The 112,716-nt window shown below is 60.3% G+C and carries 113 protein-coding genes (1 of these 113 only partly in view); 47 read left to right on the top strand and 66 right to left on the bottom strand.

Features of this window, described 5'->3' with window-relative positions; translation table 11 throughout:
• The 3 genes from kynU to ACG74X_RS14665 all read right to left on the bottom strand — a co-directional run.
• On the bottom strand, positions 1 to 328 hold the start of the coding sequence (gene kynU, locus ACG74X_RS14675; protein WP_411235801.1) for a kynureninase. The gene continues 869 nt to the left of window position 1, outside the view; 328 of the gene's 1,197 nt are visible here — the first part of the coding sequence; it begins with the start codon at positions 326 to 328; its stop codon lies beyond the left edge, outside the window.
• A gap of 272 nt (positions 329 to 600) precedes the next feature.
• Positions 601 to 900, bottom strand: a complete 300-nt coding sequence (locus ACG74X_RS14670; RefSeq protein WP_411235800.1) for a CcdB family protein — start codon at positions 898 to 900, stop codon at positions 601 to 603.
• Positions 900 to 1,130, bottom strand: a complete 231-nt coding sequence (locus ACG74X_RS14665) for a type II toxin-antitoxin system CcdA family antitoxin (RefSeq protein WP_411235798.1) — start codon at positions 1,128 to 1,130, stop codon at positions 900 to 902. The genes ACG74X_RS14670 and ACG74X_RS14665 overlap by 1 nt, the downstream gene beginning before the upstream one ends.
• A gap of 187 nt (positions 1,131 to 1,317) precedes the next feature.
• On the opposite strand from ACG74X_RS14665, the gene ACG74X_RS14660 reads away from it, so the two are divergent.
• Entirely contained in the window at positions 1,318 to 1,632 is a 315-nt protein-coding gene (locus ACG74X_RS14660; RefSeq protein WP_411235797.1) for a hypothetical protein, read from the top strand.
• Between the two features lie 93 nt (positions 1,633 to 1,725).
• Positions 1,726 to 3,390, top strand: a complete 1,665-nt coding sequence (locus ACG74X_RS14655) for an alpha/beta hydrolase (protein WP_411235796.1) — start codon at positions 1,726 to 1,728, stop codon at positions 3,388 to 3,390.
• An 18-nt stretch (positions 3,391 to 3,408) separates the two neighbouring features.
• Here the strand turns inward: ACG74X_RS14655 and ACG74X_RS14650 are convergent, their stop codons facing one another.
• On the bottom strand, positions 3,409 to 5,121 hold the full coding sequence (locus ACG74X_RS14650; RefSeq protein ID WP_411235795.1) for an amidohydrolase: 1,713 nt from the start codon (positions 5,119 to 5,121) through the stop codon (positions 3,409 to 3,411).
• Positions 5,122 to 5,225: 104 nt separating this feature from the next.
• A complete protein-coding gene (locus ACG74X_RS14645) occupies positions 5,226 to 5,606 on the bottom strand; it encodes a hypothetical protein (RefSeq protein WP_411235793.1) in 381 nt (126 codons plus the stop codon).
• A gap of 300 nt (positions 5,607 to 5,906) precedes the next feature.
• On the opposite strand from ACG74X_RS14645, the gene ACG74X_RS14640 reads away from it, so the two are divergent.
• The 3 genes from ACG74X_RS14640 (at position 5,907) to ACG74X_RS14630 (ending at position 8,507) form a co-directional block, all read left to right on the top strand.
• A complete protein-coding gene (locus ACG74X_RS14640; protein ID WP_411235791.1) occupies positions 5,907 to 6,233 on the top strand; it encodes a potassium channel family protein in 327 nt (108 codons plus the stop codon).
• 138 nt (positions 6,234 to 6,371) lie between these two features.
• Entirely contained in the window at positions 6,372 to 7,466 is a 1,095-nt protein-coding gene (locus tag ACG74X_RS14635; RefSeq protein ID WP_411235790.1) for an HlyD family secretion protein, read from the top strand.
• A gap of 3 nt (positions 7,467 to 7,469) precedes the next feature.
• Positions 7,470 to 8,507, top strand: coding sequence for an FUSC family protein (locus tag ACG74X_RS14630; protein WP_411235788.1), 1,038 nt, complete (start codon positions 7,470 to 7,472; stop codon positions 8,505 to 8,507).
• A 23-nt stretch (positions 8,508 to 8,530) separates the two neighbouring features.
• Here ACG74X_RS14630 and ACG74X_RS14625 read toward each other — a convergent pair whose 3' ends face one another.
• The 7 genes from ACG74X_RS14625 to ACG74X_RS14595 are packed head-to-tail and all read right to left on the bottom strand — an operon-like array spanning position 8,531 to position 14,375.
• Positions 8,531 to 9,265, bottom strand: coding sequence for a GNAT family N-acetyltransferase (locus ACG74X_RS14625; protein ID WP_411235787.1), 735 nt, complete (start codon positions 9,263 to 9,265; stop codon positions 8,531 to 8,533).
• On the bottom strand, positions 9,262 to 10,416 hold the full coding sequence (menC, locus tag ACG74X_RS14620) for an o-succinylbenzoate synthase (RefSeq protein WP_411235785.1): 1,155 nt from the start codon (positions 10,414 to 10,416) through the stop codon (positions 9,262 to 9,264). Before menC ends, ACG74X_RS14625 begins: the two co-directional genes overlap by 4 nt.
• Positions 10,417 to 10,463: 47 nt before the next feature.
• Complete coding sequence (locus tag ACG74X_RS14615) at positions 10,464 to 11,222, bottom strand: ABC transporter ATP-binding protein (protein ID WP_411235783.1); 759 nt, start codon at positions 11,220 to 11,222, stop codon at positions 10,464 to 10,466.
• On the bottom strand, positions 11,219 to 11,953 hold the full coding sequence (locus ACG74X_RS14610) for an ABC transporter permease (protein WP_411235782.1): 735 nt from the start codon (positions 11,951 to 11,953) through the stop codon (positions 11,219 to 11,221). The genes ACG74X_RS14615 and ACG74X_RS14610 overlap by 4 nt, the downstream gene beginning before the upstream one ends.
• Before the next feature lies 1 nt (position 11,954).
• Positions 11,955 to 12,662 (bottom strand): ABC transporter permease, encoded by a 708-nt coding sequence (locus ACG74X_RS14605; RefSeq protein WP_411235781.1) that lies wholly within the window; start codon positions 12,660 to 12,662, stop codon positions 11,955 to 11,957.
• Between the two features lie 32 nt (positions 12,663 to 12,694).
• Positions 12,695 to 13,468, bottom strand: coding sequence for an ABC transporter substrate-binding protein (locus ACG74X_RS14600; protein ID WP_411235779.1), 774 nt, complete (start codon positions 13,466 to 13,468; stop codon positions 12,695 to 12,697).
• A gap of 28 nt (positions 13,469 to 13,496) precedes the next feature.
• On the bottom strand, positions 13,497 to 14,375 hold the full coding sequence (locus ACG74X_RS14595; protein WP_411235778.1) for a MurR/RpiR family transcriptional regulator: 879 nt from the start codon (positions 14,373 to 14,375) through the stop codon (positions 13,497 to 13,499).
• Positions 14,376 to 14,552: 177 nt separating this feature from the next.
• Here ACG74X_RS14595 and ACG74X_RS14590 point away from each other — a divergent pair, with 177 nt between their 5' ends.
• Both ACG74X_RS14590 and ACG74X_RS14585 read left to right on the top strand, forming a co-directional pair.
• Entirely contained in the window at positions 14,553 to 15,353 is an 801-nt protein-coding gene (locus ACG74X_RS14590) for a carbon-nitrogen hydrolase family protein (RefSeq protein ID WP_411235777.1), read from the top strand.
• 24 nt (positions 15,354 to 15,377) lie between these two features.
• On the top strand, positions 15,378 to 17,024 hold the full coding sequence (locus tag ACG74X_RS14585; RefSeq protein ID WP_411235776.1) for a flavin monoamine oxidase family protein: 1,647 nt from the start codon (positions 15,378 to 15,380) through the stop codon (positions 17,022 to 17,024).
• A gap of 7 nt (positions 17,025 to 17,031) precedes the next feature.
• Here the strand turns inward: ACG74X_RS14585 and ACG74X_RS14580 are convergent, their stop codons facing one another.
• The 4 genes from ACG74X_RS14580 to ACG74X_RS14565 all read right to left on the bottom strand — a co-directional run bounded on the left by ACG74X_RS14580 (position 17,032) and on the right by ACG74X_RS14565 (position 20,777).
• A complete protein-coding gene (locus ACG74X_RS14580; protein ID WP_411235774.1) occupies positions 17,032 to 18,426 on the bottom strand; it encodes an FAD-dependent oxidoreductase in 1,395 nt (464 codons plus the stop codon).
• Positions 18,413 to 18,736, bottom strand: a complete 324-nt coding sequence (locus ACG74X_RS14575; RefSeq protein ID WP_411235773.1) for a (2Fe-2S)-binding protein — start codon at positions 18,734 to 18,736, stop codon at positions 18,413 to 18,415. The genes ACG74X_RS14580 and ACG74X_RS14575 overlap by 14 nt, the downstream gene beginning before the upstream one ends.
• Entirely contained in the window at positions 18,714 to 19,835 is a 1,122-nt protein-coding gene (locus ACG74X_RS14570; RefSeq protein WP_411235772.1) for an NAD(P)/FAD-dependent oxidoreductase, read from the bottom strand. Before ACG74X_RS14570 ends, ACG74X_RS14575 begins: the two co-directional genes overlap by 23 nt.
• Before the next feature lie 72 nt (positions 19,836 to 19,907).
• Positions 19,908 to 20,777, bottom strand: coding sequence for a LysR family transcriptional regulator (locus ACG74X_RS14565; RefSeq protein ID WP_411235771.1), 870 nt, complete (start codon positions 20,775 to 20,777; stop codon positions 19,908 to 19,910).
• Positions 20,778 to 20,867: 90 nt separating this feature from the next.
• Between ACG74X_RS14565 and ACG74X_RS14560 the strand changes: the two genes are divergently transcribed.
• The 8 genes from ACG74X_RS14560 to ACG74X_RS14525 all read left to right on the top strand — a co-directional run bounded on the left by ACG74X_RS14560 (position 20,868) and on the right by ACG74X_RS14525 (position 30,440).
• Complete coding sequence (locus tag ACG74X_RS14560; protein ID WP_411235770.1) at positions 20,868 to 22,319, top strand: aldehyde dehydrogenase family protein; 1,452 nt, start codon at positions 20,868 to 20,870, stop codon at positions 22,317 to 22,319.
• Positions 22,316 to 23,326 carry a membrane dipeptidase gene (locus tag ACG74X_RS14555; RefSeq protein ID WP_411235768.1) on the top strand — a complete coding sequence of 337 codons (1,011 nt, stop codon included), beginning with the start codon at positions 22,316 to 22,318 and terminating at the stop codon, positions 23,324 to 23,326. The genes ACG74X_RS14560 and ACG74X_RS14555 overlap by 4 nt, the downstream gene beginning before the upstream one ends.
• A 32-nt stretch (positions 23,327 to 23,358) precedes the next feature.
• Positions 23,359 to 24,918 (top strand): BCCT family transporter, encoded by a 1,560-nt coding sequence (locus tag ACG74X_RS14550; protein ID WP_411235767.1) that lies wholly within the window; start codon positions 23,359 to 23,361, stop codon positions 24,916 to 24,918.
• A gap of 68 nt (positions 24,919 to 24,986) precedes the next feature.
• A complete protein-coding gene (locus ACG74X_RS14545) occupies positions 24,987 to 26,663 on the top strand; it encodes a hypothetical protein (RefSeq protein ID WP_411235766.1) in 1,677 nt (558 codons plus the stop codon).
• On the top strand, positions 26,660 to 27,385 hold the full coding sequence (locus ACG74X_RS14540) for a DUF3726 domain-containing protein (RefSeq protein ID WP_411235765.1): 726 nt from the start codon (positions 26,660 to 26,662) through the stop codon (positions 27,383 to 27,385). Before ACG74X_RS14545 ends, ACG74X_RS14540 begins: the two co-directional genes overlap by 4 nt.
• Before the next feature lie 77 nt (positions 27,386 to 27,462).
• Positions 27,463 to 28,368, top strand: coding sequence for a bestrophin family protein (locus ACG74X_RS14535; protein WP_411235764.1), 906 nt, complete (start codon positions 27,463 to 27,465; stop codon positions 28,366 to 28,368).
• Positions 28,369 to 28,540: 172 nt separating this feature from the next.
• Positions 28,541 to 29,581 (top strand): Rieske 2Fe-2S domain-containing protein, encoded by a 1,041-nt coding sequence (locus ACG74X_RS14530; RefSeq protein ID WP_411235762.1) that lies wholly within the window; start codon positions 28,541 to 28,543, stop codon positions 29,579 to 29,581.
• Positions 29,582 to 29,744: 163 nt separating this feature from the next.
• On the top strand, positions 29,745 to 30,440 hold the full coding sequence (locus ACG74X_RS14525; RefSeq protein ID WP_411235761.1) for a 5-formyltetrahydrofolate cyclo-ligase: 696 nt from the start codon (positions 29,745 to 29,747) through the stop codon (positions 30,438 to 30,440).
• On the opposite strand, the gene ACG74X_RS14520 is transcribed toward ACG74X_RS14525, so the two are convergent.
• Positions 30,437 to 30,592 (bottom strand): hypothetical protein, encoded by a 156-nt coding sequence (locus ACG74X_RS14520; protein ID WP_411235759.1) that lies wholly within the window; start codon positions 30,590 to 30,592, stop codon positions 30,437 to 30,439. The two genes, ACG74X_RS14525 and ACG74X_RS14520, sit on opposite strands and share 4 nt — an antisense overlap.
• 103 nt (positions 30,593 to 30,695) lie before the next feature.
• On the bottom strand, positions 30,696 to 31,841 hold the full coding sequence (locus ACG74X_RS14515; protein ID WP_411235758.1) for a putative sulfate/molybdate transporter: 1,146 nt from the start codon (positions 31,839 to 31,841) through the stop codon (positions 30,696 to 30,698).
• Positions 31,842 to 31,952: 111 nt separating this feature from the next.
• Between ACG74X_RS14515 and ACG74X_RS14510 the strand changes: the two genes are divergently transcribed.
• Positions 31,953 to 32,162 (top strand): TOBE domain-containing protein, encoded by a 210-nt coding sequence (locus ACG74X_RS14510; RefSeq protein WP_411235757.1) that lies wholly within the window; start codon positions 31,953 to 31,955, stop codon positions 32,160 to 32,162.
• On the opposite strand, the gene ACG74X_RS14505 is transcribed toward ACG74X_RS14510, so the two are convergent.
• Genes ACG74X_RS14505 through tsaA form a run of 5 tightly spaced genes read right to left on the bottom strand, consistent with a single transcriptional unit; the run spans position 32,117 to position 36,274 of the window.
• Positions 32,117 to 32,941, bottom strand: coding sequence for an ABC transporter ATP-binding protein (locus tag ACG74X_RS14505; RefSeq protein ID WP_411235932.1), 825 nt, complete (start codon positions 32,939 to 32,941; stop codon positions 32,117 to 32,119). The genes ACG74X_RS14510 and ACG74X_RS14505 overlap by 46 nt on opposite strands.
• Positions 32,941 to 33,966: a FecCD family ABC transporter permease gene (locus tag ACG74X_RS14500; protein WP_411235755.1), complete on the bottom strand. Its 1,026-nt coding sequence runs from the start codon at positions 33,964 to 33,966 to the stop codon at positions 32,941 to 32,943. Before ACG74X_RS14500 ends, ACG74X_RS14505 begins: the two co-directional genes overlap by 1 nt.
• Positions 33,939 to 34,967, bottom strand: coding sequence for an iron ABC transporter substrate-binding protein (locus tag ACG74X_RS14495; protein ID WP_411235754.1), 1,029 nt, complete (start codon positions 34,965 to 34,967; stop codon positions 33,939 to 33,941). The genes ACG74X_RS14500 and ACG74X_RS14495 overlap by 28 nt, the downstream gene beginning before the upstream one ends.
• A 1-nt stretch (position 34,968) precedes the next feature.
• Entirely contained in the window at positions 34,969 to 35,760 is a 792-nt protein-coding gene (locus ACG74X_RS14490) for a molybdate ABC transporter substrate-binding protein (RefSeq protein ID WP_411235753.1), read from the bottom strand.
• A gap of 22 nt (positions 35,761 to 35,782) precedes the next feature.
• The gene (gene tsaA, locus ACG74X_RS14485; protein ID WP_411235751.1) at positions 35,783 to 36,274 is read right to left on the bottom strand and encodes a tRNA (N6-threonylcarbamoyladenosine(37)-N6)-methyltransferase TrmO; all 492 of its coding nucleotides are present in this window, start codon (positions 36,272 to 36,274) and stop codon (positions 35,783 to 35,785) included.
• Positions 36,275 to 36,439: 165 nt separating this feature from the next.
• On the opposite strand from tsaA, the gene ACG74X_RS14480 reads away from it, so the two are divergent.
• The 4 genes from ACG74X_RS14480 to ACG74X_RS14465 are packed head-to-tail and all read left to right on the top strand — an operon-like array spanning position 36,440 to position 39,700.
• On the top strand, positions 36,440 to 37,147 hold the full coding sequence (locus ACG74X_RS14480; protein ID WP_411235750.1) for an ABC transporter permease: 708 nt from the start codon (positions 36,440 to 36,442) through the stop codon (positions 37,145 to 37,147).
• Positions 37,140 to 37,895: an ATP-binding cassette domain-containing protein gene (locus ACG74X_RS14475; protein ID WP_411235748.1), complete on the top strand. Its 756-nt coding sequence runs from the start codon at positions 37,140 to 37,142 to the stop codon at positions 37,893 to 37,895. The genes ACG74X_RS14480 and ACG74X_RS14475 overlap by 8 nt, the downstream gene beginning before the upstream one ends.
• Positions 37,896 to 37,925: 30 nt before the next feature.
• Complete coding sequence (locus ACG74X_RS14470; protein ID WP_411235746.1) at positions 37,926 to 38,744, top strand: substrate-binding domain-containing protein; 819 nt, start codon at positions 37,926 to 37,928, stop codon at positions 38,742 to 38,744.
• A gap of 56 nt (positions 38,745 to 38,800) precedes the next feature.
• A complete protein-coding gene (locus ACG74X_RS14465) occupies positions 38,801 to 39,700 on the top strand; it encodes a substrate-binding domain-containing protein (RefSeq protein WP_411235745.1) in 900 nt (299 codons plus the stop codon).
• 42 nt (positions 39,701 to 39,742) lie between these two features.
• Here ACG74X_RS14465 and ACG74X_RS14460 read toward each other — a convergent pair whose 3' ends face one another.
• From ACG74X_RS14460 to ACG74X_RS14410, 11 genes are all read right to left on the bottom strand, one after another.
• Positions 39,743 to 41,191 (bottom strand): TRAP transporter large permease, encoded by a 1,449-nt coding sequence (locus ACG74X_RS14460; protein WP_411235931.1) that lies wholly within the window; start codon positions 41,189 to 41,191, stop codon positions 39,743 to 39,745.
• A gap of 44 nt (positions 41,192 to 41,235) precedes the next feature.
• Complete coding sequence (locus ACG74X_RS14455) at positions 41,236 to 41,820, bottom strand: TRAP transporter small permease (protein WP_411235743.1); 585 nt, start codon at positions 41,818 to 41,820, stop codon at positions 41,236 to 41,238.
• A 62-nt stretch (positions 41,821 to 41,882) separates the two neighbouring features.
• The gene (locus tag ACG74X_RS14450; protein ID WP_411235742.1) at positions 41,883 to 42,929 is read right to left on the bottom strand and encodes a TRAP transporter substrate-binding protein; all 1,047 of its coding nucleotides are present in this window, start codon (positions 42,927 to 42,929) and stop codon (positions 41,883 to 41,885) included.
• A 250-nt stretch (positions 42,930 to 43,179) separates the two neighbouring features.
• Positions 43,180 to 43,407 carry a DUF6455 family protein gene (locus ACG74X_RS14445; protein WP_411235740.1) on the bottom strand — a complete coding sequence of 76 codons (228 nt, stop codon included), beginning with the start codon at positions 43,405 to 43,407 and terminating at the stop codon, positions 43,180 to 43,182.
• A 128-nt stretch (positions 43,408 to 43,535) separates the two neighbouring features.
• Positions 43,536 to 44,396 (bottom strand): 3-keto-5-aminohexanoate cleavage protein, encoded by an 861-nt coding sequence (locus tag ACG74X_RS14440; RefSeq protein WP_411235738.1) that lies wholly within the window; start codon positions 44,394 to 44,396, stop codon positions 43,536 to 43,538.
• 99 nt (positions 44,397 to 44,495) lie between these two features.
• Complete coding sequence (locus tag ACG74X_RS14435; RefSeq protein ID WP_411235737.1) at positions 44,496 to 45,956, bottom strand: UdgX family uracil-DNA binding protein; 1,461 nt, start codon at positions 45,954 to 45,956, stop codon at positions 44,496 to 44,498.
• Entirely contained in the window at positions 45,956 to 47,191 is a 1,236-nt protein-coding gene (locus tag ACG74X_RS14430; protein WP_411235735.1) for a putative DNA modification/repair radical SAM protein, read from the bottom strand. The genes ACG74X_RS14435 and ACG74X_RS14430 overlap by 1 nt, the downstream gene beginning before the upstream one ends.
• A 132-nt stretch (positions 47,192 to 47,323) precedes the next feature.
• A complete protein-coding gene (gene repC / locus ACG74X_RS14425; protein ID WP_411235734.1) occupies positions 47,324 to 48,457 on the bottom strand; it encodes a plasmid replication protein RepC in 1,134 nt (377 codons plus the stop codon).
• A 177-nt stretch (positions 48,458 to 48,634) separates the two neighbouring features.
• Positions 48,635 to 49,588, bottom strand: a complete 954-nt coding sequence (repB, locus tag ACG74X_RS14420) for a plasmid partitioning protein RepB (protein WP_411235733.1) — start codon at positions 49,586 to 49,588, stop codon at positions 48,635 to 48,637.
• On the bottom strand, positions 49,588 to 50,760 hold the full coding sequence (gene repA / locus ACG74X_RS14415) for a plasmid partitioning protein RepA (RefSeq protein ID WP_411235731.1): 1,173 nt from the start codon (positions 50,758 to 50,760) through the stop codon (positions 49,588 to 49,590). Before repA ends, repB begins: the two co-directional genes overlap by 1 nt.
• Positions 50,761 to 51,136: 376 nt before the next feature.
• Positions 51,137 to 53,059 carry an acyl CoA:acetate/3-ketoacid CoA transferase gene (locus ACG74X_RS14410; protein WP_411235729.1) on the bottom strand — a complete coding sequence of 641 codons (1,923 nt, stop codon included), beginning with the start codon at positions 53,057 to 53,059 and terminating at the stop codon, positions 51,137 to 51,139.
• Between the two features lie 182 nt (positions 53,060 to 53,241).
• Here ACG74X_RS14410 and ACG74X_RS14405 point away from each other — a divergent pair, with 182 nt between their 5' ends.
• Both ACG74X_RS14405 and scpB read left to right on the top strand, forming a co-directional pair.
• Complete coding sequence (locus ACG74X_RS14405; protein WP_411235728.1) at positions 53,242 to 54,129, top strand: DUF1403 family protein; 888 nt, start codon at positions 53,242 to 53,244, stop codon at positions 54,127 to 54,129.
• 2 nt (positions 54,130 to 54,131) lie between these two features.
• Positions 54,132 to 54,770: an SMC-Scp complex subunit ScpB gene (gene scpB / locus ACG74X_RS14400; protein WP_411235727.1), complete on the top strand. Its 639-nt coding sequence runs from the start codon at positions 54,132 to 54,134 to the stop codon at positions 54,768 to 54,770.
• A 35-nt stretch (positions 54,771 to 54,805) separates the two neighbouring features.
• Here the strand turns inward: scpB and ACG74X_RS14395 are convergent, their stop codons facing one another.
• The 14 genes from ACG74X_RS14395 to ACG74X_RS14330 form a co-directional block, all read right to left on the bottom strand.
• On the bottom strand, positions 54,806 to 55,906 hold the full coding sequence (locus tag ACG74X_RS14395) for a polysaccharide biosynthesis/export family protein (RefSeq protein WP_411235726.1): 1,101 nt from the start codon (positions 55,904 to 55,906) through the stop codon (positions 54,806 to 54,808).
• The gene (gene tagF / locus ACG74X_RS14390) at positions 55,896 to 57,371 is read right to left on the bottom strand and encodes a type VI secretion system-associated protein TagF (protein ID WP_411235725.1); all 1,476 of its coding nucleotides are present in this window, start codon (positions 57,369 to 57,371) and stop codon (positions 55,896 to 55,898) included. The genes ACG74X_RS14395 and tagF overlap by 11 nt, the downstream gene beginning before the upstream one ends.
• A 15-nt stretch (positions 57,372 to 57,386) precedes the next feature.
• On the bottom strand, positions 57,387 to 60,872 hold the full coding sequence (tssM, locus tag ACG74X_RS14385) for a type VI secretion system membrane subunit TssM (RefSeq protein ID WP_411235724.1): 3,486 nt from the start codon (positions 60,870 to 60,872) through the stop codon (positions 57,387 to 57,389).
• Entirely contained in the window at positions 60,869 to 62,341 is a 1,473-nt protein-coding gene (gene tssL, locus ACG74X_RS14380; protein WP_411235723.1) for a type VI secretion system protein TssL, long form, read from the bottom strand. The genes tssM and tssL overlap by 4 nt, the downstream gene beginning before the upstream one ends.
• Entirely contained in the window at positions 62,338 to 63,672 is a 1,335-nt protein-coding gene (tssK, locus tag ACG74X_RS14375) for a type VI secretion system baseplate subunit TssK (protein ID WP_411235722.1), read from the bottom strand. The genes tssL and tssK overlap by 4 nt, the downstream gene beginning before the upstream one ends.
• A 3-nt stretch (positions 63,673 to 63,675) precedes the next feature.
• Complete coding sequence (locus tag ACG74X_RS14370; protein ID WP_411235721.1) at positions 63,676 to 64,926, bottom strand: hypothetical protein; 1,251 nt, start codon at positions 64,924 to 64,926, stop codon at positions 63,676 to 63,678.
• A complete protein-coding gene (gene tssG / locus ACG74X_RS14365) occupies positions 64,923 to 65,933 on the bottom strand; it encodes a type VI secretion system baseplate subunit TssG (RefSeq protein WP_411235720.1) in 1,011 nt (336 codons plus the stop codon). The genes ACG74X_RS14370 and tssG overlap by 4 nt, the downstream gene beginning before the upstream one ends.
• On the bottom strand, positions 65,930 to 67,708 hold the full coding sequence (gene tssF / locus ACG74X_RS14360; RefSeq protein WP_411235718.1) for a type VI secretion system baseplate subunit TssF: 1,779 nt from the start codon (positions 67,706 to 67,708) through the stop codon (positions 65,930 to 65,932). The genes tssG and tssF overlap by 4 nt, the downstream gene beginning before the upstream one ends.
• On the bottom strand, positions 67,701 to 68,204 hold the full coding sequence (tssE, locus tag ACG74X_RS14355; protein ID WP_411235717.1) for a type VI secretion system baseplate subunit TssE: 504 nt from the start codon (positions 68,202 to 68,204) through the stop codon (positions 67,701 to 67,703). The genes tssF and tssE overlap by 8 nt, the downstream gene beginning before the upstream one ends.
• Positions 68,204 to 69,016, bottom strand: a complete 813-nt coding sequence (locus tag ACG74X_RS14350) for a type VI secretion system accessory protein TagJ (protein WP_411235715.1) — start codon at positions 69,014 to 69,016, stop codon at positions 68,204 to 68,206. Before ACG74X_RS14350 ends, tssE begins: the two co-directional genes overlap by 1 nt.
• On the bottom strand, positions 69,013 to 70,395 hold the full coding sequence (gene tssC / locus ACG74X_RS14345) for a type VI secretion system contractile sheath large subunit (RefSeq protein WP_411235713.1): 1,383 nt from the start codon (positions 70,393 to 70,395) through the stop codon (positions 69,013 to 69,015). The genes ACG74X_RS14350 and tssC (ACG74X_RS14345) overlap by 4 nt, the downstream gene beginning before the upstream one ends.
• Before the next feature lie 37 nt (positions 70,396 to 70,432).
• The gene (gene tssC, locus ACG74X_RS14340) at positions 70,433 to 71,917 is read right to left on the bottom strand and encodes a type VI secretion system contractile sheath large subunit (protein ID WP_411235712.1); all 1,485 of its coding nucleotides are present in this window, start codon (positions 71,915 to 71,917) and stop codon (positions 70,433 to 70,435) included.
• Positions 71,917 to 72,426, bottom strand: a complete 510-nt coding sequence (gene tssB, locus ACG74X_RS14335) for a type VI secretion system contractile sheath small subunit (protein WP_411235711.1) — start codon at positions 72,424 to 72,426, stop codon at positions 71,917 to 71,919. The genes tssC (ACG74X_RS14340) and tssB overlap by 1 nt, the downstream gene beginning before the upstream one ends.
• 164 nt (positions 72,427 to 72,590) lie before the next feature.
• Complete coding sequence (locus tag ACG74X_RS14330; RefSeq protein ID WP_411235710.1) at positions 72,591 to 73,622, bottom strand: ImpA family type VI secretion system protein; 1,032 nt, start codon at positions 73,620 to 73,622, stop codon at positions 72,591 to 72,593.
• A 178-nt stretch (positions 73,623 to 73,800) separates the two neighbouring features.
• Between ACG74X_RS14330 and tssH the strand changes: the two genes are divergently transcribed.
• From tssH to ACG74X_RS14310, 4 genes are all read left to right on the top strand, one after another.
• Positions 73,801 to 76,434: a type VI secretion system ATPase TssH gene (gene tssH, locus ACG74X_RS14325; protein WP_411235708.1), complete on the top strand. Its 2,634-nt coding sequence runs from the start codon at positions 73,801 to 73,803 to the stop codon at positions 76,432 to 76,434.
• Positions 76,435 to 76,655: 221 nt separating this feature from the next.
• On the top strand, positions 76,656 to 77,054 hold the full coding sequence (locus ACG74X_RS14320) for a hypothetical protein (RefSeq protein WP_411235706.1): 399 nt from the start codon (positions 76,656 to 76,658) through the stop codon (positions 77,052 to 77,054).
• 3 nt (positions 77,055 to 77,057) lie between these two features.
• On the top strand, positions 77,058 to 77,564 hold the full coding sequence (locus ACG74X_RS14315) for a T6SS effector amidase Tae4 family protein (protein ID WP_411235704.1): 507 nt from the start codon (positions 77,058 to 77,060) through the stop codon (positions 77,562 to 77,564).
• Positions 77,565 to 77,612: 48 nt separating this feature from the next.
• On the top strand, positions 77,613 to 78,089 hold the full coding sequence (locus ACG74X_RS14310) for an Hcp family type VI secretion system effector (protein WP_411235702.1): 477 nt from the start codon (positions 77,613 to 77,615) through the stop codon (positions 78,087 to 78,089).
• A gap of 91 nt (positions 78,090 to 78,180) precedes the next feature.
• Here the strand turns inward: ACG74X_RS14310 and ACG74X_RS14305 are convergent, their stop codons facing one another.
• Positions 78,181 to 79,086 carry a LysR substrate-binding domain-containing protein gene (locus tag ACG74X_RS14305; protein WP_411235700.1) on the bottom strand — a complete coding sequence of 302 codons (906 nt, stop codon included), beginning with the start codon at positions 79,084 to 79,086 and terminating at the stop codon, positions 78,181 to 78,183.
• 112 nt (positions 79,087 to 79,198) lie between these two features.
• Here ACG74X_RS14305 and ACG74X_RS14300 point away from each other — a divergent pair, with 112 nt between their 5' ends.
• Complete coding sequence (locus tag ACG74X_RS14300; protein WP_411235698.1) at positions 79,199 to 79,630, top strand: DoxX family protein; 432 nt, start codon at positions 79,199 to 79,201, stop codon at positions 79,628 to 79,630.
• 103 nt (positions 79,631 to 79,733) lie between these two features.
• Here the strand turns inward: ACG74X_RS14300 and ACG74X_RS14295 are convergent, their stop codons facing one another.
• The 7 genes from ACG74X_RS14295 to ACG74X_RS14265 form a co-directional block, all read right to left on the bottom strand.
• Positions 79,734 to 80,099, bottom strand: a complete 366-nt coding sequence (locus ACG74X_RS14295; RefSeq protein WP_411235696.1) for an MliC family protein — start codon at positions 80,097 to 80,099, stop codon at positions 79,734 to 79,736.
• 11 nt (positions 80,100 to 80,110) lie between these two features.
• Positions 80,111 to 81,070, bottom strand: a complete 960-nt coding sequence (locus ACG74X_RS14290; protein WP_411235694.1) for a pirin family protein — start codon at positions 81,068 to 81,070, stop codon at positions 80,111 to 80,113.
• On the bottom strand, positions 81,067 to 82,269 hold the full coding sequence (gene nagA / locus ACG74X_RS14285; RefSeq protein WP_411235692.1) for an N-acetylglucosamine-6-phosphate deacetylase: 1,203 nt from the start codon (positions 82,267 to 82,269) through the stop codon (positions 81,067 to 81,069). The genes ACG74X_RS14290 and nagA overlap by 4 nt, the downstream gene beginning before the upstream one ends.
• Positions 82,269 to 83,519 (bottom strand): MFS transporter, encoded by a 1,251-nt coding sequence (locus ACG74X_RS14280; RefSeq protein ID WP_411235690.1) that lies wholly within the window; start codon positions 83,517 to 83,519, stop codon positions 82,269 to 82,271. Before ACG74X_RS14280 ends, nagA begins: the two co-directional genes overlap by 1 nt.
• A gap of 331 nt (positions 83,520 to 83,850) precedes the next feature.
• A complete protein-coding gene (locus tag ACG74X_RS14275) occupies positions 83,851 to 84,732 on the bottom strand; it encodes a universal stress protein (protein ID WP_411235688.1) in 882 nt (293 codons plus the stop codon).
• 91 nt (positions 84,733 to 84,823) lie between these two features.
• Entirely contained in the window at positions 84,824 to 85,078 is a 255-nt protein-coding gene (locus tag ACG74X_RS14270; protein ID WP_411235686.1) for a hypothetical protein, read from the bottom strand.
• A gap of 54 nt (positions 85,079 to 85,132) precedes the next feature.
• Positions 85,133 to 85,450, bottom strand: coding sequence for a DUF1127 domain-containing protein (locus ACG74X_RS14265; protein WP_411235684.1), 318 nt, complete (start codon positions 85,448 to 85,450; stop codon positions 85,133 to 85,135).
• Positions 85,451 to 86,202: 752 nt separating this feature from the next.
• On the opposite strand from ACG74X_RS14265, the gene rnk reads away from it, so the two are divergent.
• The 7 genes from rnk to ACG74X_RS14230 all read left to right on the top strand — a co-directional run bounded on the left by rnk (position 86,203) and on the right by ACG74X_RS14230 (position 94,033).
• Positions 86,203 to 86,643: a nucleoside diphosphate kinase regulator gene (gene rnk, locus ACG74X_RS14260; protein WP_411235682.1), complete on the top strand. Its 441-nt coding sequence runs from the start codon at positions 86,203 to 86,205 to the stop codon at positions 86,641 to 86,643.
• A 130-nt stretch (positions 86,644 to 86,773) separates the two neighbouring features.
• Entirely contained in the window at positions 86,774 to 87,667 is an 894-nt protein-coding gene (locus ACG74X_RS14255) for a mechanosensitive ion channel family protein (RefSeq protein WP_411235681.1), read from the top strand.
• A gap of 134 nt (positions 87,668 to 87,801) precedes the next feature.
• Positions 87,802 to 88,965: an efflux RND transporter periplasmic adaptor subunit gene (locus ACG74X_RS14250; protein WP_411235680.1), complete on the top strand. Its 1,164-nt coding sequence runs from the start codon at positions 87,802 to 87,804 to the stop codon at positions 88,963 to 88,965.
• The gene (locus ACG74X_RS14245; protein WP_411235678.1) at positions 88,962 to 92,093 is read left to right on the top strand and encodes an efflux RND transporter permease subunit; all 3,132 of its coding nucleotides are present in this window, start codon (positions 88,962 to 88,964) and stop codon (positions 92,091 to 92,093) included. Before ACG74X_RS14250 ends, ACG74X_RS14245 begins: the two co-directional genes overlap by 4 nt.
• A gap of 139 nt (positions 92,094 to 92,232) precedes the next feature.
• Positions 92,233 to 93,186: a hypothetical protein gene (locus ACG74X_RS14240; protein WP_411235677.1), complete on the top strand. Its 954-nt coding sequence runs from the start codon at positions 92,233 to 92,235 to the stop codon at positions 93,184 to 93,186.
• Positions 93,131 to 93,382, top strand: a complete 252-nt coding sequence (locus ACG74X_RS14235) for a hypothetical protein (protein WP_411235676.1) — start codon at positions 93,131 to 93,133, stop codon at positions 93,380 to 93,382. The genes ACG74X_RS14240 and ACG74X_RS14235 overlap by 56 nt, the downstream gene beginning before the upstream one ends.
• 258 nt (positions 93,383 to 93,640) lie before the next feature.
• On the top strand, positions 93,641 to 94,033 hold the full coding sequence (locus ACG74X_RS14230) for a CBS domain-containing protein (protein WP_411235674.1): 393 nt from the start codon (positions 93,641 to 93,643) through the stop codon (positions 94,031 to 94,033).
• On the opposite strand, the gene ACG74X_RS14225 is transcribed toward ACG74X_RS14230, so the two are convergent.
• From ACG74X_RS14225 to nirK, 4 genes are all read right to left on the bottom strand, one after another.
• Complete coding sequence (locus ACG74X_RS14225; protein WP_411235673.1) at positions 94,034 to 94,762, bottom strand: Crp/Fnr family transcriptional regulator; 729 nt, start codon at positions 94,760 to 94,762, stop codon at positions 94,034 to 94,036. It abuts the gene before it with no gap.
• 150 nt (positions 94,763 to 94,912) lie between these two features.
• A complete protein-coding gene (locus tag ACG74X_RS14220) occupies positions 94,913 to 96,457 on the bottom strand; it encodes a phospholipase D family protein (RefSeq protein WP_411235672.1) in 1,545 nt (514 codons plus the stop codon).
• A gap of 121 nt (positions 96,458 to 96,578) precedes the next feature.
• Complete coding sequence (locus tag ACG74X_RS14215) at positions 96,579 to 97,304, bottom strand: formylglycine-generating enzyme family protein (protein WP_411235671.1); 726 nt, start codon at positions 97,302 to 97,304, stop codon at positions 96,579 to 96,581.
• A 31-nt stretch (positions 97,305 to 97,335) separates the two neighbouring features.
• Entirely contained in the window at positions 97,336 to 98,559 is a 1,224-nt protein-coding gene (nirK, locus tag ACG74X_RS14210; RefSeq protein WP_411235930.1) for a copper-containing nitrite reductase, read from the bottom strand.
• 350 nt (positions 98,560 to 98,909) lie between these two features.
• Between nirK and ACG74X_RS14205 the strand changes: the two genes are divergently transcribed.
• Positions 98,910 to 99,623 carry a Crp/Fnr family transcriptional regulator gene (locus tag ACG74X_RS14205; RefSeq protein ID WP_411235929.1) on the top strand — a complete coding sequence of 238 codons (714 nt, stop codon included), beginning with the start codon at positions 98,910 to 98,912 and terminating at the stop codon, positions 99,621 to 99,623.
• On the opposite strand, the gene ACG74X_RS14200 is transcribed toward ACG74X_RS14205, so the two are convergent.
• Positions 99,610 to 99,822, bottom strand: coding sequence for a DUF1858 domain-containing protein (locus tag ACG74X_RS14200; RefSeq protein WP_411235669.1), 213 nt, complete (start codon positions 99,820 to 99,822; stop codon positions 99,610 to 99,612). The two genes, ACG74X_RS14205 and ACG74X_RS14200, sit on opposite strands and share 14 nt — an antisense overlap.
• Positions 99,823 to 99,943: 121 nt before the next feature.
• Here ACG74X_RS14200 and ACG74X_RS14195 point away from each other — a divergent pair, with 121 nt between their 5' ends.
• The 9 genes from ACG74X_RS14195 (at position 99,944) to ACG74X_RS14155 (ending at position 107,048) form a co-directional block, all read left to right on the top strand.
• The gene (locus tag ACG74X_RS14195; RefSeq protein WP_411235668.1) at positions 99,944 to 100,396 is read left to right on the top strand and encodes a c-type cytochrome; all 453 of its coding nucleotides are present in this window, start codon (positions 99,944 to 99,946) and stop codon (positions 100,394 to 100,396) included.
• 71 nt (positions 100,397 to 100,467) lie between these two features.
• Positions 100,468 to 101,817: a cbb3-type cytochrome c oxidase subunit I gene (locus ACG74X_RS14190; RefSeq protein WP_411235667.1), complete on the top strand. Its 1,350-nt coding sequence runs from the start codon at positions 100,468 to 100,470 to the stop codon at positions 101,815 to 101,817.
• A 3-nt stretch (positions 101,818 to 101,820) separates the two neighbouring features.
• Positions 101,821 to 102,615, top strand: a complete 795-nt coding sequence (locus tag ACG74X_RS14185) for a CbbQ/NirQ/NorQ/GpvN family protein (RefSeq protein ID WP_411235666.1) — start codon at positions 101,821 to 101,823, stop codon at positions 102,613 to 102,615.
• A 5-nt stretch (positions 102,616 to 102,620) separates the two neighbouring features.
• The gene (locus ACG74X_RS14180) at positions 102,621 to 104,504 is read left to right on the top strand and encodes a nitric oxide reductase activation protein NorD (RefSeq protein ID WP_411235664.1); all 1,884 of its coding nucleotides are present in this window, start codon (positions 102,621 to 102,623) and stop codon (positions 104,502 to 104,504) included.
• A gap of 1 nt (position 104,505) precedes the next feature.
• Positions 104,506 to 104,688, top strand: coding sequence for a protein NnrT (locus tag ACG74X_RS14175; protein WP_411235662.1), 183 nt, complete (start codon positions 104,506 to 104,508; stop codon positions 104,686 to 104,688).
• Entirely contained in the window at positions 104,667 to 104,924 is a 258-nt protein-coding gene (locus tag ACG74X_RS14170; protein WP_411235660.1) for an NnrT protein, read from the top strand. Before ACG74X_RS14175 ends, ACG74X_RS14170 begins: the two co-directional genes overlap by 22 nt.
• Entirely contained in the window at positions 104,921 to 105,190 is a 270-nt protein-coding gene (locus ACG74X_RS14165; protein WP_411235658.1) for a DUF6522 family protein, read from the top strand. The genes ACG74X_RS14170 and ACG74X_RS14165 overlap by 4 nt, the downstream gene beginning before the upstream one ends.
• Positions 105,190 to 106,383, top strand: coding sequence for an NnrS family protein (locus tag ACG74X_RS14160; RefSeq protein ID WP_411235656.1), 1,194 nt, complete (start codon positions 105,190 to 105,192; stop codon positions 106,381 to 106,383). The genes ACG74X_RS14165 and ACG74X_RS14160 overlap by 1 nt, the downstream gene beginning before the upstream one ends.
• Complete coding sequence (locus tag ACG74X_RS14155; protein WP_411235654.1) at positions 106,380 to 107,048, top strand: NnrU family protein; 669 nt, start codon at positions 106,380 to 106,382, stop codon at positions 107,046 to 107,048. Before ACG74X_RS14160 ends, ACG74X_RS14155 begins: the two co-directional genes overlap by 4 nt.
• Positions 107,049 to 107,105: 57 nt before the next feature.
• On the opposite strand, the gene hemN is transcribed toward ACG74X_RS14155, so the two are convergent.
• The gene (gene hemN, locus ACG74X_RS14150; protein ID WP_411235652.1) at positions 107,106 to 108,461 is read right to left on the bottom strand and encodes an oxygen-independent coproporphyrinogen III oxidase; all 1,356 of its coding nucleotides are present in this window, start codon (positions 108,459 to 108,461) and stop codon (positions 107,106 to 107,108) included.
• A 79-nt stretch (positions 108,462 to 108,540) separates the two neighbouring features.
• Positions 108,541 to 108,954 carry a YbaN family protein gene (locus ACG74X_RS14145; protein WP_411235650.1) on the bottom strand — a complete coding sequence of 138 codons (414 nt, stop codon included), beginning with the start codon at positions 108,952 to 108,954 and terminating at the stop codon, positions 108,541 to 108,543.
• Between the two features lie 222 nt (positions 108,955 to 109,176).
• Here ACG74X_RS14145 and ACG74X_RS14140 point away from each other — a divergent pair, with 222 nt between their 5' ends.
• Both ACG74X_RS14140 and ACG74X_RS14135 read left to right on the top strand, forming a co-directional pair.
• The gene (locus tag ACG74X_RS14140) at positions 109,177 to 109,725 is read left to right on the top strand and encodes a cytochrome c oxidase subunit 3 (protein ID WP_411235648.1); all 549 of its coding nucleotides are present in this window, start codon (positions 109,177 to 109,179) and stop codon (positions 109,723 to 109,725) included.
• Positions 109,722 to 109,991, top strand: coding sequence for a nitric oxide reductase F protein (locus ACG74X_RS14135; protein ID WP_411235646.1), 270 nt, complete (start codon positions 109,722 to 109,724; stop codon positions 109,989 to 109,991). Before ACG74X_RS14140 ends, ACG74X_RS14135 begins: the two co-directional genes overlap by 4 nt.
• 75 nt (positions 109,992 to 110,066) lie before the next feature.
• Here the strand turns inward: ACG74X_RS14135 and gdhA are convergent, their stop codons facing one another.
• The 3 genes from gdhA to ACG74X_RS14120 all read right to left on the bottom strand — a co-directional run bounded on the left by gdhA (position 110,067) and on the right by ACG74X_RS14120 (position 112,316).
• Entirely contained in the window at positions 110,067 to 111,410 is a 1,344-nt protein-coding gene (gene gdhA / locus ACG74X_RS14130; RefSeq protein WP_411235928.1) for an NADP-specific glutamate dehydrogenase, read from the bottom strand.
• A gap of 223 nt (positions 111,411 to 111,633) precedes the next feature.
• Entirely contained in the window at positions 111,634 to 111,867 is a 234-nt protein-coding gene (locus ACG74X_RS14125; RefSeq protein WP_411235644.1) for a hexameric tyrosine-coordinated heme protein, read from the bottom strand.
• 14 nt (positions 111,868 to 111,881) lie between these two features.
• A complete protein-coding gene (locus ACG74X_RS14120; protein ID WP_411235642.1) occupies positions 111,882 to 112,316 on the bottom strand; it encodes an Rrf2 family transcriptional regulator in 435 nt (144 codons plus the stop codon).
• Positions 112,317 to 112,397: 81 nt separating this feature from the next.
• Between ACG74X_RS14120 and ACG74X_RS14115 the strand changes: the two genes are divergently transcribed.
• Positions 112,398 to 112,716 (top strand): group III truncated hemoglobin (locus ACG74X_RS14115; protein WP_411235641.1); only part of this gene is annotated, 319 nt, incomplete at its 3' end.

Below are 112,716 nucleotides of genomic sequence, written 5' to 3'. Positions count from 1 at the left end.
TGTCCGACAGGATCACGCGGCGATCGGGCACCATCGCCATGCCTGCCGCGACCGCCTGGAACACCTTGATCGACAGGGTATCGCCCACGACGGTCGTGCCCTCGGGCGCGCCGATCAGGCGGCCGACACGGTCGCCCAGCGTGTTGGTCTGCATGAACCAGTTTTTCGTATTCCAACCCTTGATCAACTCGGTGCGCCATTCGTCGTTGAGAAAGCTGGTCATCGCAGGCACGGACGCTTTCGGCATCGGACCCAGGGAATTGCCGTTCAGATAGATCATGCCCTCGGGCAGATCGAATTGCTGGCGGGTTGTCTCAAAATTTGTCAAGATTAGTCCTCACTGTGCAGTCTTGTTCCGAACATTGGTTTACGCAAAACCACGCTCGATTAAATGATTGGCCAAAATTTCGCAGCGCGTCAGAGGGCAATGGTTCAGCGGTCGGAACCACCCTCGATTTCGACCGGGTCGCGCACGTGTCGCTGCCACCAATTCCGCTCAAGTCGCCTTTTGAATACAGGCACCGGTGACGTTGCGCGCGACCTTTAGCACGAACTGGGTATTCGAAATGCTGATAGCGGACTTCGCTGCGACGGCCCTTATCAAAATCCCTGCATCAGCATATCGACGGCTGCCGTAATCTTGTCGAACTCTGCATTGAGGTTCCCGATAGAGGACACAAGCATCCCCATCGGAACAGCGGCCATGAATTGCGTGACCATCACCACGCGTTCGCCGTTGATATCAAAAACCGGATTCAGCCGTGTCGCGGGTTTTGGCGCGTGTGCGATGGGCAGCAAAGGCACCACGACGCGCGTGTTCAGATCGCTGAGCAAGTCGCTTTGCACGTCCAGCAGGAACCCATCGCCTGACGGGTTGGGAAAGACGTCGTATTTCGGCATCAGAACTGGCGATACGCCTCAAGCGGCAGACCGTGGTCGTCTACATACGCATTAGAGCTTTGCAGCGCTGCGGCGTTCTCTGCGGTCCATTGGGCGGCCTTGGCGGCGGCAACGGCATGGCGTACCCCGTCTTCAGCGGCGCGCGACAGGTTTACGTTCAGCGCCTTGGCTTCGCTCAATAAACTGGCGTCCAGGGACAGGTTTGTGGGCTTTCGCGGCTGGCTGTTCATGGGCGACCTCCTGCCGAAATGGTATCACGCCACGACATGCGCGTCAATTATGCGCATATCCTATGCGTATTTGCCTCATCCCTCCCAGAACTGGACTTTGATCTGCTTTACACCACCGTTCGGCACTGGACAGTGCGGCCGCGTTATGTTGACTTTGGCAAGGCTTTTTCAATGACAAGGAACTGTGATGCGGAGTTTGATTGTTGTGTGTCTTCTTTTGCCGCATCTTGCGATGGCGCAAACCCTGTCGCTGGACAGCGTGCGCGATGCGCGGAATTACGTTTTGGACACTGCGACCTGTACGGATATCGGAGCTTTGTTCACGGTCCCGGCAGAGGACGCGGCCGACATGTCGGATGAATTTTCCGTCGGGTTGCTGTTTGCGGCAACCTATATTCAAGGTCTGGCCAAGGGTGGGCCAGACAATTACAGCGCGCTTTTGATCCGTTTGTCGGAATTCTGTAGCGAAAACCCCGACGCTCACTGGCTGGGGTTTCGGTAACACAATCTGATTTCGTTCGGCCACGGTCTCGGCTGCACGGACAAGAAACCTATGCCCTGCGAGCCGCTCCGAGGCTCTGTTAACGAGGTCAGCATGCGATTGGTGAAATCTGTATTTCAAAGTTTTTCCTGGCCCAGTTTTCTGTTGGGTGCCTTGTTTTTTGCAGCTGCGCTGACGCCGTCCTTGATCCCGCGTGGACCAGAGGTGCAAGGCGTTCTTGGCGGGCTGGTTCTGGCCATCGGGTATCTGACCGGGCGGATCATTGCCCTGATCTGGCGCGCCGCCGACATGCCCGTGTTGCAGGGCAGATTGGCGCAGACCCTGACCATCGGCGCGGGAGTGCTGGTGGCGGCACTGTTTGTCTGGACAATCACATCCAGCCTGACCTGGCAGAATGATCTGCGCGGCAAAATGGGCATGGAGCCTGCCGATGGGCTGCATATTGCCACCATTCTGGCGGTTGCGTTGGTGACATTTGCGCTGGCCTTTACGCTGGGGGCGCTGGTGGCGGTGTTGTTTCGTTGGGTGCGCAAACGATTGTTGCGCGTCATGCCAGAGCGGCGCGCCAATGTGCTGGGAGTTTTGCTGGTGGCGGTTTTGCTGCTTATCGTCACCCGCGACGGCATTCTGGACCGTGTGGTCGCCGGGCTGGATGCCAGCTATGAGGCGGCGCAAAACCTGTTCGACAACGCACCGCCCCCACCCACCGATCCGGCCAAGACCGGAAGTGCGGCATCGCTTGTGGATTGGGCGGCCATGGGAAAACCGGGCCGCGATTTCATCACCACCGGTCCCGATGCTGCGGCGATTGCGGCGTTCACCGGGCAACCTGCGCTGGAGCCGATCCGCGTCTATGTCGGCCGCGCCAATGGCGACACCCCAGAAGAACGCGCCGAACTGGCTTTGGCCGAATTGCAACGACAGGGTGCGTTTGACCGCAAGGTGCTGATTGTCACCAGCCCGACAGGCACCGGCTGGATGGACCCGGGATCGCATGATCCGGTGGAATATATGCATGGCGGCGATATCGCTACTGTCGGCTCGCAATACTCGTTCCTGCAATCGCCGCTGGCGCTGATCTTTGAGACGGAAACCGGATTGGAGCAGGCCACCGCCACATTGGAGGTGGTGCATGAGTACTGGAAAACCCTGCCACCCGATAACAGGCCCCGGCTTTATGCGCATGGGCTGAGCCTTGGGGCGTGGTCGTCGATGTATGCGACCAACCTGTTTCGGCTTGTCGGCGATCCGATTGATGGCGCGTTCTGGGTCGGCCCGCCCTTTCCGTCGGGGTTCTGGAACTATGTCCAGACCACCCGGGCCGAGGGCAGCCCCTGGGTTTTGCCGACAATCGGGGATGGGTCGCTGGTGCGCTATGCGTCAAAAGTGGCGGACGCGTCGCAGGCAGAGGCCGATTGGGGCGGGATGCGGATCGTGTTTTTGCAATATTCAAGCGACCCCATCGTGTTCTACGATCCCGCGTCGCTGTGGCGGGCACCGCCATGGATGAACGACCCACCCGCCGCCGACGCGTCAGAGCATCTGCGCTTTGTGCCGATTGTGACACAGTTCCAGCTTGCACTGGACATGGCGCTGGCTTTTGGCGCGCCGCCCGGACACGGGCACGCCTATCATGCGCAGGATTATATCGCGCCTTGGGTACAAGTGACCGCGCCGGAGGGTTGGACCGAGGCCGACACCGCCCGGCTCAAGGCGCATTGTGACAACGGTGTTCAGGTTGGGTGCAGCAACCGCTAGGCGCGGCGGGTCAAAACCTCAATCGCGGCGAAAGATCGTGTCGCCTTCCTTGATGGTTTCCATCACCTGAATCGTATCCAACGTTTCGGGATCAACCGCGGTCGGGTCCGCAGACAGGATCGCGAAATCGGCCAGTTTGCCAACCTCAAGAGAGCCTTTGATATCCTCTTCAAAATGCTGATAGGCGGGCCAGATCGTCATCGCCTTGAGCCCCGTTATCACATCGACGCGGTGCTGCGGTCCAAGAATGTCGCCAGAGCGCGACCGCCGCGTGACTGTGGCATCCAGAATGCGCATGGAATCAGGAAACGCCACCGGCGCGTCGTGATGGGACGAAAACATCATATCCCGCTCGACCAGCCATCCGGTGGGCGAGATATTATCGGCAATCACCGGCCCCACCGTGCGGTCGCGATGCCAGTCGCCCCAGTAGAACGTGTGCATCGGAAACAGCGACGGGAACACACCCAGCGCCTTATAGGCGTCGATCTGATCTTCGCGCACGAATTGACCGTGAATCAGAACCGGCCTGCGATCGGCCGACCCATGTGCGTCAGTTGCTGCACGAAGTGCCGCGATATGCAGGTCCATCGCGCCTTCGCCATTGGCGTGAACCATGATCTGGATGTCATTCTCAAAGGCGAAATCCATCTGATCAAAGATGTCATCCGTGGGCACCGCGGCATAGCCTGCATAATCTTCGCGAAAACCCTCTGGCGGGTTGTAATAGGGCCGGTCGCGCAATGCGGTAAACCCCTGCGGAGAGCCATCAATCGTCAGCTTTGCGCCTCCGATACGGAACCTGTTGGTGTAGTCTTGCGATTTGTTTTCAACGATATAATCGCGCCCCAAAAGGATGTCAGAATACATGACAACGTCGATATCCAACGCCCCCGCATCGGCAATTGACCGGATCAAACCGCCGATCTGCGGATTGCCCCGCCCTTCCTGCGCGGTTGTGTAGCCATAGCTTGCAATAAGCGCGGCCCCCTTGGTCACCAGTTGCGGCACCGCGTTTACATCAAGTTCGGTCAGCAAAGGCGGAAATGCCGCCGCAACCGCTGTTTCCTCAAGCACGCCATTGGGCATATCTGTCCCGTCCTCGCGGCGGATCACACCGCCCTCGGGATCGGGTGTGTCCGGTCCGATACCGGCCACGTCCAGAGCCTTGGAATTGAACACCGCAAGATGCCCGGACTGATGGACAACAACTATGGGGATGTCGGTCGACACCGCATCCAGATCCTGCCGGGTCGGATGGCGTTGTTCGGCCAATTGCGCGTCGTCATAACCAAAGCCCAGCAGAAACCCCGCCGCCTCGATCACCTCTGGGTTGGCGTCGAACCAGCTGCGCAACTCCTCTTGCATCGCCGCGATATCGTTCACGGTGCCATCCGGCGCAGGCAGCATATTGGCAGAACTGGCCTGCACCCCGATCATGAACACATGCCCATGCGCGTCAACAAATCCCGGCAACAGCGTTTCGCCCGCCAGATCAACCATATCCGTGGCGTCGCCCTGGTGCGCCATCATCTCTTCCAACGTTCCAACGGCAAGAATTTTGCCATCCTTGGCGGCAATCGCCTCGGCTGTCGGGGTGTCATCGGTCATCGTCAGGATCGGTCCACCCGACCAGATGCGATCAGCCTTGTCCTGTGCGAACCCGGAACTGGCAGAGATCAGCCCGACAGCCAGAACAGACCCGAGGATGGGCAACATTGATTTATTCATCTTAAAGACCCTTTACGGCGAACCAATTGCAAATTCATAGTTTGGCACAAAATTAGCCGTGCCCCAAAGTCATTCAAAACCGCGCATAGGATAACGACCGAACGTTATTCGGGCGCTGGCTCCGATGGCGGACCATAGCGTCGCAGAACGACAGCCGCGATCAGGCTGCCCAGCCAGACCAAAAGCGTGGCCGCCAGCCAATTCGAAATGCCCCCGATCTGCATCGACGGCAGGAAAGACGCGGTGACGAACAATCCGACAAAGATCGTGACCAATGATATTCCGCCCAGCAATTCGGGCATGTTGCGCTTGGCCAGGGATGTCACGGCAGGACCGGCAACCGCCTGAACGACGGTGAACACAAGCACTGCAACAAGAAACCCAAGCGGCGCAATCAGGAACCCGGGCAGCAACAGAATGGCCAGCAACAGCCCCGCCGCATTTGCCACCAGATAGCCCAGAACGGACAAGAAAAAACGTTTCAAAGGCGCACTCCGTGACCTTGCCTTGCGGCCATGATACCAGCACCTAGCAACATTCACCGGTGCTGTCATGGCGTATGTTTGCATACATCTGTACCGCAATCTGTCGTTAAGGGAAGCAACGAAAGCGCCATTCGGCCAGAACACAGCCTGACCCGCAAGACGAACCTCCGGCATAGGCATCGTGCCCCCAATGAACGGTTTTGTGCCGTTTTGCTTTCTTCCAGCCCAACGACGCGGTACACCACCGAATTGTGGGATCAGACACTTTGCAAAGTGCATTTTTCGAAAACAGGGCGCGGGATGTTCAGAAAGGTTCTTATACGGCTGCTGGGCGGCATTTTCACCGCGTTCTCAGAAGAGCGCGTGCAGGGTCTTATGGCCCTGACCTTTGTTCTGATCCTGATCGCGACCACGTTTTACTGGTATGTCGAAGGCTGGAGTTTTCTGGATTCGATTTATTTCTCTGTCATCACCATCGCGACTGTCGGCTATGGTGACTTTTCCCCGCAAACCGTGCCGGGCAAGGTGTTTACCATGGTCTATGTGATCTGCGGATTGGGCATCTTTGTGGCCGCCGCCACGGCCATTGCCGAAAGCATCACACGGGACCGGCGCGATGAACGCTGACCCCGGCAAAGCGTGTCGTCCGGCATATGGTCGTCGAAAACGAAACATTGCAGATCGAAATGCAAACCGGCACGGTTTATCAATTCCGCGCTGCACCACCATGACATCGGTGCCCAATCACATAAGAAAGGACTGCTGGTGAGCGATACCGCACCCCCCGCCTCGTCTGACACCACGCCCAAGATCATTGCGGGCAGTGTTGTTGTGCTTCTTGTGGTGATCGCCGCAATCTACGCCATCATGGACCGCACCGTTCCCGGCAGCGCGCGCGCCAGTGTCTCGGCCTATGTGGTGCAGGTTGCGCCGCGGGTGTCGGGAACCGTCACCCAAGTGCACGTCACCGACGACGCCGTGGTGCAGGCCGGTGATCCGCTGTTCTCGATTGACGCGCGCCCGTTTGAACTGGCGGTGCGTCAGGCCGAGGCCAATCTTGCCGGGGCGCTACAATCGGTCGATGCCTCGGGCGCGTCCATCGTTGCCGCCCAAGCCGCTGTCACACAGGCGCGCACCGCGCTGGACAACACCCGCGCGGATGCCGAACGCACGTTCAAGCTCGAAGAGCGCGGGATCGTTGCCGCCGCCCGTGGGGATCAGGCCCGTGCGGCTGTCACATCGGCCGAAGCCGGGCTGGAACAGGCGCAGGCGGCACTGGACAGCGCCCGCGCACAGCTGGGTCCGCAGGATGATGAAAACCCCGCCCTGCGCGCGGCCTCGGCCCAGCTTGAGCAGGCCCAATACGATCTTGCCTCCACAACCGTCCGCGCACAGCACCTGGGTGCGGTGACCAATGTGACGCTGTCGGAAGGTCAGTTCATCGGCGCAGGCAATCCCGCGATGACCTTCATCGACGCCGAAGCGGCCTGGGTCACGGTGGATCTGCGCGAAAACCAGCTTCAGAATGTAGAGGCAGGTGACACCGCGCATGTCTTGTTCGACGCGCTGCCCGGTCAGATCTTTGACGCCCGCGTGCAAAGCGTGGCCTGGGGGATCGCGCCGGGGCGTTCTGTGCAGAACGGGCTTGTGGCCAGCCAGACCACCAACCAATGGTTCGAACCCGCGCGCCGCATTCCCGTGCGGATCGAACTGGAGGGCGGCATGGAGAATTGGCCCTACTCTGTCCGCGTCGGAGGCAAGGCGCACGTCCTGATTTTCGCAAATGGCGACAGCGGGCTGTTCGCCCTGGCCGCGCGCACCACACAGCGTGTGCGGGCCTGGCTCAGCTATCTGCACTAGACGATGTATGTCATCCCCCGCCCCCGGCTTGCCGATGATCCGCTGTTCGGCGTCCGCCTTGGCCTGACCGGGGCGCTGTCCTATGCGGCGGTGCCGATCATGGACCCGCTGATGCCGACGATCATGGCCGCCTTGCCCGTTGGCATGGCCGCCGTACAGCGCAAGGCCTTTGCCCCCGTTAAGGTTATCGCGGGGCCGATTGCGGTTTGTGTGCTTGCCACGCTCATGGCGTGGTTCGTGGCCTGGATGCACCCGCTTGCCGTGGTCTATGCAGGGTCCATGTGGCTGGTCTATTTTATCGGCTTTCGTATGATCCTCAGCACCGGGGCCGCGCCGGGGATGCTGATCATCATTCTGGCCGTGCTGTTTTCGGTCATCGGAATGAACGGCGATGCTGCGGTCGCGGTGGTGCGCGATGAGTTCTACAAAGCCGCGCTGGTGGCGCTGGTTGTGATCCCGCTGGCCTATGTTCTGGTTCCGCCGCGCACCCGCGATCAGCATGTCGACGAGCCCGTGCCGCAACAGGGCAACACAAGCATTGGGGCCGCGATCCGCGCGACCGTGCTGCTGGGGCTGAGCTTTTGGTTATACGCCGTGATGCCGCCCTCGGATATCATGCTGGCCATCATGGCCGCGCTTGTTTTGGTCTTTCCAACCCGCGAAGCGGTGTTTTTCGAAGCCCGCCAACGGATGCGCGCCACGCTCTATGGCAGCGTGCTTGCCGTTGCGGTTCTGGCGGTTTACGTGATGTCGCCCCGTTTGCCGATCCTTCTGGGCCTGATCTTTCTGGCCGGGTTCTGGGTTGGTCAAAAAATGCTGCACGACCCGCGTCCGCATATGGCGTTCCAGAATGCGTTTCCGGCCGCACTCGCTTTGATTGCGGGCGCGCTCAGCACCCAAGATCTTGGCACGGCTGTTGCCTCGCGCGTGGTGCTGACGTTGATTGGCGCGTTTACCGCCGCCTTTGCCGTGGCCCTGCTGGATCAACTGACAAACTGGCGCGCGCCCACCCGCGATGCAGCGCCCGACATCGCTCCCTAGCCACAAGGGTCTGAAAGCGGCGCTTATGGTCTGGTCAACAGATAGGCACAGCCGTCGGGATCAAATCCGGAAATACGCAAGCCTTTTGCAAAGGCATCGGTCAGAATGGTGCGCACCCGCAGGCGTTCGGCAATCGCTTCTTTCAGGTCGACCGACAGAAGCGTTGCAAAATCCGCCGGGATAGATACCCGCAGATCGGCGGCGTCCCGCGCTTTGGGGTCCGGTGAATAAGACCCCTGCGCACGGCGCACGACATCGGGGGCCGTCAGATCCCATTCGGCCAGCAACCGGTCAGAGGCAACCCCGGCATTGATGCCTTCCATCTTGCCGTAGTAATCGGTGTAATAGGTGGCTGCAGTGGCCCCAAGTCTGTCGATATTCAAGCTGGCATTGATGCGGCGCAGCGGATCATAGGTCCACCGCACGCGGGTTATCCCCCGCTCCAGACACCAATCGCGTTGATACCATTTCAGTTTCCGCCCCAGCCCCAGTCCCTGACTGTCGGGATGCACGGCAAGCCGATGCGAATGCTGCACCTCCGGGCGGCTGGTGGGAAAGCCGAACAAAAAGCCCAGCATCCGGTCCCCGGCAAAGGCACCCGCCACCAATCCGCCTTCATGCTGCAACGCCAGCATGATGTCGGAATTGTCGGCAGGGTCATCCTTGCCCCAGACCTCGCGCTGGAACGCCTCGGAGCGTTTGAGTTCGTCAACCGACTGCAATTCCCGGATGATCAGGCCAGACGCGTCATGGCTCATGGTCTGACCTCCTCGATATGATCGGTGACTGTGTCCAGATAGGCCCGATCCAACGTCACACCAATCCCGGCACCGCTGCCGGGCACCGGCATTTCGCCATTCTCTGCCTCAAGCGGTTCGTTGATGATATCCCGCTGGAAATAGCGACTGGCGCTTGACGTATCGCCGGGTTTGGAGAAATTCGGCAGCGTCGACAGATGAATGTTATGCGCGCGCCCAATACCCGCCTCAAGCATGCCCCCGCACCAGACCGGGGCACCGAACGACGCGCTGACATCATGGATCGCCCGGGCCGCGCCAAAGCCGCCCACCCGACCGACCTTGATGTTGATCACACGGGCCGCGCGCGCCTCCAGCGCCTTGCGGGCATCACTGGGACTGCGGATGCTTTCATCAAGGCAAATGGCGGTTTTCACCGCCGCCTGCACCTGAGCGTGGTCGTGGATGTCGTCAAAGGCCAGCGGCTGTTCAATATAGTCCAGATCAAACGCATCCATCGCCTGCAGGACCGGCAGATCGGCCAGACCGTAATCGGTATTGGCATCCACCGTCAGCTTGATGTCGGGATAGCGCGCCCGCACCGCCTCAAGAAGAGCGATATCATGGCCCTGCGCGATTTTCAGCTTGATGCGTTTGTAGCCATCGGCCAAGGCCGCCTCGATGCGCTCTCGCGTGGTGTCGATGGGCGCGATGCCAAGGCTGACTCCCACATCCACACGGTCCCGGACACCGCCAAGCGCCGCTTTGAGAGGCAGCTCAAGCCGCTTGCACCACAGATCCCAGAACGCCATTTCCACAACCGCCTTGGCCATCCGGTTGCCGCGCCACGGTGCAAGATACCGGTCAAGCTCGGCAGGGGAGCCAAAGCGTTTGCCAAGGATCGACGGCAGCAGCCCATCGCGCAGAAAGGCCATCGCACCGGGGATGGTTTCCTCCAGGTAGTCCGGGGTCGGGTCCATCACCGCTTCGGCCACGCCCTCAAGCCCTTCGCCTTTGAGCACCAAAAGCGGAAAGGTCTTGCAGGTCATCGTGCCGGTCGAGATGACAAAGGGGGTCAGCAAAGGCAGACTGACGATGCGCAGCTCGGCGGCTTCGATCACGATGCTGCCCGCATGGGGCGGGCCAAAGGACATATCGGGGTGGTCTGACATGGGGGGTCACCTGACTTGAGAAAACCGCGCAGGCGCGGTGTGGGGCGTTATTTGACCTTGGCGATAAAGCGCTGGAATTCGGACGTGTTGGGGGTGTTGAACATAACATCCGGCGGGCCGCGTTCCGCGATACGGCCTTCATGCAGGAACACAACTTCGGACGACACATCGCGGGCAAAAGCCATTTCATGGGTCACCACAATCATTGTGCGGCCTTCGGCGGCAAGCGATTGCATCACCTTAAGAACCTCGCCCACCAATTCCGGATCAAGCGCGGATGTCGGCTCGTCAAACAGGATCGCGTCCGGGTCCATCGCCAAAGCCCGTGCAATGGCCACGCGTTGTTGCTGTCCGCCCGAAAGATGCGCGGGATACATCTGCATCCGGTCTTGCAAGCCGACGCGCGTCAGCAACGCTTCGGCCCTGTCACGCGCCTCTGCGCGGGCGATGCGTTTGACCTGAATCGGCCCTTCCATCACGTTTTCCAGAACGGTGCGATGCGTCCACAGGTTGAACTGTTGAAATACCATTCCCAACCGGCTGCGTATGCGTTCGATATGGCGCAGGTTTTGCGGCTTGCCGTTCTTGACCAGCACATCTTCGCCATGCACCGTCACTTTGCCAGAGCTTGGCGTTTCCAGAAAATTCAGGCAGCGCAGAAAGGTCGATTTGCCGGACCCCGATGCGCCAAGGATCGAAATCACATCATGTTGGCGCGCCTCAAGGGAAATCCCCTTGAGCATCTCGACCTCGCCAAAGGATTTGCGAATGTCCTCGGCTTTCAAAACACTGTCCGGTTGGGTCATCCTTGGCCTTCTTTCAGGGGAACCGCCCCCACGCGATTGGCGTGAGGCGCGTCGATATGGCGGCTTAGGCGGTGTTCGATCTGTCGCCAGATCAGAACAAATACCGCCGTGATACACAGGTAAATGACCGCCGCCCAAAGATAGATCGAAAAATCGAACGTTCTTGAAAAGATCTGCCGCGTGCGGCCCATGATATCGAAAACCGTAACCACACTGGCCAACGCGCTGGCCTTCATCAACAAAATCACCTCGTTGCCCAAAGCGGGCCACGCGATCCGGTAGGCATGCGGAAACACCACGCGGCGCAATGTGGTCAGGCGGGTCATGCCAATGGCACGGGCGGCCTCGATCTCGCCCCTGTTCACGCCCATGATCCCGCCGCGCAGGATCTCGGTCTGATAGGCTGTCGAATTCAGCGCAAAGGCCAACAGCGCGCAATTGAACGGATCACGAAAAAAGGTCCACAGCCCCCATTCGGTCAGGATTGGCCGGAACTGGCCAGAGCCGTAATAGATCAGAAACAGCTGTGCGAGGATCGGCGTGCCGCGCATGAACGAGATATAGACCCGCACCGGGACTTGCAGCATCACCGGGGCCTGCACCCGTATCAACGCCAGACCGGGCGACACCAATGCAGCGATCAGCGCCCCCAGAAAGGTCAGCTTGATCGTCATCACCGTGCCATCCAGAAGCCGGGGCCAGTATTCGATCAGAATTTCGATCGGGGTCATCTCAGGCCCTCCGGATGCCGCGATTTGCGCGACGTTCCATGCGGTCAAGCACAAGCTCGGACAGCAGGCACAGCACCCAGTAAATCAGGCAGGCCACAAGGTAAAAGGTGAACGGCTGTTTGGTCACGCCCACCGCAACTTTGGTCATGCGCATAAGATCATCCAGCGCGATAACGGACACCAGCGCGGTATCTTTGAGCATGTTGATCCATAGATTGCCCAGCCCCGGTAAGGCAAAGCGCCACAGCTGCGGCAACTGGATGCGCAAGAAGATCTGCCGCTGGGTCATGCCGATGGCGCGACCCGCCTCGGCCTGACCGGCATCCAGCGAATTGAACGCGCCGCGGATCACCTCTCCGGCAAAGGCCCCAAACACCATGCCAAGCGCAATGACACCGGCTGCAAACGGGCTGAAATTGACCGCGTCGCTGTCGGGGTTCCACCAGCGGATCGCGGAATTGAGCAATAGCCCAACCCCGTTATACACCACAAACAGGGTCAGGATCTCGGGCAGGCCGCGCATGATGGTCGTATAGCCAAAGCCCAGAAACCGCAGCACACCCAGCCGCGACAAGGACAGAAACGCCGCAACGAACCCAAGCGCCAGACCAACCGGCAGCGTGGTGAGGGCAAGCTGCACCGTCATCGCCAGCCCGCGCAGAATCTCGTCCCCCCAACCGGCATCGCCATATGCAAAGAGCTCAAACATCGCTTAGCCTTGTGAATGGAGGGACGGGTGCTTTACTTCATCGTGTAGACGTCGATGTCGAAATATTTGTTGTTGATCTCAAGATAGGTGCCATCCGCGCGCATATCGGCCAGAGCCTGGTTCAGCTTTTCGCGCAGGTCGTCATCCTCCTGCCGCACCGCCATGCCGACGCCCTCGCCTACAAAGGCCGGATCGGTTATCGGCTCACCGGCCAATTCACAGCACGCCCCGTCCTCGGATTTGGTGGTCCACTCCAGCATCGGCAGCATATCCCCCACCTGCAGATCGATACGACCGCTTGCCATGTCCAGATTGACCTCGTCCTGCGTTGGATACAGACGAATGTCCGCATCGGGATAGGTCGCCTCGGCGTAATCCGCCTGTGTGGTGCCCGATTGCGCGCCGATGATCATGCCTGACAGCGCGTCATTGGTGAATTCGGTGATGCCGCTGTCTTTGGGTGTGACATGGGTCATTGCCGCCAGATAATAGGGATCGGTGAAATCGACCTGTTTCTTGCGCTCTTCGGTGATGAACATCGACGCCACGATCACATCGTATTTGTTGGCCAGCAATCCGGGAATGATCCCGTCCCAGTCTTGTGCGACGATGTCACATTCAACCTCAAGGCGCGCGCACAGCTCCATGGCGATATCAACATCGAACCCCGCGATGGTGCCGTCGGATTCGATATAGTTGAACGGAGGGTACGCCCCTTCGGTTCCGATTGTCAGAGTGTCTGCCGCCGACTGCGCGGCCAGCCCCGACGCCAACAGTGTCGCGGCCAGAATGGATGTTGGATTCACGTTTGATCTCCCGTTGAAAATAAATCTGTCATTTCATCACTTGCGCGACCGGATCACCCACATGCCCGGTAAAGCGCCCGAACAGCTGCGAAATCCGCTCAAGGCGGTGGGCGGTCTCTGGACCCAGCTCCATGAAAACGCCGTTGATCAGCAGGTTGCCCAAACTTGCCATCAGCGCGGTGGAATCCCAGAATTGGTTGACCTGCGTGGGCACGGCCAGCATTTCGTCTGTCACCTCGCTGCCCCAGTCACAGAACACATCCGTGATCAAGGTCACCGGCAGACCCGCGGCCTGCGCCTGTTGGGCAAGAACCTTGGCCTGGCGCGAATAGCGACGCGCCTCGAAGATCACCAGACAGCTTGCGGTATCGCTGGCCAGCACTTCGGAAAAATTGCCAGACGCCAGATCCACCAGCGTCACCCGGTCCCGCACATAATGCAGCTGGTTTGCAAAATACTGCGCCAGACCGCGTTCGGTCTGAAACCCGGCAACAAACACCCGGTCGGTCGTGGCCAGCCGTTTGACCACATTCTGCCAGGTCTGCGTTGTCGCCAGTTCATAGACCGACACCAGACCGGCGATTTCCATCTCCATCCCCCGTGCGAGATGGGTTGTGTTGTTCGACGATGTTTTGCGCAGTTCGTTCAGGCGCTCGCTGACCAGCCAAGGGTGATCCCCGACCTGTCCCTTGAGATGCTCTTTCAGATCTCTGAAATTCTCGTACCCGATAGAACGGCAAAAGCGGCCGACCGTGGCTTCGCTGACCTTTACTTTCGACGCGATGCTTGCGGCCGTTTCAAACGGCAGCTCGGTCAGGCTGCTGCTCATATAGCTGGCAATCGCCTTGTCGGCCTTGCTGCCATCGCGCATAGAGTTCGCAAGAAGTGTCTCGATCGGAAGAGGCAAGGCATGGTCCTGACGTCAGATCGCGCCAGCATGTTAGTTTTGTGTCAAATATTCAAGCATTAAATATTTCTTTCATATTGTGCCCAAATAAATCCTTCCTTCAGACCGCAGTCTGCGGCACCAAAATGGCATGTCCCGACGCGGCACAAAGATTGCAAATCTGCGCGAAACCGGCGCATGGTTGGGGAAAAGGACGGTCTTTTGAAACTCGCGCTTTGGCAAACCGCACCGATACACGATCCCGACGCGGCGCTGACGGCTTTGGGTCAAACCGCTCAACGGGCTCGTGCTTTGGGGGCGGACCTGCTGCTTGCGCCGGAAATGACACTGGGCGGTTATAATATTGGCGCGGATCGCTGTCACACTCTGGCCGCGTCCGACGACGCGCTGATCACCGCCGCCGCACGTCTTGCGCAAAAGCACCAGATCGCATTGGCCGTGGGTCTGGCGATCAGAGGACCAGAAGCACCGTTTAACGCGGGTGTTCTGCTGGATGCCACGGGCAAGGAACGGTGCAGATACCACAAAACCCATCTTTACGGCGATGTGGACCGCACACAATTCACCGCAGGCGCGGCCCTGTCGGGTGTGGTTACCCTGAATGGCTGGTCCATCGGACTTGCGATTTGCTATGACATCGAATTTCCCGAACTGGCTCGCGCGCTGGCACTGCAAGGGGCGGATCTGATCCTTGTGCCCACCGCCAACATGATCCCGTTCGACAGCGTCGCCACCCGGCTGGTTCCGGCCCGCGCCGAAGAAAACGCGATCTATGTGGCTTATGCCAATTACATCGGCCGCGAAGGCGCGTTCCATTATGGTGGCCTGTCCTGCATCTGCGGCCCCGACGGTGCCGATCTGGCGCGCGCCCCTGCGGACCAGCCCGATCTGCTGATTGCCGAATTGCGCCATGACGCGCTTGACCGATGCCGCAAACAACAACATCACCTCGCGGATCGCCGCACCGATCTATACTGACGCGCTGATACAAAGGGTGCCTTGATGACCAAAGTTTCTGTGTTCGGGCCGGATTTTCCGTTTGCCTACGATGATTGGATCACCCATCCCAAGGGGCTGGGCCATCTGCCCGACACCGCCCACGGGGCCAGGGTGGCCATTATCGGATCGGGGGCCGCCGGGGTGATTGCGGCTTATGAATTGATGAAACTGGGGGCCAGACCGGTTGTGTTCGAGGCGGGCCAGTTTGGCGGCCGCCTGCGGTCGCAGGCGTTTCAAGGCGCAGAAGGCGTCATTGCCGAACTTGGCGGCATGCGGTTTCCGGTCTCGTCCACCGGGTTTTACAGATATGTCGATATGCTGGGCATCCAAAGCAAACCCTTTCCAAACCCACTGACCAAAGCCGCCGGATCAACCGTCATAGACCTGCTGGGCAAAACCCATTACGCCGAAACGCTGGCAGACCTGCCTGTGCTGTTTCACGAGGTCGCCAGGGCCTATGACCGCGCGCTGGAAGACGGGGCAAATTTCGCTGCCTTGAAAGAGGCGATCCGCCTGCGCGACAAGGCCCGGATCAAGGACATCTGGAACCCGATCGTAGCCCAGTGGGATGAACGCACCTTCTATGATTTCGTCGCTTCCTCCGCCGCGTTTCAGGCGCTGTCCTTTCACCACCGCGAGGTGTTCGGGCAGGTCGGGTTCGGCACAGGCGGGTGGGATTCCGATTTTCCCAATTCCATGCTGGAAATCCTGCGGGTGAACGTCACCGAATGTGACGACCATCAACGCTATATGGTCGGCGGTGTCGGTCAGGTGCCCCACAAACTCTGGACCCACGCGCCCGAGGCTCTTGTGCATTGGCCTGTTGGCACAACCCTATCCAAACTCCATCACGGCGCAACCCGCGCCGGGGTCACGCGGATCAGGCGGCAAAACGGCAGACTGGAAGTCACCGATCAATGGCACCGGGCCGAAACATTCGATGCCGTTCTGGTCACCTGTCAAAGCCACTTGCTGTCCACGGTGATCGAAACTCAGGAATCCCTGTTCTCGCATGATCTGTGGATGGCGCTGGACCGGACCCGCTATATGCAATCGGCCAAGACCTTTGTGATGGTGGATCGGCCGTTCTGGAAAGACAAAGACCCCGAAACCGGACGCGATGTGATGTCGATGACCCTGACCGACCGCATGACGCGCGGCACCTACCTGTTTGACAACGGGCCGGACAAACCGTCTGTCATCTGTTTAAGTTATTCGTGGATGACCGACGCTCTCAAGGTGTTGCCGCTGCCGGTGGAAAAACGCGTGAACCTGGCGCTGTCGTCGCTGGCGCAAATCTATCCCAAGGTTGACATCCGGTCACATATTCTGGGCGATCCTATCACCATCAGCTGGGAAGACGACCCCAACTTCCTGGGGGCCTTCAAAGGCGCGCTGCCGGGGCATTACCGCTACAATCACCGGATGTTCGGCCATTTCATGCAAGACACCCTGCCGCCCCATGAACGCGGGATATTCATGGCCGGTGACGGTGTCAGCTGGACACCGGCATGGGTCGAAGGGGCGGTCCAGACCTCTTTGAATGCCGTGGCCGGGATCATCCGGCATCTGGGCGGTGGCTTTCATGCGGAAAACCCGTCGCCCTGCGACGCCTATCCCGAATGGGGACCGGTCGCATTGCCAGAGTGATCCTGGCTCAGCCAGGCGGCGCCTGATCCGGGGCCAGCGCCGCCAATTCGCCAAGCGTCACCGGCTTGATCGGCGTGCGCGCCCGCGGCGCGGCGATGGGCTGCGCCTCTCCTGCCCCGCTGGCGCTCAGGATACCGCGCACGGTGGCATCGCACATCCGGCCCTGACACGGGCCCATGCCAATCCGCAGCGATGTCTTGACCTGCCGGTAACCGGTCGCCCCCTCTTGCAGGCTCTGTCGCAAATCCCCGGCGGTTTTGCTTTCGCATCGGCAAATGATGGTGTCATCGGCGGGCGACAGGATCTCGGTGGGGGGCGCATAGGCCGCATCCAGAAAGGGGCGGATGGCACGAAACCGCGCCAACCTGCCCCGCGCGTCAGAGGCCCGCTGCAGGCGCGCATCCGCAGTGATCCGCCCCAGGTGATATAGGATGTTCAACGCAGCCAGCTCACCGGATGCCGCAGCCGCCTCGGCCCCGCCGATCCCCGCGCCATCCCCGGCCACATGCAGACCGGCCACCGCCGTGCCGCCCCACGCATCGGTGACCGGCTGATACGCCCTCTGCGCCGGGTTCCAGACATGCGGTATTCCCACGGACCGGCTCATATGGGTTGACGGGATGACACCCTGATGCACCAGCAAAAGCGCCGCCGTCAGGGTCGCGTCGCGGCCCTTATGACGATAGGCGATCGCAAGCAGGCCCGCCGCGTCCGCCTCCGCCCTGATCTGTTTGACCCCGGTCAATCGCGGCACTCTGGCCGCGCGGATCTTTCGCAAGAGGCCAAGCCCTTTCAACAGGGTCGGAAGGCCAAGCAACGCCTTTGGCAGATACGGCACCGCCCGCAACATGCTGCCCGGCGTCTGCGTTTCAAGCACGGCCTTGGGCGGCGATCCTGCGTCGATCATCTGGGCTGCAACCAGATACAACAATGGACCAGACCCCGCCAATACCGCGTCTTTGGGCATCATACCGGCCGATTTCATCAAAATCTGCGCCGCGCCAACCGACATCACACCCGGCACTGTCCAGCCCGGAAACGGCACCGGGCGCTCTTGGGCACCGCTGGCCAAAAGCACATGCGGTGCGGTGGCAACATGGCTGACACCGGCCTGCGACCAGATCACGCGCGGCCCTGCCTGCTCCACGCGCCAGACCGTCGCGCCGAACTGCGCGGTGATGCCGGGATGATCCAGCGCTGCCACAAAGCGATGACCGGCCCCGTACTCTGCGCCCAGCCAGTCGGTCGCGCCCCGCTGTTGGCCAACATCACGGTAAATCTGCCCCCCGGCGCGCGGCTGTTCATCCAGCAACAGCACCCGAAGGCCGCCCTCTGCCGCGATGGCCGCCGCAGACATGCCAGCCGGGCCCGCGCCGATCACAATCAGATCAAACCGTGTCATCGCCCCCCCCGGAAATGCCCCGCAGGCCACTTTGGCGGGTCACGACCATCCCCTCGCGCACAGGCGTCATGCAGGCCTGCGTGTTGGGCAGGCCGTCCACCTCGACCAGACAGTCAAAGCACACGCCCATCATGCAATAGGGTGCCCGCCCCTGCCCCTCGCGGGTGTGCCGGGTCGCGGCCCCCGACTGCGCCAGCAACGCCGCCGCAACAGAAATTCCGGGCGAAGTGGTCACGCTCTCACCATCAATGGTGATCTCCACCCCGCTGTCCTCTGGGGAGGGGGTGCTAAACCGCGAAGCGATGGTCATCAAAGGCCTCCAGATCCGGTGCGTTTGAGGTTTCGTCGATCCAATCCGTCAACAGCGAGCCATGCAAAGAGGCCAGCGTCACACCGCTGTGACAGGTCACAAGATAGGCACCCGCATGGTCCCGCGACCGGGCATATACCGGGTATCCGTCCGGCGACATCACTCGCAGCGCGCCCCAGGCCCGCACCACCCGCACATCGGCAAGCGCGGGAAACACCTGCACAGCATGGCGCGCCAGCCCGGCCATGACGTCCAGTGTTTCGCTGTCATCCAGTCCCACATCTGCCTTGGTGCCGCCGATCTGCACGCCGCCTTCATCCACCTGCCGGATCGTGCTGGACAGGAACGGGAGCCGGTCCCTGATCTTTTCGGTGATCAACAATTCTCCGCGTTGCGGGCGGATTTCGGTTCGAAACCCAAGATCCGCCGCCAGTGTCATCGCGCCCAACCCGGCGCAAAGCACAACCCGCTCCGTGCCTAGGCTGTCCCCGTTTGCCAGCCTCAGATCAAACCCGCCCCCGGACACTGCGGTGATCCCGGTGACATGCGCCTCCGACACCACCTGCGCGCCCAATGCGGTCACCGCGATGCGCAGCGCGCGCAGCAGACGCAGCGGGTTCACATGCCCGTCAAGCTGCGAAAACGTGGCCCCCACAACATCCGGCCCGATGCCGGGGATCTCTCGGCGCAGTTCGTCGCCGCTCAGGATGTCGTGGCTGAAACGGTTGCCCACAATGTCCTGCTGGCGCGCCAGCATGCCGGCAAATTCGTCCATCTCGGCCTTGTCGGTGAAAAACTCATACCCGCCCGATTGATCAAGCGACACGTCAATGCCCGACACCCGCTGCAGCCTATCGGCAAAATCCGGCCAGGCGGTCAGGGCGTCGCTTGTCCATTTGGCATAGGGCGGGAAATCCCATCCTTTGCCCTGCCCCCAGACCAATCCGAAATTGCCCTGAGACGCCCGCGCATCGCCATCGGCACCGTCCAGAATCCGCACGTTGTGCCCGGCCTGCAACAGCCCCATTGCGACAGACAGGCCCACAACGCCGCCCCCGATAATGGTGATGTCCGGTTGAGTGTCTGACAGATGATTCATGTCCGCTATGTAGCGCAAAGCCCGCAGCCGGTACATCGTCGTGACAATCCGTCGGATGCCCGGCCGGACCGGCTAGCGCGCCAAAAGCGACCAGAATGCCAGAACCGGACCGCGCATCGGCGTTTGTCCGGACCTGACCTTGCGCAATTGCCGCTGGCTGACCGATTGGGCCGGGACAAAGAACTCCACCCCATCGGGTTGGTTGCGGACCGCGTCAAAGGGCAGAATGCTGGCACCGAACCCGCGCCGCACAAAAGACAGTATGGCCGTTGTGTTGCGTGCCTCCAGCGTGCTGGCCGGACGCATGGCCGTGACAACCGGATCATCGACAAGGTCACACAGCGGATTGGCGATCAACGGCTCAAGACGCAGCAGCCCCCAATCGGACGCGCCCTGTGCAGTAAGATGCGCCCGGTGAATCGGTCCACCTTCGGCACAGACAATCCCAAGATCATCAGACAGGATAGACTCGCCTTCCATTGGCGCGTCGGGTTGGGCCGAAACAATACCGATATCGGCCTCGTCACGCTGCACACGCCGTCGCACGGCTGCGGTGTCGACATCACTGATTTCGATGCGCACCTCCGGGTGGCTGATCCGGAAGGCCTCGATCACATCCGGCAAAAGGGCGACCGTGGCCGAGGGCACAGCAGCGATGCGCACAATGCCCGCGGTTGACATCGCGTGACGGCGGATCGCGTCGACGCTTTTGTCAAACACCTCCGTTGCGCGTTGGCTGTCCTCCAGAACAAGCTGGCCCAACGGGGTCAGCCGGTTTTTCCGATCCGTCTCGAACAGGGGCGCGCCAATGGTCTCTTCCAGCTGCGCGAGCATCATCGACACCGCCGAGGGCGTCCGCCCCAGAACCGCCGCCGCACCGGACAGGGTGCCTTGCCCGGCGACCACCACAAACGTCCGGAGCATTTCAAGTTTGATCGACATTCAGAAAACCTGAAGAAACTTTCAGCTGATTCAGAATGACTGAATTTACGCCCTTCGTCTAGACTGGAGGCGTAAAAACAGGAGACATCCATGACGGATCGCACGCAACTTTATATTGACGGCGCGTGGACAGACGGTGCCACACAGGTTGAAAACCGCAACCCGTCGGACACCTCGGATCTGATCGGGATGTATGCCCAGGCCGACGCGGGCCAGCTTGACATGGCCCTGGCCGCCGCGCGCCGCGCGCAACCTGCCTGGTGGGCGGCTGGCATCCAGAAACGCCACGATGTTCTGATGGCGATTGGCACCGAATTGATGCAGCGCGCCGAAGAGATTGGCCGCCTGCTGTCGCGTGAAGAGGGCAAGCCGCTGGCCGAAGGCAAGGGCGAGGTGTATCGCGCCGGGCAGTTCTTTACCTACTTTGCCGGAGAGGTTCTGCGCCAGCACGGCGATCTGGCAGAAAGCGTCCGCCCCGGTATCGAGATTGACGTGCGCCGCGAACCGGTGGGCGTGGTGGCGATCATCAGCCCCTGGAACTTCCCTGTCGCAACGCCCGCCTGGAAAATTGCGCCTGCGTTGGCCTTTGGCAACGCGGTTGTGTGGAAACCCGCCAATGTCACGCCGGCCAGCGCGATTGCCCTGACCGATATCATCACGCGTCAGGACATCCCCAAAGGTCTGTTCAATCTGGTCGCAGGCCCCGGTCGTGACGTGGGTCAGCGCCTTGTGGAAAGCGCACAGGTGGACGCGATCAGCTTCACTGGCTCGGTTCCGGTCGGGCGCGGCATTGCGGCCGCAGCGGTGCAGAACATGACCAAGGTGCAGATGGAGATGGGGTCCAAGAACCCGCTGATCGTGATGGACGATTGCGATCTGGATCTGGCTGTGGCCCATGCGGCCGGATCGGCCTTTGGCGGCACGGGCCAGAAATGCACCGCTGCCAGCCGCCTCATTGTGCATTCCGCCGTGCATGACGCCTTTGTCGAAAAGCTGGTCGCGGCGGCCAAAACAATGAAGGTGGGCCACGCGCTTGCGGACGGCACACAGCTTGGCCCGGTGGTCAGCGAAACCCAGTTGAAACAAAACCTCGACTATATCGACATCGGCAAAGCAGAAGGCGCAGAGTTGCTGTGCGGTGGCGACCGTTTGGAGATGCCGACCGAGGGCTATTACATGGCCCCCGCCGTCTTTGCCGACACCCGCAACGACATGCAGATCAACCGCGAAGAAATGTTCGCCCCCATCACCGCCGTGCAACGCGTCGGCAGCTACGACGAGGCGCTTTCGGTCGCCAATGACACGCAGTTCGGCCTGACCGCTGGCATCATGACCACCTCACTGGCCCGCGCCAGCCACTTCCGCGCCAATATGCGCGCAGGCACCGTCATGGTGAACCTGCCCACCGCAGGCACCGATTATCACGTCCCCTTCGGCGGGCGCGGCGCATCCAGCTTTGGTCCCCGCGAACAGGGCAGCTATGCGGCGGAATTCTATACCACGGTCAAAACCGCCTATGTATCCGCAGGTGAACCCAAATGACCTATCTGATCGACGGTCTGCAATACGCCAACTGGTCGGAAAAGATCTTTCGCCAGATGCGCGAGGGCGGCGTGGATGCGGTGCATGTGACCATCACCTATCACGAGACGTTCCGCGAAACCGTGCTGGTCATGGAGCAGTGGAACCGCTGGTTTGAAAAACACCCCGATCTGATCTTTCAGGGCCGCACCGCCAACGATGTGCGCATTGCCCGCGAAACCGGGCGCACCGCGATCTTTTTCGGCTCGCAAAACCCGTCCTGCATCGAGGATGACATCGGGCTTGTCGAAATCCTGCACACGCTCGGCCTGCGCTTTATGCAGCTGACCTATAACAACCAATCCTTGCTGGCGTCAGGCTGTTACGAAAAGGACGACACCGGCCTGACCCGCATGGGCAAACAGGTTGTGACCGAAATGAACCGCGTGGGGCTTGTGGTCGACATGAGCCATTCCGGTGAACGCTCTACTTTTGAAGCGATCGAACACTCCACCCGCCCCATCACCATCAGCCACGCCAATCCCGCCAGCTGGCACGCGGCGCTGCGCAACAAATCCGACGATCTGCTGCGCGCGCTTGGGGCGTCGGGCGGGTTTCTGGGCCTGTCTGCCTATCCGCACCACCTCAGGGACGGCGGAAATTGCACGTTGCAATCGTGGTGCGATATGGCCGCGCTGGCTGTTGATCTGGTCGGGCCAACCAACGTCGGCATCGGCACCGATCTGTGCCAGGACCAGCCCGACAGCATCGTGGAATGGATGCGCGTGGGCCGCTGGAGCAAGACCATCGACTATGGCGAAGGCTCGGCGGACAACGCGGGCTTCCCGCCGATGCCGACATGGTTCAACGACAACCGCGATCTGGCGGGCATCCGCGCGGGCCTGCGGGCGGCAGGTCTGGACGCGGCCACGACAGATGGCGTGATGGGCGACAACTGGTTTGCCTTTTTCGACAAGAGCTTTGGCGCGCAGACAGCGCCCAAAAACATTCAAAGTGCCGCCGAATAGGCCGTGCTTCATCGCTTATGGGAGGATTTGAAATGAGCGACACGACCAAGACACCCGGTCTGTTCTCTGGCGGCACCGACAAGGCGCTTTTTGCCATCACGGGCGGCTTTATTGCGCTGTTCTGTGCCTATGCATTTTTCGACATCGACGGGCTGTCCACGCTTGTCGACAACAGTTTTGCGGTCTCGGCCAAGTATTTCGGGCTGTATTGGCAAATCCTTTTGCTGGCCACCTTTCTGATCGGTCTGGTGCTGTGCGTTCTGCCCGGATCGAAAACCCGGATGGGCGGATTGAGCCTGCCCGAATTCAGCACCTTCAGCTGGGCGTCGATGATCATGTGCACCCTGCTGGCAGGTGGCGGCGTGTTCTGGGCCGCCGGAGAGCCGATTGCCCATTTCCTGTCACCCCCGCCGGTGTTCGGCGATCTGGGCGATGACGTGCAGGCACAGGCCCATGCCGCCCTGGCCCAAAGCTATCTGCATTGGGGCTTTCTGGCCTGGGCGATCCTTGGGTCGCTGACCACGGTCATGCTGATGCATTACCACTATGACAAGGGCTTGCCACTCGCACCGCGCACATTGCTTTACCCGCTGTTCGGGGATCGCGCGCTGACCGGGCCGATTGGCGTGATTGCTGACGCGTCGTGCATCATTGCCGTGGTTGCGGGCACGGTCGGACCGATTGGTTTTCTTGGCTTGCAGATGTCTTACGGCCTCAATGAACTGACCGGCATTCCCGATACGTTCACCACACAGGCCATCGCCATTCTAGCACTTGTCTGCGTCTATGTCATCTCGGCCATCACCGGTCTGTCCAAAGGCATCAAGATCCTGTCGCAGATCAATGTGATCCTGGCCGTTGTGCTGTTGGCGTTCATGCTGATCGCAGGCCCCACAACCGACATCTTCGCGGGCTTTTTCGGCGGCATGCAGGTTTATGCCACGCATTTCTTTGACATGGCGATGTATCGCGGCGATGCGGGGCTGTTTGGCGATGCCGGCTGGCTGGGCTGGTGGACGGTGTTTTTCTGGGGTTGGTTCATGGGCTATGGCCCGTTGATGGCGGTGTTCATTGCCCGCATCAGCCGCGGCCGGTCGATCCGTCAGATCATTCTGACATTGTCGATCATGGCCCCGCTGATCACCAACTTCTGGTTCACCATCATCGGCGGATCGGGAATTTTCTTTGAAATCGCGCAGCCGGGTGTCATTTCCGGCCCGTTCGAGGGCTTTAACCTGCCTGCGGGCCTTTTGGCGATCACCCAGGCGATGCCCATGGGTCTGATCCTGTCGGGTCTGTTTCTGGTGCTGACCATGTGTTTCGTGGCCACCACCAGCGATTCCATGAGCTATGTGATCTCGACCACCATGACTTCGGGGGAACCCTCAACCGCGATCCGCGCGTTCTGGGGGCTGGCCATGGGTGTGATGGCGTTGATCCTGATCTCGACCGGGGCGGGCGGTATCGGCAAACTGCAAAGCTTTATCGTGGTGACAGCCGTGCCGGTGTCCCTGATCCTGCTGCCGTCGGTGTGGGACGCGTTGCGCATCACACTGATGCTGGGACGCGCGCCCAAGACGGCGTCGGCCTGAACCGGCATATGTGGCGCGCCTGTGCCGCGCCGCATGAACCACAGCCTGCATTTTTGGGAGGACTTGCGATGTCTGTCACCACACAAAGCCCAGACCGGGACACCGCCCGCTACAGACGTCCCGCATCAGAGGTGATGCGCCTTGCCCGCATGGGCAGCGGCCACCCCACGCGCCTGTCCTTTCTGCGGGTGCTGTTGCGCAGGCTTCGGCAATCCGACTGGCAGATCGACCGCCCGGTATGGGAGGTTGACGCCAACGGCGTGGGCCACGGCGTTTACCGCGTCAAAGGCGCAGAGCGCACCTACAGCCTTGTCGCCTTTGCCCATGATCTGCCCCCGCAGATGCGGTCGGATCGGGTGATCGCAACCGCCTGGGACGCAACATTTACCCTGTTCGACGGAGATCCGACACCCGACGACATCGCCCGCCTGGCACAAAACGTCCCCTATCAGGAAGCGGGCCGCATCAGCACCAATGAACTGACACTGGCGCGCGCGAACCGGTCTGTGCGGCTGTTTGAGCATGTCGTCACCGCCCTGTCCCAGGGCCGCCAGCCCGACCCGGACGAAATCGCGGCGGTGGGCTATCTCATGCGCACAACCGCCGTTTACGGATCGGGAAAATTCGGGGCCTCTGACCGCACCGACATCGCCGAACGCCCCGAGCTTGCCGCGCCGTTTCAGGTCGAAATGCTCACCGTTTGGCTGATCCGGGCGTTCACCGTGGATATCGTCGAACATATGGCCGCCGTCAAAGGCGGCGACCGCGCGGTCAAGCTTGACCGCGACACGCGGCGCAATCTGGGGGTCGGCAATTCAACCGGCCTTGGCATGGCCCCGTTTCTGGTGCGCCATCCGGTCTTGCTCAACAATTGGATGATGGCGCGCGAAGAGGCTCTGGCGCGTGTGCGGGCGCAGCCAAAGGCCAGCGCAGATGCCGTGGCCGACCTGCATCGGACAGTGCACGCCTTCGTGCAAAACGCAGATGTCTGGCACTCGGATCATCCCGTACAGCTGCGCAAACTGCACGATCTGCACCGGGATCTCGCCTTGATCGGCACCCACCTCAAGACATGGGACAATACGGGCGACCACCCATGGGATGCGCTTTGGAGATGGGGCAGCGACACGCTGACCTATGAAGGCCAGGAGGCGCTTTTGACGCTGATGCTGGAACCTCATGGCGCGTTGATTGACGATCTGGCCGATCACATGGGGGCCGATGAAGCGGCCAGTTTCCGGCTCAACGGTGCAATGAAAATCCGGGACCTGCGCCATATCCTGGAAACCGACTACGCCTGGGCGCTGTCGATTGATTTCAGCACACCAGAGAATGTCGCGCGGTTTTGGTACGTGTCGGAGGAAAAGCTTGAACCGCGTCTGGGCGAACGCGCCACAGAAGAGGGTGCGACGCTGGAACAACCCTTGTGCATCGCGCGGCTGATCAGTGAACTGTATGAGGTGATCAAGGGGTATGACGCCACCACACCGGTCGCGGCGCTGCTTTTGGCGCATCCAGAGCACCGCTACGCCGTGCGCCGCGCCCAGATCGCACAGCATCATCCCTATGCCGAAGTGCGCGACAATCTGATTGCCGCCGATATGCTGCCGATTGATCTGCTGCGCTGCAAGCTGGCGTTCTTTGGGGCCAGCCAATTTGACCCGCGCTCTGACCGCTGGGTGCGGATCAACCTGTTTGCCGGTGCCCCTTTTCCGGATGAAATCCAGCAGGAGCGCGGACAATGACGCGCGCGCCTCTTGACCAGACACGCGGCGAAACCATGCCGTTTTTTCAGGACGGCCAGACCGCCCAATTGTCGTGCAACGAGGTGGCATCGCTCTGCATGAAAGCCGCGCGCGGCGCGGGCATGAGCTGGGGCATGGCCGAAGAGGCTGGCTTTGCCGCGTCTTGGTTGGTGTCGCACGGCATCGACGGCCCGACCCATCTATGTGCCCATCTCAAGCGCGCCGATGGCCGCGACTGGGCCGATCTGTGCCCCACAATCACGCCCGGAACATGGCAAAACAGCAAGGGCAACCCCCTGTGCCCCATCATTCTGGGTGCAACGCTGTGCGATTACGCAGCCCTTCCCGAAGGACCGGTCGCGGGGTGTAGGATTGCGCTTGGCCCTGTTGCCGCGCCGATCCTGCTTGTGCCGTTCCTGACCCATATCGCCGAAACCCGGGATCTGGTGCTGGACCTCACCTGGCCGGGCGGCACTCTGGTGATCGACCCTGACAAAGACTGCCTTGCCACGGCCGAACCCAGCCTGTCTGACGCGGCCGAACCGCTGACGCTGGCTGTCAGAACCGCCGCGCCGCATCGCTCTGGCACGGTCACGCGGCCCAATGCGCACACAACCGCGCAGACCATCGCAGCGCTCAACACATTTGCCATGCGCACCACCGTGCCCGCCACCGAAGCGTCGCGCGCAGGGGCCGGGTCCGCGCTCAGCGACAATGATTGACACCGCCCATCCCGGCGACCGTTCTTGCACTCCGGAGCAGAGCCGCTACTGATTGGCTGCGGCACAGGAGACAGGCAATGATTGTCAAAGAACAGCCCTCGGGATGGACCCTGTTTTTCGAAATGCAGGGGTCAGTGGTGCCTCAGATCATTGGCAAGATTGTGGGCTTTACCGCCTTTTCCGTCGCGGTCATGTTTTTGGACGATGTGGTGGCGTTTGTCCCAAGCGTTTCGCTCACCGCGATGAGCGTGTTCGGGATAGCGCTTTCGCTGTTTTTGGGGTTCCGCAACAACGCCGCCTATGAACGCTGGTGGGAAGGCCGCAAGCTTTGGGGCGGCATCATTTCCGAAATCCGGAATCTCGCCAAAATCTGTGACATGTTCGTGCCCGACATGGCACCACGCAAAACCATTCTGGATGCCGCCGTGGCCTTTGCCCATTTTCACCGCGGCACGCTGCGCCGCGTTGATGTCACCAAAGATGCCGCGCCTTGGATCGGTGCCGAATCCGCCGCGCAACTGGCTGGCAAAACAAACAGCGCAGACGCCGCGCTGCGCACGATCTCTGAAACCGTAAGACAGCTGCAGGCCAAGGACCAGATCACCGGGTTCGCCCAGCTCGCGTTTGCGAAAATCATCCTGTCGCTGGGGCGGCATCAGGCCGGGTGCGAACGCATCGCCTCAACGCCGCTGCCCTTTGTCTATTCCCTGCTGATCCGGCGCACGACCTATCTGTATTGTCTGTTGCTGCCCTTTGCCCTTCTCGAAGCAGCAGGTCCGTTTGTGCCGTTCTTCGTGGCGGTGGTGGCCTATGTGTTCTTTGGCCTGCAAGCTGTGACAAATGAATTGGAACACCCCTTCCGCGCCATCAAGAACGGCCTTCCGCTCGACGCCATGTGCCGGCTGATCGAGGTGTCGGCCGCCGAAGCAACAGACCGCACCCCGCCCCCGGCCTTGTCCGCGACAGACCATGTCCTGACCTGATGGCGCGGTACGGGTTGCCGGTCCATGTTGCGTGACGGGAAGTGACCGAAATTGTGTGGTGGCATGATCGGGCAAGGAATGGCATTTACGCCCCCGACACATGTTTCGCCACCCGCACAGGTCGCCAGCGTCCAGCACTGGCCCCTGACCCGCACCACAAGGAGAGTACCCTATGTTTCTGAAAAACGCCTGGTATGTCGCTGCATGGGATCACGAGATCACCCGCGATCTGCAACAGATTACGGTGCTGGGGGAAAACATCTGTGTGTTCAGAACCGAAGCGGGCACGCTTGTCGGGCTGGAGGATGCCTGCCCGCATCGCAAGCTTCCGCTGTCAAAGGGACGGATCAAGGGCGATACCGTGGAATGTGGCTATCACGGCCTGACCTTCAATTGTGTGGGCCAATGCGTCTGGGCCCCCGGCGCCGGTGCGATCCCGTCAAACGCCAAGGTTCACGCCTATCCCCTGCACGAAAAATACGGGCTGGTCTGGATCTGGATGGGCAATCCGGCGCTGGCCGATCCCAACGACATTTTCGAGATCGAAAATTACGACAACCCCGACTGGGGCATCAACCGCGGTGCGGCGATGGAGTTGGACTGCAACTACCTGTTGATGTGCGACAACCTTCTGGACCCGACCCATGTGGCCTGGGTGCATCAAAGCAGCTTTGCCGCCGATGCCACCAAGGACACGCCGCTGCGGATCACCAAAACCGACGATGGCGTTATCGTGCATCGCTGGATGATGGATCACGAACCCGCTCCGTTTTATAAAAAGGTGGTGGAATTCGAGGGCAATTGCGACCGTTTGCAACATTACGAAGTCCGCTATCCCAGCCACGCGCTGATCAAGGCGGTCTTTACCCCGGCAGGCACCGGCGGCCCGGATGGCCCCTTGCATGAACAGACGTTCATTATGGACAGCTACAATTTCATGACGCCCACCAACGATCATCAGACCCGCTATTACTGGTTTCAACTGCGCAACATCCGCCCCGATGATGAGGATTTGTCCAGAATGATGACAGAAGACGTGCAACACGCCTTCGAAGAGGACCGCGCGGTGCTCAATGAAGTCCAGAAAGGCATGACCAGCAAAACATCACCCCATATCGACCTGCCGATAGATGGTGGCCAATTGCGGTTCCGGCGGCAGTTGCAGGCCATGATCAACGAGGAACAGCAGGTTGACCGGCAAATGGCCGAATAACCCGCCCTTGCGGAGCTGTCGGTTGGCCGGGCCTGCGCACATGCGGCCTCGAAATTCGGGAATCAACATTGCACGCGCGGCGCGACCGTCCTAGCCTTCCGGCATACAGGAGACCGGTTTTGCCCCATGTTTCGCAAAAACCATTTCGTTGGGATCGTGCGCGATGACGCAGGATCGCGATAACGCCGGTGGCCGGTCCTATGCCGCGCCGCCCTGTCTGGCGCACGAGATCGACCCGACCTATGGCAACCCGCTGGCGGTTGATCCCGCACAGGCGCAGGACGTGGCACGCTGGCGCAAGGCACAGCGGCAGCATCTGCTGGCCACCCGCAAGACCCTGAGCGTGGCCGACCATAAATCGGTTTCTGCACGGATCGCCCGCAATCTGGACACGGCCCTCAAAGACCGGTGCGATGGCGCAAGGGGCAAGGTTCTGTCGATGTACTGGCCCATCAAGGGAGAGCCGGATTTACGGGGTTTGATGACAAACCTGCACGCGGCGGGCGTGACCATCGCGTTGCCGCTGGTCGAAACCAAGGCCGCGCCGCTGGTGTTCCGCTTGTGGACACCCGACACACAGATGATCCGGGGCGACTGGAACATCCCTGTCCCGCCAGCGGACGCCCAAAGGCTGACACCGGACATTGCGTTGGCACCGCTGGTGGGCTGGGATTCAAACGGCTTCAGGCTTGGCTATGGCGGCGGTTATTTTGACCGCACACTAGAGGTGCTTGACCCCTCCCCGATCAAAATCGGCATCGGGTTCGCCTCGGCCAAACTGACAACGATCTATCCCCAACCGCATGACATCGCGATGGACGTGATCGTGACAGAGGCGCAATCTTTTTGCTGCGCTTAGACCACAAACACAAAGACAAGAATCAGGCTTAGCACCAGATAGACCAACGTGTTGATCATCCAGCGGATCAGCCCCGCTTCTCCTTCCGGGTCTACACCCAGTTTTTCGCACACTTTGGTTCCCGGCCACAGAAAGGCTTCGGATAGCGTCATGGTGTCAACCCTTAATAGGTATTTGCAATACGCATTACCTACCGCCTTTGAATGCGTATTGCAAATACCAAATTGAAATGCTCATCTCCGCTAAACAACCCAGCTAACTGCGCCGCTGCGGGTGCCACCGCGCAAGCACGGCTTTGCGCAGAATTTCCGCCAATGTCCCGGCCACAAGTCCCAGCATCGGGTTGAAAAACACCGTCGCCACAGCAGCGGCGGCAATCACCGGGCGGCAGGACGGTCGTGCATCGAACAACCGGCGATTGGCGGCAAGTTCAAACGCGGCGATCAGCAACAACGCCCCCAGCGTGGCCGCCGGAACCGAGGCCAGCGCCATCTGCCGGACCTGCTCTGGCACCAGCGCAAGCACCACCAACGCGCCGCCCAACATCACCGGCGCGCCCCCCGTTCTGGCCCCGAAGCGATGATGCGCGGCCACACCCCCGGCCCCGTGACACATCGGCACCGCACCCAGCGGGGCCAGAACCAGATTGGCCGCCCCCGATGTCAGGCAAAGCTTGCGCGGCGTGACATGCCGCGCCCGAGAGCCGAAACTGTCCTGCGCGACAAGCGCGGTCAGAAACACCGCATTGGTCAGCGTCATGGCAAGCTGCGGCAGCGCAAGCTCTGTCATGGCGGGGATAACATCCGCAACACCCACACCCGGCAGCGTCCAGCCCATGCTTTGACCGTCCAGCGCCAGCGGCATGTCCGACGGACCCATCAGCAGACCCAGACCAACACCGGTCGCGACAGTCGCCAGCGCCGCATGTGTGCCAAACCGAAGCGCCACGATGGCAACCAACAGCGATATCGCCCCGATGAGCATCTGACCCTGCATCAGCCCCAACGCAATCCACGCCAGCGCCAGCCCAAGCCCAAGCTGCAGACCGGACAGCACCGATTGTGGTACCAGACGCGCGATCCGGTCAATCGCGCCGCTGCCCCCCAGCAGCAAAAGCGCAACACCAATCAGAACCCCGCTCAGCATCAGCGACCCCGGTGTCACTTCGGCCACCAGCGCAACAGCGGCAATCGCCTTCATCGGTTGCACCGGGATCGGCAGCCGGTAAACCAGACCCGACACAATGTAGAACACGCCAAAGCCAAGCAGCACCTGATGCGCTGAAAGTCCGACCAACGCGATCATCCCAATGGTCAGCGGCAGCAGTGTCCCGATATCTCCGAGCGCGCCATTGGCTTCCCGAAGATCGAAGCGGAACGATTTTTCAACCTGATCATTCATGATGCTGCAACTGAATCTGTGGGTGTCGCCCCATTTCGCGGGCAACACTGTTGAACTTGTTCACTTTGGTTGTACCTACACAAGGATACATAACAGAAAGAGCGATACCACATGAAACTCAGCGCACGAAACAAGCTGGCAGGCACCGTCACGGCCATCGACACAGGTGCCGTCAATTCGACCATCCAGATCGACCTTGGCGGCGGCGCAACCGTGACCGCGATGATCACCAATGCCTCGGTCGACGATCTGGGGCTTGAGGTTGGCAAAACGGCCTACGCCATCGTCAAGGCGTCTGACGTTATCGTCGGCGCGGACTGACCCGCCAGCGTCGGCAAACACACCTTGCGTCCCGATCGGGTCGTCTCGACCACAACCGGGATGCCGTAGACCTGGCTAAGCGCGCTGTCCGTCAGCACCTCGTCCGCCGGACCGATGGCACGGCATCCCCCCTGTTTCAGTAGCAGCACCCGCGCATCCAGCGCAAAGGCCTGATCGGGGTCATGTGTGGACAACACCACGCCGCACCCCTCTGCCGCCGCAGCGCGCGCAAGCCGCGAAATCTGCGCCAGGACCAGCGCCTGATTGCCGAAATCAAGACTTGCGGTCGGTTCATCCATAACAATCAGCGCCGCCTCTTGCGCCAGGGCGCGCGCGATCAGCACCAGCTGGCGCTGCCCTCCGGACAATCGGGAATAATCGCGATGCGCCAGATGGCCGATGCCAAGCCGCTCCATTGCCTTTTGCGCAATGTCGCGATCCCGCTGCCCCGGTTGCCCGAACCGGCCAAGTCGCGCGGTGCGGCCCATCAACACCACCTCCAAAGCCTCGAACGGAAACGGCGGCGCATGGGCCTGTGGAACATAGGCAATGCGGCGCGCGATCTCGGCCCGGCTTTGCGCGGCAATGGGCACCCCGTCCAGCCTGACCTGACCCGACACCGCAGGCAACAGCCCCAGAAGCGTGCGAAACAACGTGGTCTTGCCACAGCCGTTCGGCCCCAGCAGGCACAGGATGTCACCCCGCGCCACCTCTAGCGTCAGCCCCGATCCAATCGGACGCGCGCCATAACCGATGGCCAGATCCCGCGCTTGCAGCATCACGACCACCCCCGCTGGCCGCGCGCCAAAAGCCAGACGAAAAACGGCGCGCCGATGACAGCGGTCAGAATGCCCAACGGCACTTCGACCTGCGCCATGCTGCGCGCCAGCGTGTCGACGATCAAAAGATACCCCGCCCCGATCAGCACCGAGGTGGGCAACACGCGGCCAAAGCCGGGGCCAACCAGCATCCGCGCGATATGCGGAATCACCAGCCCGACCCAGCCGACAACACCGGCCAGCGCGGTGACACTTGCCGTGATCAGCGTGGCCGCCGCTATCACCAGAAACCGCGTGCGCGTGACATCCACACCCAGGGCGCGCGCCTCTTCATCGCCCAGCGACAACACATTGATCCGCCAGCGCAGCAGCACCAGCGGCACCAACCCGATCACGACCATCGGCAAGGCGGGCTGGATATCCTCGGCTGTGATCGCGGCAAGCGAGCCCAACAACCAGAACGTGATCGCCGGAAGCTGATCATACGGATCGGCCATAACCTTGAGCAACGAGGTCGCCGCCCCCGCCAGCGCACCGATCACTACGCCGATCAGAACAAGCGTCAGCGTGCGATCCGTATTGCGCACCAGCGACGCCACCAGAGTGACAAAGCCAACAGCACACATCCCACCGACAAAAGCCGACGCCTGAATGGCCGCGACCGGCAAGGACAGGAAAATCCCCGCCACCGCACCCAGACCCGCCCCCGCCGACACGCCCAGAATGTCCGGCGATACCAGCGGGTTGCGAAACAGCGCCTGATAGGTCGCCCCGGCCGCCGCAAGCGCCGCGCCAACCACAAGCGCCGCGCCGACACGGGGCAGGCGGATGCTCCAGATCACGATGTCGGCCTGCGCGTCGCCCCGGCCCATCAGCGCCATCAGCGTCTGGGTCGGCGTCAGGCCATATGGCCCGACCATCACCGCGCCAAAGGCCAGCGCCATCAGGCCCAGCGACAACACCGCCGTCAGCGTCAGCGCAGGCTTGCGCAGCGGTGTTACAGAGGCGGTCGTCCCTCGGCCCATTCAAGCAGCCTTTCCAATGCGTCGTCGCTCAGATCGACATGATAATACAGCTTGTAAAACGCCCGCGTCTCGTCGCGCAGGTCGCCGGGCCAGTGATCGGGGTATAGCAGCCCCGCCATCCATTTCAGCCCCATCATCCGATTGAGCGAGGGCGGCCTGTCCACCCACCCGAACGGTGCCGTCGGCGACAGATACACGCGCCCTGCCCGCACCGCATCAATCCCCTGCCACAGCGGGTCGTCATAGACCTTGGCGTGGAAATTCCGGTCCCATGTGACGATGGTATCGGGGTTTGCCACGATCACCTGCTCCATCGACGCCTGCACCAGACCACGCGTCGCACCACCGTCATCGGCCACGTTCCGCCCGCCGGCGCGTTCAATGATTTCGGTGTTGATCGACCCTTTCATGCCGGTCTCCAACCCGTCCGGACCGCGGCCCAGATACACCCGTGGTCGCGTGTCCTCTGGGACGCTGTCCAGCATCGCGTCGATCCGCGCAAAGGTCGCTTCGACATCGCGGGCAAGCGCTTCGCCCCGGTCCGGCACGCCAAGCGCGGCACCCAAAAGGCGCAGCGCCTCGGCTGTGTTGTCGAACCGTCCGTCGATCAACAGATAGGGGATATCCGTCTGCTCCTGCGTCCTGTTGGCCAGATCGACATAGGTGTCGCGGATTGAACCAAAGTCGATGATCAGATCCGGCTCAATCTGCAGCACCCGTTCCAGATTGGCCTCGCCACCGCGCCCGGTGATGCGGCCTGTCTCAGGCAAGTCCCGATAGGGTTCGGCGATATAGGCCCGCTCTTCGGGGCGCAGGGCACGCGGCCACCCGGTCAGCGCGTCAGGCTTGAGGATATACACCAGAATCGCGGCCGGAGGCCCGGCGGCGAACACAGTTGTCACCTGATCGGGTATCTCGACCACACGCCCGGCGCTGTCGGTGATGGTGCGCGCCTGCGCAGGCAGCGCCAACAGCGACAGGATCAACACAAGGTATCGCATCTCAGTCGCCTTTCATGACCGCCGCCGCATCAAAACCGTAATCGGCCAGAACCGATTGACCGGCAGGTGACAGAATATACATCGCCAGCGTCCACGCGGCCTCAGGCGCATCGTCCAGCACGATCAGCCCATAATCGGCCCCAACCGAAAGCGCCTCGGGCACAGTGACGATCTGCAGCTCGGGCACCTCTTTGCGGGCCAGAACCGCGTTGGTGCAATAGGTCAGGAACACATCTGCCTGATCGCTGTCCAGCACCCAGGCATAGCTGTTGCGCCCCTCCGGGGCCTTGGCGCTGTCCGGCCCACCGGTCAGCTGCAACGCCTTGGCCTTCAGCACATCGGCATGGTCCGTCTTGTCGAAAAGTTCGAACGCATAATCGCCCGAGGGATCGGCCTTGGGTGTCGATGTGCCAAGCCGCGTGTCATCGTCCAGCATCACCTCCAGCAACGTGTCTGTCGTGATGCTCACCTCGGGACGGGCCAGGGCACACAGCTGATTGCGGGCAAATAACACAACCGGACCACCCCGCCCGGCCGCTTCAAGCGTGCGCGGATGGCGCATGTTGGCCGACGCAAAGACATGCACCGCATCCCCCGCTTCGATCCGTTCGCGCATCAACCCGGATGGTCCAAAGCGGGTTGCAACCGGGGTTCCGTAAACCTCGCTATAGGTCTCAACCACATCCGACAGCGCGGCTTTGAGGCTGCCCGCCCCATAGAGCGAGATATCTTCGGCAAAGACCGGCGGTGTAATCAGGCCAAGGGTCACGGCAAGGGTAAGGTATCGAAACATTGAGGGCATCCCATTCTTCACGTCAGTCAGTCTGGCCATCACCCGGCTTGGGTGGCGCTTTCGGGGTGAAATCACAGCGGTTCGGCTTGATATCGACAAGCGGCGTGCCATCCAGACAATCAAGCCCGCGCACAAAAAGCGTGCCGTTTTCGATACGCTCCAGTTTGACAATCGACGTGCCAATCGGATTGGGCCGCACCGGAGAGCGCAACGCAAAGGTGCCGACAATCCGGCCATCGCTTTTCGGGCTTTGCAGCACCAGATCCCGGCGGCTTTGATCCAGCCAATACAGCACCTCCACGGTCTCGTAATTGTCCAGCCCCGTCAGCGCCTCGTGCCATTCCGGGTTCAGTACGATCCGGCATTCAGGCCCATCCAAGCGCCCCTGGCGCGGACAGTCGTCGCGGTCGGTCCAGGGCGTTCGGATCGTTCCGATAAACCGCAGCACCGCGTCAGAGGCAGGCTCAAGCGCGGTGGCTTTCTCGTTTTGCCGCAAATCTGTATCACTTGCCATCGAAGTCTCCGGAAATTTTGCAAGGTTTGGCACGGTCAATATCGCGAATTCAGGCCAGATAACACCTATTTGCCAAAGATGATCAACCGGATTGGCCTTGAATCTTTGATTTTAACCTGCATACCTGTCAACGCTCTGGTATATTTTGCAGCTTAGGGGAAGATTTTGCAAAGCATTGGTGAGGCACTTGGACTTGCTGTCGCGCTGGTGTTTTCCGGCGACCCCGATCTTTTGGAAATTGTCGTGCTGTCCCTGCGCGTCAGCCTGACGGCGACCGCGATTGCCTGCCTGATCGGGTTGCCAATCGGGGCGCTGGTTGCGATTGGCAAATTTCGCGGCCGCGGCGCGGTGCTCATTGTGATGAATGCCCTGATGGGTCTGCCGCCTGTGGTGGTGGGGCTTTTGGTCTATCTGCATCTGTCGCGCTCGGGGCCTTTGGGATTTTTGGGGCTGCTCTACACGCCCACCGCGATGATCATCGCACAGACCATTCTGATTGCGCCCATTGTCGCCGCCCTGTCGCGGCAGGTTCTCGAAGATTTGCATGCCGAATATTCCGAACAGTTCCGGTCGCTTTGCCTGACCCGGCTGCAAACCATACAGGCCCTTTTGTGGGACGCGCGGTATTCGCTGCTGACCGTTGGTCTGGCCGGATTTGGCCGCGCCGTCGCCGAGGTGGGCGCGGTGATCATTGTCGGCGGCAATATCGACCATTTGACCCGCGTCATGACAACCGCCATCGCGCTTGAAACCTCAAAAGGCGATCTGGCACTGGCGCTGGCGCTTGGCATTGTGCTTTTGGTCATTGCGTTGGGCGTGAACGCAGCGGTGCAATCAGTTCGCATGACGGCCGCACGGCAAGCCTATGTCTGACATCACAGCCATTGCCCCCCGCGCCCGTGCCGCACAGATCGACCGCGCCGATATCCTGCCGCTTGCGGTGCGCGATCTTGTGCTGCGCTTTGACACCGCCACCGTACTTGACGGCGTTGCGTTCGATCTCGGGACGTCTGGATGCACCATGGTGATGGGCCAGAACGGGTCCGGCAAAAGCCTGTTGCTCAAGCTGTTGCATGGCTTGATCCAGCCAAGCTCGGGCCGCATAGACTGGGCCGGCCATGCCCCCGCCGACGTGACATCGCGGCAGGCACTGGTGTTTCAGAAACCGGTTCTGCTGCGCCGGTCGGTCGGGGCGAATATCGACTTTGTGCTGAAATCACGCCGCAAGGACATGAAACGCCGCACAGCACTTCTGGATCACGTCGGTCTGGCCCACAAGGCAGATCAGCCCGCGCGGCTTTTGTCGGGGGGTGAAGCCCAGCGTCTGGCATTGGCCCGTGCCCTGGCGACCGATCCCGAGGTTCTGTTTCTCGACGAGCCGACCGCGAGCCTTGACCCGGCTTCGGTGCTGGCCATCGAAGACATCGTAAACGACGCCCGCACCCGTGGCGTGCGCATCATCTTTGTCACCCATGATGTCGGTCAGGCCCGGCGCATGGCCGACGATGTCGTGTTTCTGCACGAGGGCCGCGTGGCCGAACATAGCCGCGCGTCCGACTTTTTCCCCGATCCGCAAAGCGACGCGGCGCGGAATTATCTGACTGGCAAAATTGTCGTCTGACCCTCCAACCCAAAACAGGAAGAGATCAAAATGCTTGGAAAAACACTTGGCGCGACAACATTGGCTGTGCTGCTGACCGGCGCGGCCTGGGCGCAGGATCAGTCCATCATCGTTCAGTCCACCACATCAACGGCAAATTCCGGGCTGTATGATTATCTTTTGCCGCTGTTCCAGGACGAGACCGGAATTCAGGTAAACGTGGTCGCAGTTGGCACCGGGCAGGCGATCAAGAACGCCGAAAACTGTGACGGCGACGTGCTTTTGGTGCATGCCAAACCCTCTGAACAGAAATTTGTCGCAGCGGGCTTTGGCACCGAACGCACCGATCTGATGTATAATGACTTTGTCATTGTCGGCCCGTCGTCGGACCCGGCCGGCGTTGGCGGCATGGAGGATGTGCAGACCGCGCTGGCAAAGATTGCCGAGGAAAACGCGCTGTTTGCCTCGCGCGGCGATGACAGCGGCACCCATAAAAAAGAGATCGCGCTTTGGGCCGATAGCGGGGTCGACCCGACCGCCGCCTCTGGTGACTGGTATCGCGAAACCGGATCGGGCATGGGCGCCACGCTGAATGCCGGGATCGGCATGGGGGCCTATGTCATGACCGACCGCGCCACCTGGATCAGCTTTGGCAACAAGCAGGATTACGACATCCAGGTTCAGGGCGATGCCGACATGTTCAACCAATACGGCGTGATCCCGGTCAGCCCCGAAAAATGCCCCAGCGTGAATGTCGAGGCAGCACAGACCTTTGCCGATTGGCTGATCTCGGACGAAGGTCAGGCCGCCATCGCCGATTACAAGGTGGCCGACCAGCAGCTCTTCTTTCCCAACGCACCGGAAAGCTGATATGTGTGTCGGGGCGGGCGCGTGTGCGTCTGCCCTGACCAACAGATCGAGGTGCCATGCAAGAGCCTGCCTTTCCCGACCACGAATACCTGACGGTCAAAGAACTGGCCGCGTTATTACGGCTCAAGGAACGGAAAATCTACGATCTTGCAGCCACCGGTGCGGTGCCCTGCTCCAAGGCGACGGGCAAGCTGTTGTTTCCCGCGGACGAGATTCGGAACTGGATCGAACAGGCGAAATCCGGCGGCCCGCCGGATGCGGGCGCAAAACCCGTGGCGCGCCCGCCGATTGTCTTGGGCAGTCACGATCCCTTGCTGGATTGGGCCATCCGGCAATCGCGCTGCGGATTGGCAAGCTATTATGACGGATCGCTGGACGGGCTGGAACGGTTCGCGCGGAGCGAAGGCATGGCCGCAGGGCTGCATATCCATGATGCGAAATCAGATCTCTGGAACGTGCCCGCCGTGTCCGATCAGGCCGCCAATCAAAACGCCGTTCTGATTTCATTCGCCACCCGCCGTCGCGGACTGGTGTACCGCGCCGGAACAGATGGCCCGACCGACCTGGCCGATCTGGCCGGGCGGCGCATCGTTCCGCGCCAGCCGGAATCCGGCACCGACACCCTGTTTCGCGAACTTGCCGCCAAAGACGGTCTGGATCTGCAAAGCCTCGATTTTGCCGATGTCGCCCGCACCGAGGACGAGGCCGTTGAAACCGTGCGCCGTGGCGACGCAGATGCAGCCTTTGGGCTTGAGGCCGAGGCGCTTGGCTATGGGCTTGAGTTTTTGCCGATCATCGAAGAACAGTTCGCCCTGCTGGTCGACCGCAAGGCATGGTTTGACCCGCCGTTCCAAACGCTGCTGACCTTCTGCACAAGTGCCGTGTTCACCGCGCGGGCGCAGGCCTATGGCGGCTATGACACAACCGAATTCGGCACCGTGATCTGGAACGCCTGACCGGCGCGCATCGCCGGCACCACCCGTCCCCTGCCGGGTCGTCTATAGCGGCAGCAAGGCAAGTGTGATGAACGGAAAGGCAACAAGGATCATGACGCGGATCAGGTCTGATCCAACGAAATACATCACCGCCTTATAGGTTTCGACCATCGGCGTTTTCCGGTCCATGGCGTTGATGACAAACAGGTTCATCCCAACCGGCGGCGTGATCAGGCCCACTTCGACCACGATCAGAACCAGAATACCGAACCAGATCGCGGTATATTCGACATTCACCCGGTTCAACGCCCCGGACGTAACACCGCGCAGGCCAAGCTCGCGGGTCATTTCGCGGCTAAGCTCTTGGCCACTGGCCAGCAATCCACGCGCCTCGGCCAGAAGAGACGCAGATATATCAGCACCGCTTGCCGCCAGCTCTTCAAGCTTGGCGGATTGCAACTCGATCATCGTCACCAGCCCGAAATCCAGTTCCTGAATGATCGGCCAGAAGATCGGGATTGTCAGAAGGATCATCGACAGGCTGTCCATCAGGCAGCCCAAAAGCAGATAGAACACCAGGATCACGATCAGGATCAGCCACGGGCTCAGCCCGCTGTCTCCGACCCAGGCGGCCCCTTGCTGGGGCAATTGGGTCAGCGCCAGAAACCCGTTGTAAAACGCCGCGCCCAGCACGATGAAAAAGATCATCGCCGACGCGCGCGCGGTGACATAAAAGCTCTCTGACAAGGTCTTGCGCGTCAGCCCGCCCGACAGCCAGGCAATCAGCCCTGTGCCAAACGCCCCGACCGCGGCCCCTTCGGTGGGTGTGAACCACCCCAGATAAATGCCGCCGACAACCAGAAAGAACACCGTCAGCACCGGCCAGACATCAACCAGCGCACGAAACCGTTCGCCATAGGGCACACGCGGCCGGGTGCCGGCACTGCCGGGATTGATCCGCACATAGATCGAAATCGCGATCATATAGCCAAGCGCGGCCAGAATACCGGGAATGAACGCCGCCAGAAACAGTTTGGCGATGTTCTGTTCGGTCAGGATGGCATAGATCACCAGAACCACAGAGGGCGGGATCAGAATGCCCAGCGTGCCCCCCGCCGCCAGCGTCGCGGTGGAAAATCCCCCCGCATATCCATAGGCCTTGAGCTCTGGCAAGGCGACCCGGCTCATGGTGGCAGCCGTGGCCAAAGACGATCCGCAAATCGCGCCAAACCCGGCACAGGCCCCGACCGACGCCATGGCAACACCGCCCTTGCGATGGCCAAGCCAACCCTCGGCGGCCTTGAACAACGCCTGGCTCATACCGCCCAGCGTTGCGAAATGCCCCATCAGCAGGAACATCGGCACAATCGACAGGGAATAATTGGAAAAGGTGCCAAAGGTTTCCGATTTCAGACGGGCAAACGGAATGGTGGTGTCGCCGGTGACAATCACCAGCCCCGCCAGACCGGCCAGAAACATCGCCAGACCAATCGGAACCCGCAGGAAAATCATGAGAAGCAACGCAGGGAACGACAAGATCCCGATCGCGATATCACTCAATGGTCCGCCTCCATTTCAGCGGGCAATATCCGTTCGCCGGTCACGCTTTCCGCGACCCGCATCACCGCGACATAAATCGAAACCGCCGCCGCCACAACCGCCGCAACAAGGCTGACCGCGTAGGCCCACCACACCGGATATTCCAGAAGAAACGTCGTTTGGGCGGAACTGCGTTTGCTTTCCATCCCCAGAAACAATTGCCACGCAATCAAAACCAGCGTGGCGGCAAAAACCACCTCGATCACCGCGCGCAGCACGCGGTTGGCCCGCAGCGGCAATCTGGAAGTGAAAATATCAACCGACGCATGCGCCCCGTTCAATTGGCACAGCGGCAGAAAGGCAAAAATGGCAAAGGCCATGCCGGATTCGACCAGCTCGAAATCGCCATTGATCGGGCCAATCCCCCAATTCAGCAACATCTCGGCAAACCCAGGCATGGTGGATTGCATAAAATCCCCATGCAGCATCGTGTTCAGCAATCGTCCGGCGATGGACAGGCAGGTCAGAACAATAAGCGATGCCAGAACAAAACCGCCCAAACGTGCAAAGACCCGCGCCAACCTGTCGAAAAAGCTGTGCATGATGCTCCTCGTGGCGTTAGAAACAGCACCGCCAGACCGAAACCCGGCGGTGCCATGTCACCTTAAAAATCAGACGTTGCGCCGTTGCACTCGCCGCTCATCAGGGCGCGGGCCTGGTCGATCCGGGCCTGACCGTCGATGCCCTTTTCGGTCAGATCGGCGATCCATTCCTCGTAAATGGGCTGCACCGCATCCAGCCAGGGCTGCGTGTCTGTGACAGTGATGATCTCGTTGCCATTGTCCTGGGCAAACTGGCGCGCTGGCCCGTCTGCATCGGCTTGGGTGCCGCCGCCAAAGACCGAAAAGCTCATTCCGGAATTGTCGTCAATCACCGCTTTCAGATCATCCGGCAGGCTGTCGTATTTGTCTTTGTTCATCGCAAAGATAAAGGTCAGCGTATAAAGTCCCGCGCCTTCGAATTCGGTGTGAAACTCAACCAGTTCCGGCACCTTGAGCGATGTCGTGACCTCCCACGGGATGGTCGCGCCGTCGATCACACCTTTGGACAGGCTTTCGGGAATAGACGGCACCGGCATCCCCACAGGCGTCGCGCCAACGCGGTCCAGCAATTTGTTCACCAAACGCGATCCGCCGCGGATCTTGACCCCTTCAAGGTCGGACGGGGTGGCAACCGGATCAGCGGTGTGGAACATGCCAGGTCCATGAACCCAGGTGCCCAGGATTTTGACATCCTTCAATTCCCCATCAAGCATATGTTCCTGCGCCATCGTCCAATAGGCACAAGACGCCGCGCGGGCATCTTCGACCATGAACGGCAATTCAAACACTTCGGTGGTGGGGAACCGGCCCGGCGTATAGCCTGACACCGTCCAGATGATATCCGCCACGCCATCAACCACCTGATCATACAATTCAGGCGGCTTGCCCCCCAGCTGCATGGATGGAAAGCGATCAATCTTGATGCGCCCGTCCGACTCTGCCTCGATCCTGTCGGCCCAGACATCCAGAATGAGCGTCGGCACATTGGCCTGCGCCGGAAGGAACTGGTGCATTTTCAAGGTCACCTCCTGCGCCAGCGCCCCGGTCGCCACAACCGCTGCAATCGCCGTTCCGGCAAGCAAAGTCAGGGTTTTGTTGTATATGGTCATCTCATGTCTCCCTTGGACCACCGTCGAGACGGCATCGGTGCGCCTCGTTCAGCTGTCCCTTCGATACGCGTTCACACGGGCCACGTCGATCACGAAAATCTGCCAAGTGGCGTGGCACAAGGACAAAACCGCCTTGCGTCAGCACATGACACCCCGTCGCGGAGGATAGGTTTGCCGGAATTGGGGATTTGGGAAAATGCGTCAAAGCCCCGCAAAGGGCCATTCACACCGTAACACAGGGCGCGGGCGGTCAGCCCCAGGCGTTGCGGCAATAGGACGGGGCCTGATCCAGCGTGTCATTCTCGGACTGCAGCGTTTTGCAATCCTCGTGATGCCCACATGAATTGCACAAAAGCACAGCCGACCGATAGGCTACCGCCTGTCGTTCGGGATCATAGGACACGCTATCGGGGATTTCCTTGCCCAACCGGTCAGCCATGCCCTGGGTCAAAACGCAGCTTTCTTGAAACTTGGTCATGAACATGCGGTCATCCTCTTGGGGCTGGAATACGATCCACATAGCCTAGCCGGAAATCGCGAAACGCATATGATCCATGTCAAGAACGCGAGATTTCCCTGCGTCTGGCTGTGCCCCCACCCGCCGCGTTAGGCCGCCTGCCCCTTGCCCGTGCCATGCGGCTGCCCCAGCCCAAGGATCTGCCGCGCCTCTGACCAGCGTGCCACGGGGCGATCATGTTTCTCGCAAAGTTCCACCGCCCGGCGCACAAGGGCCGCGTTGGACGGGGCCAGTGTATCGCGGTCAAGGCGCACATTGTCCTCAAGCCCGGTGCGGGCATGACCACCCGCCGCGATGGCCCAGTCGTTCAGACTGTGCTGATGCGCACCGATCCCCGCCGCACACCACGGCGCGTCCTCTCCGAACAGGCGTTTGACGGTGTGAATGTAGTAATCGAACACATCGCGATCCACCGGCATCGCATTCTTGACCCCCATCACAAACTGCACATAGGGCGTGCCTGCCAGCTGGCCTGCATCGGCCATTTCTTTGGCCTTGAATATATGGCTCAGGTCAAAGGCCTCGATCTCGGGTTTGACATCATGGGCCAGCATTTCCGACGCCAGCCAATCCACAAGATCGGGCGGGTTTTCATAGACGCGGGTTGGGAAATTGTTCGACCCTACCGACAACGACGCCATGTCCGGTCGCAGCGGCAGCATCCCGCCGCGTTCCTTGCCAGCCCCCGAGCGCCCGCCGGTTGAAAACTGCACAATCATACCGGGGCAGTGCTTTTCGACCCCCTCTTTCAACGCGGCGAATTTATCCGGGTCCGATGACGGGGTTTCATCCGCATTGCGCACATGCGCATGGACAATGGCCGCCCCGGCCTCAAAGGCTTCATGGGTGCTTTCGATCTGTTCAGACACAGAGATCGGAACGGCGGGATTGTTGGCCTTTGTGGGCACACTGCCCGTGATGGCGACGCAGATGATGCAAGGGCTGGTCATGATGTCTTTCCATGTTCGATATGCGCAAAGGATGCGCCTCGCCGTATTGAACGGCGGGTTGGGGCGGTTTGACAACCGTTTTCGGCATTTCTGCCGGGGCTACAACACCCAAATGCCACCTTGGTCTTCCCGCGCCTTGCGCGACACCGCCTGCGCCTGTGCCAGATCGCGGACAAGCATCTGGTGCAGGTCCGCCTTGCGCGCCGCGTCAGGTGTCCGCAGCACATGCGCCGGGTGAACCGTTATCAGCACCGATCCCCCATGCAGCCCCGTCTCCAACCTGCCGCGCCGCGCGGTGATATCCGCTTTGTCACCAGTCAACGCCAAGGCCGCAGACGCCCCCAGCGCCACAATGACCTTGGGCTCTATCTGCGCAATCTCGGCGTTTAGCCAAAAGCGGCAATGCTGGATTTCAGAGACATTCGGAGTTTGATGCAACCGCCGCTTGCCGCGCACTTTATGTTTGAAATGCTTGACCGCATTGGTCAGATACACGCCACCGGGATCAACCCCCGCCTCTGTCATCGCGTTGCGCAACAAGGTTCCGGCAGGGCCGACAAAGGGCGCATTCTGCAAATCCTCACGATCCCCCGGTTGTTCCCCCACAATCATAAGATCCGCATCCCGAGGCCCCTGCCCTGCCACCGCCTGGGTCGCGCTGGCATGGAGCGGACAGCGGGTGCAACCTGCAAGCGCCTGCGCAAACGCATCCTCGGGCCCGGTCCACGCGGTGCCCCAATGGGCCGCCGCCTGAACCGCCCTGGCACGGGGGGCCGGCAGGGTTGGCGCGGCCTCTGCCATAGCCTTTGCCCGCGCCGGGGCCTCTGCGATCAGTTTGGGGATCATCGCCGCCTCTGGCATGTTCTTCCAGTATTTCCTGGGCATCTCGGATGTCATTGCACGCACTTTGAGCCGCGCTGGATTGAAGATGTTACAAAAATAGGTTTTCCACAGCTCTTCATGCGCATCCTCGCCCAGATCCGGTTTGGGTAGGTCGGTAACAAACCGCAGCGTTCCGTCCTCGAAGATCGCAGAGATGTCGGGCGTCACGATCCGCCAATCCATATCGGCAAACCGTTTGGCAAAGAAATCCGCAGTGGGCTCCACGGTGAAATGTGTCGGCTCGAACCAGGCGGCGAAACTGCGCCGGGGTGCGTCGGGCTGGCCGATCTCGCGAAAGCGGACAAAGGCCTTCATCTTGTGCTGACAGCGATGCACGTTCTTTTCCATCCCGCGCAGCTTCTGGATTAATGGATCGGCCCGATCCGACATCAACCCGCGCTCCTGCTGAAGCCGATGCAGCGCCAGATACAACAGATCAAACCGCGCGGGAGCGCTATGCCAGACCACTGATCGCGCCAAGGCCACAAAGGATTTGGGCACCCGAAGCTCCGCCAAAGATGCGGCGGGCGGCGCAGCGGCGCTATCAAACAGGCCGCCTGCACTGTCCGGGTCCGTAAAGGTCACGTCCTCGGGCCGGACCCCAGCGGCAAGACAGCCGCGCGCGGCATCGCGCCATGCGGTGTCGGTTCCGATCCGGGGCAAAACAATCCGTTGCATCACAGCAGGCAAAGCTGTTCCGGCGGCGGCGCGAATGTGCGGCGCAGATCGTCGCTGTCAGTCAGGCCACGCGGCGTCCAGCCTATCGCGGTGATAAACGCCCGCGCCTTTTTCAACGACGCACCCAGACGCATCAGATCCTCGTATCTGAGCCTGCGATGCCGTCGTGTGGACAGGATGCGATTGACGGTTTTCACCCCAAATCCCGGCACCCGCAGTAACATCTCGCGCGGGGCGGTGTTCACATCCAGTGGGAACACCCCGCGATGGGCCAGCGCCCAAGCCAGCTTTGGGTCGATCTCAAGATCAAGGTTGCCGTCACGGGCGGTGTCGGTGATTTCGTGCAGCTGAAAGTCATAAAAGCGCAGCAGCCAATCGGCCTGATACAAGCGATGTTCGCGCTGCAATGGCGGTGCGATCAGGGGCAATTTATGTGACGCGTCCGGGATCGGAGAAAACGCCGAATAATAGACCCGTTTCAGCCCGTAAGAGCCATATAGGCGCGTGGACTGACCCAGGATGGTGGCGTCATTCGCCCCATCCGCGCCGATGATCATCTGTGTCGATTGCCCTGCTGGCGCAAACCGTTTGGCAGCGCGTCCTGTGTGGGTTTGCTCTTTCGCGGCCATGCGCCGCAATCTGACATCGGCCATCGCCTGTCTGATCTGTGACGGCGATTTCTCGGGCGCGTATTCCTGCACGGCGGCATCTGTCGGCAGCTCGACATTAATCGAAATCCGGTCTGCCAGACGTCCGGCCTCCTCGATCAAATCAGGGGCCGCGTCGGGGATTGTTTTGAGATGGATATAGCCGCGAAAGTTCTCCTTCTCCCGCAGCTTGCGCGCAATCCGCACCATGTCCTCCATCGTCTTGTCCGGAGACCGGATGATGCCCGACGATAAAAACAGCCCTTCGATGTAATTGCGGCGATAGAAATCAATTGTCAGCCGGACAACCTCATCAACACTAAAGCGCGCCCGTTCCACATTCGACGACACGCGGTTGATGCAATAGGCACAATCGTAGATGCAGAAATTCGTCATCAGGATTTTGAGCAACGAAATGCAGCGCCCATCCGGGGCGTAGGCATGACAAATCCCCGACCCGGTGTTCGAGCCGACACCTTTGCCATCGCGCGAATCCCGGCGTGTTGATCCGCTGGAGGCACAGCTGGCATCGTATTTGGCCGCATCGCTGAGGATCGCAAGTTTCTGATCAAGGGTTTTTTGCACCATGTGTTCCTGATACGTTCTAATTGATGATGGCGCAAGGCAGAGGGACCTGCCCCGCACAGGACGTTTTATGCTGATATTGATGGCAAGCACGCATCTGACAACGGATTAAAAACATCAAGCCTTTGTTTTTATTCACGTATTTGAATTGTCAGCTGACAATTTCTTGTCTTTCAGCGCGGCCAGCAATGGTCGGACATCAAAACCCTGTGGTGTTGCACATTGGCTCAGGCTTCGCAGATACGCGCCGGGGTTTTCGATTTTTGCCAGCCGTTCATGGATGTATAGAACCGCAATCATGGCGGGACCCGCTCCCATGCGATGCCTTGCTTCGATAAAGACAGCAGCCTCAATCCCCATCATTGGCGCAAGGCGGCTGGCAATTTCTTCGAGGTCTCTCCAGCTTGTCACTGGCTCAGGAAAGAAACACTTAAAGCCGGGGCATCGGTCAATCACCTCTTTTAATGTGATTGTGCCTTTTGTCTTGCTATGGAGAGAGTCTTTGTCAGGGGTTTGGTTCTGGGGCGTTTCAGAGTCAGTTTTTTTTATATCTTTCCCTTGTATGTGCCGCTCATTTTGGTTGTCACTGGCGCTCATTTTTTTTGTCTGTTGCTGATCCGGATCTGTGATCGTGCAGGTGTCAATTGCGGTTTCCAGTTGGTGCAGCATGTCTGTCAGGTCGTTTTTCGTCAGCTTTCGACGCAATGCGCGGCGGACCTCTTCGCAGAGCTTGGCCGCCTGCCCTGCCCTGTCGACTGACACCAGATCGTGGCGCAAAGCGATGACGCGGTCGCGCAGAACCCGAAGGCGCTCGGCCTCTTCGCGGGCCTCTGTCGCGGCGGTCAGAATGGCGCGGGCCTGGGTGACCAGCGGGGCAAGGTTAATGCCAAAGGCCATGGCGATGCCGCCCTTGACGCGGCGCGCATAGCGTTTTCGGTTGGGGCTGTCGTGACGGCTGACAAGTCCGGATTTGACCAGCGCGGCCAGATGCCGTCGCAGGGTGCTTTCGGGCATGCCCCCCAGTCGATCGGCCAAAGTACGATTCGCGGGAAACACAATTGCGCGGTGGCCTTGCGGGATATGCCGTTCCGGCAGAAAGGTTAACAACGCCCGCAACACACAGATCGGACGATGCGTCAGGCCAAAGCGGTCGGCGGCATCTGTCAGTGCCGAAAGTAGGTGCCATTTGTCCGGGCCGATGGCGGGAATATCTGTATTTGGGCATGCCTCAACGGGCCGCCCGACAGGTGTCTGGAACGCGTAGCTCATCACATTGTCACGAAAGACAACAAAATCCTGCCCCCATGCCGCACATGGAGTTGACAGAGTCGGAGCGTGGTTGCTATCTCAATGGTGCGAAGATCGAGAAGGGCCTTCCGGGATGCTCCTGGGGGGCTTTTCTTTTGCGGGTCTCTGCTCGTGCCTCCTTATCTGGTTAACGGTGCCTCAGTCTTCCGCGCGCTCTTTTTGCCAGCGCGCGTGAAGGTCGGAAATCAGGGTTTCAGCCTGTTCAGCAATCCAGGTGTCAAAGCCGTCTCGGGCCGGGATATTGAGTGTCACGCCGCGCCGTGTGCTGCGGATATCTGCCAGAGCGGTGCCATCGGCATTGCGCAATGTCCGGGGTTTGGCAGCGGCGGGCGTGTCAGCCGTGCGGCGTTTGGTGGCGGCCGCGGTATAGACTTTCTCGAACCGGTCATCTGACCCCAGATCGGAAAACCCGGCGCTGCGCGACATTTCATAGGCGCGGCGACGGGACGTCGGATCATCGGTGAACAGTTTGACAAGTGCGGTCCAGCGGTCGCGCCCGATGCCAGGGGCCGATCCGATGCGACGCAGGAATTCCAATGGCAGTTCGGCCCCGACCTTGAGCAATCGGCTGACCATGGGCAGATCAATTGACAGCGCGGCGGCAATTGTCTGACGGTCATAATCGGCTTGTTGAAGCTGGGTGGCGAAACTGGCCTTTTCGATAAAGCTCAGATCCTGTCGCGCGGTGTTTTCCTGACCCTGCGCCAGCACCAGCGCCTCGTCATCCAATGTGCGCACCATCGCCTTGACCGGCATCCCCAGATCGCGCAGCGCGGCCAGACGACGGCGCCCATACACGATCTCAAATCGGCCGGGTTTTTCGGCGTTGGGGCGCAGCAACACCGGAACCTGCTGGCCATAGGTTTCCAGGCTTTGTTTCAGCTGCGCCTGTGCGTCCGGATCAATTGCCAGCCGGTCTTCGACGCCTGCGTCGTCAATCAAATGCGCGGCAATGTCCTGAACCGCGTTTTCCTGCAGTTTCGTCAAAGAGCTTTGCAGCGCACCGACCGCGCCGCGCGGTGCGGCGGGTTCGGGCATGCGCCGCTTTGGTGGTGTATTTGTGTCGGTTGTTAAAATTCCCTTACGTGCCATCAGCGCCCCCATGCGTTTTGCATCAGCAACTCGATTTCATCGTTCACAAGATTGAGTGAATCCACCGCACGGTCATAGGTGTTGCGGTGAAATTGTGACCGGTCCACTTCGTAGACGGTTTGATGCGTCAGCCCGGCATCGGAAATCGCGGTGGATTTCAGCACCGGGGCGACCATCACCTCGTCGCCGAACAACTGCCGCAGGAAGGCCACGACCTGTTGCTGGGGGCCGTCATTGGCCTCGTAGCGGTTGATGAGAAAGCGCAGAAAGTCGAATTCCATGCTGGCCCCGGCATTGGACACCACATCAAGCAGATCGGCGCTCATTTGCAAGAATTGCGACATCGACGCGACATCAAGCATGTTGGGAATGACGGTGATCAGCACGCCGGTCGATGCACACAGCGCCGACATGGTCAGATACCCCAGCTGCGGCGGGCAATCGAAAATCACCACATCATAGCGATCCTCGACTTCCTGCAGCGCCATGGCCATGCGCGAAAAGAACGGCGGCTGGATGTTGTGGCGCAGCGCTTGCGGGGTTTCGTGTTCGAATTCCTGTAACAGTAAACCGCCGGGGGCAAGGTCGATCCCGGTGAAATACGTGTTTTGGATGACGGCTGACAAGGGCAGGGGGTCTTCGTAGCGAATGGCGTCATAAACCGTGCCGGCCTGAAGGAAATCATACTCGGGCCTATAGCCGAACAGGGTGGTTAGAGACGCTTGCGGGTCAATATCCACACACAGCACCCGATAGCCCTTGAGCGCTAGCCGTTGTGCTGTGTGGATCGACGAGGTCGTTTTGCCAGAGCCGCCTTTGAAATTGAGGAAGGACAACACCTGAAGCTTGTCGCCGGGCCTGCGCCCGCGCATATAGGCCCCTTTGGTTTTGGCGGTTTCCTCTAGCGCGGCACGCACCACCTGAATGTCAGCCGCCGTATAGTGCCTGCGCCCGCCCGGTGTGGTATGCACATCGGGAATGCGTCCGTCGAAATGCAGCTTGCGCAGAAAAGAGGTGGAAATGCCCAAAAGGCCTGCCACTTCGCCTGCATTAAAGCGCCGCAACTCTTTACGGGCATCCGGAGCGAACACTTTGAGCATATGGCTTTCCAGCGCATCACTCAGGTTCTCGGCATTCTCGCGAATACGCCGATTGATGTGGATCGAATCCATCTCGTTGCCTCTGCTCAGTAACGCTGTTTTCCGTCAGCGCTTTATTTATCGTTTCTTTTAGGCAAGCGAGGGGCTGTTTGGCAAGTGTTCTTGTGTGAACCGGCCCTGACAGCACGGTATTGAACTGGCGCTTATTTTTCTAGGCAGAGAGAAAATCAATCTAAATTATTGAAAACAAACAGTTAATAGAAAAATCGTGAGATCGGCTGAGATGACATCGCAATTCTGGTCGGTCTATTGGCCTCGACCCGTCCTGCGTGACTTCCTGCTAAGCCCGTACCCGTTCGAATCGCGGGGCGCGATTCCGGGCAATATCGTCTCTAATCTGCGGTTTAGAGACTGTTTGAGAAAAGATCGTTGTTTTAAGCCGACAAATCTAGCGCCGCAGCGCGGCCTCGGCTGCGCGTTCGCTGTCGAAAATGGTGGCGCGGCGGCGGTGGTGTAGGGTTTGACCGAGTTTGCGGCGCAAAAAGGCGGATGTCGCATAGCGGGTCACCTGATTGTATAGCCGTGATTCCAGGTCACCGACCATCTCGGCCCAGTCGGAGGCAACCGCGTCGTCGATCCGGGTCTGATCGTAATTGACCACCACATTCACCTTGCGGTTCAGAGGGCCTAATACAGTCTCTACACGGGATTTGATATCGTGAAGGTCGCGTTGGGAGCGGATGTCCATTTTGGCGAGATTGATAAACAACGTGTCGCGATCGGCATCGAAATGAATGCGTCGGGCCATGCCAAGGCTCAGCAGATCGTCGCGCAACCCCATCGGGGCATCGGTAAAGATACGCGCATCCATCACATCCACATCGTCAATCAGCGGTCTAAAGCCCATATGCGCCAGAATATCGTGGTCGATATCGATGCCAGGGGCGACTTCGATCAGGCGCACGCCGTCGGGATCAAGGCGGAACACGCATCGCTCTGTCACATAGAGCACAGGCTGCCCAAGCCGTGCGGCGCGGGTGCCGGAAAAGGTGATTTGTTCCACCGCCGCGCCGAACTTTCGGGCGCGGCCTTCGCTCTGGATATGCAGCGCGCCATCGCTGATCTGTACGGCCAGCCCACCGGCGGTGAAAGACCCCGCAAACACCAGATTGCGGGCATTCTGGGTAATGTTGATAAACCCGCCTGCACCGGCCAGTCGCGGCCCAAAGCGCGACACGTTGACATGGCCGGTCGCGTCGGCTTCGGCCATTCCAAGACAGGCCATATCCAGACCGCCACCATCATAGAAATCAAACTGATTGCCTTGGGCGATGATGGCTTCGGTGTTCACAGCCGCGCCGAAATCAAGCCCCGAGGCCGGTTGCCCGCCGATGACACCGGGTTCTGCGGTCAGGGTGACGTGATGCAGCAGACCTTCTTCGGCGGCAACGTCAGAGATGCCTTCGGGCATGCCGATGCCAAGATTGACCACACCGCCCACGGGCAGTTCAAACGCTGCGCGCCGTGCGATGACCTTGCGCAGGTCAAGCGGGGAGGGGGCGGTGCTGCCCTCGGGTTTCTTATAGCGTCCGGTATAGTAGCGATTGTATTGCGTGGCGTAAGTTTGCATGTGCAATTCGGGTGGTGCCACCACCACCGCATCCACCAGCATCGCGGGGATCACCACATCGCGGGTGGGCAGACTGCCGCGAGCGGCGATCTGATCGACCTGAACGATCACCACGCCGCCGGAATTGCGGGCCGCCATCGCTTGCGCCAGATTGTCGAGGATCAGCGCCTCGCGCTCCATGGTGACATTGCCCTGTTCATCCGCTGTTGACCCGCGAAGCAGCGCCACATGGATCGGCAGGGCGTGATAGAACAGCCGGTCTTTGCCGGCGATGGTGATGCGGTCCACCAGATCCCGTGGCGTTCTGTCATTCACGCGACCGCCGTCCTGGTCGGGATCGACAAAGGTTTCGAGGCCCACATGGCTGATCGTGCCGGGCTTGCCTGCGGCGATGTCGCGATAGAGGTGCGAAATCACGCCTTGCGGGAAATTGTAGCCCTCGATCTCTCCGGCGACGGCGCGGCTGGCCAGTTTGGGGATCAGCCCCCAATGCCCGCCAATGACCCGGCGCACGAGGCCGGGGGCGGCCAGCCTGTTCAGCCCACGGTCCTTGCCATCGCCCTGACCGGCGGCGAACAAAAGCGTCAGATCGCGGGGATGGCCCTCGTCGTCGAACCGCTCGGCCAGCGCTTGCAACAGCGCATCGGGCACACCGGCCCCGACAAAACCGGATGTTGTCAACGTGTCACCGGAATGGATCAGGGCGGCGGCGTCGCGGGAGGAAACGATTTTGTTTGGCATGGCGGTGCCCCTTGGTAGATGTTGCCCAGCGTATTCGCGACTGATGTGCCGGACAAGATGTCATCCCCCGCGTTGAACGGTGGTCGAGCGTCGGTCTTGAATACAGCTCCGCACGGGTCAGGGTGAGGCGGTTGGGGCAAGAAATCGTGGCCTTAAGCGCCGTGATGCTGTAGCCTGTGCCTATGCCGAACACCCACACACCGCCTGTTGTCGCAGATGACATGATACCCCGAATTCCCGCTTGGATCACCTCGCGTGGGGTGGAAGATATTGAAAATGTGTCTTTTTTATCGGGGGCCGCATTGGCGCATCTGCATGGTGTCTTGGCGCGAAAAGAGCTGCCCGCGTCGCTGCTGCGGGACCGGCTGGCCCTTGGGGCGGCAGAGTCCTGTGTTGCCCTGTCAGGGCGTCCGGAACGGGCGGCGGACTTGCGCGATGCGCTGCATCTGATGCGGCCAGATGATTTGCCGGGGCCTGCGGGTGCAACCTATTTGTCTTGGCACAGGGCGGTGGCGCGGCCCGTTTCTGTAGAGGCGCTGCAGCGGGCGTTGCCTGATAGAGAGGCCGAGGCAATCTTGGGCGGGCTGGACAGGTCACGACAGGATACGCCGGTCAGCCAGGCGGCGCAGGTTCTGGAGGCGGTGGTGACGGATGATCCGCGCGCTCAAGCGCCTGCGCTGATCTTTGCGGATGCGGTGCTGGCACAGGCGCTGGGGTGGGATCATCTGGTGCCGCTTTTGGCAACCGGACTGAAACGCGGCGATCTGCGTCAGCGGGGCGCGGCGCTTGGGATGGCGTGCCACCGTGCCATTGTGGCCGCCGTCATTCGCGTTGTGCGTCTGGCCGGTGATCTGACGCGACGGGCGATGCGGCTGCATGCGGTGGCCCCCAAGCTGCGGGCAAAGGCGGCGCCCGATGCGGTTGCGATGTTTTTGTCGCGCGATGCTGTGACGCCGTCTGCCTTGCCTTTGCCAGACCGGTCGGCGCGGCGGTTGTGCGACAGGCTTGTGTCATTGGGCGCGATACGGGAACTTACGGGCCGGGACACGTTTCGGATATACGGGCTCTAGAAATGGGCAAAGGCAGGGACAGAGGCACATCTTCGCGCGATGCACAGGACCGGTCGGACCAGCCGCAGGCAGAACTGGACCGCGAGTTGTCTGATTGGCCAGCCGATCTGCGTTGGCGCGAATGGATGCGCCGGATCGAGGCGGTGTTGTTTGCCAGTGCAGCCCCGGTGCCGTCGAAAGAGTTGCAGCGTGTGGTCGGGCAGGGGGCATCTGTTGCGCAGCTGATCGACGATCTTGTCACCGAGACCGAAGGTCGGTCTTTTGAGCTTGTGTGCGCAGCGGAGGGGTGGATGTTTCGCACCCGTCCGGCCTATGCGCCCGCCATTCGCGCGGCTGCCGATATCGGGGAACAGGTGCTTGATCTGCGCGAGTTCGACACCGCGGTGCTTGCGGCCATTGCCTATCATCAGCCGATCACCCGTGACGGGCTCAAGGAGATTTTCGGCAAGGAGATCAGCCGCACCCTGATTGGTCGGCTCTATGATCGGGCCTTGATCGGGTCCGGGCCTCGGTCCCCGCAACGGGGGGCCCCCTATACCTATGTCACAACCGAGCAGTTCCTCGTGGCGTTCGATCTACCATCGCTTGAGGATCTGCCCGACCGGGAGCAGTTGGTTGATGCCGGGCTGACGCAGGTCTAGCCATGCCGCCGGGTGCCAGCCTTGCTCAGCTCATCCTAGGGCTGGGGCGGTGCGGGCAGTTCCGGGGGCCGCGAGAAGATCTGGAAATATTTAGAGAAATTGGCCAGCGGTGCGTTGCCGACATAAAGCGAGTCGCCATCACGCATCTGGAACCGGCTGGCATTCAGGCGCTGGGACGGATCGGCATAATTCACGCGGAAGATTACGTCACCGAATATGGTGCGGGGGTTGGCGCGGTTTTGATCGACCAGGATAAAGGATTCACCAGCGGGCTGGCGACGGAACAGGAACACGTCTTTCGGATCAGCGCGGCTGTCCAACAGCCCGCCCGCGCGCGCAATGGCCTGTGCCAGAGTGAGCGAGCCTTCGACGAAATCGAACTCTCCGGTTGCGGCAAGCGCGCCATCGGCCACAAATTGTGCATCGCCGCCGCCGACTATCACTGTGTCGCCCGGCAGCAAGGGGATGTTGCGGCGGGGGTCGCTGACCACTTGGGCCAAGGTTTCCTGCGCAGACCGCCCTGACCGCAGCACCGTGACCACGGTGGCGTCCGGTGTGCCGGTGGCACCGCCGGCATTGGCCAGGCCGTCCAGAACGCTTTCCCCGCGCGAGGTCAGGTTGAACACACCTGCAGATGCAACGGCACCCTGCACGCTGTAGCTGTCGGATTCCTTGCGCGCGATGCTGACCGTGGCGAAGGGATCAACGGCTGTTTCGCGCAGACGGGCGGTGATCGTGTCTTGTGCGGCCTTGACCGATCGTCCGCCCACATTGATGCCGCCGACAAATGGCAGCGACACCGTGCCGGACTGCGACACCACGAAATCCCCCAGGGGCAATGCCGCGCTGGTGGTCGGGTTGAACAGCCCGCCTTCTCCGGTGCCAAAGGCGGTGACACTGATTGTATCACCCGGTTTGATCACGCCGGGCGTATAGCGAGACGCACCCAAAGACGAAAAACCGGTCGCCGGTTTCGACGTGCCCAGGGCAGAGACAATTTCATCGCTGAGTTGCAGGATCGGCGTCTGGTTCTGTCGCGCATCGGTGACCACAGCGATCGAGGACGGACCATCCGCAGGGGCGCAGGCAACCATGGATAACAAAGAGGCAACGAGTAAAGCGGTTTTACGGATCATGATGGGTCTGTCTCGCAGGGTTGTGGGGGTCCACCGACGTGGGCCCGTCCGGTTCTCTGGGTTGCAGGATTACAACCACAGCGGCGACGTCAAGTCTCGCGCCTGAAATAATCGCGTTCTGGACCATTTGGTCTGCAGCGTGCTGCGCAGAGGTCTCGGTTTTGAGGGTTTCGGCGATGTCGGCGTCGGATGTCATGGTCAACAAGCCACCGGAACACAACAAAAAACGGTCGCCGGGCCGCGCTTCGCCGATGCTGCTTTCCAGGGGCAATTGACGTGTCGCCCCAACCGCGCGGGTCACAAGGGACGGAAGCATCGGATCGACATGGTCGCGGGTCAAAAGGCTAAGGTGGTCATCGCGCAAAAGATAGCACCGGGCGTTGCCGCACCACAAAACGGCGTGGCGATTGCCCTGGATCAGCAATGTCGCGGTCGAGGCGGCAAAGGTTGTGTTGGTAGGGATGCCACGGGCGCAGAGCATGGCATTGGCGCGGCCGAGTTTGCCTTTGGCCTCGGCCACCAGATCGTTCATGGAAAACGGCTCTGCGATATCGGAGAGGGCCGCGCGCACGGTGTCGACGGCCCCTTTCAGTCCGGGATGCGTGCCAATGCCGCTGATCACGCTCATCGCCTGATTGTCTTCGCCGATGGCGAACGTATCGGTCAGGGCCGCACTATGCGTGCCCTTGAGCGCCGCACCGGCGCTTTGGATGGTCAGCAGAACGCGCGACCGAGTTTCTGGCACCACGGCGGGGAGCGGTTTGGCCAGGGCGGTCACGCTTTCGGTGTCGGGCCGTGCCTGTTCAGCCGGTTCTGGCGCGGGCCGAGCTGCGGGAGGCTCTTCGGTGACGGGTTTCGGCGTGGGGCGGACGGACAGGAAAATGTCATGAAACCGGGCTGGGTCGGGCAGCGTGTCGAAAGCGCGCAGCGCCTCATCATCATAGGCCGTGCCAACCCACCACAGCGTGCGGGCGGCGTCGTGCGGTGTGCGGCGCAGGTTTGGTTCAAACCAGCGCGCAAGGGTCAGCGTCTTGATCCCTTGATCCAGCGTATCGCGCCGGAAATCAGGTGTCAGGGTGGACAGAGCCAATCGTTCGGCCTGATCGAACCACGTGTTGAGCTGCCGGGGCAGGGCGCTGAGCGGGCCGCGATGATCGGGCAGTGGTACGGTCAGAATAAGCGGGAAATACCGCCCGACGCGGTCAACGCTGGGCATCATCACCAAAGCGATGGGATCGGGCCCCAGAACATCCCGCGCGACAACAGCGCGCCAGACCGGTGCCACCAGAAACGCGTCAAGCCAGCCGCGCCCCAGCGCTTTCTGGCTTTCGCGCACCGCATGGCGGGTCCAGTCATCCAGCCCGTCCACCACCGCACGGGGCAGATTGTGCATGACAAAATCACCCTGCGTCGGGATTTTGCCGAAATAGCCGGTTTGGCCGGGTTTGTGATCTATGTCCTTCACGCCGCGCCCCATGGTTTATTCCAGAACCGTGGGGCAGGCAAAATCGGCAACCGCAGGCAGGGCAAACGGGTTGTTGACGCTGCCCGCCGTGACCCGGAAGGCAACGCGGCGGCCATCGACGCGGAACACCGCGTCAAATTCATTGTCCGATATCCGGGCTGTTTCGGCGGTATCGAAAAGCCGGAATGGCGACCATTCCCCGCGTGTCTCAAGCGCATTGGCCCGATCACCGGGCAACAGCGTGATCCGCGACACCGCTGAGGCTTCGCCCGGCCAGCTGAGCATGCGGGCCTCGGCACGATCAAGGCCATGAACGGAAGTGCCACCGCCGATTTCCACCAACGCGACGCGCGCGTCGGGATCAAGGCTGCGCAGATCAAAGGTCACATCCACACGCGGGGCGGTTTCGCCCGAGGGAAAGAACGCGGTGCGGATGGCCGCGGCGTTTTGGAACTGGCGCAGCGCGTCAGAGCTGTCGCCCGACGTGCCAAGCCCGCCTTTCCAGATCCACGGATCAACGGACATATCGACAAAGCTGGCCAGGTTTTGATCAAAGAAGGCCTGAAACAGGCCGCCGGGGCCAAAGATGCGCGTGAAATCATCCAGCGTCACCTCTTGCCGGGCACCGGGTGCGAACGGGTAGCGGCCTGCAACGGCGCGGCGACATTCGGGGGCCCCTTCGGTGGCCCAAAGCTGTGACACCTGTTCGCGCGCGCGGCCCATCGCCGTTCCGGCCAGCGAGGTTGCAAAGCTGACCGTCCAGGCATCGACAGGTGCCGGAAGCGACCGGCCCGCCGCCACCAATTCCTGCACCTTGGTGTTCAGCTGGCTGTCGGCGGCAAACACTTCGGTGGCGCGGGCATCGGTTGCGTTGACGCGGCCAAGCTGCTGGTAGATCTCGTCCAGAAGGGGCGACAGCGCGGCAAGCGCTTCGGGGTCGGCGTCTTCGCTGGCGCTGTCTGCCTTGTCGAGCGCACGGCGCAAGGGGCTGTAGGGATCGGGTGCGGCAAGCGGATCAAAGGGCAGGTCGCTGGCCGTGGCAAACAGGCCTTGCGCGGCATCGGTCTCGGAGGGGCCGGCCAGATCGGTTTCGGCAGCGATGCTGCGGGCCAGCCGCCCGATCGGGTCTGCCTCGGACGCCATGAGTGCGACCAGATCCGACGCATCCGCCAGACCGGAGGGTTGGCGCGGTTTCAGATCCGTCACCATATCGCGCCATTTGCCGCCGAATTCCGTCCAGTAAAGCTGAACCGCGTCGCGGGTTACGTCGCTGACATTGGTCACCCGCAGGGCGGTTGGGCCGCGCACCCAGTCTTCGCCCGAGGCCACCTCGGCCAGAGGTGCCACATTGGGCAGCACCACATCGCGATAGCCGTCGCGCGTGTAAAGGCCGGGGATGCCTTCGGTCATCGGTTTGCCCGATGTGCGCGCGAACGCTTCGGTCCCGGCCGGGCCAAGCGCCACGGCAGGCGTCCACATGCCCAGATCGCGCGCGGCGTTGCGTGTCAGAAGCAGATCCAGCGTGCGTTGCGCGGCGGTGCGGTTGCCGATGATGGCGCGCGTCCTTGCCACCAAGTCATCGTCAATCGCCATGACAGGCAGATCGCCCTGGGTCAGCATTGCCGTCATGTGCCGCATGAGGCTGGCACGGGTGCCGATCCGCCCGGAGCCGGGATACAGATCGGCAAAGACGGTTTCGGCCTGCGCCAAAAGCGCGTCGGGATCAATCGGGCCAAGACCGGCAAGCGACAGATAATGTTTGAGCGTCTCGAACGTCTCGGCCTCGTCAAGCTGCGAGGATTTGAGCCGGTCCTGCAAGGCGACCATGTAGCGGGGCAACAGATAGGCCCCAAGCGCGTTGTTATAGACATCGGCATGACGGTCGATGATGCGGCGTTCCTGACCCAACCCCATCCCCACCAGATAAATCGGTGTCGCGCCCGCCTCGGGATCAAACGAGGCTGGAGCGTTTTCGATGGTATTGAGCGCGGGCAGAACGCGCAGGAAATCGGAATCCGATATCGCATCAATCGGAATATTACGCGCCTGTTCGCCGTATTGCGCCAGCGCGTTGTCGGCATCGGCTAGGGCGCGGTTGTTGAACAGGAACGATCCGATCCAGGACGCAACCAAAAGCACCGCCACCGTGCCCACGGCCCCATAGGCAATGCCGGTTGCGATCTTTTTGCGCTGGCTGACGCGCCGGTCGCGCGATACAAGCGCCGCTTCGCCCAGAATGACATCGCCAAACAGTTTATTGACGAAATAGCTCCGGTTCATCGACCGCGCCGGGGCCGCGGCGTTGCGGCGGGTTTCGGCCTCTTGGGTGGCAGAGGCAAAGTAAAGCCCCCGGATCATCGGTTCAGACACATTGGCATTGCCAGAGGCCAGTTCCTCGACAATCTCGCGCAGGGAATCGTGCAAAGCGGCGACCTGGGCAGGAAAGCGGAAGATCGCGCCGCGCCGGGCGATATCGGTTTCCTGTTGTAGCCGGTCGAGCAGCAACCCGGTCAGCCGGTCCTGCAAGGCGCGGTATTCGCGGCTGAACATGTCGGGCAGGGCACCGGGTTCATTGGCGGCGTCCCAGTCAAAGGTCATGCCCCAAACCTGTTCGCGCGATTGCCCGCCAAGTTCTTCGAAAAACTGCGCAAAGCCGTTTAGTTTGTCGGCCTTGGTCAGCACGATATAGACCGGAATGCGTGCGCCCAGTGTTTCCTCGATCTCGGCCAGACGCTGACGCACGGCGCGCACCTCGCGCAGGCGTTCGTCGGGGTCCTGGCTGAGCAGGTCGGTGAGCGACAGGGTCAGGATCACGCCATTGATCGGCTGCGCGCTGCGCCGTTTGCGCAGCATGGTCAGAAAGCCCAGAAACCCCTTGTGGTCGCGTTCATGCTGGCTGTCCTGGGTGGTGTATCGCCCCGCCGTGTCGATCAGGATAGCGCGGTCGGTGAACCACCAGTTGCAATTGCGCGTGCCGCCGACGCCCTGCACCGGTTCGGCCCCCATCGCATCGCCCAGGGGGAATTTCAGCCCCGAATTGGTCAGCAGCGTGGTCTTGCCGGCACCGGGCGGGCCCATCATCAGATACCAAGGGAATTCATAGGCATAGCCATAGCGCCGCCGCACCACCTTGCGCATCAGCTGCATCGCGGCCTTGAGCCGCTCTTGCAGTTCGGCGATTTCCTCGCGGGTTTCGCTGGCGGCGCGCTGTTCGGGGGTTTCGGCCACGTCTTCGGCCAGTGCCTTGTCGGCGCGGCGGGCGCGGAGCCACGCGACCAGCATCCAGACAATCCAGAGCGTCAGCACCACGGCAATGGCGATGGAGCGCTGCCGGGTTGTGGTCAGCGGTGCGAAATCGCCCATGACAAGGCGCGGTCCGAAGATCCAGATCACGGCACAGATCGCGCCAACCCAGATGACCGACAGGAACCGCCCGCCGACAACGCCAGCATAGCTTTCGACGGTCGAGCGGAAACTTGTCCACATCCCAAGAGGGTTCATGGCAGGGCCTCCTCTGTGCTGGGCGCATCAGGCGCATCGCCGGCACCTCGGGTCAAAAGCGCCGGCGACACGCGGTCGCCCGCACCGCGCACGATGATCTCGGTGCGCCGGTTCGCCTCGCGGCCCTCTGGCGTTTCGTTATCGGCAATCGGGCGGGTATCGGCCTCGCCCCGCACCTCTATGCGCTCGGTGCCGATATAGCTGGCCAGAATATCGCGCACCGCGCTGGCGCGGGCTTTGGACAGATGGAAATTCGATGGCCAGGGGGCCGAGCGGATGGGCAGATCGTCGGTGTGGCCCAGAACGGTGACGTCGAAATCCTCGGCTGTGAGGGCCTGACCGATGCGGTCGAACAGCGGCAGGAATTCCGGTGCGATCTGCGCGCCGCCCACGTCAAATGCGCCGCTATTGGCGATGCGGACCAGAACGGCATCGCCTTCGCGATAGAGCCGAACAAGCCCTTCCTCGACCTCTGGCTGGAGGAAGGAAATGAACGTCTCGATCGGGGGATCGGGGGGAAGGGTGGGCGGTTGCGGTTGCTCTATGATCGGTTCGGGGGGTGCGATCACCTCTGGTTCTTGCGGCGGTTCGACAACCGGTTCGGGAATGAACAGCGTCGGCGTGCCGCCGGGGGGCAGGGTGGCCATACGAGCCAGCGTGTCGTTCGATCCGCGCCCCAGCAGCACCGAAAATGTCAGGAACAGCAACGCCAGGGTCAGCACCAAAAGCCCAAGGATCAGCCAGAACAGCCGCCCGGTGCGCAGCGGCGCATGGGCGGCATCTTCGCCTTTCCAATGGGGTGACAGATCGCGTTCGACACTGCCGAATTGGGCGCGCAGCGTGCGGTAAAGGTTGTCGCGGGTCTGGGCCAGCTCCAGACCGCCCCGGGCAGAGACGCGGGTGCGGCCTTCAAAGCCAAGCGACAGGCACAGATAGATCAACAGCAGCAGGTCGCGATTGGCACCCGGATTGCTTTGGAAATGGTGCAGCAGCTCGAACACCTTGTCGCCGCCGGTGACATCGTGGTGAAAGGTCGAGACAAGCCCTTCAACGGCCCAGCCTTCGCCCCAGGGGCGGTTGCGGATCACATCGTCCAGCGTGGCACAGACCACGTAATGCGCCGCGCGCGCCTGTTGCGGCAGGATACCCGCCGCGCTGAGTTGCGTTTCATAGGTTTTGACCGCGCCGATGGTGTCGCGGCGCAGTTCGGCCATGTCCGGTGCGGTTTCGCGTTCGCGCAAGGCGTGTGCGAGGTTCACCAGCGGCGCTGCCTCTGCCACCATGGCGGGCACCTGATCGCCGTCGATGCGAAACCCTGCAAGGATATCCGGCACCGACAGTTTCGAGATCGGCTCCGGCTCTGGCACAGGGATCGGTGTTATGTCGGCCTCGGGATCGGCGCGACGTTTGCCCGGGGTTGGCAGGATGATGCGGGCGGGGTCGTCCTCGGCCCGGTCGGATGCGCTCATGCCCTGATCCCCCACAGCTCAAGCTCCAGCCCCGGAAATTCGGATGAGAAATGCATCGCAATCGTGCCCGAGGCCACGATATCGCGCCAGATCTCGCCGGTGGTGTCGAGTTCGAAATAGGTGTTGCCGGAGCGGAACGGCAATTGACGCGGCGCAACGGGCATCGGTCGCACCTCAAGCCCCGGCAAGGCCACGTTGACCAGTTCGGAAATCCGCTCGACCGGGCCAACCTTGATCTGGTTGGGGAGCAGACGGCGCAGTTTTTCGGCGGCAATATCGGCCCGCACGGCCAGCACAAGACCGGCATCGGTCTTCAGCCCCGCATCCGCGATCATCGCCACGCGGACACCGTGACGGCGTTCTTCGAGCGGGATCAGAACAGCGCTTTGATCCAGCACCGCAGACAGGGCGCGGCGCAATTCGGTCATCACCGGTTCGAACGTGGCGGACGGATCGGCATGGCGGTAATCCGGCAGGTCCACCGGCAGGCGATTGGGGGCGGTAAAGGTCGCCAGTTCACCAGCCAGCGCGATCAACGCGCGATAGGCGCTTTCGGGATGGATCTGTGCGGCCTGGGCGGCCAGATGGCCGATCACCGGTGTGGCCCGGTTAAGCGCCTGAAGCATCAGGTAATCGCCCAGTTCGGCAGAGCCGCGCAAGGACGGATCGCCGGTGCGCCGCGCAATCGCATCAGAGCGGTGTCGCAAGAGACCCAGCAATTCGTTCAGAAACCCGCTTAGCCGCTTGGACGCCCCGACGGTCAGAACCGGCGGGATCATGTCGTCGTTCAGAACAACCGCCAGATCGGCGCGCACTTCGACCACATGCGCCAGGGGCAGCGTTTCCAGCCCGGCCAATTCCTCGGTGTCGCGTTTCAGGCTCAGGTCAAGCCGCCCGATTTCGATCACCGCGTTGAAAGACGTGTCGGCATTGGCGTCGTCGGTATCGACGTCCTCGCGCATCAGTCGGGCTTTGGTGCCCGACCCTTCGGGCGCGAATTCCGCAGCACCAGGGCGCAGCATCGGCAATGTCAGGTGAATGTGCAGATCGGATGTGCCTTCGGGCAGGGCCACGGGATCTGGCAAATCGCATTGATCGGGCGCGGAAAAGGGCGTGCCATCGGGCAGGATGCCCTTGATCGATGTCAGCCCAAACCGCCCGATGCCAAGTGCGGCCTGATCCACCGACATTTCCAGGATACCCCAGGGATAGGCAGCCAGCGGACGCGTTGCATCGCGCACCAGCTGATCGGCCCAGCGATCGGCCTGCTGAAAATGCTGGACCCTCAGAAACATGCCTTCGGTCCACGCGACGCGGTTATGGATTTTCACGGCTCATGGCTCCTTGATCTGTCCATCCAGACGCTGTGCGACAGACGCGCGCAGCGTTCCAGAGTCCAGCGGTTGTTCGTCTTGTGTCCAGCGGCGGCAATGTTCTGCCCATGCTGCCCGCGTCGGGAGAACCCGGTCCAGCGGATCGCCCTTGGCGGCCACGGCGGCGCGGATCGTTTCGGGATCGAATGTGGTGCGTGCGGCTTCGACCGTGGCCAGACAGGCTTCGATCACCGCGGTTTGCCGGGCTTCGATGGCGTCGATCCGACGGGCCAGGGCAAGGCAGGCTTCGCCGGTCTGATCCGACAGGATCGCGCCGGGATCAAGCGTGGCCTGCTGCACCGCGTCAGGTGTGCGTGCGGGCAGATCAAAATCGGCCAAAACGCGGTCCAGAACGGCCTCAAGACGGCCAAGCCCGGTCAGCGCCGTGTTCAGCGCGGTGCCGGCATTTGCCAATTGGATATCGTCCGGCGCGTCGACTTCGCCTTCGTAGAGACCGGCAGCTTCGCGCAGCACGCGAATATCGGTGTTGGGTGCGCTTATGTCGGGTTCTGCGGGGGCATCCGCGATGCGGAACGATTGTTGGTTCGACGGGGCCTGAACCATGCGGTTGCCCGTGTCGCTGATCGGGGCGTCCCAATCATCTGGCAAGATCTTGCCGGGCTGCCCAAGCGGGTCCGGTTGGGTCGCGCTTTCAAGCGGGTCGGGGCCTTCGGGGGCCTCGCCCCATGCGCCCAGCCTGTCCCACTCGGGGCGGGTCGGTTTCCGGCCTTGGGGTGCTACGGTAAAACTGTCGAGCCATTCTTCGCCGGTGCGTCCCGGAAGCGGGCCGCTGGCCCCGTCACCACCGGGGCTGACATCTGACAGAATGGCGCTGATGGTTGGCAGTGCGGCCTCTTGAAAGGCGTCTGTCGGACCACCGGACGCGGGTGCGGCACCCGATTGGTCGACATGCGCGACCAGCCGGTGCCCCCCGATGCCAAGTTCGCTTCCGTGGTGCAGGGGCATCTCTGCGCCCTCTGGCACCACGCGCCCTTCGAGTTCGACCCTGCCGGTCGCCTCGCACAGAAAATGGTCACCAGAGCGCCGGATCGAGACAGAGCTGTCTGCGGTTTGGGTGTCAGGCGGCTCTGACGCGGGCAAGGTCCATGTCGATCCGGGGGCGGTGCCAATATGGAACGGGCGACTGCCATCGGTCATGCGTGCGGTGCCTGCCGCCGGTCCGGTGCGGAGGGTCAGGGTCAGGGTTTTCATACCGGCACCTGCTTGCGGGGGGATCGGGTCGTTGGCGCAGAGCCGACGATGGCATCATCGCTGTCGCGTGCTGCAGGGGCAATCCGGGCCCAGGCGTTCCAGCCCAAACGCGGAAGCGGGCCATCCCCGCCCATCTGCGTTTCCGGCACGTCGCGTTTGTCAAGAATGATCTGGATGTCGAAATCCAGCACTGGCCCGACATAGAACCGCATCAGACGGCGCAGGCGGTCCAGCCGGGGCTGGCCTTCTTCGAGGGACAGAAAATCGGGATATCGGACTGGTCCGACAACCAGCCGTACCTGACCCGAGCGATCCGGCACGCGGCTGCCTGCGCCTGTGGTTTGGTCCAGTCGGGTCAGCCCACCCACACGGGTTTGCTCGGCTTCGGGCAGGGGTCGCCAGCGCAGGTGAAACTGTTCAAGCCGCACCGGCAGGCCCAGTTCGGCGGCGGCGACCGCTTCGAGTCCGGCGGCGTTGCGGGTGCGCTGCGCAAGGAGCCCGGCAAACCGCAGGGTTTCATCCTCGGGCAAAGGGGTGCGGTGATCCATGTCGCGTGTGTTCAGCCCCACCAGGGCACGCAGGGCGATGACAAAGGGGCTGTTGCCCGGTTCGGACCACTGCAACTGCCGCGCGAGATCGTATTTTTCGGTTGCAGCGGCAAACAGATGGGTCAACCGGTCTGTAAAGATATCCACAAACGCGGCCAGCCCGCCAGACCGACGCCGCCGCGCCCGGCTGGCCAATTCGCCATAGGCCGGGGGCAAGGGCGATAGCGGCCCCAGCACACCCATGACCGAGCTGTTCAGGGTGATGGTGTCATCGCTGGTGGCAACCGCCTGAACCGGGTGCGGGACAGGGCGGCTTTCCGGTGTCGCGGAGATCAGCAGACGGCGGCCAGAGGATTTGGCCTCGGCCTCGGCGATGCGCAGCGCCGTGGTGACGTCATAGGCCTGCGGCGCGTTGGCCAGCGCCTCGATCGGGGCGGAGGAGGTCAGCCTTTCGGTCATGCCAGGGCCCCATCGCCGGATCGTGCGGGAAAGGCGGCCAGATCGTCGGTGCGATCTTTCAGCCGCAGGGTCAACCGCGTGAAGGTGTTCAAGGTGACATAGGCGGCCAGGAACCGGTCCAGGACGCTGCCGAACAGATAGGCGGTGCCTTCGTCGATGCGGTCGGGATCGAATGTGATGGTCACATCAATGCCACTGACCGCGACCGACGCGATACGGGCAATGGTGGGCTGTGTCGTCACATCCAAAAGCGCGTCGATCATCTGAGAGGTTTCGCGGCTGTCACCGGGATCGTAAAGCCGAAGAATGGCCCGCAGCGCGGCTGCGCCATCCTGTTCCAGCGACAGGTGATTGAGCGAAAGATGCGAGATCAGTTGCCAGATGCGGTCAGGATCGGGATCGCGATGAGGCGGCTGGGTGACTGGGCGCAGGCAGGTTATGGTCGAGATCAATTCCAGCGGTGACGCCAGTGTCAGGCGCGGCTGGCCCCCGCCAAAAGGCAAGGCGCGGGGCAGATCGCCATTGGTGGCCAGCACCTCGACCGATGCGGTGCTTGAAGCGCGCCGGGACGGGCGCGTGCGATGGTCGATGAACGCGATGGAGGTCGCGCCGCTGTGGCGCTCGGCCTCGGCGGAATGGCGTTGCAATTGATAGAAAACGCCGCCTGAATGGCGGTCTGTGACCCGGTTGAAATAGGGCGACGCCGTTTCCGCATGCCCGCCATCATCGGCCAGGGTCACATGGGTGACCGAATGCACCTGCCTGGTTTTGGGCCGTCTGGCATCTGCAAGCAACGGAAAGGCGCTGCGCGTGCCATCCAGGATGATCGGTTCGGCGCGTGACGGGAACAGGTTGACCACCGGCGTCGCCCCAAGATTGAAATGCGACGCGTTGATCCGCCGTTCCAGATCGCCTGCAGGCGCGTCAAGATAGACAAACACATCCACGCGGTCGGTCTGGGTCAGGGGGCCGATGTCGATATCGACGAACAGGAATTTCTCGGGCAGGCTGAAGAATTCGGACAACAGCCGGTAGGCGGGAAAGGACCGTTCTGGCGCGGCCAGGACGGCCTCGGCGGCTGCAAAACCAACCGGCTGTACCGCAGTGGCGGGCAAGTGTCGCGGTGCGGGGTCGCCGGAATGATCGGCCACCGCAACGCCCATCGCATGTTGCGTCAAAAGCCGGAACAGTGCGCTTGCCTGCTGGCCCGTGCCGCCAAGATAAAGCCGAAGCGTGCTGAGCCCCAATTCGGACAGGGGCGGTTTGCCGGTGCGCTTGAGCGTCAATGAAAGACAGCCAAGCGGGCTGCCGCCGGCAAAGGCCGGGGCTTCGATTGGCCGGTTCATCAGGCGGGCGGCGCTGATCTCAATCGGGGCAAGGGTGACCGACTGTGTCGTGCGGAAACGACAGGTGTCACCTTGCAGCATGGCGGATTCGACTTCGGTTCCGCGGGGCACGGTGACCGCCTGTTCGGCACCGCGATCCGGTGTGAACGACACGATTGTCATCGCCGGCACCGGGGCCAGAAAATGCGGATACAAGGTTTCCAGCAACCCTTCACTGAGTTCGGGAAACCCGTCATCCAGTTTTTGCCGCAACCGGGCGGTGGAATAGGCAAAGCTCTGGATCAGACGTTCGATATGCGGATCGTCGGTGGTGTCTTCGGTCAGCCGCAGCCGTCCGGCAATTTTCGGAAACGCGTCGGCAAACCACCCTGCGCGGCGGCGCAGCGCGTCCAGTTCGTCCGAGTAATGTTCCAGAAAACGATTAGCCACGGCCCGGCCCACTGACGACTGTAAAGTGATGTGTGACCGGATCGAGCCGGGTTTCGAAAATCAGCGGTGGCAATCCGGGGCGGGTGCGATACCGGGCCGAAATGCGCAGACGCAAACTGCGTCGATCATCGCCATCACGGCTGGGCAGCGACACGTGCAAATCTTCGAGACGCGGCTCGAATTGCCTGATCCGCGCCTGCAGGCGCGCCGCAAAACGCTGACGCTGGGCATCGGTGACCAGACTGGCGTTGAAGAAATCCTCGACCCCGAGGGTCACAAGGCTGTTTCCAAGCGCCGTCAGCCCGGCAGGCGGCGAGGTGGGGCGGCAACGGGTGTTCAGCAGGATCGACAGATCACGCCGCAAACTGTCGCGCACCCCGTCCGGGGTTTCCGCGCGCAAGACCGGGGGATCGGTTTCGCGGCTTGGATCGGGATCAAGCAAGCGGTCCAGCAACGACACGGCAGGCCGTTGTTTTTGTGCCTCGAACCGGGCCATCAGGCCGCATCCTTTTGTGGGGCCGCAAAGGTGATGGTCTGGGCGTCATGGCAGGTTTGCACATCGTCGCCCACCAACCACGACCGCAGCCCCCGCGCAGCGATCAGCCCGCCGGGCAATTCCTGAAAATCGGTGCTGCGCCCCAGCGATTCAGCCGGGGTTTGAGGGTCGGGATACAGCGCAGGCATCCGGATGTCAGCGACAGACCCGTCATGCAGGCTGACGCGGGCGCGGCGCAGAATGGCGTCCAGAGGGCGTGTTGCGGGTTGAAAGGTCAGATCGGCAATCGTGTCGAAATCAAGCCAGAGGTAATTGCCTCCGCCTGTGATGGCCTCGATTGCGTGGGGCAGGCGGTCATCCAGATCGCGGAAATCCTCGACCGGGGTGCCGTTCCATGTGGCACATTGCAGGCCGCGTGCGTCGTCAAGCGCATCCAGCGCCGCGCGTGCGGCATCGCCGCAGCCATCACGCAGGGCCACGTTCAGACGCAGCGCCAGCGTTGACAGATCGGACGGTCCGTTTGGAAATGTCGGCATCGCCCCGGTGTGCCACCATTCCTGACGCGCATGCAGCCCGCGCAAATGCTGGCGAAACACGCTGATGCCAACTGCGGCTTCGGGCGCGGCCGTGGCCGCCAGACGCGCCTGTGTTTCGGCGCGGTCCAGATTGCCCTCGATGACACAGAGTTCGGCCAGGAACATCCGGGCGTTGGCGTCTGTCGGATGGGATTTGACCCGCGCGGTCGCCATGTCGCGTGCCGTGTCCGGTGCGTCGCTGGCAAGGGCGGTGGCTATGTCGGCGGCTAGGGTCATGCGGGTACACTCCGAAGGGTATCGACGGATTCCGCCACCAGATGAAAACTGGTCGAGATATCATCGAGTTGAAAATGCGGTTGCAGGCGGATCGTACAGCCAAAACACCCCGGACGACCCGGCAGCGCGCGCACGGTGACACCGGCATCGCGCAGCGGATATTGCGCCTTGAGGTCATCGTCGGCGTCATCATTGCCCAGACAATAATCGCGCAGCCACGCGTCCAGCCGATGTTCCAGTACGGACGGATCGGCAATCGAACCGGTCTCGTCGCGCATCATCACCTTGAGGTAATGGGCAAAGCGCGATGTGCACAAAACATATTGCAGCATTGCGGCAAGCCGGGCGTTCTGTGTTGCAATCGCGGTGTCGTAGGTCTGTGGCTCATGTGCCGAGGCAAGCGTGTTGAACACCGGATCGGTGTCCAGATACAGCGTGGACAGCGGCACAATGCCCAGACGCACCATCGCCTCTTCCTGTGCGCCGGTCAGGCGGCAGGTGACGGCCGGTTGTGCGGACAGGCCGTGACAATCGGTGCCCATATCCAGCGGCGGCACGTCGGCCACACGCCCGCCGCCCGAGGTGTCCTGCCAGGCCCCCCGGATCGCGGCAAACCAGCCGCTGTCGCGATAGGCGTCAACCACCGTAGCGGCCAGACCGAAGGCCCCGTTCAGGACCGTGTGATCGGCCATGAATGCCGCAGGCACAAAGTCGCGCGGCACGGTGCGGTCGATGGGGCGTTCCAGCACCAGATCAGGTGCGACCAGCCCGACAAAGCGCATGTCAGGGCTGCGGCGCAGCGATTGCCAGCGCAGATAGGCGGGATCTTCGCGCAGGATTGCCCGCGCATCGGGCAGGTCCGTTACGCTGTCGATTGTGTCTCCGTCGCGCAATCCGAACAACCGCGATCCCGCGCGCGCGACCACCGGACAAAACGCGGCCGCCGCAACAGAGGCCAATCTGCGGGTGGCCTCGATCGGATCGGTCGATCCGGCATCCGAGACATGCGACAAGGTGTAGTCACACAGCAACAACCCGAACGGCAAACCGCCCGGCATGCCGAATTCGCCATCATACACCAGCTTGTGCAGGTGGCTTTGATCAAAATCGGCGGCGCGTTCCAGATCGCGCGCCACGGTGGGCCAGCTGGCGTCAAGCAGCTTGATCTGGACGGTTTCATCCGGGCCGGTGCGGTCGATCAGCATGGCCAGCCCGCGCCAGCGCGCTTCGAGATCCGCAAAAGCCGGATCACGGCGCACCGCTGCCACCTGACGCGACAGGGCCTGATCAATCAGCGCAATCACGCGGTCAATGCGCGCGCACAGCGCCCTGCGCCGCGCGTCAGCTGTTGCCTCAATAGCAACATGGGCCCCGGCCATGTCTGGCCGGGGCAGTATTTTCGCAACCTGCGTCACCTTAGTTCTTTTCGGGAATCCGGGCGACCATGCGCAGCGATGTTGTCAGCTCTTCCATCTGCAACCACGGACGCATCCAGGCCACGGCGTTATAGCTACCGGGTTTGCCGGGGATTTCCTCGACCGAGACCTTGGCATCCCGCAATGGATAGGCGGCGCGCGCCTCGGGGCCGGCCCCTTCGTTGGCGTTGACGTAGTTGTTGATCCAGCGGTTCAGCCAGTCTTCGCAATCCTCGGCCTCCATGAAAGAGCCGATCTTGTCGCGGCCGATCACCTTGAGGTAATGCGCAAAGCGCGAGGTCGCCATCATATAGGGCAGACGCGCGGAAATCGCCGCATTGGCAGTGGCGTCGGGGCGGTCGTATTTCTTGGGTTTATGCGTGGTCTGTGCGCCAAAGAACACGGCATAATCAGTGTTCTTGTAATGGCACAGCGGCAAAAAGCCCATGCTGCCCAATTCCGCGTCACGCCGATCCGTGATGCCAATCTCGGTGGGGCATTTGATGTCGGTGTCGCCATCGTCGGTAGAAAACAGATGGGTCGGCAACCCTTCGACCTTGCCGCCGTTTTCCGTGCCGCGGATGGCGGTACACCAGCCGGTTTCAGAAAACGCCGCGGACATGCGGCTGGCCATCACATAGGCCGCGTTCATCCAGCAGTAATTGTTATGCGGGATCTTGTCGCCCTCATAGGCGATGGCTTCGTCGTAATCGAATTCGTCAATCCGCTTGCTTTCTTCGCCATAGGGCATCCGTGCCAGAACGCGGGGCAGTGTCAGGGTGACAAAGCGGCTGTCTTCGCTGTCACGGAAGCTGCGCCATTTGATGTATTCGGTGCTGTCGAAAATCTTGGACAGATCGCGCGGCTTGCTGAGTTCTGTATAGTCCTCGAACCCGAAAAGTTTCGGGCTGGCCGCCGACACAAAGGGTGCAAAAGACGCCGCCGCCACCTGGCTTAGTCCGGTCAGCGTTTCCATGTCTTCAAAGCTGTTGTCAAATTCGTAATCGCCCACAAGCGCGCCGATCGGTTCGCCGCCGGGGGTGCCGAATTCGTCTTCGTAGATCGATTTGAACAAGCGCGACTGATCGAATTCGACCGCCTTGGCCAGATCACGGCCCAGATCCCGCTTGGTTGCGTTCAGAACGCGGATCTTGAGGTTTGACCCAGTGTTGCTTTCGTAAACCAGATGCCACAACCCGCGCCACGATCCTTCGAGCTTGGAAAACTCCGGCGATTGCATGACCGCCGCAAGCTGGTGGGAAATCTTGGCGTCGATGGCCTCGATTGCCTTGTTCAGCGTCACGGTCAGGTTGCGATCATAGGTGACGGTGCCCGACAGGGCCGCATCCGTCAGTGTCCGCATCAATTCGGTGGCCCGATCCGGTTCGGTCTGCCGTGTGGCCCCGATGACCTGGCTCAGCAAACTGTTCTGGTCGGCCTCAAGCGTTGTGCCCGCGTCCGGTTTGGTGTCGCTATGCGTTGCCATCAGTTAGCCCCTCCGTTCGCCGCCTGAAGTTCTTCGACCATGCGCCGGACGGCGTCATTGTCTTGAAGGATTTCTTCCAGCAGGGCTTCAAGCTCTTCGGAGCGATCTGCCTTGGTCAGCAGATCGCGCAGCTGGTTGCGGCTTTCCAGCAGCGATTTCAGCGCCGGGATCTGATCGACAACTTGTGCCGGATCAAAGTCGGACATTGACTTGAACTCGAGATTGACGGGCATCGTGCTGCCATCATCGGCAAGGGTGTTTTCAACCCTGAGGTTAAGTCCGGGTGTCATGCGCGCCATCACCTGATCGAAATTGTCCCGATCCACCTGAACGAATTTGCGTTCTCCAAAGGACGGCAGATCAGCGGTCGGATCACCGGAAAAATCGCCCAAAACGCCAATGACGAATGGCAATTCTTTTTCGACCATCGCGCCTTCGGTTTCGACCTCGTATTTAATATGAACACGGGGCTTTCGGACTTTGTCGAGTTTGTCATGAACGCTGGGCAATTGCAGCCTCCCTCAGGATTACTAAATCATCAAAGTCCCGTCGCCGGGCAGAAGGCAACAGGACACACATATATTCGGCACCGAGTCGCTACACCGGGCCAATTCCTTGGTCCTATCAAACCTCAGCCAACGGAATTTGCACGGGGCTTTTTCAAAACTTTTGCCTAATCGGCAGAATCGTGCCGATCGTCGGTTTGTTTGATTCCGGCTGTCGTCAATACAGCGTCCCGTGTTGTTTCGTCCGGAATCAATTCCGCCAGCAACGACATGAAATCCATCCGCCCCCGTCGAACAAGGGTTTCCAGCGCATGAGACATGGGGGAATGGGGTTCTGTGCGACGGAAAAATCGCGCCACCTCTTCCAGCGCGCGCAGCGCATCCTCGCGGGTGTCCAGCCGCTCTTTCGGACCCGGTTTGCCGGTCGGCAGTGGCGCGGGCGCGGACGTATCTGGGTCTGCGGTTTCGGTCGCATCTGCCTGATCCGCGCCGGACAATCGCCGAATCGACCGGACCGAATCTTCGAGGATATCCAGAATACGGGCAAAGGGCGGCGCGTCCGGACCGCGCAGATCGGTCAAGGCCGCGTCCAACGCCACAAAGGCATCATGCGCGTCCTGAACATCAGATAAGTGTGTGATCATAGCGGCTTGGCCCGCGTCGGACATCGCTGACAGCACCGCGTCGCTGTTCCCGGCTGTTTCCACATCCCACAATGTGCACGACCCGTATTCCACCCCAGGCACCAACGGCAAGAGCCGCAGAGGTTGGATAAGCGTGCCTTCGCGCCCGACCCCATTGAGGCCCGCAAGCGCCGCAAAGATGTCGTCATCGTCTTCTTCTGGCTGAGGATGAAGGTCAGCGCCATGCACTTGCACCATCGCTGTGATCGCGCGGACGGTGGAGGCCAGCCCCGCATGTCCGTCGATCCTGACCGAAGCCTCACACAGCCAGGCCGCAACTTCGATGTCGCAGGCGTGCTCGCTCAGGATCGACAGGGCCAATTGTTTGACCTCGTCCCATTCCGGCAAACGCCCGATATTGGTGCGGCCCATTTCGTCGCGCGTTTCCAATGCCCGCTCGGCTGTGCGGGCCCGAGACCGGGCATCCCGAAGATTGCGATAAATTGCCTGAATTGACGGATGATTGCGCGGATTTTCGCCCACTTTTTCAAGAGGCTGGTAACTTGTTGGAATCATGTCAATATTCCTGCGCCTGATAAATGCAGAATTCACTGGCTTTTTTGAAATTCAACGAATTGCCGTCAATTCTTGTGTGTGACTTGGGTCTGATTGCCGAGTTTGGAAACTCAGCGTCATTGATTGTTTCTGATTTATTTGGAACCTATTCGTCAACCGGCATTCTGCTGCACGAGACGTGATTCAACGAGTTCATCTTCGGTTAAAGGTATCTCAATTGGCTTCGATAGATCTGCACACTCTATTTCAAAGATTTTCCATTGATGCCTCTGCCGTTTTTGAATCGGCTGCGGCACTTGCGGTGCGGCACACACACGGAACGGTTGAGTTGGAGCATCTGGTTTACGCCATGGCAAGCAATCCGGTCTCTGGCGAGGTGCTGGAGGCCTGCGGCGTGAACGCGGCGGACATTGCGGCGCGCTCCATGACGTCGGTGCAGGGGTTCAATCGGGGTGCGGCGGGTGCTCCGTCTTTGTCGCAGCCCTTGATCGGTGTGGTCCGCGAGGCGTGGATCAATGCGTCGCTGCGGTTTGGGCAGGACAGCATTGGGGTGGCCGCCATTTTGTTGTCGATGATCGAAGAGGCCGACGCGCGGGCGATCCTGCGCCGGACGGTGCCGCAGCTGCTTGATCTTGATGTGGCCGCTCTGAAAGATCGTGCAGCTTCCGAAGCGCCCGCTGCTGCATCCGGCGCACCTGCGGCGGCATCGCGCCGCGCGCCCGGACATGAGGATTTTCTGGCCGAATATGCAACGGACCTGACCGAACAGGCGCGGGCCGGACAGATTGATACAATTGTCGGGCGCGATGCGGAATTGCGGCAGATGATCGACATTCTGGTGCGGCGTCGCCAGAACAATCCGATCCTTGTAGGCGAAGCCGGTGTTGGTAAAACCGCCATCGTCGAAGCCTTTGCGCTGGCGATTGCCAATGGAGAGGTGCCAGCCCGTCTGCGCGACGTGGCGCTGCATGTGCTTGATCTGAGCCTTCTGCAGGCGGGTGCCGGTGTGAAGGGCGAATTTGAGCGGCGCTTGAAAGGCGTTGTTGATCAGGTCGCACAGTCTCAGACGCCCGTGATCCTGTTTATCGACGAAGCCCATACCATGATCGGGGCGGGTGGCGCGTCGGGGCAGGGGGATGCGGCGAATATCCTCAAGCCTGCGCTGGCACGCGGGGAATTGCGGACCATCGCGGCAACGACGTGGTCGGAATATAAGAAGTATTTCGAAAAAGACCCGGCCCTGACACGGCGGTTTCAGACGGTCAAGGTTGATGAGCCCGATATCGAACGGGCGGTGCGCATGATCCGTGCGGTCGCGCCCCGGTTTCAGGATCATCACGGCGTGGCCATCCGCGACAGTGCGGTGCGCGCGGCGGTGGAGCTGTCGGCCCGCTATCTGCCCGAACGGCACTTGCCGGACAAGGCGGTCAGTCTGATCGACACGGCGGGCGCTGCGGTCTCTATGAGCCGCGAGACAGAGCCAGAGGCGCTGGAGCAACGCAAGCGCGAAGCGCTGTATCTGCAGGCCGAGATTGATGCCCTGGCGCAAGAGCCGGACGCGCCTGACCTTGCGGCGCGGTTGGACGGGCTTGAGCGCGATCTTGCCGCTGCCCAATCCGAAGCGGCAGCGATTTCCGAGGCGCTTGAGGCGCAACGCAATCTGGCGGATGAGGCCGACGCCATTGTGGCGGAAGGCGGGATCGACGCCATGTCACGGCTTGCCGAAACCGAAGCGCGGCTGGCGGACGCCGCCGGGGAAACACCGCTTGTGCACCGGGTTGTCGATGCCGAGGCGATTGCCGCCGTGATTGCGCGCTGGACGGGTATTCCCGCCGGTCGGATGTTGCGCAGCCAGATCGAGGCGGTGTCGACCCTGCCCGACCGGCTCAAGGCACGGGTTCTGGGGCAGGATGCGGCCATTGACACGTTGTGTGAAACGGTTGCGGTGTCCCGCGCGGGCTTGCGTGATCCGCGCAAACCGCAGGGCGTGTTCCTGATGCTGGGCACCTCGGGCATCGGCAAAACCGAAACCGCGCTGGCGCTGGCGGATGAACTGCATGGCGGGGCGTCTGCGTTGACCACGATCAACATGTCGGAATTCAAGGAAGAACATAAGGTCTCTTTGCTGATGGGTTCGCCCCCCGGCTATGTCGGCTATGGCGAAGGCGGTGTTCTGACCGAAGCGGTGCGTCGGCGCCCGCATGGTGTTTTGTTGCTTGATGAAATCGACAAGGCCCACGAAGGCGTTCAGGAGATTTTCTATCAGGTGTTCGACAAAGGCGTTCTGCGCGATGGCGAAGGCCGGGACGTGGATTTCCGCAACACGACCATTCTGATGACGGCCAATAGCGGGACAGAGACCCTGTCCACCCTGGCCGAAGATCCCGATGCGATGCCCGAGGGCGACGCCCTGGTCGATATGCTGCGCCCGGAATTGTCGCAAAGTTTCAAACCGGCGTTTCTGGGTCGCGTGTCGATCCTGCCGTTTCTGCCGCTGGGGCGCGAGGTTCTGGGGGGCATTGTTGATCTGCAGATCGCGCGCATTGCGCAGCGGGCGCTGGACACGCATGGCACTGCGCTTTCCGTGACGTCTGCGGCGCACAGGGCGATGGTGGACCGTGCCGTGGCCGGGGACACCGGAGCGCGCGCCATCGAGGCCATGCTGGCCAAGCAGGTGCTGCCGCGTCTTGCCGATTTTTTCCTGGCCTCATTGGCGGGCGGCACCGTGCCCCCGGCGATTGAGGTCGATGTCGGAGCGGATGGCCAGTTTACTGTGTCCGCCACCTCCGAGGAGTGCCGCAAAGTGAGCTGAACCGCGCCCTCCGCCTTCTTCAGACGATCCGAGTAACCACCGTAACAAGCATTCTGAAATAGAGACGAGCCATGCCAGTTTTTATGCACACCGCTGCAATTTTGATCCCTGCTCTGAACAGAGGCGACACGCCGATCTTTGCCCGTTTATAACGCCGTTTTTCCGTAAAGCGGCCATGCTGTGCGCCACTTTGCTGCCCTTTCCATCAGGATCATCCGCCGATGCAGACCAGTTTGAAATCATGGACTTTAGCGATTGCGCTCGGCAGCGCATGGCCTGTCGTTGCCTTTTCCGGGTCGGAGGGTGATGCGGCCGCCAATGCCGGGATCTTGTCTGCGGCCACGCTGGTAGAGGCGATCCGGGGTGCGGAAATCGCGCATCGCGGACGGATCATGCAAGGCGATGCCTCGGCCAACTTTGCCGACGGCTATATCTTTGCGATTGCAGAGCGCGCCGCTTTGGACGGGGTGTGGTGCGGCCTGGGCGACATCGCCCCCAACGAAATTGTATCTCGTGTTTTTGAACATCTTCAAAACGCTTCATCCCCGGATGAAGACCCCGCCGCAACGGCGGTCACCGCCATATTGGTCGATCTTGGGCCATGCGATCAGAAAGGATAACGCATGACGCTTTCAATTGCTTACGACACGTTAAAAGCTGAATATCCTTCGTCGAACCCGCGAAGCGCCAACTTTATTTCGCGAGGCGATCTGTTTCGGCAGATCGGTTGGGACGGGTTCATCGGCGATCCCCATTACCAAAACACCTGCGCCATACGTGTGAGCCTCGCTTTGGTGCGCGTCGGTGTTCGCATCAGCCCAAAGTCGCACAACATTCTGGCCGGTCCGCATGCAGGCGAGGGTATTGAGGTCAATATGGCCCGTCTGGCGCGGCTTTTGGCGCGCCCCACCTATCTTGGGGCCTATGAGACACTGACCAATGGAACGATTTCAACTGCCCGAGCCGGTCGCCAGGGTATTGTCGCCTTTCACCGCATCCCCGGTTTCACGGGTGGTGGGCATATCGATCTGATCGACAATCACAACACCGCAGATCGGTGTGCATCGGCCTGTCATTTCGGGTCGGACGAAGTGTGGTTCTGGCCTCTGCCAGCATCCGCCACAGGCTAGCGCCTGATCTTTTTACCAGTCAACCAAACCAGTCAAAGGACGTAACCAATGCCAATCTATATGCAAATCGACGCAATCCCGGGTGATGCAACGCATGAGACCCACAAGAAATGGATGGATATCGAAAGCATCCACTGGAACGTGTCGCGCAACATGACCACCAATGCCGGATCGACCGCCAACCGCGAAGCCAGCGAACCGACAGTCAGCGAAGTTGTCCTGACCAAAGTGTCCGACAGTTCGTCAACCAAGCTGTTTGCAGAGGCCTGCACCGGCAAGACCGGCAAGCTGACCACCATTCACATGGTGACAACCGGCAACCCCGGCGAGACCTATATCGAGTATAAGCTGACCAACACTCTGGTTGCGAATTACTCGATCGACAGCGCGGGCGACCGTCCGGTCGAGACGATCCGTCTGAACTTTACCAAGATGGAAGTGAAGTACATCCCGCATGACGAAAACCACAAGCCGATGTCGCCGATGATCGCCAGCTACGATCTGACCACGACAAAGTCGGCGTAAACAGATTTGGGCGGGCCCGGTATGCGCGGCCCGCCCAACCCGAAAGGCCCGTGTCAAAACCACCAGTTCGCGGTTCGTGGTGTGGGGCCATCTAAACCTGCCATGGCAGATTTTTGGACATTTCAACCAGGTGATCGACAAACAGCCGCAGCCGCGTTGATTGAAACCGGTTTGGCGGAAACACCGCATAGATTTCGCGTGTCGGGGCGGTGTCGTAATCGGGCAGCACCTCTTGCAGATCGCCGTTTTTCAGATGCTCCGCGACATAGAAAATCGGCAAAACGGTCATTCCGACACCCTGCAATGCCGCACTGCACAGGATGTCGCCTGAATCGGCTTTGAACGTGCCGCGCAAGGACACCTGACCGCTGTGTCCCGCGGCATCGGTGTAGCGCCATTCGTGCAGCCCGCTGTTGCCGGTAAAGGCAAGCACATTGTGCTGCGCAAGGTCGTCTGGCGTTTTTGGTGTGCCGTGTTTTTCCAGATATGCGGCGCTTGCGCATAACACAAACGGGCAGGCGGCCAATCGGCGGGCGATCAGCGATGTGTCTTGCAAAGATCCGATCCGCACGGCCAGATCGAACCCTTCGCTGGCAATGTCGACAAATCTTTCATCAAGGCTGATGTCCAGTTCGACTTCTGGATAGCGGGCGGCAAAGGTTGCGATGTCTGTGGCGAAATATTTGATGCCCATGCTTTGAGGCAGGCTGATTTTCAACGGGCCACGGGGCCGCGATTTCAGCTCGTTGATCTGGTCCTCTGCCTCTTTCAGATCTTCCAGCGCGCGGGCGGCCCGGTCGTAATAGACCGCGCCCTCTTCGGTTGGGGCCACATTGCGGGTCGTGCGGTTCAGCAGCTTGACCTGCAAATCCTGCTCAAGGTTCTGAATTTGCTTGGACACCGCCGAGCTTGTGATGCCCAGAGATTGGGCGGCCCCGGCAAAGCTTCCGGCTTTGACCACGGCAATAAACACGCCGATGCGCGAGATGTGGTCCATGTTTATTATCAACCTAATGGAATGAGTTATCTTCTAAATAACAGTATTATCAATCAATATCTGACATGCAATATCGTTCCCAGAACAAACACACACATCTGGAGAAACGATCATGACACAACACACTGAACTGAACTACGGCGCATTCATCACACGCGTTTCGCTTGGCGTTGTCCTTTTGGCGCATGGATTTCTAAAGCTTTTTGTTTTCACCATTCCCGGCACGGTTGGCTATTTTGATAGCCTCGGCCTGCCCGCGATCACCGCCTATCTGACGATCTTTGGCGAACTTGCCGGCGGTACAGCGCTTATTCTGGGGCTTTATTCACGGCTGGTTGCGGTGCTGTCCCTGCCGATCCTGATCGGTTCGGTCTGGGCCCATGCCGCGAATGGCTGGTTGTTCAGCGCGCCGAACGGTGGTTGGGAATTCCCGCTCTTGCTTGTCGCTCTTGCTGTTGCGGTGGCCGTCCAGGGCGGTGGTGCCTTTGCGCTGCGCAAGCTGCCGGTTGTCGACGGGTTCGTTCCACAGGGTCTGAAGGCCTGAACCTGTCACCCCTAGCTTAACTCATACCGAAACGAAAACCGGGCCCCCATTGGGGCCCGTTTTTCATACCACCGCTGTCTCGCGACGATTGCGGTCTTTTATGTCACTCGGAGCTGGCCGCAGTTTGGGTCTGGCACTGCATGATGCGATCCTCGCTTAGCGTGTTTTCCAGCGTTGCGCTGTCGCCCTGGGACCACCAGACGTAAGACCCCGACACATACCGCGCGCCAGAGGCTGATACGACATTGACAAACACCCGTGTGTCATCGTCGATTTCCAGCAAAGCCAGGGAGTTCGCGTCGGCATTGATATACTGCACCGACAGGCGGTCCTCGGTGTCGCAGTCATAAACAACCGAGCGGATGCTGTCGGTCTCGTCGATTTCTATCCCAAGCGACAGGGTGACATCCGCGGCGGCAGCGCCAGCCCCCAAAAGGAAAGATGCGGCGCAAATGGTGATGTTTTTCATGGTCAGTTTCCTTATCCTCTGGGCTTTGTCCGGTCCAGTTCGGGGGTGATCGGGATGAATTCGGCCTCATCGCCCGGCGGCAATTTGAACGGCCCATTTGCCCAATCCGCCGCTTTCCAGTCTTCCTTGGCCTGTTCGATCCGGTCTTTGGACGAAGACACGAAGTTCCACCAGATATAGCGCTTTTCGTTCAGGGTCGCGCCCCCAAGCGCCATCAGTCGCGCGCCGTTCGGGCCTGCGCTCAGCGTCATCTGATCACCGGGGCGAAACACCATCATACGCCCTTGCTCGAATAAATCTCCCGCCACCTCGACGCTGCCTTCGGTGACATAAACACCGCGATCTTCGTGATTGTCCGGCAAAGGAAAGGACGCGCCGGGGGCCAGCACAACGTCAAGATAGAAGGTTTCGGATTGCATCGTGACGGGGCTCGTTTCGCCATAGGCTGTTCCAAGGATCAGACGGGCGGTCATGCCGGTGTCGGTGATCATCGGCAACGCGGCTTCCTTGTGATGTTCAAAATCGGGGTCCATCTCTTCGCGGTTTTCGGGCAGGGCGATCCACGTCTGGATGCCAAACAGTTTGCTGCGCCCGGCCCGGGTTTCCTTGCTCGTGCGTTCGGAATGGGTCACGCCTTTGCCGGCGGTCATCCAGTTGACCTCTCCGGGATAGATCATTTGATGGGTGCCAAGACTGTCGCGGTGTTCAAATTCACCTTCATACAGATAGGTGACGGTGCCCAGCCCGATATGCGGATGCGGGCGCACATCGATGCCACCTTCGTTGATAAACTCTGCCGGTCCCATCTGATCGAAGAAAATGAAAGGCCCCACCATCTGCCGGTCGGGCGAGGGCAGCGCACGACGCACCTCAAAGCCCCCCAAATCGCGGGCGCGCGGGATGATCAGTGTTTCGATGCTGTTGATGTCTGTGTGTGGACAGTCGGGGTTTTGGGTTGGGTTCCAACTCATGAAGTGTCTCCTGTTGATGCCGGATCTGCGCCCTGACTCGCGCCCGGGGCCATGTCAAAGAACCGCCCGTCGATCACGACGGCGGCCACGTCGAGGTTTTTGGTCAGGCAGGTCAGGGAGGCCCGGTGTCCGGGATGCAGCACTCCGATCTGGGTCTCAAGCCCAAGCGCGCGGGCCGGGTTCGATGTGGCCAGTCTGAGCACGTGTGCCAGGCCCATGCTGGTGTGGTCGAGCATATTGCGCACCGATTCAATCATGCTGACATGCGCTCCAGCCAACCGCCCGGCGGCATTCGTCAAACGCCCGTCGCGTTTTGTGATGGTGGTTCCATCCAGATCGAAAGAGGTCACACTTCCCGCCAGCGTCAGCATCGCGTCGGTGACAAGGCACAGACGCTGTGGCATCAGCCGGGCGGCGATGTCCACATTGCGCCAATCGACGTGATGACCATCGGCAATGATCCCGGCGTAAAGCGTATCGGAGGCAAGAACGGCCCCCACGACACCGGGCGCGCGGCCCGTCATCTGTGACATGGCATTGAACAGATGTGTCACACCCACCAGCCCCGCTGCCTCGGCCTGTGCGATCTGGTCGGCAGTGGCGTCGCTGTGACCTGCGAACACCCGGATGCCCGCAGCCGCCAATCTGGCCAAAGCCCCATCCGGAAGGGTTTCAGGCGCAACCGTCAGCAGAAGCGTTCCCGCCCTCGCGTTGACCAACAGGTCGATATCCTCGGCCTCGATGACGCGGATGGCACGTGCGTTGTGGATACCGGGCTTTGCCCGAGACAGGAACGGCCCTTCAAGATGAACCCCCAGAACGCCCGGCACAGACCGGGCCAGCGCGGTTTGGGTGGCCTCCAACGCCCGGACATATTCGCAACCGGCGGCGGTGATAAAGGTGGGCAGGCAATACGCCGTGCCGCCTTGGCGCGCGCCGGTTGCAATCTGTTCGAGTGTGTCGGGCGTTGGATCAAAATTGAACTGCCGATCCGCCGCCCCGTTGATTTGCAGGTCGATAAAACCGGGTGCGACGATATCGAAAACCGGCAGCGATGCGTCGCCCAGATCAGTGTGATCTGCCGGACGGATCGCCACGATCCGGCCATGCGCAACATCAATCATCTGATCGGCGATCATATCATCGGACACGCCGTCATAGAGGTGGCGGGCCAAGATCCGGTGTTTTGTGTCTGCCATCATTCGGCCTTTGTCGTAGTGTCGCGGTCAGGTTTGTCCGGTTCGGTCCGGGGATCAAGCCGCATCGCAACAGGAGAGATATCGGGCACCTGCACAAACTTTTCGCGTGCGTTTTCTTGCGGAAGCGCGGGCCGCGCCCGGATGGCGATCAGAACAAACACGGCATAGGTTATGGCAATCGCGGATTCAAAAAGGAAAAAGGAATATGGCCCGTAGATCGACATCAGGGTCGACGCAAAAAGCGGCCCGGTTGTCGCCCCGATCGCATAGATCATCAGCAAGCGCCCCGATGCCGCGACATAGTATTTCCGGTCCAGCCGGTCGAATGTCTGCGCCACGCACAGCGGATACACGCTGTTGTTCGCCGCGCCAAATACCAGCGCCATGCCCAGCATGGGCAGCAATGGCACACCTGTGGAAATCAGGTTCGACAACAGAATCCAAGATGTGCCGACACCAATCAGGATAAACGACATGACGATGCGTCGGTCAAACCTGTCGGCCAGCATGCCAACCGGCACCTGAAACAATAACCCGCCAAGGACCACCGTGCTCATGAACATCGCGGCTTCGGCGACGCTGAGACCGACCTGGCGGGCAAAGACGATGCCGACAGCGGCAAAAGAGCCAACCAGCATACCCGCCACGCCAGCGCCGATCACACCCACACGCGATGCCGCGAACAAGCGTTTCACACCCAGAACCCGCAATTCTCCCAGATCCGGTTCGCCAAGCTTGGTAAGCGCGATGGGAATAAGCGACAGCCCGATCAATGCCGCCGAAATCATCAGATGCGTGTCGCCCGAAAGAGGGGCCACATTCACCAATGTCTGTCCCACGGCAATCGCGAGATAGAAGCTCACCATATAAACGCCCAGAACGCGGCCACGGGTCTGGTTGCTGCTGCGGTCGTTCAACCAGCTTTCGATTGCGGTGGTCATCCCGGCGATGCAAAATCCGTTGATCACCCGCAGGATCACCCAGGCCGCCGGAGCGAAGAAAAACGCATAGCCCAGACACGCCGCCGATGTCAGCGCTGCAAAGACCGCAAAGGCGCGGATATGGCCGATCCGCATGATGACGCGCTTGGCCCGGAACCCGCCAAGCCCCAGCCCCAGGAAATAGGCGGCCATGACGATCCCGGTCAGCGCCACAGGATAATCCGCCGCTTCCATTTTCAGTGGCAAGACAACGCCAAGCAGGCTGTTGCCCATGGTAAACGCCACCGTTCCGCCCAGCAGCGGTTTCACAGGGATCAGAAGCCTGCGCAGGCTTTGAGGCGTGGCTGCCGTGCGGATGATGCGGTCTCCAGGAACGGTTTGATGTCTGGATGTGACTGTTGCATCAATTGCGGCCGGTTGTCACTTTTGGGTTTCGTGCGGCCCCAAAGGCTGCCCGACCCCTTGTTCAATCGCCATTGTTTTGCTTGCGAGTCCAGTCAGTGTCCCAAGCATGAGCAACGCTGCTTTCACAGCGCCTTGGGCATATTGATGCAGTCGCACCTCTCCCTTGCGCCCAACTTTGTTCTGCTTTGGGGTCAAGCCGCGCGACTGGTCCGCCAGACTTGTGTGTGAACATCGTTTAACCAGTCTTTTGGGTCGCGCGGTCAATCAAGACGTCGCAAGGCGCGTCGCGCAAAAGGCGGCGCGTGACGCTGCCGATAAAGGCCCGTTTGATCAGGCTTTTCCGGCCAGCGCGGGCGACGATCAGGTCAAACCCCCCAGCCTGGGAGGCGCGCACCAGGGTTTTTGCCGGCTCGCCTTGCAGAACCCGCGTTTTGACCGGGCTTTCGGCGTAGGACGCAGCCTGGACCAAGTGCTGACCGGCATGTATGGCCAGCGCGTTGCGATGGGATTGCAATTCGTACGTGTCCGTCCCGCTGCGCAACATCGCTTCTTTGAGCTGTCGAGCAATGTGAACCACCTGCACCAGATGCAGGTCGGCCTTGGGCAACAGCGTTTCAACAAACCGCAAAGACGCCGGGGCATCGTCGGTGCCGTCTGTCGTGACCATCACTTTGGTATAAGCCCCGTTCATCGGGCTTTTGACCACAAGAACCGGATGCGTGCCTGCCGCGATAAGGCGGTCGGTTGTGGAGCCGAGTATTTTTTCGCTGATCCTGGAGCGCTGATGCGCGCGCATGACCACCAGATCGGGCGCATGGGTATCGCACAGCGCGATCAGGCGCAGTGCTGGCGGTCCGGCCAGAATGGTGATTTTGATCTCATCCGGATCGGCACCATGCTGCCGCACCATGTCCCTGATCATGCCGCGCGTGGCGACTTCTGCATGCGCCTGTAATATGTCAATCGTGGCGGGAAGACCGTGCGCTCCCGGCAGGTCAATCACATGCACGATCGTCAAAGACGCGCCATGCCGTTGCGCGAGATCCAACGCGCGCAACAGCACGGGTTCGTCCTGGGGGAAATGATCTACCGCAGCGAGGATATGAGATATGGTCATCCTCTCCTCCTTGCTGTGTTGGGCCATGTTTCAGTCATGCCTGAGGCATGTCAGGACTGTGGTCAATCACCCCGCTTGCGGTGCTGTCTGACTATCCGTTGCCCAGTGCCGGAAGGCTCTTCCACACAGCCTCGTTCGCGGCGGTAAGCGGTTTGCTGGCGGCAATCGCGCTGGCGATCATCACTCCGGGCCAGCCGTAATGCAGGCCTGGATCAACGCTCTGTTGTGCCGCAAGTGCTTCATCAGCGGGATTTGCCGCTGCCGCGTCAGGGTGTTCTGCGGGTTCGGCCTCGGGGGGGAACAGATCCGGGAACAGGTCTTCGAAATCGGCTTTGCAGATCATCATGGGTTCGGTCCTTTTTAACAAAACAGGCACAGGCGCGGTCAATCCCGCAGGGCGTTATGCGGCTTGCTGGATTTGGCTGTCATGGCGGTAGGCGCGGCGATGCGTGCGGGCCACGGGCCGCATGTTCAGTTCGCGGTCATCAAGGCGATAAACCTCTGCGCGGATCTGATCGCGTGCGACGCCGATATCGTCCAGCATCCGGTCATCAAGCGCTTCGAGCATTGCGATCATCTGGTTCTGTTTCCGCCGGCGCATCGCGGATTTGACCCAGGACCGCAGGGCATCACCAATTGCGGTGCGCTGTTGCTGTGCATTGGCGTAGGGACGTGCGGGTGAAATATAGTCGGGTTTCTGCATCAGGTAGGTGTACATATCTGTCTCCGTTCAGGTGTTCTATGATCACGACAGTGACGCACAGGGCCTTTGAGCAAGTTGCATCACAGGACACCAGACACCGCTCAGGGCGTCGTCATGTCGTCTTTTTCAGTAAAGATAGAAATTTACCCCTAAGCGCGGACCGGCCAAATGCCTCGTCCCGCTTGGGGTCACCAGCGGTTCAGCAGATTTCCCGCGAAAAGCAGGAACCTCGTATAAAGCATGAACATCAACATAGCCAAAACATGGTCAGTTTCACGGTGGCTTTCAAGCGTGATAGTTGCATTTGCGACCTTTTGGCCGGAATTCGCCGACATGCAACAGACTGACGGGAATTCAGTGGTGCATGATTGACGAACGGGTGCGGGCTACATAGCTATGATCTTATGTTGGTCCATGACGCACATACGCGATACATCCTCCTGACCCGCTCGTTTCCCCGGGCGGCATAGGCGCGTCCGCGCGCGCCTGCTCCCCGGGGTTCCTCACATTCCCAATTTTCAGACCGGACACAGGATGCTGTCCGAAGATCGACATCGTGGAAGAGCCTATGACCGACATTCACCTTACATCCCCTCGCCGCCGCGTCATGCACACTGCCCATCGCATAGCGCATCTCTGACGCATCCTGATGGCCGGGTCCGAACGGCGACAGTTCCCGATTTGACCAGGCCTGCCTGATCTCTTTTCGGAAAATACGACGATCCGAAGGCAGACAGTTTTTCATTTTTTCCGAAAGGACACTTCACATGTCTACCCCAACACCCGACGCCCCGCCCAAGCGGTCAACACGCCGTCCCCGTATCGTGATCAGCGCCGAGGACCTGGCCCATATCGAGGGGCTGGCCGATGGCGCACTGGAACGCAACCCAACGCTGGCGGATCGGCTTTTGGACGAACTGGGCCGCGCCCGGATCGTGGCGGCAGACCGTATCCCCGAAACCGTGGTTCAGATCGGCAGCGCGGTCACCTATCGCGATGAAGCCACCGGTCAGGAACGCACGGTCGAGCTGGTCTACCCAGAGGACGCGGATATTGCGCGTCAGCGCGTGTCTGTCATGACCCCGATCGGGGTGGCGTTGATCGGCCTGTCCGAAGGTGCGGTGTTTCACTGGGACACCCGAGGCAACCAGCGCCGGATGCTGACGGTCATCAAGGTTGAAGCGAAATCAGACACGGATGACGATTGAGCATGTGATCAGACGCGCACGGCCCGACATTCGGGCCGTGCCTGTCTGCCGCGTGGGGGTGGTGTCATGACCTGTTGATTTTCAAAACCGGTATTTGCCTGATCTTGATCTGGCGTTAGGATTTTGTTTCATGGATTTAAAGCAGAATATCCGCAGGCTTGTCTGGCCCGCTTTGCTGACTTTGATCAGTCTGGCGCTGGTTCTGTTTCCCGAGCAATTGGCGACGTATCTGGGCGATGGCGACGGCCTGACGCTTGGAGTGACGGCGCTTGCCTATTTTGCCGCGGCCTGGCTGATCAGCAGGGTGATTGCGCTGTTTCTGGATCAGGCGGCGGCGCGCAGGCGTCCGTATCCGCGGCTTTTGAAGGATATGATCGCCGCGTTGATGTTCATCATCGCGTTCGTCGCCAGTGCATCGCTGTTCATGGGGCAGGGTGCGCTTGGGGCTTTTGCGGGGTCCGGTTTGATCCTGGCGCTGCTTGGCTTTGCCATTCGCAATGTTGTGGCCGACACCCTGTCGGGCATCGCCTTGGGTGTGGAAGGTCCGTTTCGCATCGGCGACTGGATCGACATTGACGGGCTGTCGCGCGGCAAGGTGATCGAGATCGGATGGCGCACGACGCGTATCCTGACGCTGGACCGGACCTATATGATCCTGCCCAACAGCCAGATCGCGCGCCAACAGATCACAAACTATTCTGCCCCAAAACAGGAATATCGCGCGCAGGTCAGGATCACGCTGGATCACAGCATGCCGATTGGCCGCGCCCGCGAGATCATTCTTGATGCATTGGCCAAGGCCAGTCTGATCAAGCAGACACCTGCGCCGGATATGCGGGTTGTCGCTTATGAAGAGGCCGGGATCACCTATACCCTGCGGTTTTGGGTCTCACGGTTTGATCGTGACGTTGACTGCCGCGACGAGGTGTTCACCCTTGTGGATGACGCGTTGCGTCGCGCAGGCAGCATTGCCCCCTATCGTCGCATTGGAATGATCCCGACTGTCGAGCCGATACATGACTAAGCCATCATCCTGCCGGGTTATAGGCCAGATGGTTCGGGACAGGACCGGCCATTGCCCGATGGTGATTTCCTTTGATTAATGAAACAAGCTGTCAGTCAGAGCAGACCACCGCGACGCTGTAAGGGACAAATTTTGTGACAGAGACGTCTACAGATCAAAGCAACAAGGCCGCGCCGGACAGCAATGAGCGCTCAACTTCGCCACGCACACTGGACTTTCAGTCCGATACGGGGGCGTCCGGGCCTGTCTGGTTGGCCGCAGGGCTGGTGGTTGCGATTGTTCTTTGGATGGGCAGCGGGTTTGTGTTTCCCACGGACACCACCGAAGAGGTGCCAGCACGGGCAGACCCGGCACCGGTTTCCGTGGCTGTGACACCATCGACCGCAGAAGAGGTCACGCAGATTTTCCGCGCCGAAGGTCAGGCGTTAGCCGATCGGGATACGATGTTGCGCTCGGAGACCTCTGGCACAATCGTCGAGGTTTTGGTGAGCAAAGGCGAAGACGTTGCAGCCAACGCGGTTATTGCGCGGTTTGATCCGTCCACCAATCAGGCCGATGCCAGACGCGCCGCCGAAGAACTGAACCGCGCACAGCGCGAATTTGACAATGCCCAGGCGTTGCTGGATCGCGGGATCGCCACTGCCGACCGTGTAGCACAGGCCCGCGCAACGCTGGCTGCGGCACAGGCCCAGGTGGCGGCTGTTGAACAGGCGGCGGACAATCTGACCATCGCAGCCCCGTTCGCAGGCCGGGTTGAGACGCTGGACCTTGATGTCGGCGAATTTGTTTCGACCGGGACAGAGGTTGGCCGTCTGGTTGACATCACGCCGCTGACCGTGGCCATTCAGGTGCCGCAGCAATCCCTGACGCGGCTGGCTGTCGGCCAGACCGCGACCGTGACCTTCATCACCGGCGAAACCCGTGACGGCACAGTAAGCTTTATCGGAACCGCTGCCGCTGCTGAAACGCGTACCTTTCTGGCAGAGATCGAGGTGGCCAATGAAGATGGCGCAATCCCGGCGGGCATTTCTGCCGAAGTGGTCATTCCGACCAATGATGTCACCGCGCATTTCATTCCATCATCGATTGTATCGCTTGATCCGGACGGCACGCTTGGCGTGAAAACGGTTACGTCCGATGATGTGGTTGAATTTCACCCCATCGACATTGTCCGCGCGCAGATCGACGGTATCTGGGTCACCGGTCTGCCCGACACGGTTGACATGATCACCGTTGGTCAGGGCTATGTCAGCGCCGGCGAAACGGTTGCCCCACGTCCCGAGGTGGCAGAGCAATGAACGCCATAATCACTGCCGCTTTTTCGCGATCCCGCGTTGTTGTGATGGCCCTGTTGGCGATGCTGACAATCGGGGTCTATGCCTATTCAGTCATCCCCAAAGAGGCCAATCCAGAGGTGCCGCTGCCCTTGTTCTATGTCTCGACCGGACTGGACGGGATCAGCCCCGAGGACGCGGAACGCCTGTTGCTGGAGCCGCTGGAGACCGAGTTTGCCTCTATCGAAGGGCTTGAAACGCTCAAATCCGACGCCGCTGAAGGGTTTGCCAGTCTGCAACTGGAATTCAGCCCCGGCGGCGACAATGACGAGGCATTGCAGCTGGTGCGGGATGCCGTGGACCGGGCCGAGGGGGATCTGCCCACAGATGCCTATGATGTCACCATCACCGAAATTGACCTGTCCCTGTTTCCAATCATCACGGCGATCCTGTCTGGCTCGGTTCCCGAACGCACGCTGAACGATCTTGCCGAACGCCTGCAGGAAGAGATCGAAGGGCTGCCCGGTGTTCTGGAGGTCGATATTGGCGGGCAGCGTTTTGAATTTCTTGAGGTTCTGATCAGTCCGACCGTGTTTGAGACCTATAACCTGTCCTTTGATGAACTGATCGGGCAGATCCAGCGCAACAATCGGTTGATTGCCGCGGGCGCGATTGAAACCGGGGCGGGGCGCATTGTGCTCAAGGTGCCGGGGCTGATCGAGGATCTTGAGGATGTGATGGCGATGCCGGTCAAGGTGCGCGGCAACGCTGTTGTGACCTTTGGCGACATCGCAACCATCCGGCGCACGTTTGAAGACCCGGATTCCTTTGCCCGGATCAACGGGCAACCGGCGCTGGCGCTGGAGATCAAGAAACGCTCGGGCGCAAACATCATCGAAACCGTTGATGCGGTACGCGCGCTTGTGGCCGAGATGCAGGCCGATTGGCCGGAAAACATCGACATCACGTTTTTGCAGGACCAGTCCGAGACCGTGAAAAGCTTTCTCAGCGATCTTGAGGCCAATGTCATTGCCGCCGTTATTCTGGTTATGATCGTGATCGTTCTGGCGCTTGGCTTGCGATCTGCGGTGCTTGTCGGTCTGGCGATTCCGGGCGCGTTTTTTGCCGGCATCATCGGGGTGTGGACGCTGGGGTATTCGATGAACATCATCGTGCTTTTTGCGCTGATCCTTGTCGTGGGCATGTTGGTTGATGGTGCCATCGTCACAACCGAGCTGGCCGACCGCAAACTCGAAGAAGGCACGCCGCCGAAAGAGGCGTATGCCTTTGCCGCCAAACGCATGGCATGGCCGATCATTGCATCGACCGCGACCACCTTGTCGGTGTTCTTTCCGCTGCTGTTCTGGACGGGCATGGTGGGTGAGTTCATGAAATATCTGCCGATCACGGTCATTCTGACCCTGACGGCGTCGCTTTTCATGGCGCTGATCTTTATTCCGGTGGTGGGCGGGCTGATTGGCAAACGCCAGCCCAAGACCGCGCGTGCCAAGGCAACGCTGCACGCGGCTGAAATCGGCGATCCGCGTGATATTGGTGGGCTGACGGGCGCATATGTTCGCGTTCTGGAATGGGCGATCCTGCGTCCGGGGGCAACTGTGCTGCTGGCGGTTGCGCTTTTGTTGGGGGGCTTTGGGCTTTACGGACAATTCGGCAAAGGTGTGACGTTTTTTCCTTCGGTCGAGCCTGAATTCATGCAGGTTCAGGTCCGCGCCCGCGATAACTTTTCGATTTTTGAACGCGACGCTCTGGTGCGGGCTGTGGAAGACCGGCTGCTGGACTATGACGAGATCGCCAGCATCTATGCGCGATCGTCCATGAGCGCCGGGCAGGGGGACGAGGAAACAATCGGAACGCTGCAACTGGAACTGACCGAGTGGGACACACGCCGCACCGCTGACGAGATCGGTGTCGATATCCGCGAGTCCGTGGCGGATATCGCCGGCATTGATGTGCAGGTGCAAACCCAAAGCATGGGTCCGACATCGGGCAAACCGATCAACCTTCAAATCACCGCCCGATCCCCCGAGATTCAGCAACAGGCGGTCGAGCAAATTCGCGACCTCATGGGCGGAATTGGCGGGTTTACCGATGTAACCGACACGCGCCCTGTGCCCGGGGTCGAGGTTTCCATTCTGGTCGACCGCGCCGAAGCCGCGCGGTTTGGTGCCGATGTTAGCCTTTTGGGGCAAGCGGTTCAGCTTTTGACGCAGGGCATCACCGTTGCCGATTACCGTCCCGAAGATGTTGACGGGACGCTGGATATCCGGGTCCGGTTTCCGGCCGAGGCCCGGTCCTTGGCGGAATTGAGCAGCTTGCGCGTGCCCACAGCCGCCGGTTTGGTCCCGATCTCGAATTTCGTGACCTTCGTTCCGTCCGAACGCACGGGCATCATACGGCGGATCGACGAAAAGCGGGTGACGACAATCGAAGCCAATGTGGCACCCGGTGTTTTGGTCAATGACCAGATCAGCGCGCTGACCTCTGCCTTGAACGCGGCAGACCTGCCAGAACAGGTCACCTTCAGTTTTGCGGGGGAAGCCGAAGATCAGGCCGAGGCGATGAATTTCCTGATCGGCGCGTTTATCGCGGCGGTGACGCTGATGTTTGTGATCCTGGTTTTGCAATTCAACAGCTTCTTTCAGGCCATCATCGTCATGAGCGCGATCATTTTTTCCATTGCAGGTGTGCTGCTGGGATTGCTGGTGACCGGGCGTCCCTTTGGCATCGTGATGGGCGGGATCGGTGTTATCGCGCTTGCCGGGATTGTGGTGAACAACAACATCGTCCTGATCGACACCTATAATGACCTGAAGAAAACCGGCCAATCCCCTCTTGAGGCCGCCCTGCGCACCGGCGCGCAACGTCTCAGGCCGGTGGTTCTGACCTCTGTGACGACAGCGTTGGGATTGATGCCGATGGTCATCGGGTTGAACCTGAACTTCTTTACCCGAGAGGTCGTTTACGGTGCGCCGTCGACGCAATGGTGGACGGAACTGTCCTCGGCCATCGCGGGTGGGCTGGTGATCGCAACGGTTCTGACGCTTGTCTTGACGCCCGCCATGTTGATGCTGGCAGAGCGCAGGGACAAACGCGCCGTTGCCCCGACGCAGCCTGCGCTGTCGGAGGGTTGAGACCGGGCGATTGTGAAAACAATAGGGTGCGTCCCGGTTAACCGGGATTAATGACGAACCAATACCTTGGTTTATTCTGTCTCTGAGTCAACAACCGCAGGCCTATAGTGTGTCTGTGGGAGAACAATCGGAGATGAACATGATCGACCTGGTACAAGACTACAAAGCCGTTTTGCTGGCGGATCACGCGGCCCCTTGTCTTTCGCTGTACCAGCCGACGCATCGGTCCTATCCCGACCGACAGCAAGACCCGATCCGGTTTGGCAATCTGCTCAAGGAGCTGGAACAATCGCTGACGCGTCAATATTCCGAACAGCGGTCTTCTGCGCTTTTGCGACCGTTCCGAGACCTGAAGGATGATGCGCAATTCTGGAACCGGACCCTTGATGGCATCGCGGTGTTTGCGACAGAGACGATGTTCAAGGTCTACAACCTGCAACGGCCCGTGCGCGCGTCGGCGATTGTTGCCGACAGCTTTCACACCAAGCCTTTGATGCGAATTTTGCAATCGGCGGACCGCTATCACGTTCTGGGATTAAACCGTCACAGCGCCACGTTGTACGAAGGCAATCGCTATGCGCTTGATCCTGTTGAGCTTGATGATGGGTTTCCGAAAACAAGCAGCGACGTCACCGATCCCTATGAAGGCGACCCGGAACGTACAAAGCGCGCGCATGGCCCCAGCGGCCCTGGCAAGACATCGCGTCACGGAACCGATGTGCGCCAAGATGCGCTCAGGAATGACACAAAGCAGTTTTTCCGTGCTGTCAGCGACGCGGTGCTGCAAAGATATTCCAGGCCAACGGGTATTCCTGTGTTGCTCGCCGCGCTTCCCGAACATCATCACCTGTTCCGTGAGGTCAGCAACAATCCCCTGCTGATGGATAAGGCGCTTGATGTTGATCCTGGGTCGATCGCTTTGGACGATCTGCGCAGGCGCGCCTGGGAGATTGTGCTGCCGTCTTATCTTGAACGTCTTGACGGGCTGGTCGACCAGTATAACGCCTGCCAAGGCAGATGGTCGAAGTGCTGCGGATTTGTCCGAAATTGGCAAAGCCGCCGCGTCGGGTCGTGTCTCGACCCTGCTGCTTGACGCGGATCGTGTGGTGCCGGGGCGCTTTGATGCGCAAAGCGGTGCGATTGAATTTGCCCGGCTCGAAGAACCCGGCGTTGATGATGTGCTCGATGATCTGAGCGAACATATCGTAAAGACCGGCGGTGAGGTGGTGATCGTGCCACCCGAGCGCATGCCCTCTGACACCGGTCTGGCCGCCCTGTTCCGGTTCTAAGCCATCATTGCCGCGATCTGACGGTGCTGTCTGCAAATCACGGGTTTGGCACAAACGGGTGCCAGACCCGAATTGCGCCGATTTGGCCTGTGTCGCCAAGGTGTGGATCACACAATGCCCGCTTTTGCGGGGTGATCTGGCGTCATTTTCAAGGTGTGATTGCTCTGTGTTAATTCTGACGTTTTTTCTTTGCCTATGCTTTCGGGTACAAAAGCGAAGCAGCAAAATGGAGCCCGCCGCATGTTGGTAGGTCGCGTTATGCGCAAACCCGTTACGCTTATTTCTCCGGACACGTCGGTGCGGGCGGCTGCGGCCCTGATGCGGGAATTGCAAATCGGAGCGCTGCCGGTGTGCAAAAACCTGTATCCAATCGGGATCGTCACAGACCGCGATATCGTGACACGCTGGGCATGCAGAATGGTGTCCGATTGCGCGATTGCCCAGATCATGACGCGCAATGTCATCACCTGTAATCTTGATCAGACGATTGAATGTGCTGCTCATGTGATGTCAGACGCGCAAATTCGCCGTCTTGTCGTTGTCGACAACATGGGACGGGCTGTGGGTATCCTGACCCTGGGCGATATTGCCAATGATGCGAACGAGGTTTTGGCCGGTCAGACCCTGGGCGAGATTGTCGAGCTGCGCTGACTAGTCAGACAAAAGAACGTGCCGCAGCGTATCAAGATCAATGCCTGCAAATTCGGTCAGGGCTTCAAGATCATCCAGACAGATTTCGCCATGTTGCGGGTAAGAGATAAGACCGTCGCGTTCAAAACGGCGCATGGTCCGGCAGACATGCACATTGCTCATTCCGGTGAATTCACCGATCTTGTGCTGCGTCATCGGAAATTCAAAACGGGTGCCGTCGACACGGTCGATGGCCTCAAGCCGGACAAAAAACTCAAGCAGCGCATAGGCGATGCGGTTTGTGGAACTGCCTTTGCCCATACGCAACAAAAGCTCTGACGTGCGCGATTGGGTTTTGACGATTTCGGCTGCCATCAATTCACGCAGGGTCGCCAATTCCGGCTCTGGTCCATTGGCCTGAACCGCGCGGATGTTGATGTACCGCACATCGCTTAGCGCGTCCACAGAACAGGCCGCGACCGAGGCGTGTGCCGCACCGATCAACGCAAAATCGCCGGGCAACATCACATCAACGATCTGCGTCTCGCCGTCTGGCAACATCTTGGAAAAGGCGGCCCAGCCATCAAGCAGCAACATGGAGTGATCAGCAAAATCATCCTCGCGCACAATCGACGTGCCTTTGGCTGCCGTTTCAATATGCGCTTTGGGTTGTGCCTTTAGAAACGCTGTGACAAGCGCTGGTTTCTTTGGTGTTGGGGTTAATCTTATGAGCTCGGCTTGAACGTGCATCTGAAGATCCTTCCCCGATTATGCGTGTTGATGCGCGATCAGACGAATCCGGCAACACACATTCGTAAGATTAGATGCTAACAGAGAAGGCGGGCACGCGCTATGGAGGATCGGCGGAAGTTTGCTTAAGTGCTCCATGGCTGATCATCGTCACAAGAGCCATTCAACAGGCAGCCATCCGATCCCGCGCAGGGCCAGCCGTTTGAGCCATGTCGTGCCGGGTTCCTGGGTCAACGTCGCCTGATTTATCGGGTCTCTCCACACCGGGTGCCCGTCCTGTAACAACACCCGCCAGGCAAGATCGCCCAGGCCCTGATCAAACGCGCGGTGCAGGGCAGTGGCCATCCGTTCGCTGTGGATGATCAATCCCATCTCAGTGTTGAGCGTGGCGGATCTGGGATCGAAATTAAACGAGCCGACAAAGATACGGGCACCGTCCACGGCAAATGTCTTGGCGTGCAGGTTTGATCCCGATGATCCCAGTGGACCCATCACGTCATGGTCGGATGGGCCCGCCGCCTCGGCGCGCAATTCGTACAATCCGACACCTGCCAGCAATAGATCCGTCCGGCGTTTGCTATAGCCGACATGAACCGGCAACATGTTCGTCGCCTCCAGCGAATTGGTCAGCATCCGCACGGCGACACCGTTTGTTTCAAGGCGGGCAAAGGCCGCGACACCGGCGGTGCCGGGAACGAAATAGGGGGTGACGCCATCAAAGCGGCTTTGGATCGGGCCAACTCCGTCCAGCAGGCGCGAGGTGAACAATTCGGAACGCGGCACGGGTCCAAAGATCTTGACCGGATCGTCGCTGATCAGGTCGGCACGGGTCCACTCTATCGCAAGATTGCCGCGCATTAGGGACGATACGATGTCAGAGGACTCAAGCAAAGACCGGTATTCGGCATAACGCGGTGCGGTTTCAAACCGGCGCAGCCGCGACGCCAGCAGATCCAGACCGCCGTTCCGCCTCAGAATCCGCTTCGCCTCGTGGACCGAACTTGCGTTCCAGTAGCGATCGAAATCGGCTGAGATCTTTGGGACAACGTCGCCCACTGCGACGACATCAAGATCAATCTTGAGGGCGGTTTCATCTGTTCCGAAATATTCATCACCGATATTGCGCCCACCCAAAATGCTGGCCCGGCCATCAACGGTAAATGCCTTGTTGTGCATGCGGTGGTTCAGTCTGAAAAAATCAAACGCATAGGACAGGCGTTTGAACCGGCGCAGCACAAAGGGATTGAACAGGCGGACCTCGATGTTTTTGTGGGTGTCCATCCCGGCAAGCACATCATCCAGATCGTCAATCCCGTTGTCATCCAACAAAAGACGCACCCGCACCCCGCGATCCGCTGCACGCAGCAGCGCCTTGAGCAGCAAATGCCCGGTCATATCGGCGCGCCAGATGTAATATTGCACGTCAATTGACGACACCGCGGCATTGGCCAGCAACATTCGGGCTACAAAGGCGTCCATCCCGTCTTCCAAGGCGGCGATCCCGCTGAGCCCTTCATGTTGCGCGGCTTGCGCCGTTACCGCGTCGGCCAGCGCGCCATCCGTGGCTGGCGGCAGCGCGGTCTCTGTGGGGCGGTCGGGCTGGGCCGGGGGTGGAAAGGCCAAACGGGCCACAAGCAGCGCAAGACCCAGGAACGCCGTCGCAAACAGCAAACCTCTTAGAATGGTCATAAGCATCGCGCCAATCTCCTTGGGCGGGATCGCCCCGCAAGACGCCGCGCATCGCGGCACGATTGATCCGGCGCGGTATCGTTCGGTTTGTCAAGGATAGGCCAAAAGACCCGTCGCGTGCATTGGATCAGCTGTCGGTGACCAATCGCAGCCCAAGATGGGCCGGCGGCGTTCCAACGGCGCATCCGCCCCGTGCGGGATCGCGGACCAGAAAGGACATTGCAGCGACGTGTTCGCCCCCAAGATAGAACGCCGGGCAGCGATTTGCATCCATCCCATCGGCATAGCAATCGCTTGTCCATTCCCAGACGCTGCCGTCCAGATCGGCAATGCCCTCGGGCGAGGTGGAAAAGCTGCCTTGTGTTTTCAGGGCGCGCGGCGCGGTCCCTTCGGTCAGATAGGTCGAGGCCCAGGTCAGCGACGGGTCGGTAAACAGCGGTTCGGTGTCCTTGGGTAAAACCGGTGCCGCGATGTGGTTCCATTCGTCTGTGGTTGGCAAGCGATAGCTCTGCCCGGTGCGGGCGTTGAGCCAGGTAATGTATTCCTGAACATCGACATAGCTCAGACCGGTGGCTGGTGTTGTTTCGGCATCAAAGCCCGCGCGCACGCGCAACGTCAAAGAACAGGCCTGTTCCGAGGCACAGGCGTTCCATTCGGCAACCGTAACCTCGTGGCGTTGCACCCAAAGCCCAGAGCCATCCGGCAACGTGACGCTCTGTTCGGCCATTTCTGGGGCGAGGGATGGATCAAGTGACGGATCAGGGCCGCGCTGCATCAGCGCGCCCCCGACCGCCAATGCCGCCACCACGAGGCCCAGTCCAACAAAACGAAGGGACGTTTTTGAAAGGGTCATGACAGCAGGCATAGCTCAGTTCCTTTTCTGTTCAGGCATCAGACTGGAAATCACGAGGCGCGACAACCTGTTCCATCAAAGCGTTGTCCCATTGTCCCTGAACCACGAAATGGGCTGTCGCGCCAAGCATGACGCCTTCGATCAGATTGTGGTTCACATAGGCATAGACGCCCGGTTGTTCAAAAGTATACATCGCCGCAACAGCGCTACCACCCCGCACATACCAGGTTTCCATGTCCCGCAGGGGCGCATCGGTGAACGACGATTCCCACACATAGGTGCCGTGTCCACCGATCAGGTGCGGACGGGAATCCCGGTTGGCCTGATTGTGGATCATCAGAACGGTTTCCCCGACATCCGCAGTCAGTGCATTCTCCCCGGTCAGGGCACCCACGGCCCCGTTGAACACCGAATGTGTCGGGATCAGGGTGCGCATGGCCTCAAGGCTGTCGGCATAGTCATCGCCAGCGGCCTCGTATTTGCGGTAGTCGCCGTTTTCGTCCATCGGCAAATAGTAGTCCTGTTCTCCGAAATAGGCGATTTTGTCATAGCGCAGCGGGTTGCCGTCCTTGTCCTTCAGGCCATCGCGCGGCAGCACCATCACAGCGCCGTTCATGCCATGGGTCACGTGATAGGGGATCATTGCCCCGCCGGGGGCGCAGTGATAGGTAAAGCACCCCGGTTTGCTAGCTTTCCAGCGCAAAACGCATTCTTCGCCGGGATAGACATGGGTCAACCCACCACCGCCCAATGCGCCTGTTGCCGCGTGAAAGTCGATATTGTGCTCCATCCGGCTCTCCACCGGATTGCGCAGCGTCAGCTCCACCATGTCGCCTTCGTGACAGATGATCAGCGGTCCGGGGACAGAGCCGTTATAGGTCAACGCCCAGACTTCGGCACCTGTGTCTTCGTCGACAACCATCAGACGTTCGGTGGTGTCCATTGTGATTTCGATGATCTTGGGTCCGCCTGTTGCGACCTGTTCGTGTTCGGGCGCAAAGGGTGGCGCGACCAGCTCTTGTTTGACGCGGGTGTATCCGGAAAGGTCTGCCTTTTTGGCGTTGGATTCTGCGTCTTGCTTGCCTGCGGTTTTATAAAGCTTGGACGATGTCGCGTTGATCGCAGTGATTTTCGGTGTGCGGGTGGTGGCCATCGCACCGGCACCTGTCACCGCTGCCGCTCCGGCAAGCATACTGCCGCGCAGAACGTTGCGGCGGCTGGTCTTCATAAGGCCGGGGTTGATGAATTTGGTCATGGTCTTCTCCATCGGGGTGGACTGGTCAGACGGACTGTCCGCCTGCCATCCACTGAAACTGGTCAGATGTTTTTCGGGGTTGGGGGTCAAAGCGCGTGTGGCTTCAAGCAACATGCTTTGCGAGTGATGTGGCAAACGGATGCGGCACCCTGTGCGGGGTGCGGGAAAGACCGGTTGCCATCGTGCGGATCATTTCGGTGTCCTTTCAGATCTCTGCATGTCTTGATCTGAAACTTACCCGATTTGAAAAATCCCAATTTGCGCTGCGACAAATAACAAAAATGTGTCAACCATGCATGTTCTGAACGGTGCTTATGGCGTCGCCGGTTCAGATGTGGCAAGACCGGGATATGAATGCTCCGACACGCAAGATTCTGCCGCAGCTTGATGAAAGCCTGCTGACGCATTTGCCGCCGTTTTCGAAACTCGACAAGCGCGAGGTGCGCACGATTCTTGATCAGGCGTCGTCCCAGCGCTACGAGGCCGGGGTCGCGGTGTTTCTTGAAGGCGCGCCGGCCGAGCGGTTTTATATGCTTTTGGATGGGTATGTGCGCGTGGTGCGAATCACACCTACGGGCGAACAGGTGACATCGCTGCATATCCCGGCGGGTCAATTGATGGGAATCGCAAAAGCCATCGGACAGGACACCTATCCCGCCACGGCCATGACGGCGACAGAATCGCTCGCGCTCAGTTGGCCGATGCGGCTTTGGGAAACCTTCGTCAAGGACTATGACGGGTTTGCCACCGAAACCTACAAAACGCTGGGCCAGCGGGTTGGGGAAATGAACAACCGGATTGTTGAAATGGCCACCCAGCAGGTTGAACAACGTGTCGCCAATGCGCTGCTGCGGCTGATCAACCAGACCGGGCGCAAGGTCGAGGGTGGGATCGAGATCGACTTTCCCATCACCCGTCAAGATTTGTCCGAACTGACCGCGACCACGCTTCACACTGTCAGCCGCGTGCTCAGCGCGTGGGAAAGACAGGGCCTTGTTCAAAGCAAACGCAAACGCATCACGGTCTGTGATCCACACGCGCTTGTCATGCTCAGCCAGGCATAATCGCCGACCTGAGTTCCATTAGAAAATCGTTTTCATCAAGGTGATATTCGGCGCAGGCATCTGCGATCGTATGAAACGGGCTGACCAGACATCCCACGCAGAGCATCTTGTGACGGGTGAAAACCGCAATCGTTTGCGGCCACTGCGTCATCATATCTGCAAGCGGCAAATCCGGATCGTCCAACTTTAAGCCATTCATAAGAGACTCCTTCTGACATCGACAATAGCCAGCCAAGTGGTCGGAATGTTGCGCTAGATCAAACGTCGCTCAGCCGAGGGCTGCTAGACAGGGTTATCCCGAATTCATGGAGGCCTTACGGATGGCTGAATTTCTAACCAAATCGCGGGCGCGCAACATTTTCTACGGGGGCTCGATCTTTTTCGTTGTGGTCTTCGTGGCAATGACCGTCCATTCTCATAGATACGTCGTCAACGTTTCGACAGCGGGTATGCCGCTGAGCGAAGAGGTGATTCACGGCAAACATGTGTGGGAGCAAAACTCCTGCATCAACTGCCACAGCCTGCATGGCGAGGGTGCCTATTTTGCCCCCGAAGTCGGCAACGTGATGACCCGCTGGGGCGTACAGGACAGTCCCGAGGACGCTTTTGAAATCCTCAAAGGATGGATCGAAAGCCAACCCAGCGGGATCGAAGGCCGCCGCCAGATGCCCAGTTATGATCTGAGCGATGAAGACATCCGCGGACTTGCGGAATTTCTGCGTTGGGCGGACCAGACGGACACCCAGGGCTGGCCACCAAATGATGCCGGTTAAGGAGGTACTGCGCGCTCCGAAAAGCACATCGCTGCTGTCGGATCACATCGCGCACAAAGAGGATAAGAACTATGAAATATGAAACACAAAGAGTCGCATACTGGTACTTCCTTGCCGCGATGGCCCTTTTCGCCATTCAGGTGCTGGGTGGGCTGGTTGCCGGCTGGATTTACGTCGCGCCGAATTTCCTGTCGGAAATTCTGCCCTTCAACATCATTCGCATGATCCACACCAACGCGCTGATCGTCTGGCTGTTGCTGGGCTTCTTCGGGGCCGCTTACTATCTCATTCCCGAGGAATCAGAGCGCGAGATATGGTCGCCAAAGTTGGCCTATCTTCAGCTGATCATTTTCCTCGTGGGCACATTGGGTGCCGTTGGTAGTTACCTTGTCGGCATCCATGGCGGCCGCGAATTTCTTGAGCAGCCTCTCTGGGTCAAGTTCGGCATTCTTGTCGGTGCGCTGATCTTCCTGCTCAACATCTCGATGACCGTTCTGGCGGGTAAGAAAACCGCGATCACCAACGTGTTGCTGATGGGCATGTGGCTTTTGTCGCTGCTTTGGATCTTTGCCTTTATCAACCCCGACAACCTGTCCCTTGATAAGATGTACTGGTGGTTCGTTGTTCACCTGTGGGTCGAAGCGACCTGGGAACTGGTGATGGCGTCTATTCTGGCGTTCCTCTTGCTCAAGCTGACCGGTGTGGACCGCGAAGTTGTCGAAAAGTGGCTCTATGTCATCGTGGCGACCGCGCTCTTCTCGGGCATCCTTGGCACTGGCCACCACTTCTACTGGATCGGTCTGCCGGGCTACTGGCAGTGGGTTGGCTCGATCTTCTCGACCCTTGAGGTGATCCCGTTCTTCCTGATGATGACCTTTGCCTTTGTCATGGTCTGGAAGGGCCGCAAGAACCACCCGAACAAGGCCGCACTTCTGTGGTCACTCGGGGCCAGCACGGTTGCCTTCTTTGGCGCGGGCGTCTGGGGTTTTCTGCACACTCTGCACGGCGTGAACTTCTATAGCCACGGCACACAGATCACCGCAGCCCACGGCCACCTTGCCTTCTACGGGGCCTATGTCGCGCTGAACCTGGCGATCATCACCTACGCGATGCCAATGCTGCGTCAGCGCGAACCCTATAATCAGGTGCTGAACATGGCGTCGTTCTGGCTGATGACCGGTGGTATGGCATTCATGACCTTTGTGCTGACCTTTGCGGGCACCATTCAGACTCACATGCAGCGGGTGATCGGTGACTACTACATGGATGTGCAGGAAAGCCTGTCGATCTTCTACCTGATGCGCTGGGGTTCTGGCCTGGCGGTTGTGATCGGTGCGCTGTTGTTCATCTATTCGATGCTGGTTGTGCGCAAGCGCGAGATCATCGAACCTGGTCCCGCCAACCCCGTACCGGGAGAGTAAGCAATGAATATTGCAAACACACCGTCCCTGCCGTTTTATCAGGCAACCGGTCGCGAATGTGACCTGTTCGAGACGGCCTATGACAACGGTTTGCCCCTTCTTCTGAAGGGGCCTACCGGCTGCGGCAAGACCCGCTTCGTCGAACATATGGCGGCCCGCATGGGCAAACCGCTTTATACCGTGGCTTGCCATGATGATCTGTCGGCGGCTGATCTGATCGGGCGCTACCTGCTCAAGGGCGGGGAAACCGTCTGGGTCGATGGCCCTTTGACACGGGCCGTGCGCGAAGGCGGAATTTGCTACCTTGACGAGGTAGTCGAGGCCCGCAAGGACGTGACCGTGGTTCTGCACCCGCTCACCGATACGCGGCGCACGCTGATGATTGACCGCACCGGAGAGGAACTGGTAGCGCCCAAAGGCTTTATGCTGGTCGCGTCCTATAACCCTGGCTACCAGAACGTGCTGAAGCGGTTGAAACCCTCCACCCGGCAGCGGTTTTTGTCGATCTCGTTTGATTTCCCTGATCCCGAGACCGAAATTGCCGTCGTGGCGCAGGAAAGCCGTCTTGAACCCGGACGTGTCGCACCGCTTGTGCGGCTGGCGGGGCATATCCGCAAGCTATCTGGTATGGATCTTGAAGAAGGTGTCTCCACACGACTTTTGATCTATGCAGCCACTTTGATGGCAGGCGGTATGGGCGTGGAACATGCGCTTGAGGCGGCCGTAATCGAACCGCTGAGTGACGAGCCCGATGTGCAGCAATCGCTGCGTGATCTTGTCAGCACAATCTACGGATAAACGTCATGCATCTACTCGACCTGATGGAACCCGAAGAAACTGTTGGAAACCTGTGGCACGACATGGCCATCGGGATCGGGGCAGATGTGACATATCCCGAGGCCAGCGTCACGCTTGCCTCGGTGCGCCCCAGTCTTGCGGTGCTGTTCCGCGCGCTTGGCGGGGCGCCCGGGGTCGAACTGGGTGAGGCTCCGGCAACCGTGATGCGCCACCGTCGCCCGCTGCGGCGCAAGCTGGGTGCGGATCAGGACCGCGAATGGGTGGCGCGCTTTGATGGCGAACGGCTGGGCCTGCCGCCCTTTATTGCCGCCTTCCCAGAAGCCCGCCTGAACCGCGCCGCCTATTTCTGGTTGACCGCGCTTGCTGCTACTGCTGACCAGACCGATCTTGACCTGCCCGACGAACCGTTTGCGCTTGATTGCGCCCAGATCACCGCCAATGCCAAAGCTGCAAAAGCCGCGTATGACGCCTGTCCGGGGTTGCGCGCATCTTATGACGACATGACGCTCATGTGTCTGGCGCTGCGTCCTTCGGTGATGCGTCCGGCGCAGGAAGACATGATCGAAACCGCGATTTGCAAGCAACTTGGCGGGGCGGATCAAACACCGGACCTTGTGACTGCATCGCGCAGCTACATGCCCTTTGCCCCCGTACCGATTTGGTTGCAGTTTGCGCAACCCGGCTCTGGTGCCGCCGCCGGCGAAGAGGCCGCGGATCCCGCGGCACCACCGCCGACTGCGGCGTATACCAGCCGCAAACTCGGCGCGCGCAAGGATCACGAACAGAACAACCGCAATGACAGTTTCATCATGCACCGTTTTGAATCGATCCTGTCCTGGGTGGAATCGATGAACATCAATCGCAGCGTCGATGATGATGACGATGAAAACGCCCAGAAAGCGGCGGATGATCAGGACGAGATTGCCCTGACCAAACATGACCGAAAGGCGGCAACGCGGTTGCGTCTGCATCTGGATCTTTCGCCCTCGGATGCGGATCACGAAGCCTTGTCCGGTATCCACACCTATCCCGAATGGAACCACCGCAGCCGCAGCTACATGGCCGATCACTGTCGTGTGCTTGATGCCCCGGCGCAGCCCGAGGGCAGCAGTTTCAGGCCCGATGACCGCCATGTGCGCGATGTGCGCCGCCAATTCGAGGCGCTGCGCCCCCGCCGTATCCTGCAGCCGCGACAGGTGGACGGAACCGAACTTGATCTTGATGCGCTGTTGACAGCGCAGGCCGATCTTAAGGCCACGGGGCGCGGGTCTGATCGTATCTGGCAATCTGCGCGCCAGATCGAACGCGATATGTCAGTGGCCTTCCTGATTGACAATTCCCGGTCCACCGAGGCCGCTATTGGTGACACGTCGGTGATTGATGTGGCGCGTCACACGATGGCCGCTTTGGCCACCGGTATTGACGCAGCAGGCGACCGGCTTGGCATCTGGGGGTTTTCATCGCTACGCCGTGACCGCGTGTTCCTGACCCGGTGCAAAGGGTTTGACGACCCGATGTCAGGCGACATCACCGCCAATATCGGCGCGTTGAAACCCGGTCACTTTACGCGGCTAGGGGCCGCTGTCAGACATGTCAGCGCGCAGCTGTCCGAAGAACCCAGCGCGCGCAAACTGCTGATTGTTCTGACCGATGGCAAGCCCAACGATCTGGACCATTACGAAGGTCAGCATGGCATCGAAGACAGCCATATGGCCGTGCGCGAGGCCCGCAACGCGGGGCTAAGCTTGCATGGCATCATCATCGATGAAGACGGGCAGGACTGGTTTGCCCGCATCTTTGGCCGCGGCGGGTTCACGCTTTTGCCCGACGCCAAACGTCTGACCCGGGCATTGCCCGACATCTACCGCACTTTGACTCAGGAGACCTGATATGCGTTTTCTCTTTCCTCTCACCAGCGTGCTGTGCGCTTTTGCAAGCTCTGGGTTTGCCGCAGAATTTGATCGCCCGATACCGCAGGCGCAATCCGCGACGGCCGAATTCTGGTATGCGCTGGCATGTGTGATGCTGATTGCTTCGATGGGATTGGTTCAATGGCTCGTGACGCGCAGATAACACAACAAGGCTGGTCCACGCCAAAAATCGCGTTGGCGTTGTACCCGTTCGGGGCCGGGGCCGCCGCGGTGAATGTGTTTTTTGCATCGCTGATCTTCAGCTGGGTTGGAGGGCCGGTTCTCTCGACCGCGTGGTCAATCGGGCTGGGCTGCGTGATCGGCGCGCCTGCAACCTGGTATTTTGCCCGCCATATCCGACACCTGATGGATGTGGCCGACGCAAGCGAGCCGACATGAAAATCGAACTGGACAGTGGCCAACCGGTGATTGACGCACATGATCTTGGCCCGCTTCTGGGCCTTGACCCCGCCGAGGTGCAGGGCAAAATGCGGCGGGGTCAGATTACCAGCAAATACGAACAGGGCGCGGATGAAGACGCCGGAAAGTTTCGTCTGACATTCTATCACAATGGTAAACGCGTGCGGCTGACCTGTTCGGAAGACGGCACAGTGATCAGCACGATCAGAACAGATATGGGCACTAAGGATACGGGAGCCACGTAATGGCACAAACTTCGGCAGAGCAGATGCGCGCTTGGCAGGGGCCGGCGCTATTCAGCTTTGGGTTCAGGCCCTTCTTTCTGTTCGGAGCGATCTGGGTCGTGCTGGCGATGGGCCTGTGGCTGGTCGCGCTGTCCGGTGCGATTGATCTGCCCTCGCGCATGGACCGGGTCTCGTGGCATGCGCATGAATTCCTGTTTGGCTATCTTGGCGCGGTGCTTGCCGGATTTCTTCTGACGGCGGTGCCGAACTGGACCGGGCGGTTGCCCATGGTCGGTTGGCGGCTGGCCGCCTTGTTTGGGCTGTGGGTGGCTGGCCGGATTGCCATTCTGTTTTCGGCGGCTTTGCCTGTCGCGGTGGCCCCGGTGATCGACCTCGCCTTTCCGCTGGTTCTGGGGGGCCTGATCCTGCGCGAGATTGTGGCGGGCAAGAACTGGCGCAACCTTATTGTGCTGGCGTTACTGGCGGTCTTTGCTTTGGCCAATGCACTGTTTCACTACGAGGCAGTCACCGGAGGCTATGCCGCACAGGGCGTCGGACTTCGGCTTGGTGTGGCTACGGCGGTCATGATGATCTGTGTGATCGGCGGACGCATCATTCCGTCCTTCACGCGCAACTGGCTGGCACGACAGGACAATCCGGCGCGTCCGGCCCCGCCGATGCAGCGCTTTGACAAGATTGTGCTCTTGTTCAGCATTCCCGTCCTGCTGGCTTGGGTCGTAAACCCGTTTGACGTCTATATTGGCGTGGCGCTGGTTGTCTTTGCGGTGCTTCATCTGGCGCGCCAAAGCCGCTGGCAGGCGCATCACACGCTGAGCGAGCCTCTGGTTTGGGTGTTGCACGTGTCCTACGTGTTTATCCCGCTGGGCGCATTGGCATTGGGGCTGGATCAGATCCTTGGCAATCCGGGCACAGCCGGGGCGCAGCATTTGTGGATGACCGGTGCGATCGGGGCGATGACCCTTGCGGTGATGACACGCGCCACTTTGGGCCACACCGGGCAGGCGTTGACGGCCAGCCCAATGACCGTGGTCATTTATCTGTGCCTCTTTGGATCGGTGCTTGCGCGGTTCTGGACGTCCCTTTTTCTTGAGCTGAGCTATGTCTCTGGCGTATTGTGGGTCTTGGCATTCGCAGGTTTCGCGGTGGCATATGGCCCGTCCCTCTTGCGGCAGAAACCCGAGAAACCGGCATGAGCTGGCTTGGGTTTACCGGCATCTTCGCGCTGTTTTTCGTCACCCATTCGATCCCGGTGCGGCCCGCTGTCAAATCGCGCATCACGGCGCAGGTTGGCAGCAGGGGTTTTGGCATCGGATATTCGATCCTGTCGATTGGCATGCTGTCCCTGCTGATCTGGTCAGCGGGCGAGGCACCCTATGTCGAGCTTTGGCCGCAGATGACCTGGCAGCGCCATGTGGTTCATCTGGGGATGCTGGCGGTGTGCGTGATCCTTGCCTTCACGCTGGCGCGGCCCAATCCGTTTTCCTTTGGCGGGTCGCGGAATGATCAGTTTGATCCGGCGCGTCCGGGCATCGTTCGCCTGACGCGGCATCCTGTGTTGCTGGCTCTGGCGCTTTGGGCGGGGTTGCATCTGCTTCCCAACGGGGATGTGGCGCATGTGATCTTGTTTGGCGTGCTTGGCGGATTTGCCATCGCCGGCCGCGCTTTGATCAATCGTCGCAAGCGGCGCGAGATGGGGGCCGAGGCATGGGACAGCCTGAACAGGGCGGTCGCGCAGGCTCCGCTGATTCAGGCACCCGCGTCCTGGTCTGGTGCGGCGCTGCGATTGGTGGCCGGGGTGGTGACCTTTGTCGCGTTGCTGGCGCTGCATCCGATTGTGATCGGAGTCTATGCGCTGTAGACGCAAAAACCGCGCCCGGGAGGCCGGGCGCGGTTTTCGTCAGATCGTGAGTGGTGATTACGACGCGCGCGAGTAGCGCACGCCTTCCGGCACATGCTGGTCCAGAACCGAGGCGATGATACGCGTCAAAGGCTGGCCTTCGGGCGCGATGGACAGACGGGTTCCCTCCAGCTGTGTGAACGGCGCGAACCGATCGGCCATTTCGGTCAAGAGCGGGGCAAGCGAGTGAGCCCGTGGTCCGAATTCGGCGCTCAGATCATCCAGATCCACGCGGAACTCGCACATCAGACGCTCGATTGCGCGGGCGCGCAGGTGGTCTTCGGCGGTCATGTGATATCCGCGCGCGCCGGGGAATTCGCCTGCCGCGATGCGTTGCTTATAGGCGGCGGTGGCGGGTGCGTTTTGCACATAGCCTTCCGGAAACCGCGAAATGGACGAGGCACCAAGCCCGATCAGGGTTTGACAGGTGTCGGCGGTGTAGCCCTGGAAATTCCGACGCAAGCGCCCGGCGGCCAGCGATGTGGCAAGATCGTCTTCGGGACGGGCAAAGTGGTCAATCCCGATCGAGGTCAACCCCGCCTCGACAAAGCGTTCACCGGCGCGGGTGGCCAGTGTGTAGCGGGCCAGATCATCGGGCAGCGCATCCTCGTCGATCAGTTTCTGCCGTTTTGATACCCACGGCACATGCGCATAGCCAAACAGCGCAACCCGGTCCGGAGCAAAGGTCAGAACCTTGTCGATGGTGTCTTCGATCCGCGCAAGGCTTTGGTGCGGCAGACCGTAAACAAGATCGGTGTTCAGCGATGTGATGCCCGCGTCACGCAGATCGTCGACACAGGCGCGGGTCACGTCAAAGGGTTGCAGACGGCCAATCGCCTGTTGCACCTCGGGATCAAAATCCTGAATCCCGATAGAGGCGCGGGTCATGCCTTCGGCGGCCAGCGCATCAATCTTGGCGCGGTCCACCATTGTCGGATCAATCTCGACGGAAAACTCGAAATTTTCGCTTTGCGGAAAGACAGACCGGATCGCGCGGGCCAATCGGTGAATCAGCTCTGGGGGCAAAATGGTGGGCGTTCCGCCGCCCCAATGCAAACGGCCCATGCGCAGACCGTCAGGAATGGTGTGGCGCAGCAGCTCAAGCTCTGCCTCAAGCGATTCGATATAGCTTTCTACGGGGCCAAGGGTTTGGGTGCCTTGCGTGTGGCAGGCACAGAACCAACACAGCCGTTCGCAAAACGGGATGTGGATATAGACCGAGACAGGATCGTTCGGATCAAGCTTTTCAAGTGCGCTGTGCTGAAAGCCCGCGCCCGTCTGCGGCGAAAAGACCGCCGCAGTCGGATAAGACGTATAGCGCGGCACGCGCGCATCAAAAAGGCCAAGCGCCTTGAGTGTTTCGATATGTTCCATACGCCCTTTATGAAGCGCAATGATCGCGGCGACTTTGCCTTAGATCAAATTGCGCGATCAAAGATGCGCATGACAGGTATCATTTTGCGCGGCTTGGGCGGGTCAAGATAAAACAGGCTGCAAGCCCCATGCAGATCAGTTGAATGCCAAGAACCAGTGCAGACATAGCCAACAGGACCGAGAGCAACAAAGCGCCAAGCATCATCGACAGGGCAAGGATCTTGTAACGCGGTGCAATCACCCCATTGGATTGCCAATCGGCAATAATGGGGCCGAATATCTTGTTTCGGATCAGCCAAGCGTGCAGCGCAGGTGAGCTTTTGGCAAAGGCGAAGGTGGCCAGAATCACCAGCGGCGTTGTCGGCAATAACGGCAGCACCACCCCAAGCGCCCCAAGGCCAAGTGCAACGAAACCCAAAACCTGCCAGCCAAGCCGCCGTAGGTGGGATAGCGGCCTGCTGGGTGAATTGCTGTGACAGGCGGTCAGTGACATCGATTGGCCTTGTGAATTGGTATCTCTAATACTAATACGTTTGGACGAGTCGAAATGCAAGCTTACCGACAAAAATAGTCGGAAATTGCGATCAACAAAAACAGTGACTTGCGGTTGAGTGGTGACCGGATAGACTGAAGCCTGCGGCTCACGATCCGCAGGACATGCACAGAACGACACAGGCCGTCTCGTGGCCAGAGTGCTTTGAAAGGTGTTCACCCCATGACTGGTAAAACTGCGTTGGATGAACTGCCAGGCGAGTTGTTGATGTGGATTCTCATCATCAGTGAAGTGCTGGTTTTCGGGGCCGGGCTGATTGTGTTTCTGTCTGTTCGGATCACCGACCCAACAGGCTTTGCAGAAGCGCAGGATATGCTCGACCGGACCGGTGCTGCCATCAACACCGTTGTCCTGATCACCAGCGGTTTTCTGGCGGCAATGGCCTGCCAGCTGCGCCGCGCCGGTCAGCGCGGCCGCGCGCGGCTTGCCCTGATTGCGGCGGCAGTCCTTGGGATAGTGTTCCTGTGGATCAAAGGCGCAGAGTTTGCGTCAAAGGCGGCGGATGGCATCGTCTGGGACACACATGTGTTTTTCAACTTCTACTTCATGCTGACCGGGTTTCATGCCGCGCATGTCGCCGCCGGAGTGGTGCTTTTGCTGCTTGTGGCCTGGCGCGATCATATCGACAATATCGAGGACGCGACAGCGTTCTGGCATATGGTTGATCTGGTCTGGGTGCTGCTGTTTCCAGTGATCTATCTGCTGCAATGACACAACGATCTCTTTATATCGCCTGGGCGTTGCTTGTTGCCCTGAGCCTCGGGTCAACCGCCCTGTCGCTTTCGGGTGTCTACGTGCAATGGCCCGTTGCGGCAGGTGTGGCAGTGATGGTGCTGGCCTGGCAAAAAGCGCGGATCATCCTGGCGCAATATCTGGGGCTGGCCTCCGCACCGACATGGCGGCGGGGGTTTGATGTGGCGTTGACCGCGCTGTGCCTGTTGCTGCTTGGGCTCTATCTTGTTCCGCTTCTGATGTAAGCGGTCAAAGGGCCGTTGGCGGCCTCGACGCCGCGCAAGATGTGCTGCGCGGCGTTCCGGTGTCGGCTTGGGTGTCTAGATAACACCCATGGCCCGCATGGCGTCGGCCACCCGCAGGAAGCCCGCGATATTCGCGCCCAGGACATAATCATCCGGTGCGCCATATTCGTCGGCGGTTTGCACACAGGAATCGTGGATATTTCCCATGATCTCGGCCAGCCGTTCTTCGGTCTTCTCAAAGCTCCAGCTGTCGCGGCTGGCGTTTTGCTGCATCTCGAGCGCCGAAGTCGCCACGCCGCCCGCATTGGCGGCTTTGCCGGGCGCAAAGCGCACTCCGGCGGCCTGGAACTGTTTGACCGCTTCGGGGGTGCAGGGCATGTTGGCCCCTTCGGCGACGACGGTGACGCCGTTTTTGATCAGCGCTTTGGCGTCCCGCCCGTCGAGCTCGTTCTGGGTGGCGCAGGGAAAGGCCAGATCGCAGGGCACATCCCAGATATTGCCACCGTGCTTATAGGTGCATCCCGCACCCTTGGCCTCGGCATATTCCGAAATCCGGCCGCGCCGCTCTTCCTTGATCTCGCGGACCAGATCAAGGTCGATGCCATCTTCATCAATGATGACACCGCCGCTGTCCGAACAGGCCACAACCTTACCGCCGAACGCGTTGATCTTTTGCATCGCGTAAATGGCCACATTTCCCGATCCCGAGACAACACAGCGCTTGTCTTCGAAATCTGTTCCCATGTTTTCCAGCATCGAGCGGACAAAATAGACGGTGCCGAAACCTGTGGCTTCCTTGCGCGCCCGCGACCCGCCATAGACCAGACCTTTGCCAGTCAGAACGCCAGCTTCGAACCGGTTGTTCAGGCGTTTATACATGCCGAACATATAGCCGATCTCGCGCGCGCCAACGCCGATATCGCCTGCGGGCACATCGACATATTCACCAATATGGCGGTGCAGCTCGACCATAAAGGATTGGCAAAAGCGCATGATTTCCCGGTCCGACCTGCCTTTGGGGTCGAAATCGGACCCGCCCTTGCCGCCGCCAATGGGCAAACCGCTCAACGCGTTCTTGAAGATCTGCTCAAACCCGAGGAATTTGACAATGCCGATATTCACAGACGGATGAAACCGCACGCCGCCCTTGTATGGCCCCAATGCCGAATTGAACTGAACGCGAAAGCCGCGATTGATCTGAACCTGATCGTTGTCGTCGATCCAGGGCACGCGAAAGATGATCTGGCGTTCTGGTTCGCAAATCCGTTCGATCAGGGCCTCGTCGGCATATTCGGGATGCCGGGCAATCACGCGGCCAAGGCTTTCCAGCACTTCGCGCACCGCTTGGTGGAATTCAGCCTCGCCTGCGTTGCGATGCAGAACGGTGCTTAGGATGGGTTGGAGTTTTTCGTCAATCATGTTCACTTGAGTGTCTTTTCGTTGTTTTTACAGGCACTGCCCAGAGTGATTGGGCACTGCAAATTTGATTGATGCTGTGAATGTGTTCCAAGCGGCAGGCTTGGAAAGGCAGGCCTGCGTCGCATCTGACGTCGCATTTGGCAACCAAATAGTGTGATCCTGCCACCAAGGACGACATGACGCATGTCTTAAAAGTGATATAAAAAAGCCGCTTGACCGCGTGTCAGGACGCGTCGCGCCAATAGTTGTTGGCCGCGGAAATCGTTGCGAAATGCGTTGCAACCACCTGACTGACCGCGATCAGCGCATCTGCATCCTCGGCATAGTCCGGACGCATGCGTTCGCGGGCTTCGGCATCGGGCTGGGTGAGTTTGATCGCAATACGGGACAGTTTGACGGCAAGGTCATAGCCCTCTTCTGGTGTGTTTGTGATCAGGGTGGGTAGCCAGGTCGCCATGGCGGTTCCTTTCCTCAAAATTGATGTGATGTGAGCGGGAAATCAGCGTCGGGTAAGGCAATATCGGCAAGGGTAGAGCGGTCCAGATGGGCTATGAACGCGTTTTCGGCAGCGCGCAACCGCGTCTTGAGCCGGCATTGCGTGTTGATCGTGCAGCGGGTTTCGCCGGTTCCGAAACATTCAACAATCGGTTGATCGGCTTCGAGCACCGCAATCAGCTGTCCCAGCTTGAGGTCCGCCGCCGGTCGAGCCAGACGGGCACCGCCGCCGCCGCCCCGGCGCGTCACAACGATTCCCGCACGGGCGAGTTGCTGCATGATCTTGCTGAGATGGTTGCGCGACAGGCCAAATTCATCCGCAAGTTCGGCTGTCGAGAACGCCCGTTCGGGCGCGCTGGCCATGCGCATGAGCATGCGAAGCCCGTAATCGGTGAAAGATGTCAGACGCATGCGGCATCTCGCTCTTGAATTGGCATTTACAATACGTATTAGCAGGCATACGATCCAGCGCAACGTAAAAAGGACAGCGCCTTGACCCACGCCTCGACAGACAGCCCGCCCATATCTTCGGCGCGACCGCATATGACCCGCGCGGTGATGGCGCAAACCGGTCTCGATGAAGATGTGTTGCACGATCTTGTTCATCGGTTTTACGCCAAAGTGCGCAAGGATGCGCTGCTGGGTCCGATTTTTGCGGATCGGATCACGGATTGGGGTCCGCATCTGGACCGGATGGTCGATTTCTGGTCGTCGGTTGCGTTGATGACGGGGCGGTATCATGGCGCTCCGGTGCCCAAGCATACCAGCCTGCCGATCACCTCGTCGCATTTCAATCGCTGGCTGGCGCTGT

Origin of the sequence: Marivita sp. S0852 (assembly GCF_046591575.1) — a bacterium.
Taxonomy (GTDB): Bacteria; Pseudomonadota; Alphaproteobacteria; order Rhodobacterales; family Rhodobacteraceae; genus Marivita.
This window is presented reverse-complemented; position numbering and strand designations above follow the sequence as displayed.

What these genes read in the sequence shown, in the direction of transcription:
- ACG74X_RS14670 (WP_411235800.1), bottom strand. Translation starts at nt 900, where the DNA reads ATGCCGAAATACGACGTCTTTCCCAACCCGTCAGGCGATGGGTTCCTG.
- ACG74X_RS14665 (WP_411235798.1), bottom strand. Translation starts at nt 1,130, where the DNA reads ATGAACAGCCAGCCGCGAAAGCCCACAAACCTGTCCCTGGACGCCAGT.
- ACG74X_RS14660 (WP_411235797.1), top strand. Translation starts at nt 1,318, where the DNA reads ATGCGGAGTTTGATTGTTGTGTGTCTTCTTTTGCCGCATCTTGCGATG.
- ACG74X_RS14655 (WP_411235796.1), top strand. Translation starts at nt 1,726, where the DNA reads ATGCGATTGGTGAAATCTGTATTTCAAAGTTTTTCCTGGCCCAGTTTT.
- ACG74X_RS14650 (WP_411235795.1), bottom strand. Translation starts at nt 5,121, where the DNA reads ATGAATAAATCAATGTTGCCCATCCTCGGGTCTGTTCTGGCTGTCGGG.
- ACG74X_RS14640 (WP_411235791.1), top strand. Translation starts at nt 5,907, where the DNA reads ATGTTCAGAAAGGTTCTTATACGGCTGCTGGGCGGCATTTTCACCGCG.
- ACG74X_RS14630 (WP_411235788.1), top strand. Translation starts at nt 7,470, where the DNA reads ATGTATGTCATCCCCCGCCCCCGGCTTGCCGATGATCCGCTGTTCGGC.
- ACG74X_RS14625 (WP_411235787.1), bottom strand. Translation starts at nt 9,265, where the DNA reads ATGAGCCATGACGCGTCTGGCCTGATCATCCGGGAATTGCAGTCGGTT.
- menC (WP_411235785.1), bottom strand. Translation starts at nt 10,416, where the DNA reads ATGTCAGACCACCCCGATATGTCCTTTGGCCCGCCCCATGCGGGCAGC.
- ACG74X_RS14615 (WP_411235783.1), bottom strand. Translation starts at nt 11,222, where the DNA reads ATGACCCAACCGGACAGTGTTTTGAAAGCCGAGGACATTCGCAAATCC.
- ACG74X_RS14610 (WP_411235782.1), bottom strand. Translation starts at nt 11,953, where the DNA reads ATGACCCCGATCGAAATTCTGATCGAATACTGGCCCCGGCTTCTGGAT.
- ACG74X_RS14605 (WP_411235781.1), bottom strand. Translation starts at nt 12,662, where the DNA reads ATGTTTGAGCTCTTTGCATATGGCGATGCCGGTTGGGGGGACGAGATT.
- ACG74X_RS14590 (WP_411235777.1), top strand. Translation starts at nt 14,553, where the DNA reads ATGGTTGGGGAAAAGGACGGTCTTTTGAAACTCGCGCTTTGGCAAACC.
- ACG74X_RS14585 (WP_411235776.1), top strand. Translation starts at nt 15,378, where the DNA reads ATGACCAAAGTTTCTGTGTTCGGGCCGGATTTTCCGTTTGCCTACGAT.
- ACG74X_RS14580 (WP_411235774.1), bottom strand. Translation starts at nt 18,426, where the DNA reads ATGACACGGTTTGATCTGATTGTGATCGGCGCGGGCCCGGCTGGCATG.
- ACG74X_RS14575 (WP_411235773.1), bottom strand. Translation starts at nt 18,736, where the DNA reads ATGACCATCGCTTCGCGGTTTAGCACCCCCTCCCCAGAGGACAGCGGG.
- ACG74X_RS14570 (WP_411235772.1), bottom strand. Translation starts at nt 19,835, where the DNA reads ATGAATCATCTGTCAGACACTCAACCGGACATCACCATTATCGGGGGC.
- ACG74X_RS14565 (WP_411235771.1), bottom strand. Translation starts at nt 20,777, where the DNA reads ATGTCGATCAAACTTGAAATGCTCCGGACGTTTGTGGTGGTCGCCGGG.
- ACG74X_RS14560 (WP_411235770.1), top strand. Translation starts at nt 20,868, where the DNA reads ATGACGGATCGCACGCAACTTTATATTGACGGCGCGTGGACAGACGGT.
- ACG74X_RS14555 (WP_411235768.1), top strand. Translation starts at nt 22,316, where the DNA reads ATGACCTATCTGATCGACGGTCTGCAATACGCCAACTGGTCGGAAAAG.
- ACG74X_RS14550 (WP_411235767.1), top strand. Translation starts at nt 23,359, where the DNA reads ATGAGCGACACGACCAAGACACCCGGTCTGTTCTCTGGCGGCACCGAC.
- ACG74X_RS14545 (WP_411235766.1), top strand. Translation starts at nt 24,987, where the DNA reads ATGTCTGTCACCACACAAAGCCCAGACCGGGACACCGCCCGCTACAGA.
- ACG74X_RS14540 (WP_411235765.1), top strand. Translation starts at nt 26,660, where the DNA reads ATGACGCGCGCGCCTCTTGACCAGACACGCGGCGAAACCATGCCGTTT.
- ACG74X_RS14535 (WP_411235764.1), top strand. Translation starts at nt 27,463, where the DNA reads ATGATTGTCAAAGAACAGCCCTCGGGATGGACCCTGTTTTTCGAAATG.
- ACG74X_RS14530 (WP_411235762.1), top strand. Translation starts at nt 28,541, where the DNA reads ATGTTTCTGAAAAACGCCTGGTATGTCGCTGCATGGGATCACGAGATC.
- ACG74X_RS14525 (WP_411235761.1), top strand. Translation starts at nt 29,745, where the DNA reads ATGACGCAGGATCGCGATAACGCCGGTGGCCGGTCCTATGCCGCGCCG.
- ACG74X_RS14520 (WP_411235759.1), bottom strand. Translation starts at nt 30,592, where the DNA reads ATGACGCTATCCGAAGCCTTTCTGTGGCCGGGAACCAAAGTGTGCGAA.
- ACG74X_RS14515 (WP_411235758.1), bottom strand. Translation starts at nt 31,841, where the DNA reads ATGAATGATCAGGTTGAAAAATCGTTCCGCTTCGATCTTCGGGAAGCC.
- ACG74X_RS14510 (WP_411235757.1), top strand. Translation starts at nt 31,953, where the DNA reads ATGAAACTCAGCGCACGAAACAAGCTGGCAGGCACCGTCACGGCCATC.
- ACG74X_RS14505 (WP_411235932.1), bottom strand. Translation starts at nt 32,941, where the DNA reads ATGCTGCAAGCGCGGGATCTGGCCATCGGTTATGGCGCGCGTCCGATT.
- ACG74X_RS14500 (WP_411235755.1), bottom strand. Translation starts at nt 33,966, where the DNA reads ATGGGCCGAGGGACGACCGCCTCTGTAACACCGCTGCGCAAGCCTGCG.
- ACG74X_RS14495 (WP_411235754.1), bottom strand. Translation starts at nt 34,967, where the DNA reads ATGCGATACCTTGTGTTGATCCTGTCGCTGTTGGCGCTGCCTGCGCAG.
- ACG74X_RS14490 (WP_411235753.1), bottom strand. Translation starts at nt 35,760, where the DNA reads ATGTTTCGATACCTTACCCTTGCCGTGACCCTTGGCCTGATTACACCG.
- tsaA (WP_411235751.1), bottom strand. Translation starts at nt 36,274, where the DNA reads ATGGCAAGTGATACAGATTTGCGGCAAAACGAGAAAGCCACCGCGCTT.
- ACG74X_RS14475 (WP_411235748.1), top strand. Translation starts at nt 37,140, where the DNA reads ATGTCTGACATCACAGCCATTGCCCCCCGCGCCCGTGCCGCACAGATC.
- ACG74X_RS14470 (WP_411235746.1), top strand. Translation starts at nt 37,926, where the DNA reads ATGCTTGGAAAAACACTTGGCGCGACAACATTGGCTGTGCTGCTGACC.
- ACG74X_RS14465 (WP_411235745.1), top strand. Translation starts at nt 38,801, where the DNA reads ATGCAAGAGCCTGCCTTTCCCGACCACGAATACCTGACGGTCAAAGAA.
- ACG74X_RS14460 (WP_411235931.1), bottom strand. Translation starts at nt 41,191, where the DNA reads ATGATTTTCCTGCGGGTTCCGATTGGTCTGGCGATGTTTCTGGCCGGT.
- ACG74X_RS14455 (WP_411235743.1), bottom strand. Translation starts at nt 41,820, where the DNA reads ATGCACAGCTTTTTCGACAGGTTGGCGCGGGTCTTTGCACGTTTGGGC.
- ACG74X_RS14450 (WP_411235742.1), bottom strand. Translation starts at nt 42,929, where the DNA reads ATGACCATATACAACAAAACCCTGACTTTGCTTGCCGGAACGGCGATT.
- ACG74X_RS14445 (WP_411235740.1), bottom strand. Translation starts at nt 43,407, where the DNA reads ATGACCAAGTTTCAAGAAAGCTGCGTTTTGACCCAGGGCATGGCTGAC.
- ACG74X_RS14440 (WP_411235738.1), bottom strand. Translation starts at nt 44,396, where the DNA reads ATGACCAGCCCTTGCATCATCTGCGTCGCCATCACGGGCAGTGTGCCC.
- ACG74X_RS14435 (WP_411235737.1), bottom strand. Translation starts at nt 45,956, where the DNA reads ATGCAACGGATTGTTTTGCCCCGGATCGGAACCGACACCGCATGGCGC.
- ACG74X_RS14430 (WP_411235735.1), bottom strand. Translation starts at nt 47,191, where the DNA reads ATGGTGCAAAAAACCCTTGATCAGAAACTTGCGATCCTCAGCGATGCG.
- repC (WP_411235734.1), bottom strand. Translation starts at nt 48,457, where the DNA reads ATGAGCTACGCGTTCCAGACACCTGTCGGGCGGCCCGTTGAGGCATGC.
- repB (WP_411235733.1), bottom strand. Translation starts at nt 49,588, where the DNA reads ATGGCACGTAAGGGAATTTTAACAACCGACACAAATACACCACCAAAG.
- repA (WP_411235731.1), bottom strand. Translation starts at nt 50,760, where the DNA reads ATGGATTCGATCCACATCAATCGGCGTATTCGCGAGAATGCCGAGAAC.
- ACG74X_RS14410 (WP_411235729.1), bottom strand. Translation starts at nt 53,059, where the DNA reads ATGCCAAACAAAATCGTTTCCTCCCGCGACGCCGCCGCCCTGATCCAT.
- ACG74X_RS14405 (WP_411235728.1), top strand. Translation starts at nt 53,242, where the DNA reads ATGCCGAACACCCACACACCGCCTGTTGTCGCAGATGACATGATACCC.
- scpB (WP_411235727.1), top strand. Translation starts at nt 54,132, where the DNA reads ATGGGCAAAGGCAGGGACAGAGGCACATCTTCGCGCGATGCACAGGAC.
- ACG74X_RS14395 (WP_411235726.1), bottom strand. Translation starts at nt 55,906, where the DNA reads ATGATCCGTAAAACCGCTTTACTCGTTGCCTCTTTGTTATCCATGGTT.
- tssM (WP_411235724.1), bottom strand. Translation starts at nt 60,872, where the DNA reads ATGAACCCTCTTGGGATGTGGACAAGTTTCCGCTCGACCGTCGAAAGC.
- tssL (WP_411235723.1), bottom strand. Translation starts at nt 62,341, where the DNA reads ATGAGCGCATCCGACCGGGCCGAGGACGACCCCGCCCGCATCATCCTG.
- ACG74X_RS14370 (WP_411235721.1), bottom strand. Translation starts at nt 64,926, where the DNA reads ATGAAAACCCTGACCCTGACCCTCCGCACCGGACCGGCGGCAGGCACC.
- tssG (WP_411235720.1), bottom strand. Translation starts at nt 65,933, where the DNA reads ATGACCGAAAGGCTGACCTCCTCCGCCCCGATCGAGGCGCTGGCCAAC.
- tssE (WP_411235717.1), bottom strand. Translation starts at nt 68,204, where the DNA reads ATGGCCCGGTTCGAGGCACAAAAACAACGGCCTGCCGTGTCGTTGCTG.
- ACG74X_RS14350 (WP_411235715.1), bottom strand. Translation starts at nt 69,016, where the DNA reads ATGACCCTAGCCGCCGACATAGCCACCGCCCTTGCCAGCGACGCACCG.
- tssC (WP_411235713.1), bottom strand. Translation starts at nt 70,395, where the DNA reads ATGGCCGGGGCCCATGTTGCTATTGAGGCAACAGCTGACGCGCGGCGC.
- tssC (WP_411235712.1), bottom strand. Translation starts at nt 71,917, where the DNA reads ATGGCAACGCATAGCGACACCAAACCGGACGCGGGCACAACGCTTGAG.
- ACG74X_RS14330 (WP_411235710.1), bottom strand. Translation starts at nt 73,622, where the DNA reads ATGATTCCAACAAGTTACCAGCCTCTTGAAAAAGTGGGCGAAAATCCG.
- ACG74X_RS14320 (WP_411235706.1), top strand. Translation starts at nt 76,656, where the DNA reads ATGCAGACCAGTTTGAAATCATGGACTTTAGCGATTGCGCTCGGCAGC.
- ACG74X_RS14315 (WP_411235704.1), top strand. Translation starts at nt 77,058, where the DNA reads ATGACGCTTTCAATTGCTTACGACACGTTAAAAGCTGAATATCCTTCG.
- ACG74X_RS14310 (WP_411235702.1), top strand. Translation starts at nt 77,613, where the DNA reads ATGCCAATCTATATGCAAATCGACGCAATCCCGGGTGATGCAACGCAT.
- ACG74X_RS14305 (WP_411235700.1), bottom strand. Translation starts at nt 79,086, where the DNA reads ATGGACCACATCTCGCGCATCGGCGTGTTTATTGCCGTGGTCAAAGCC.
- ACG74X_RS14300 (WP_411235698.1), top strand. Translation starts at nt 79,199, where the DNA reads ATGACACAACACACTGAACTGAACTACGGCGCATTCATCACACGCGTT.
- ACG74X_RS14295 (WP_411235696.1), bottom strand. Translation starts at nt 80,099, where the DNA reads ATGAAAAACATCACCATTTGCGCCGCATCTTTCCTTTTGGGGGCTGGC.
- ACG74X_RS14290 (WP_411235694.1), bottom strand. Translation starts at nt 81,070, where the DNA reads ATGAGTTGGAACCCAACCCAAAACCCCGACTGTCCACACACAGACATC.
- nagA (WP_411235692.1), bottom strand. Translation starts at nt 82,269, where the DNA reads ATGGCAGACACAAAACACCGGATCTTGGCCCGCCACCTCTATGACGGC.
- ACG74X_RS14275 (WP_411235688.1), bottom strand. Translation starts at nt 84,732, where the DNA reads ATGACCATATCTCATATCCTCGCTGCGGTAGATCATTTCCCCCAGGAC.
- ACG74X_RS14270 (WP_411235686.1), bottom strand. Translation starts at nt 85,078, where the DNA reads ATGATGATCTGCAAAGCCGATTTCGAAGACCTGTTCCCGGATCTGTTC.
- ACG74X_RS14265 (WP_411235684.1), bottom strand. Translation starts at nt 85,450, where the DNA reads ATGTACACCTACCTGATGCAGAAACCCGACTATATTTCACCCGCACGT.
- rnk (WP_411235682.1), top strand. Translation starts at nt 86,203, where the DNA reads ATGTCTACCCCAACACCCGACGCCCCGCCCAAGCGGTCAACACGCCGT.
- ACG74X_RS14255 (WP_411235681.1), top strand. Translation starts at nt 86,774, where the DNA reads ATGGATTTAAAGCAGAATATCCGCAGGCTTGTCTGGCCCGCTTTGCTG.
- ACG74X_RS14245 (WP_411235678.1), top strand. Translation starts at nt 88,962, where the DNA reads ATGAACGCCATAATCACTGCCGCTTTTTCGCGATCCCGCGTTGTTGTG.
- ACG74X_RS14240 (WP_411235677.1), top strand. Translation starts at nt 92,233, where the DNA reads ATGATCGACCTGGTACAAGACTACAAAGCCGTTTTGCTGGCGGATCAC.
- ACG74X_RS14230 (WP_411235674.1), top strand. Translation starts at nt 93,641, where the DNA reads ATGCGCAAACCCGTTACGCTTATTTCTCCGGACACGTCGGTGCGGGCG.
- ACG74X_RS14225 (WP_411235673.1), bottom strand. Translation starts at nt 94,762, where the DNA reads ATGCACGTTCAAGCCGAGCTCATAAGATTAACCCCAACACCAAAGAAA.
- ACG74X_RS14220 (WP_411235672.1), bottom strand. Translation starts at nt 96,457, where the DNA reads ATGCTTATGACCATTCTAAGAGGTTTGCTGTTTGCGACGGCGTTCCTG.
- ACG74X_RS14215 (WP_411235671.1), bottom strand. Translation starts at nt 97,304, where the DNA reads ATGACCCTTTCAAAAACGTCCCTTCGTTTTGTTGGACTGGGCCTCGTG.
- nirK (WP_411235930.1), bottom strand. Translation starts at nt 98,559, where the DNA reads ATGACCAAATTCATCAACCCCGGCCTTATGAAGACCAGCCGCCGCAAC.
- ACG74X_RS14205 (WP_411235929.1), top strand. Translation starts at nt 98,910, where the DNA reads ATGAATGCTCCGACACGCAAGATTCTGCCGCAGCTTGATGAAAGCCTG.
- ACG74X_RS14200 (WP_411235669.1), bottom strand. Translation starts at nt 99,822, where the DNA reads ATGAATGGCTTAAAGTTGGACGATCCGGATTTGCCGCTTGCAGATATG.
- ACG74X_RS14195 (WP_411235668.1), top strand. Translation starts at nt 99,944, where the DNA reads ATGGCTGAATTTCTAACCAAATCGCGGGCGCGCAACATTTTCTACGGG.
- ACG74X_RS14190 (WP_411235667.1), top strand. Translation starts at nt 100,468, where the DNA reads ATGAAATATGAAACACAAAGAGTCGCATACTGGTACTTCCTTGCCGCG.
- ACG74X_RS14185 (WP_411235666.1), top strand. Translation starts at nt 101,821, where the DNA reads ATGAATATTGCAAACACACCGTCCCTGCCGTTTTATCAGGCAACCGGT.
- ACG74X_RS14180 (WP_411235664.1), top strand. Translation starts at nt 102,621, where the DNA reads ATGCATCTACTCGACCTGATGGAACCCGAAGAAACTGTTGGAAACCTG.
- ACG74X_RS14175 (WP_411235662.1), top strand. Translation starts at nt 104,506, where the DNA reads ATGCGTTTTCTCTTTCCTCTCACCAGCGTGCTGTGCGCTTTTGCAAGC.
- ACG74X_RS14170 (WP_411235660.1), top strand. Translation starts at nt 104,667, where the DNA reads ATGGCTCGTGACGCGCAGATAACACAACAAGGCTGGTCCACGCCAAAA.
- ACG74X_RS14165 (WP_411235658.1), top strand. Translation starts at nt 104,921, where the DNA reads ATGAAAATCGAACTGGACAGTGGCCAACCGGTGATTGACGCACATGAT.
- ACG74X_RS14160 (WP_411235656.1), top strand. Translation starts at nt 105,190, where the DNA reads ATGGCACAAACTTCGGCAGAGCAGATGCGCGCTTGGCAGGGGCCGGCG.
- ACG74X_RS14155 (WP_411235654.1), top strand. Translation starts at nt 106,380, where the DNA reads ATGAGCTGGCTTGGGTTTACCGGCATCTTCGCGCTGTTTTTCGTCACC.
- hemN (WP_411235652.1), bottom strand. Translation starts at nt 108,461, where the DNA reads ATGGAACATATCGAAACACTCAAGGCGCTTGGCCTTTTTGATGCGCGC.
- ACG74X_RS14145 (WP_411235650.1), bottom strand. Translation starts at nt 108,954, where the DNA reads ATGTCACTGACCGCCTGTCACAGCAATTCACCCAGCAGGCCGCTATCC.
- ACG74X_RS14140 (WP_411235648.1), top strand. Translation starts at nt 109,177, where the DNA reads ATGACTGGTAAAACTGCGTTGGATGAACTGCCAGGCGAGTTGTTGATG.
- ACG74X_RS14135 (WP_411235646.1), top strand. Translation starts at nt 109,722, where the DNA reads ATGACACAACGATCTCTTTATATCGCCTGGGCGTTGCTTGTTGCCCTG.
- gdhA (WP_411235928.1), bottom strand. Translation starts at nt 111,410, where the DNA reads ATGATTGACGAAAAACTCCAACCCATCCTAAGCACCGTTCTGCATCGC.
- ACG74X_RS14125 (WP_411235644.1), bottom strand. Translation starts at nt 111,867, where the DNA reads ATGGCGACCTGGCTACCCACCCTGATCACAAACACACCAGAAGAGGGC.
- ACG74X_RS14120 (WP_411235642.1), bottom strand. Translation starts at nt 112,316, where the DNA reads ATGCGTCTGACATCTTTCACCGATTACGGGCTTCGCATGCTCATGCGC.